Annotated in this window: 106 protein-coding genes and 4 tRNA genes (2 of these 110 cut by a window edge); 53 read left to right on the forward strand and 57 right to left on the reverse strand. The window is 58.1% G+C overall.

Annotated elements, in window-relative coordinates:
* On the forward strand, window positions 1-624 hold the 3' portion of the coding sequence (locus tag AKU79_RS11190) for a hypothetical protein (protein ID WP_156209671.1). Its footprint begins 249 nt before the window's first position; only the last 624 of its 873 coding nucleotides appear in the window; its start codon lies off the left edge, out of view; its stop codon occupies window positions 622-624.
* 92 nt (window positions 625-716) lie between these two features.
* Here the strand turns inward: AKU79_RS11190 and AKU79_RS11195 are convergent, their stop codons facing one another.
* A complete protein-coding gene (locus AKU79_RS11195) occupies window positions 717-1037 on the reverse strand; it encodes a DUF6280 family protein (protein ID WP_050523679.1) in 321 nt (106 codons plus the stop codon).
* A 213-nt stretch (window positions 1038-1250) separates the two neighbouring features.
* On the opposite strand from AKU79_RS11195, the gene efp reads away from it, so the two are divergent.
* Window positions 1251-1814 carry an elongation factor P gene (gene efp, locus AKU79_RS11200; RefSeq protein ID WP_050523680.1) on the forward strand — a complete coding sequence of 188 codons (564 nt, stop codon included), beginning with the start codon at window positions 1251-1253 and terminating at the stop codon, window positions 1812-1814.
* A gap of 18 nt (window positions 1815-1832) precedes the next feature.
* Here the strand turns inward: efp and ygfZ are convergent, their stop codons facing one another.
* Complete coding sequence (gene ygfZ, locus AKU79_RS11205; RefSeq protein WP_050523681.1) at window positions 1833-2603, reverse strand: CAF17-like 4Fe-4S cluster assembly/insertion protein YgfZ; 771 nt, start codon at window positions 2601-2603, stop codon at window positions 1833-1835.
* 197 nt (window positions 2604-2800) lie between these two features.
* Between ygfZ and AKU79_RS11210 the strand changes: the two genes are divergently transcribed.
* The 3 genes from AKU79_RS11210 to AKU79_RS11220 all read left to right on the forward strand — a co-directional run bounded on the left by AKU79_RS11210 (window position 2801) and on the right by AKU79_RS11220 (window position 5246).
* Window positions 2801-4012 (forward strand): pyridoxal-phosphate-dependent aminotransferase family protein, encoded by a 1212-nt coding sequence (locus AKU79_RS11210; protein ID WP_050523682.1) that lies wholly within the window; start codon window positions 2801-2803, stop codon window positions 4010-4012.
* 135 nt (window positions 4013-4147) lie between these two features.
* Window positions 4148-4525: an MbcA/ParS/Xre antitoxin family protein gene (locus tag AKU79_RS11215; protein ID WP_050523683.1), complete on the forward strand. Its 378-nt coding sequence runs from the start codon at window positions 4148-4150 to the stop codon at window positions 4523-4525.
* A complete protein-coding gene (locus AKU79_RS11220; RefSeq protein ID WP_197087300.1) occupies window positions 4512-5246 on the forward strand; it encodes an RES family NAD+ phosphorylase in 735 nt (244 codons plus the stop codon). Before AKU79_RS11215 ends, AKU79_RS11220 begins: the two co-directional genes overlap by 14 nt.
* 34 nt (window positions 5247-5280) lie before the next feature.
* Here the strand turns inward: AKU79_RS11220 and AKU79_RS11225 are convergent, their stop codons facing one another.
* Window positions 5281-6237 carry a magnesium transporter CorA family protein gene (locus AKU79_RS11225; RefSeq protein ID WP_050523685.1) on the reverse strand — a complete coding sequence of 319 codons (957 nt, stop codon included), beginning with the start codon at window positions 6235-6237 and terminating at the stop codon, window positions 5281-5283.
* Window positions 6238-6593: 356 nt separating this feature from the next.
* Between AKU79_RS11225 and AKU79_RS11230 the strand changes: the two genes are divergently transcribed.
* Window positions 6594-7394 carry a gamma-glutamyl-gamma-aminobutyrate hydrolase family protein gene (locus tag AKU79_RS11230; RefSeq protein WP_156209673.1) on the forward strand — a complete coding sequence of 267 codons (801 nt, stop codon included), beginning with the start codon at window positions 6594-6596 and terminating at the stop codon, window positions 7392-7394.
* 73 nt (window positions 7395-7467) lie between these two features.
* On the opposite strand, the gene AKU79_RS18965 is transcribed toward AKU79_RS11230, so the two are convergent.
* From AKU79_RS18965 to kynU, 3 genes are all read right to left on the reverse strand, one after another.
* Complete coding sequence (locus AKU79_RS18965; protein ID WP_082224014.1) at window positions 7468-8355, reverse strand: L,D-transpeptidase; 888 nt, start codon at window positions 8353-8355, stop codon at window positions 7468-7470.
* A gap of 136 nt (window positions 8356-8491) precedes the next feature.
* A complete protein-coding gene (kynA, locus tag AKU79_RS11240) occupies window positions 8492-9340 on the reverse strand; it encodes a tryptophan 2,3-dioxygenase (RefSeq protein ID WP_050523686.1) in 849 nt (282 codons plus the stop codon).
* 267 nt (window positions 9341-9607) lie between these two features.
* The gene (gene kynU / locus AKU79_RS11245; RefSeq protein WP_050523687.1) at window positions 9608-10804 is read right to left on the reverse strand and encodes a kynureninase; all 1197 of its coding nucleotides are present in this window, start codon (window positions 10802-10804) and stop codon (window positions 9608-9610) included.
* 75 nt (window positions 10805-10879) lie between these two features.
* On the opposite strand from kynU, the gene AKU79_RS11250 reads away from it, so the two are divergent.
* The 4 genes from AKU79_RS11250 to AKU79_RS11265 all read left to right on the forward strand — a co-directional run bounded on the left by AKU79_RS11250 (window position 10880) and on the right by AKU79_RS11265 (window position 15990).
* A complete protein-coding gene (locus tag AKU79_RS11250; RefSeq protein WP_050523688.1) occupies window positions 10880-11326 on the forward strand; it encodes a methyltransferase family protein in 447 nt (148 codons plus the stop codon).
* A gap of 184 nt (window positions 11327-11510) precedes the next feature.
* On the forward strand, window positions 11511-13088 hold the full coding sequence (locus AKU79_RS11255) for a Re/Si-specific NAD(P)(+) transhydrogenase subunit alpha (RefSeq protein WP_050523689.1): 1578 nt from the start codon (window positions 11511-11513) through the stop codon (window positions 13086-13088).
* Between the two features lie 15 nt (window positions 13089-13103).
* Window positions 13104-14537 carry an NAD(P)(+) transhydrogenase (Re/Si-specific) subunit beta gene (locus AKU79_RS11260; protein WP_050523690.1) on the forward strand — a complete coding sequence of 478 codons (1434 nt, stop codon included), beginning with the start codon at window positions 13104-13106 and terminating at the stop codon, window positions 14535-14537.
* A gap of 169 nt (window positions 14538-14706) precedes the next feature.
* On the forward strand, window positions 14707-15990 hold the full coding sequence (locus AKU79_RS11265) for a DUF3422 family protein (RefSeq protein ID WP_050523691.1): 1284 nt from the start codon (window positions 14707-14709) through the stop codon (window positions 15988-15990).
* 33 nt (window positions 15991-16023) lie between these two features.
* Here AKU79_RS11265 and AKU79_RS11270 read toward each other — a convergent pair whose 3' ends face one another.
* From AKU79_RS11270 to AKU79_RS11295, 6 genes are all read right to left on the reverse strand, one after another.
* Window positions 16024-17076, reverse strand: a complete 1053-nt coding sequence (locus AKU79_RS11270; protein ID WP_050523692.1) for a YeeE/YedE thiosulfate transporter family protein — start codon at window positions 17074-17076, stop codon at window positions 16024-16026.
* A gap of 199 nt (window positions 17077-17275) precedes the next feature.
* On the reverse strand, window positions 17276-18199 hold the full coding sequence (locus tag AKU79_RS11275; protein WP_050523693.1) for an ABC transporter permease: 924 nt from the start codon (window positions 18197-18199) through the stop codon (window positions 17276-17278).
* The gene (locus tag AKU79_RS11280) at window positions 18192-19199 is read right to left on the reverse strand and encodes an ABC transporter permease (protein ID WP_050523694.1); all 1008 of its coding nucleotides are present in this window, start codon (window positions 19197-19199) and stop codon (window positions 18192-18194) included. Before AKU79_RS11280 ends, AKU79_RS11275 begins: the two co-directional genes overlap by 8 nt.
* 70 nt (window positions 19200-19269) lie before the next feature.
* On the reverse strand, window positions 19270-20970 hold the full coding sequence (locus AKU79_RS11285; RefSeq protein ID WP_050523695.1) for a peptide ABC transporter substrate-binding protein: 1701 nt from the start codon (window positions 20968-20970) through the stop codon (window positions 19270-19272).
* 66 nt (window positions 20971-21036) lie between these two features.
* Complete coding sequence (locus tag AKU79_RS11290; protein WP_050523696.1) at window positions 21037-22056, reverse strand: ABC transporter ATP-binding protein; 1020 nt, start codon at window positions 22054-22056, stop codon at window positions 21037-21039.
* Complete coding sequence (locus AKU79_RS11295) at window positions 22056-23069, reverse strand: ABC transporter ATP-binding protein (protein WP_050523697.1); 1014 nt, start codon at window positions 23067-23069, stop codon at window positions 22056-22058. Before AKU79_RS11295 ends, AKU79_RS11290 begins: the two co-directional genes overlap by 1 nt.
* Before the next feature lie 205 nt (window positions 23070-23274).
* On the opposite strand from AKU79_RS11295, the gene argE reads away from it, so the two are divergent.
* Both argE and AKU79_RS11305 read left to right on the forward strand, forming a co-directional pair.
* On the forward strand, window positions 23275-24441 hold the full coding sequence (argE, locus tag AKU79_RS11300) for an acetylornithine deacetylase (protein ID WP_050523698.1): 1167 nt from the start codon (window positions 23275-23277) through the stop codon (window positions 24439-24441).
* 115 nt (window positions 24442-24556) lie between these two features.
* Entirely contained in the window at window positions 24557-25720 is a 1164-nt protein-coding gene (locus AKU79_RS11305) for a M20 aminoacylase family protein (protein ID WP_050523699.1), read from the forward strand.
* Window positions 25721-25752: 32 nt separating this feature from the next.
* Here AKU79_RS11305 and AKU79_RS11310 read toward each other — a convergent pair whose 3' ends face one another.
* Entirely contained in the window at window positions 25753-27366 is a 1614-nt protein-coding gene (locus AKU79_RS11310; protein WP_231580157.1) for an AMP-binding protein, read from the reverse strand.
* Window positions 27356-27838, reverse strand: coding sequence for a hypothetical protein (locus AKU79_RS11315; RefSeq protein WP_050523700.1), 483 nt, complete (start codon window positions 27836-27838; stop codon window positions 27356-27358). The genes AKU79_RS11310 and AKU79_RS11315 overlap by 11 nt, the downstream gene beginning before the upstream one ends.
* A 76-nt stretch (window positions 27839-27914) precedes the next feature.
* On the opposite strand from AKU79_RS11315, the gene moaA reads away from it, so the two are divergent.
* Entirely contained in the window at window positions 27915-28919 is a 1005-nt protein-coding gene (moaA, locus tag AKU79_RS11320) for a GTP 3',8-cyclase MoaA (RefSeq protein ID WP_050523701.1), read from the forward strand.
* 236 nt (window positions 28920-29155) lie between these two features.
* Here moaA and AKU79_RS11325 read toward each other — a convergent pair whose 3' ends face one another.
* Genes AKU79_RS11325 through glmU form a run of 3 tightly spaced genes read right to left on the reverse strand, consistent with a single transcriptional unit; the run spans window position 29156 to window position 33003 of the window.
* The gene (locus tag AKU79_RS11325; RefSeq protein WP_050523702.1) at window positions 29156-29836 is read right to left on the reverse strand and encodes a DNA alkylation repair protein; all 681 of its coding nucleotides are present in this window, start codon (window positions 29834-29836) and stop codon (window positions 29156-29158) included.
* Entirely contained in the window at window positions 29833-31647 is a 1815-nt protein-coding gene (gene glmS / locus AKU79_RS11330; RefSeq protein ID WP_050523703.1) for a glutamine--fructose-6-phosphate transaminase (isomerizing), read from the reverse strand. Before glmS ends, AKU79_RS11325 begins: the two co-directional genes overlap by 4 nt.
* The gene (gene glmU / locus AKU79_RS11335) at window positions 31648-33003 is read right to left on the reverse strand and encodes a bifunctional UDP-N-acetylglucosamine diphosphorylase/glucosamine-1-phosphate N-acetyltransferase GlmU (protein ID WP_050523704.1); all 1356 of its coding nucleotides are present in this window, start codon (window positions 33001-33003) and stop codon (window positions 31648-31650) included.
* 102 nt (window positions 33004-33105) lie between these two features.
* Here glmU and AKU79_RS11340 point away from each other — a divergent pair, with 102 nt between their 5' ends.
* The 5 genes from AKU79_RS11340 (at window position 33106) to AKU79_RS11360 (ending at window position 36894) form a co-directional block, all read left to right on the forward strand.
* Entirely contained in the window at window positions 33106-33789 is a 684-nt protein-coding gene (locus AKU79_RS11340) for an HAD-IA family hydrolase (protein WP_050523705.1), read from the forward strand.
* Between the two features lie 216 nt (window positions 33790-34005).
* Window positions 34006-34338 carry a hypothetical protein gene (locus tag AKU79_RS11345; RefSeq protein WP_050523706.1) on the forward strand — a complete coding sequence of 111 codons (333 nt, stop codon included), beginning with the start codon at window positions 34006-34008 and terminating at the stop codon, window positions 34336-34338.
* A 100-nt stretch (window positions 34339-34438) separates the two neighbouring features.
* Complete coding sequence (locus tag AKU79_RS11350) at window positions 34439-35431, forward strand: alpha/beta hydrolase (protein ID WP_050523707.1); 993 nt, start codon at window positions 34439-34441, stop codon at window positions 35429-35431.
* Between the two features lie 175 nt (window positions 35432-35606).
* Window positions 35607-36584: a sodium-dependent bicarbonate transport family permease gene (locus tag AKU79_RS11355; RefSeq protein WP_050523708.1), complete on the forward strand. Its 978-nt coding sequence runs from the start codon at window positions 35607-35609 to the stop codon at window positions 36582-36584.
* Between the two features lies 1 nt (window position 36585).
* Complete coding sequence (locus AKU79_RS11360) at window positions 36586-36894, forward strand: P-II family nitrogen regulator (protein ID WP_050523709.1); 309 nt, start codon at window positions 36586-36588, stop codon at window positions 36892-36894.
* A 144-nt stretch (window positions 36895-37038) separates the two neighbouring features.
* On the opposite strand, the gene AKU79_RS11365 is transcribed toward AKU79_RS11360, so the two are convergent.
* The 4 genes from AKU79_RS11365 to AKU79_RS11380 all read right to left on the reverse strand — a co-directional run bounded on the left by AKU79_RS11365 (window position 37039) and on the right by AKU79_RS11380 (window position 40488).
* Window positions 37039-38073: a TRAP transporter substrate-binding protein gene (locus AKU79_RS11365; RefSeq protein ID WP_050523710.1), complete on the reverse strand. Its 1035-nt coding sequence runs from the start codon at window positions 38071-38073 to the stop codon at window positions 37039-37041.
* 48 nt (window positions 38074-38121) lie between these two features.
* Window positions 38122-39447, reverse strand: a complete 1326-nt coding sequence (locus tag AKU79_RS11370; RefSeq protein ID WP_050523711.1) for a TRAP transporter large permease — start codon at window positions 39445-39447, stop codon at window positions 38122-38124.
* Window positions 39447-39953: a TRAP transporter small permease subunit gene (locus AKU79_RS11375; RefSeq protein WP_050523712.1), complete on the reverse strand. Its 507-nt coding sequence runs from the start codon at window positions 39951-39953 to the stop codon at window positions 39447-39449. The genes AKU79_RS11370 and AKU79_RS11375 overlap by 1 nt, the downstream gene beginning before the upstream one ends.
* 175 nt (window positions 39954-40128) lie before the next feature.
* Window positions 40129-40488: an ArsR/SmtB family transcription factor gene (locus AKU79_RS11380; protein ID WP_050523898.1), complete on the reverse strand. Its 360-nt coding sequence runs from the start codon at window positions 40486-40488 to the stop codon at window positions 40129-40131.
* Window positions 40489-40789: 301 nt separating this feature from the next.
* Here AKU79_RS11380 and purQ point away from each other — a divergent pair, with 301 nt between their 5' ends.
* The 3 genes from purQ to AKU79_RS11395 all read left to right on the forward strand — a co-directional run bounded on the left by purQ (window position 40790) and on the right by AKU79_RS11395 (window position 44624).
* On the forward strand, window positions 40790-41458 hold the full coding sequence (gene purQ, locus AKU79_RS11385) for a phosphoribosylformylglycinamidine synthase subunit PurQ (protein WP_050523899.1): 669 nt from the start codon (window positions 40790-40792) through the stop codon (window positions 41456-41458).
* A gap of 130 nt (window positions 41459-41588) precedes the next feature.
* Window positions 41589-43292: an ATP-binding protein gene (locus AKU79_RS11390; protein WP_231580163.1), complete on the forward strand. Its 1704-nt coding sequence runs from the start codon at window positions 41589-41591 to the stop codon at window positions 43290-43292.
* Window positions 43293-43295: 3 nt separating this feature from the next.
* Window positions 43296-44624 (forward strand): sigma-54-dependent transcriptional regulator, encoded by a 1329-nt coding sequence (locus tag AKU79_RS11395; protein WP_050523713.1) that lies wholly within the window; start codon window positions 43296-43298, stop codon window positions 44622-44624.
* 127 nt (window positions 44625-44751) lie between these two features.
* Here AKU79_RS11395 and AKU79_RS11400 read toward each other — a convergent pair whose 3' ends face one another.
* From AKU79_RS11400 to AKU79_RS11435, 8 genes are all read right to left on the reverse strand, one after another.
* Complete coding sequence (locus AKU79_RS11400; RefSeq protein WP_050523714.1) at window positions 44752-47175, reverse strand: GcvT family protein; 2424 nt, start codon at window positions 47173-47175, stop codon at window positions 44752-44754.
* Window positions 47176-47372: 197 nt separating this feature from the next.
* A complete protein-coding gene (locus AKU79_RS11405) occupies window positions 47373-48674 on the reverse strand; it encodes a branched-chain amino acid ABC transporter permease (RefSeq protein WP_050523715.1) in 1302 nt (433 codons plus the stop codon).
* Complete coding sequence (locus AKU79_RS11410) at window positions 48671-49681, reverse strand: branched-chain amino acid ABC transporter permease (RefSeq protein ID WP_050523716.1); 1011 nt, start codon at window positions 49679-49681, stop codon at window positions 48671-48673. The genes AKU79_RS11405 and AKU79_RS11410 overlap by 4 nt, the downstream gene beginning before the upstream one ends.
* A complete protein-coding gene (locus tag AKU79_RS11415) occupies window positions 49681-50118 on the reverse strand; it encodes a hypothetical protein (protein WP_050523717.1) in 438 nt (145 codons plus the stop codon). Before AKU79_RS11415 ends, AKU79_RS11410 begins: the two co-directional genes overlap by 1 nt.
* Before the next feature lie 3 nt (window positions 50119-50121).
* Complete coding sequence (locus AKU79_RS11420) at window positions 50122-50832, reverse strand: ABC transporter ATP-binding protein (RefSeq protein WP_050523718.1); 711 nt, start codon at window positions 50830-50832, stop codon at window positions 50122-50124.
* A gap of 135 nt (window positions 50833-50967) precedes the next feature.
* Window positions 50968-51750, reverse strand: a complete 783-nt coding sequence (locus tag AKU79_RS11425) for an ABC transporter ATP-binding protein (RefSeq protein ID WP_050523719.1) — start codon at window positions 51748-51750, stop codon at window positions 50968-50970.
* A gap of 103 nt (window positions 51751-51853) precedes the next feature.
* A complete protein-coding gene (locus AKU79_RS11430) occupies window positions 51854-53038 on the reverse strand; it encodes an ABC transporter substrate-binding protein (RefSeq protein WP_050523720.1) in 1185 nt (394 codons plus the stop codon).
* A 201-nt stretch (window positions 53039-53239) separates the two neighbouring features.
* Complete coding sequence (locus tag AKU79_RS11435; RefSeq protein WP_050523721.1) at window positions 53240-54259, reverse strand: GlxA family transcriptional regulator; 1020 nt, start codon at window positions 54257-54259, stop codon at window positions 53240-53242.
* Window positions 54260-54415: 156 nt separating this feature from the next.
* On the opposite strand from AKU79_RS11435, the gene AKU79_RS11440 reads away from it, so the two are divergent.
* Complete coding sequence (locus tag AKU79_RS11440; protein WP_050523722.1) at window positions 54416-55786, forward strand: class II 3-deoxy-7-phosphoheptulonate synthase; 1371 nt, start codon at window positions 54416-54418, stop codon at window positions 55784-55786.
* Window positions 55787-55863: 77 nt separating this feature from the next.
* On the opposite strand, the gene AKU79_RS11445 is transcribed toward AKU79_RS11440, so the two are convergent.
* Window positions 55864-56568, reverse strand: coding sequence for a PAS domain-containing protein (locus AKU79_RS11445; RefSeq protein WP_197087301.1), 705 nt, complete (start codon window positions 56566-56568; stop codon window positions 55864-55866).
* Window positions 56569-56808: 240 nt separating this feature from the next.
* Between AKU79_RS11445 and AKU79_RS11450 the strand changes: the two genes are divergently transcribed.
* From AKU79_RS11450 to AKU79_RS11480, 8 genes are all read left to right on the forward strand, one after another.
* Window positions 56809-57702, forward strand: coding sequence for a YicC/YloC family endoribonuclease (locus AKU79_RS11450; RefSeq protein ID WP_050523724.1), 894 nt, complete (start codon window positions 56809-56811; stop codon window positions 57700-57702).
* A 2-nt stretch (window positions 57703-57704) separates the two neighbouring features.
* The gene (gene gmk / locus AKU79_RS11455) at window positions 57705-58352 is read left to right on the forward strand and encodes a guanylate kinase (protein ID WP_156209675.1); all 648 of its coding nucleotides are present in this window, start codon (window positions 57705-57707) and stop codon (window positions 58350-58352) included.
* Complete coding sequence (locus tag AKU79_RS11460) at window positions 58349-58867, forward strand: gamma carbonic anhydrase family protein (protein WP_050523726.1); 519 nt, start codon at window positions 58349-58351, stop codon at window positions 58865-58867. The genes gmk and AKU79_RS11460 overlap by 4 nt, the downstream gene beginning before the upstream one ends.
* Window positions 58868-58918: 51 nt before the next feature.
* The gene (locus tag AKU79_RS11465; RefSeq protein ID WP_050523727.1) at window positions 58919-59947 is read left to right on the forward strand and encodes an N-acetylneuraminate synthase family protein; all 1029 of its coding nucleotides are present in this window, start codon (window positions 58919-58921) and stop codon (window positions 59945-59947) included.
* Entirely contained in the window at window positions 59944-60546 is a 603-nt protein-coding gene (locus AKU79_RS11470; RefSeq protein ID WP_197087303.1) for a rhamnan synthesis F family protein, read from the forward strand. The genes AKU79_RS11465 and AKU79_RS11470 overlap by 4 nt, the downstream gene beginning before the upstream one ends.
* A 19-nt stretch (window positions 60547-60565) precedes the next feature.
* A complete protein-coding gene (locus AKU79_RS19295) occupies window positions 60566-60721 on the forward strand; it encodes a hypothetical protein (protein WP_156209679.1) in 156 nt (51 codons plus the stop codon).
* 130 nt (window positions 60722-60851) lie between these two features.
* Window positions 60852-61088 (forward strand): hypothetical protein, encoded by a 237-nt coding sequence (locus AKU79_RS11475; RefSeq protein ID WP_156209681.1) that lies wholly within the window; start codon window positions 60852-60854, stop codon window positions 61086-61088.
* Between the two features lie 4 nt (window positions 61089-61092).
* Entirely contained in the window at window positions 61093-61866 is a 774-nt protein-coding gene (locus AKU79_RS11480; protein WP_050523730.1) for a glycosyltransferase family 25 protein, read from the forward strand.
* A gap of 11 nt (window positions 61867-61877) precedes the next feature.
* Here the strand turns inward: AKU79_RS11480 and AKU79_RS11485 are convergent, their stop codons facing one another.
* Entirely contained in the window at window positions 61878-62615 is a 738-nt protein-coding gene (locus AKU79_RS11485) for a hypothetical protein (protein WP_050523731.1), read from the reverse strand.
* Between the two features lie 153 nt (window positions 62616-62768).
* On the opposite strand from AKU79_RS11485, the gene neuC reads away from it, so the two are divergent.
* From neuC to AKU79_RS11500, 3 genes are read left to right on the forward strand one after another with little or no spacing between them, the layout of a single operon-like run.
* Window positions 62769-63890: a UDP-N-acetylglucosamine 2-epimerase gene (neuC, locus tag AKU79_RS11490; RefSeq protein ID WP_050523732.1), complete on the forward strand. Its 1122-nt coding sequence runs from the start codon at window positions 62769-62771 to the stop codon at window positions 63888-63890.
* Entirely contained in the window at window positions 63883-65127 is a 1245-nt protein-coding gene (locus AKU79_RS11495; protein WP_050523733.1) for a 3-deoxy-D-manno-octulosonic acid transferase, read from the forward strand. The genes neuC and AKU79_RS11495 overlap by 8 nt, the downstream gene beginning before the upstream one ends.
* Window positions 65120-66397: a 3-deoxy-D-manno-octulosonic acid transferase gene (locus tag AKU79_RS11500; RefSeq protein WP_050523901.1), complete on the forward strand. Its 1278-nt coding sequence runs from the start codon at window positions 65120-65122 to the stop codon at window positions 66395-66397. Before AKU79_RS11495 ends, AKU79_RS11500 begins: the two co-directional genes overlap by 8 nt.
* Here the strand turns inward: AKU79_RS11500 and AKU79_RS11505 are convergent.
* Window positions 66387-67094 carry an acylneuraminate cytidylyltransferase family protein gene (locus AKU79_RS11505; RefSeq protein ID WP_050523734.1) on the reverse strand — a complete coding sequence of 236 codons (708 nt, stop codon included), beginning with the start codon at window positions 67092-67094 and terminating at the stop codon, window positions 66387-66389. The genes AKU79_RS11500 and AKU79_RS11505 overlap by 11 nt on opposite strands.
* A 154-nt stretch (window positions 67095-67248) precedes the next feature.
* Here AKU79_RS11505 and AKU79_RS11510 point away from each other — a divergent pair.
* From AKU79_RS11510 to AKU79_RS11525, 4 genes are all read left to right on the forward strand, one after another.
* Window positions 67249-67324: transfer RNA gene (locus tag AKU79_RS11510), tRNA-Val, on the forward strand.
* A 369-nt stretch (window positions 67325-67693) separates the two neighbouring features.
* A tRNA-Asp gene (locus tag AKU79_RS11515) sits at window positions 67694-67770 on the forward strand.
* Window positions 67771-67801: 31 nt separating this feature from the next.
* Window positions 67802-67878: transfer RNA gene (locus tag AKU79_RS11520), tRNA-Asp, on the forward strand.
* A gap of 62 nt (window positions 67879-67940) precedes the next feature.
* The gene (locus tag AKU79_RS11525; protein ID WP_050523735.1) at window positions 67941-68159 is read left to right on the forward strand and encodes a hypothetical protein; all 219 of its coding nucleotides are present in this window, start codon (window positions 67941-67943) and stop codon (window positions 68157-68159) included.
* Here the strand turns inward: AKU79_RS11525 and AKU79_RS11530 are convergent.
* The 4 genes from AKU79_RS11530 to AKU79_RS11545 form a co-directional block, all read right to left on the reverse strand.
* Complete coding sequence (locus AKU79_RS11530; RefSeq protein WP_050523736.1) at window positions 68149-68586, reverse strand: GNAT family N-acetyltransferase; 438 nt, start codon at window positions 68584-68586, stop codon at window positions 68149-68151. The two genes, AKU79_RS11525 and AKU79_RS11530, sit on opposite strands and share 11 nt — an antisense overlap.
* 139 nt (window positions 68587-68725) lie before the next feature.
* Window positions 68726-70873 carry a malate synthase G gene (locus tag AKU79_RS11535; RefSeq protein WP_050523737.1) on the reverse strand — a complete coding sequence of 716 codons (2148 nt, stop codon included), beginning with the start codon at window positions 70871-70873 and terminating at the stop codon, window positions 68726-68728.
* A gap of 102 nt (window positions 70874-70975) precedes the next feature.
* A complete protein-coding gene (locus AKU79_RS11540) occupies window positions 70976-71155 on the reverse strand; it encodes a DUF2256 domain-containing protein (protein WP_050523738.1) in 180 nt (59 codons plus the stop codon).
* The gene (locus AKU79_RS11545) at window positions 71155-72540 is read right to left on the reverse strand and encodes an FAD-binding domain-containing protein (protein WP_050523739.1); all 1386 of its coding nucleotides are present in this window, start codon (window positions 72538-72540) and stop codon (window positions 71155-71157) included. The genes AKU79_RS11540 and AKU79_RS11545 overlap by 1 nt, the downstream gene beginning before the upstream one ends.
* A 132-nt stretch (window positions 72541-72672) precedes the next feature.
* Between AKU79_RS11545 and pepN the strand changes: the two genes are divergently transcribed.
* The 5 genes from pepN to AKU79_RS11570 all read left to right on the forward strand — a co-directional run bounded on the left by pepN (window position 72673) and on the right by AKU79_RS11570 (window position 79125).
* Window positions 72673-75225 (forward strand): aminopeptidase N, encoded by a 2553-nt coding sequence (gene pepN / locus AKU79_RS11550; protein WP_050523902.1) that lies wholly within the window; start codon window positions 72673-72675, stop codon window positions 75223-75225.
* Between the two features lie 75 nt (window positions 75226-75300).
* A complete protein-coding gene (locus tag AKU79_RS11555; protein WP_050523740.1) occupies window positions 75301-76173 on the forward strand; it encodes a lysophospholipid acyltransferase family protein in 873 nt (290 codons plus the stop codon).
* A 30-nt stretch (window positions 76174-76203) separates the two neighbouring features.
* A complete protein-coding gene (gatB, locus tag AKU79_RS11560; RefSeq protein WP_050523741.1) occupies window positions 76204-77715 on the forward strand; it encodes an Asp-tRNA(Asn)/Glu-tRNA(Gln) amidotransferase subunit GatB in 1512 nt (503 codons plus the stop codon).
* 71 nt (window positions 77716-77786) lie between these two features.
* Window positions 77787-78482, forward strand: a complete 696-nt coding sequence (locus AKU79_RS11565; protein WP_050523742.1) for a YoaK family protein — start codon at window positions 77787-77789, stop codon at window positions 78480-78482.
* Between the two features lie 226 nt (window positions 78483-78708).
* A complete protein-coding gene (locus AKU79_RS11570; RefSeq protein WP_050523743.1) occupies window positions 78709-79125 on the forward strand; it encodes a hypothetical protein in 417 nt (138 codons plus the stop codon).
* On the opposite strand, the gene AKU79_RS11575 is transcribed toward AKU79_RS11570, so the two are convergent.
* The 3 genes from AKU79_RS11575 to AKU79_RS11585 all read right to left on the reverse strand — a co-directional run bounded on the left by AKU79_RS11575 (window position 79126) and on the right by AKU79_RS11585 (window position 83955).
* Complete coding sequence (locus AKU79_RS11575; protein ID WP_050523744.1) at window positions 79126-80232, reverse strand: pyridoxal phosphate-dependent aminotransferase; 1107 nt, start codon at window positions 80230-80232, stop codon at window positions 79126-79128.
* 103 nt (window positions 80233-80335) lie between these two features.
* Entirely contained in the window at window positions 80336-83416 is a 3081-nt protein-coding gene (locus AKU79_RS11580) for a valine--tRNA ligase (protein WP_050523745.1), read from the reverse strand.
* A gap of 107 nt (window positions 83417-83523) precedes the next feature.
* Entirely contained in the window at window positions 83524-83955 is a 432-nt protein-coding gene (locus AKU79_RS11585; protein ID WP_050523746.1) for an Lrp/AsnC family transcriptional regulator, read from the reverse strand.
* Window positions 83956-84088: 133 nt separating this feature from the next.
* Between AKU79_RS11585 and AKU79_RS11590 the strand changes: the two genes are divergently transcribed.
* Together AKU79_RS11590 and AKU79_RS11595 are read left to right on the forward strand one after the other, a co-directional pair.
* Window positions 84089-85228, forward strand: a complete 1140-nt coding sequence (locus AKU79_RS11590) for a type III PLP-dependent enzyme domain-containing protein (protein ID WP_050523747.1) — start codon at window positions 84089-84091, stop codon at window positions 85226-85228.
* A 177-nt stretch (window positions 85229-85405) separates the two neighbouring features.
* Window positions 85406-86494, forward strand: coding sequence for a DUF2235 domain-containing protein (locus AKU79_RS11595; RefSeq protein ID WP_050523748.1), 1089 nt, complete (start codon window positions 85406-85408; stop codon window positions 86492-86494).
* Between the two features lie 112 nt (window positions 86495-86606).
* Here the strand turns inward: AKU79_RS11595 and gltA are convergent, their stop codons facing one another.
* Window positions 86607-87902, reverse strand: a complete 1296-nt coding sequence (gltA, locus tag AKU79_RS11600) for a citrate synthase (protein WP_050523749.1) — start codon at window positions 87900-87902, stop codon at window positions 86607-86609.
* 101 nt (window positions 87903-88003) lie between these two features.
* Window positions 88004-89407, reverse strand: a complete 1404-nt coding sequence (gene gltX, locus AKU79_RS11605; RefSeq protein WP_050523750.1) for a glutamate--tRNA ligase — start codon at window positions 89405-89407, stop codon at window positions 88004-88006.
* 76 nt (window positions 89408-89483) lie between these two features.
* Between gltX and AKU79_RS11610 the strand changes: the two genes are divergently transcribed.
* On the forward strand, window positions 89484-91610 hold the full coding sequence (locus tag AKU79_RS11610) for a ComEC/Rec2 family competence protein (RefSeq protein ID WP_231580158.1): 2127 nt from the start codon (window positions 89484-89486) through the stop codon (window positions 91608-91610).
* Here the strand turns inward: AKU79_RS11610 and lexA are convergent.
* The 6 genes from lexA to AKU79_RS11640 form a co-directional block, all read right to left on the reverse strand.
* Window positions 91604-92290 carry a transcriptional repressor LexA gene (lexA, locus tag AKU79_RS11615; protein ID WP_050523751.1) on the reverse strand — a complete coding sequence of 229 codons (687 nt, stop codon included), beginning with the start codon at window positions 92288-92290 and terminating at the stop codon, window positions 91604-91606. The genes AKU79_RS11610 and lexA overlap by 7 nt on opposite strands.
* A 69-nt stretch (window positions 92291-92359) precedes the next feature.
* Window positions 92360-93529: a molybdopterin molybdotransferase MoeA gene (locus tag AKU79_RS11620; protein ID WP_050523752.1), complete on the reverse strand. Its 1170-nt coding sequence runs from the start codon at window positions 93527-93529 to the stop codon at window positions 92360-92362.
* Entirely contained in the window at window positions 93526-94035 is a 510-nt protein-coding gene (moaC, locus tag AKU79_RS11625) for a cyclic pyranopterin monophosphate synthase MoaC (protein ID WP_050523753.1), read from the reverse strand. Before moaC ends, AKU79_RS11620 begins: the two co-directional genes overlap by 4 nt.
* On the reverse strand, window positions 94013-94825 hold the full coding sequence (trpC, locus tag AKU79_RS11630; RefSeq protein WP_050523754.1) for an indole-3-glycerol phosphate synthase TrpC: 813 nt from the start codon (window positions 94823-94825) through the stop codon (window positions 94013-94015). Before trpC ends, moaC begins: the two co-directional genes overlap by 23 nt.
* 26 nt (window positions 94826-94851) lie before the next feature.
* Complete coding sequence (gene trpD / locus AKU79_RS11635; protein WP_050523755.1) at window positions 94852-95871, reverse strand: anthranilate phosphoribosyltransferase; 1020 nt, start codon at window positions 95869-95871, stop codon at window positions 94852-94854.
* Window positions 95868-96461 (reverse strand): anthranilate synthase component II, encoded by a 594-nt coding sequence (locus AKU79_RS11640; RefSeq protein ID WP_050523903.1) that lies wholly within the window; start codon window positions 96459-96461, stop codon window positions 95868-95870. Before AKU79_RS11640 ends, trpD begins: the two co-directional genes overlap by 4 nt.
* Before the next feature lie 146 nt (window positions 96462-96607).
* On the opposite strand from AKU79_RS11640, the gene AKU79_RS11645 reads away from it, so the two are divergent.
* Window positions 96608-98212, forward strand: coding sequence for a polysaccharide deacteylase family 2 protein (locus AKU79_RS11645; RefSeq protein WP_050523756.1), 1605 nt, complete (start codon window positions 96608-96610; stop codon window positions 98210-98212).
* Window positions 98213-98281: 69 nt separating this feature from the next.
* Here the strand turns inward: AKU79_RS11645 and trpE are convergent, their stop codons facing one another.
* From trpE to fabI, 7 genes are all read right to left on the reverse strand, one after another.
* On the reverse strand, window positions 98282-99790 hold the full coding sequence (gene trpE, locus AKU79_RS11650; protein ID WP_050523757.1) for an anthranilate synthase component I: 1509 nt from the start codon (window positions 99788-99790) through the stop codon (window positions 98282-98284).
* Window positions 99791-99799: 9 nt separating this feature from the next.
* On the reverse strand, window positions 99800-101677 hold the full coding sequence (locus AKU79_RS11655; RefSeq protein WP_050523758.1) for a peptidyl-prolyl cis-trans isomerase: 1878 nt from the start codon (window positions 101675-101677) through the stop codon (window positions 99800-99802).
* A gap of 135 nt (window positions 101678-101812) precedes the next feature.
* On the reverse strand, window positions 101813-102991 hold the full coding sequence (locus AKU79_RS11660; RefSeq protein ID WP_050523904.1) for an aminotransferase: 1179 nt from the start codon (window positions 102989-102991) through the stop codon (window positions 101813-101815).
* Window positions 102992-103080: 89 nt separating this feature from the next.
* Window positions 103081-103584 (reverse strand): xanthine phosphoribosyltransferase, encoded by a 504-nt coding sequence (gene gpt / locus AKU79_RS11665; RefSeq protein WP_050523759.1) that lies wholly within the window; start codon window positions 103582-103584, stop codon window positions 103081-103083.
* Window positions 103585-103599: 15 nt separating this feature from the next.
* A complete protein-coding gene (locus AKU79_RS11670; protein WP_050523760.1) occupies window positions 103600-104214 on the reverse strand; it encodes a LysE family translocator in 615 nt (204 codons plus the stop codon).
* 9 nt (window positions 104215-104223) lie between these two features.
* Entirely contained in the window at window positions 104224-104829 is a 606-nt protein-coding gene (locus AKU79_RS11675) for a LysE family translocator (RefSeq protein WP_050523761.1), read from the reverse strand.
* The gene (fabI, locus tag AKU79_RS11680; RefSeq protein ID WP_050523762.1) at window positions 104826-105656 is read right to left on the reverse strand and encodes an enoyl-ACP reductase FabI; all 831 of its coding nucleotides are present in this window, start codon (window positions 105654-105656) and stop codon (window positions 104826-104828) included. The genes AKU79_RS11675 and fabI overlap by 4 nt, the downstream gene beginning before the upstream one ends.
* 154 nt (window positions 105657-105810) lie before the next feature.
* On the opposite strand from fabI, the gene pdxH reads away from it, so the two are divergent.
* The 5 genes from pdxH to AKU79_RS11705 all read left to right on the forward strand — a co-directional run bounded on the left by pdxH (window position 105811) and on the right by AKU79_RS11705 (window position 109182).
* The gene (pdxH, locus tag AKU79_RS11685) at window positions 105811-106416 is read left to right on the forward strand and encodes a pyridoxamine 5'-phosphate oxidase (RefSeq protein ID WP_050523763.1); all 606 of its coding nucleotides are present in this window, start codon (window positions 105811-105813) and stop codon (window positions 106414-106416) included.
* A gap of 114 nt (window positions 106417-106530) precedes the next feature.
* Window positions 106531-107064, forward strand: a complete 534-nt coding sequence (locus tag AKU79_RS11690) for a cold-shock protein (protein ID WP_050523764.1) — start codon at window positions 106531-106533, stop codon at window positions 107062-107064.
* A complete protein-coding gene (locus AKU79_RS11695) occupies window positions 107061-107537 on the forward strand; it encodes a DUF192 domain-containing protein (RefSeq protein WP_050523765.1) in 477 nt (158 codons plus the stop codon). The genes AKU79_RS11690 and AKU79_RS11695 overlap by 4 nt, the downstream gene beginning before the upstream one ends.
* 74 nt (window positions 107538-107611) lie before the next feature.
* Window positions 107612-107688 (forward strand) — tRNA-Pro (locus AKU79_RS11700).
* A 453-nt stretch (window positions 107689-108141) separates the two neighbouring features.
* Entirely contained in the window at window positions 108142-109182 is a 1041-nt protein-coding gene (locus AKU79_RS11705; RefSeq protein ID WP_050523766.1) for a sensor histidine kinase, read from the forward strand.
* On the opposite strand, the gene AKU79_RS11710 is transcribed toward AKU79_RS11705, so the two are convergent.
* From AKU79_RS11710 to mazG, 3 genes are all read right to left on the reverse strand, one after another.
* On the reverse strand, window positions 109169-110110 hold the full coding sequence (locus tag AKU79_RS11710) for a nucleoside hydrolase (RefSeq protein WP_050523767.1): 942 nt from the start codon (window positions 110108-110110) through the stop codon (window positions 109169-109171). The genes AKU79_RS11705 and AKU79_RS11710 overlap by 14 nt on opposite strands.
* Before the next feature lie 105 nt (window positions 110111-110215).
* Window positions 110216-111226, reverse strand: coding sequence for a Fe(3+) ABC transporter substrate-binding protein (locus AKU79_RS11715; protein WP_050523768.1), 1011 nt, complete (start codon window positions 111224-111226; stop codon window positions 110216-110218).
* 116 nt (window positions 111227-111342) lie between these two features.
* The gene (mazG, locus tag AKU79_RS11720; RefSeq protein WP_156209683.1) at window positions 111343-112212 is read right to left on the reverse strand and encodes a nucleoside triphosphate pyrophosphohydrolase; all 870 of its coding nucleotides are present in this window, start codon (window positions 112210-112212) and stop codon (window positions 111343-111345) included.
* A gap of 60 nt (window positions 112213-112272) precedes the next feature.
* Here mazG and AKU79_RS11725 point away from each other — a divergent pair, with 60 nt between their 5' ends.
* Window positions 112273-113436 carry a M20 aminoacylase family protein gene (locus AKU79_RS11725; RefSeq protein WP_050523769.1) on the forward strand — a complete coding sequence of 388 codons (1164 nt, stop codon included), beginning with the start codon at window positions 112273-112275 and terminating at the stop codon, window positions 113434-113436.
* 298 nt (window positions 113437-113734) lie between these two features.
* Window positions 113735-114850, forward strand: the 5' portion of a protein-coding gene (locus AKU79_RS11730; protein ID WP_050523770.1) for an aminotransferase. 282 nt of this gene lie beyond the right edge of the window; only the first 1116 of its 1398 coding nucleotides appear in the window; the start codon lies at window positions 113735-113737; its stop codon lies off the right edge, out of view.

Consider the following 114850-nt stretch of genomic DNA (forward strand, 5'->3'; position numbering starts at 1 on the left):
GGCAATTTTGTTTTTTCCTCTCGGCAGCCGCAGCAAAACCCCGCAGCTGCCGCGCCCGTCTTGCCGGATACGCCGCCTGCCGCAAAATCGGCGCAAACCCCTGATGAAGACTGGTTACCTGAAAGCAATGATGAGGCCGAGCCGTACCCTGGTTGGGCCCCGACGGAAATGCCAACGACCTCAAATGTAACCCGTGTTGTCGGTGAAATTGCCGCTGCCGTGTCCGAGGTTGATGAAGAATGGGAGTCCGAGACCGGCGACGCCCCAGACCTTTCATGGCAAGCGCCAGACTGGGCAGAACGGTCTGCGCGACCCAAGGAAAAACCCTTGCCCGAAAACACTGCCAAAGCAATTTCCGACAAAGCCGAAGCTGCGGTGCTGGCTGAATTGCTGGCCGCGACTGTTGGCCCAGCGCCAAGTGCAGCTGCCACCGTAGCCACAGTTGCGACCAGCCACGACGATCTGCCAGAGCTGCGTTTCGATGAGGCTGTCTTGCGTGACCTGGTCCGCGATCTGATCCATGAAGAGCTGGGCGGGTCCTTGGGTGAGCGGATCACCCGCAATGTACGCAAGCTGGTGCGGTCCGAAATCAACCGCGCGCTGACCTCGCGTACGCTTGAATGATCGCGGGGCTTGCAGGCCGATAAAATAGCGAAAGCCCAAAATAGAAAACGCGCCCAAAACTGGGCGCGTTTTTCTTGGTCGATGGTTTCGACTTAAGCAGCTTCTGCTTGCTCGGCCGCATTGCGACGCTCGGATTCTTCGCGCGACAGCGCTACCGAGGTACGAATGCCTTTGGAAACGAATTCCATCAAACCTTTGACAACGCGCTCATTCGGGTCAATCCCCGAGCACGACAGCACTTCGCGGCCATCGCGCGAGCGTGCCCAGCGGGCAATCTGATCCGGGCCGTTGCCATATTTCTTGTCATCTGCAATCGCATCGTCCAAAGCAGCGAGTACGACGGCAGCAAAAAGCTTGCGCGCGCGCTGGCCTTGTTCAAAATTGAAAGCAGTTCCATCAACGAAGTCTAGCATCTGGCCGTCCTATTCTTGGTCTTGTGTTTTCCGACGTTCGCGCAATATGACCATTTTTACGCGATTCGGCATCCCCCATTTAGCATATCTGCCATGCATGTATCGCATGGCTCGTGCGAATTGATACTGTATCTTGTAAGCTTGTGGGCGCTAACAGGGATATATATAGGGTTGGTAAGAAATTCTTCAACTTTTCGACAAGGTTTTGTCATCATGCCAAAGATCAACGGAAACGAAATAAAGCCCAGCTATGTTCTGGAACATGACGGTGGCCTTTGGGCAGCTGTTAAGGTTAACATTGTAAAGCCCGGAAAAGGCGGTGCATTTGCACAGGTCGAGTTGAAAAACCTGCGCGATGGTCGCAAACTGAACGAACGCTTTCGCTCAGAAGATAAAGTAGAGCGTGTGACCCTGGAAAACAAGGACCAGCAGTTTCTGTATGAAACGGATGGCATGTTGGTGTTCATGGACTCTGAGACCTATGAACAAATTGAATTGCCTGCCGATTTGCTGGGTGATCGCAGGCCCTTCCTGCAAGACGGCATGATGGCAACCGTTGAATATTTCGGTGACGAGGCACTTTCGATGCGTCTGCCGCAAAAGGTAAAATGCCGGATCGTCGAGACCGAGCCTGTGCAAAAAGGCCAAACTGCCGCCAACAGCTTTAAGCCCGCAATTTTGGACAATGGCGTCCGCATCATGATCCCACCGTTTATCGGCGTGGACGAAGACATCATCGTCCATACCGAGTTGATGGAATATTCCGAGCGTGCCTGAAACGCCTTTGGGGGCGGGTTACTCTGTCCCCAAATACCGCACTTCGGCATTTCCTGCCGTCATAACATCGGCAATGCGGTCAAAGCGCAGGTAGGCGATTGCCTCTCCGCCCGCTTGGGTAAAAACCTGTCCCACTACTTTGCCGTCGGACAATATCTCGGCCCCAATTTCGACCGGTGCAGAAATCGACACACGGGCCATGCCTTTGCGCAGCTCGGTTTTATGCTTCATCCGCGCGTTCACCTCTTGGCCGACATAACAGCCCTTGCGAAAGTCGATGCCGTGTAGCCGCTCAAACCCCCATTCCAGTATGTAGCTGTCATTCGGGATCAGCTCGTACCCGTACTCTGGAATAAGGTGTTTTATGCGCAGCGCCTGCCAGTCTGGGGTGCTGCCTTGGTCTGCAACCGTGCGATAGGCCCGCCAGCCAAGGGCTTGGTGGCGTGGGTCGGCAAAGGCGCCCTCTGGCGTGGGGCCCAACCCTCGGGCGGCGTGTAGGGTCTGCGTGAGGCCGATTTTTACATCTGCCCGCAGGCGGTACATCGCAAGCCGTTTCAAAACATCCTCGGCAGCCAAGCCGGGCAAGTCGAGCAACAGCACCTCACCCGTGTTGACCACAAAGAAATCAGCCAGATACTTGCCCTGTGGTGTCAGTAGCGCAGTCCACACGATCCCCGGTTTATTGGCCAAGGGCATAACATCATTGGTCACCAAGCCCTGTAGAAAGCCGATGGCATCCGCGCCGGTCACTGTGGCAAGACTGCGAAAATCGGCATCTTCTTTGGGCATTTTTCGCTCCTGCTTGGTGGATATGGCTCTGCCAGAACCTGCAACTTGCACGGCTTTATGTAAAGACCGGAACGGGCGGGGGATGCAAGCCGATGGCTTGGTGTAAATTGAAAGGCGTTTTCAGGATGCAAGGGCAGTTGACGCTCTGCTTTGGTGGGCCTAGCACTTGGGCAGGAAATTGCAGGAAGACCGTCCCCATGAAATCACCCGTATCGCTTGCCCACGGCCGCCCCTATCTCGCTATTCCCGGCCCTTCGGTCATGCCTGACCGGGTTTTGCGGGCGATGCACCGCGCCGCGCCCAATATTTATGGTGGCGAGATTTATGACGTCGTGGCGGGCATCTGGCCGCGGCTTAGGGCGGTGGCCGGCACTGTGCAGAATTGTGCGATTTATATCGGTAACGGCCATGCTGCTTGGGAGGCGGCGAATGCCAATCTGTTTTCTCGGGGTGATAAGGCGCTTGTTTTGGCTGTCGGGCGTTTCGGTATCGGCTGGGCCGAGTCTGCGCGGGCGATGGGGGTGGATGTAGACCTGCTGGATTTCGGCAAGTCAAAGCCGATTGATCTGGCGCGGGTCGAGGCGGCGCTGCGGGCCGATAGCGGGCATCAGATCAAGGCTTTGCTGGCGACGCAGGTTGATACCTCTAGCTCGATCAAAACCGATATCAAAAAGTTGCGTGCGGTTTTGGATGCGGTCGGCCATTCGGCGCTTTTGGCGGTTGATTGCATCGCGTCCTTGGGGTGTGATGAGTACCGGATGGATGATTGGGGCGTCGATGTTACGGTTGCGGCCAGCCAGAAAGGGCTGATGACGCCGCCGGGCCTCGGGATCGTGTGGTTCTCGGAAAAAGCACGCGAGCGGTGCCGTGGCAATGATTTGCGCACCCCCTATTGGGATTGGGAATTGCGGGCGAATGGGACCGAGTTCTGGCAGTATTTCGACGGCACGGGCCCCACCCATCATCTCTATGGTTTGTCCGAGGCCTTGCTGATGATTGAAGAGGAAGGGCTGGAGAATGTCTGGGCGCGGCATCGGGCGCTGGCCGGGGCGGTATGGGCGGCCTTTGATGTCTGGGGCAGCGGCAGCCCGACCATCGCGATGAATGTGGCCAATCCGGCCGATCGGGGGTGCTCGGTCACGGCGGCGCGGATCGGCGGGCAAGATGCGACGCGGCTGCGGGAATGGTGCGAAAAAGAGGCAGGCGTGACGCTGGGCATCGGGCTGGGCATGGCCTTGCCCAATGATCCGGCCTGGCATGGATTTTTGCGGGTGGCCCATATGGGGCATGTGAACGCCCACATGACTTTGGGGGTGCTGGCGGTGATGGAAACGGGGATGCAGGCCTTGAATATCGCGCATGGTGAGGGCGGGATTTTGGCCGCGACGCACTCGATTTCATCGCGGTGACCGCGCGCGGACGGGTTGGCAAGCGGTTGATCGTAAACGATTTTACGGTTTCCGTTAACCGCATGTTAACCTGCGGCGGCAATGCAGGTTGATTTCTGCTGAAATTATGTTATATGTAGTTTCAGGAGAAATATCATGCCCAAACCACTTTTGCATCCTGATATCCAGCTGACGCCCGGCCAGATTGCGGCCAAGGCGGTGTTTAATGCCGCGCGTGAATTGGGTTTAAGCCAGCGGGATCTGGCGCGCAGTATCGGCGTGTCAGAGCCCAGCGTCAGCCGCATGAAAGGCGGCGGGTTCGCGCTTGAGGGCAAGCCACTGGAACTGGCGCTGTGTATCATCCGGATTTTCCGGGCGTTGGATGCTATGGCGGGGGGCGAGGCGGCGGTTATTCGTGGCTGGATTGCCAATGATAACAGCGATTTGGGCGCCGCCCCCAAAGAGCTGATCGCCACGGCGACAGGGCTGGTGGATGTGATGAACTATCTGGATGCGGCGCGTGCACCGGTTTGAAGCCGCCGATTTTGCGGCCGGAATGCAGCCGCTAAAGGCGGGGCTGTGGCGGATTATTGAAGGGCAATACCGATCCTCGACCCTGCGGATTGTCGATACTTTTGCCGAACATGACGTGCTGGAGGCGATGCTGGAGGCGGCCAAGCCGCCGGTGCCAGCCGAGTGCCAGCATCTGGATTATCAGTTCTGGTCGCCGTTTCGTTATGGCTGCTATCCGCATGATTCACGGTTTCGGCGGCGGGGGCGCACGGCGGGCGTATGGTACGGGTCCGAAGCGCCGCTGACTGCGATGTGCGAGATGATCTGGGGCATGCTGCGGTTTTTCCGCGCCTCAAAGGGGACGCCTTTGCCGCGCCGCGCGGTGGAATATACTGCCGTGCAGGCGCGGATTGAAACGCCCTTTAGTTTGGATTTGACCACGCCGGATTGGGCCGATCGTGGCGCTTGGATGGATGCAACGGACTATGGCGATTGCCTGAATTTGGCCGATGCGTTTCGGGCCAGCGGGGGCGAGGCTGTGCGCTATGCCTCGGTCCGCCACCCAGACCATGCGGCGAATGTGGCGGTGCTGACCTGTCGGGCATTCGCCAAACCTGCGCCCGTCGCCTTGCAAACATGGCATGTTTTATATTCGGACCTGTTGTTGCGGGCGGTGAATGAGACCGAGGGCAACCGCTATATGCTTGCAGTGAATGACACTGATTTGTCATTTATAACATAGGTATGCGCTGCACTCTTAATATTTCACATTAAGATCAGAGCCACTTTTTAAACTTGAAAAACAGATAGGGCAACATGGCAAACGTGACCATCAGGCCCACGGCATAGGCATAACCATACTCCCATGACAATTCGGGCATATGCGTAAAGTTCATCCCGAAGGTTGACGCGATCAGCGTCGGCGGCAGGAAGATGACCGAGACGACCGAGAAGATTTTGAAAATGCCGTTCTGCTCTATCCCGATAAGGCCTAGCGTGGCATCAAGCAGGAAAGTGATTTTCGAGGCGACGAAATTGGCGTGATCGGTCAGCGATTTCACATCGCTGCCCAAGGTGCGCGCGCGCTCTCGCATATCGGGGCTGGCATCACGCTTGGCCAACAGCTGGCCAAGATAGGTGACGAGCCGTTCAAACGTCAGCAAGCTGTCGCGAATGTTGGAATTGAGGTTGCCCATCTGGCCAATCTTTTCCAGAACCTTTTGATAGTCTTTGCTTGTTCCGCGCTGTTTGGGTTTGAAAAGCTCGCGCGATTCTGAGTCAATCTCGGCGGCGGCACGTTCCAGAATATCGGCCTGCCGGTCGATTATCGCCTCCATCAGCGCCATAAGGCAGGACTCTGGGCTGTCCATTTCCAGTTTGGTGGCTTGCGCGCGCGGCGGAAAAGAACCGAAGACGCGCGGATTGTGATAGCGGATGGTGACCAGATGCGAAGGTGTCAGGACAAAGCTGACCGGCCCCATAATCGGGTCGCCGCCATCCGAGTTGGCGGGCAGGATTGCCGTCATATAGATGGCGTGATCATAGGTGTAGAGGCGCGAGGAAATCTCGATCTCGTTCATCTCGGCTTGGGTCGGGATGTCGCAGTTCAACACGGCCTCGACTGCGGCTTCCTCGTCCAGTGTCGGGCTGTCGAGGTCAAGCCAGAGGGCGGTATCTAGCCCGCCTGAATGCGGGGTAAGTACCCCGTTTTGCAGGGAATAGCTGTGGATCATGGTGCGCCTCGTGTGTTCGGGTTGGGGTATTGTGACCAGCGGGGCGCGATTGTCACGGGGTTATTTCCGGCCAAGGGCGGTGCGGTTTTGGATATGGGCGATTTTCGGCAAAGGTAGGCGTTGGCCGTGGCGCCGGATGATTTCGGCCGCAAGGCGATTTGGCCTGCCGCCCATTTGGCCTGCCGCCCATTTGGCCTGCCACGGTTGCGCATTTTTGCGCGGCTATCGTGCCGAATATTTACGCGCTTTGCTGCGGCAGTGCAGATCAAGGGGTTGTGATAGGCGGAGGGGGCTTCACGCTTGGCGCGGCTTGGCCTATCTTATATGCATGGTGTTGAATTTTATGGGGTGGCCCTATGCGCAATAACCCAGCCAAACGCCCAGTGATCGGGATTATTGGCAATATGAATATGTTGAATGACAGCTATCCGGTGCATGCGGGGGGCACGATGAACTCGGCCGCGGTGGCCGAGGTGGCGGGGTGTTTGCCAATCATCATTCCGTCGGACCCGGGTTTTGTGAGCGTGGATGAATTGCTGGCGCTGTGCGACGGGTTTTTGCTGACGGGCGGGCGGCCGAATGTGCATCCGTCGGAATATGGCGAGGTTGAAACGCCGGCGCATGGTGATTTTGACCGTTGCCGTGATGCGGTGACGCTGCCTTTGGTGCGGGCCTGTGTTGAACGCGGGCAGCCGTTCATGGGGATTTGCCGCGGCTTTCAAGAGGTGAATGTGGCGATGGGGGGCACGTTGTCGCCCGAGATCCGCGATTTGCCGGGGCGGATGAACCACCGGATGCCGCCCGATGGGACGATTGAGGAAAAGTTTGCGCTGCGCCATCCGGTGCGGTTTACCGCAGGTGGGGTGTTTGCGGGATTGATGGGCGCGGATGAGGTGATGACCAATACGCTGCACGGGCAAGGGATTTGCAGACCGGGTGCGCGGGTGGTGATTGACGGGCTGGCGCCGGATGGCACGCCCGAGGCGATTTATATCAAGGATGCGCCCGGGTTTACCCTGTCGGTGCAATGGCATCCTGAATGGAATGCGGCGGCAGACCCGGTGTCGCGGCCTTTGTTCACGGCGTTCGGGGCGGCGGCGGCGGCTTGGGCGGCGGGGCAGCGGCCGCCTGTGGCGCGGGCTTTGGCAGGGGCCTGAGGTTGGCGGCTTGGTGAATAGCAAAACGGCGGGTCGATTTGACCCGCCGTTTTTCTTTGGCCTTGGCAGAGGCTTACTGGGTAACGGGCGTCGCTGTTTCGGGGGCCACAACCAAAGGCAGGACAGGTGCTGCGGTACCCGTGGTTGACGGGGTTTCAACAGCTGTCGTTGCCGGCTCGGGCTGATAGGTGACGGTTTTGATCTCAAGCTCGGGCACGACGGGGGTCGCTACGGGTTTTACCGTTTGCTTTGGCTTTGGCGGGGTCGGAATTTTCAGACCCTTGGGGATCGAGCCGTCAGCGTTGAGCACCAGAACCGTTGCGCCGGGCTGCACGCGGGTGTTCAGGTCGATCACGTCTTGCTGGATCATGCGGATACAACCCGACGAGGCGTTCTTGCCGATAGACCACCAATCGGGGGTGCCGTGGATGCGGTAGCCATAGTCGCGCCCACCGGACAGCAGGTAAATCGCACGGGCGCCAAGCGGGTTGGTCGGGCCGCCGGGCTGGCCGTCTTTCCACTTTTCCAATTCGGGTTTGCGGGCGATCATTTCTTTGGGCGGCGTCCAGGTCGGCCAGTTTTTGGTCTCGGACACCACGGCCTCACCCGCCCATTCAAAGCCGGCTTTGCCGACCGAGATGCCATAGCGGATGGCCTTGTTCTTGCCGGTGACAAAGTAAAGGAACTTTTGGCCGGGGTGAATGATGATCGAGCCTGCGGGCCGGTCGGTTTGATAGGCAACCTCTTGGCGGCGGTAGGCCGTGGGCAATTTATCCAGCGGAATGGCAGGTACCTGAATTGTGCCATCCATTTTGGCGACATAGACGGTATCTGCCCCGGCGACGGCGGCGGTCGGGGCACTGGCTGTTGGCGTATCTTGATGCGGGACGCATGCCGAAAGAACAAAGCCGAGAGCGACCGGAAGGCCCGCGTAACGTAGAGTAGAACTGAATGAGCGCATCAAAACTTACCTTTACAATGCCGCCTGGGGCGGATTTCCGTATCATTTCAATCGATAGAACAAAGAAAACCGTGGGTCAAAGGTGATCGGCGCAAAAAATGGCCAGAGTTGGGCCGATCCGCGGCTTTTCGCGTGTTCAGAGCGTGGTTCGCAGGTGCCAAAGCTCTGGGAACAGCTCGGTATCGAGCATTTTGCGCAGATATTGCACGCCAGATGTCCCACCTGTGCCGCGCTTGAAGCCGATGATCCGTTCGACCGTTGTGACGTGATTAAAGCGCCAGCGCCGGAAATAATCTTCGAAATCAACGAGTTTCTCGGCTAGCTCATAGGCCTCCCAATAGGTTTCGGGGGCGCGGTAGACGGTTTCCCACACCGATTGCACGGCGGCATTGGCGATCCATGGCTGCGTCAGGTCGCGGTCGATCACGTCTTTGGGAACAGGCAGGCCAGTGCGATATAAATAGCGCAGTGCTGCGTCATAAAGGCTTGGGCGTGCCAGCTCGGCGGTCAGTTGGGCGGTGTAATCGGCGCGATGCGCGTGTGGGCGCAGCATGGCAGGGTTGCGGTTGCCAACGGCAAATTCGATCAGCCGGTACTGGTGGCTTTGAAAGCCCGAGGACTGGCCGAGGCCATCGCGAAAGCGGGTGTATTCGGACGGGGTCATGGTGCGCAGCACATCCCATGCCGAGTTGAGCTGTTCAAAGATGCGCGAAATGCGGGCGAGCATTTTGAACGCCTCGCGCGGGCGGTCGTTTGCGATGCAGGTGCGGGCGGCATCAAGTTCGTGCAGGGCGAGGCGCATCCAGAGTTCTGAGGTTTGGTGCTGGATGATGAAGAGCATTTCATCATGTGCATCGGTGGCCGGGTTTTGCGCATTCAGGATTGCGTCGATGGCGAGGTAGTCGCCGTAAGACATGCGGCCGTCAAAAGACATTTCGGCGCCGTCTGTTTCAGGGTCGAGCGGGGTGGTGTAGGGGCATTTCATCGGGGATCTCCGGTTGTGAAAAGGGCAAGAAACGGGTCAAGAGAACCCGATTTTTGCTGTAGGTACCGAAGAGGCAGCCATGCACCGCCAGAGACCCGCCCAGCCCGACGGTCTGCACAGAGGCAGGCGGAGGGTGGAATGGCGGGCAAGGTTTGTCGTCACCCGATCTGGCGCAAACCCGGCGAAGGTGCTGGCGGCGATGCCGGATAGGTATTTGGGCCAAGATGAAATCAGGTGCGGCATTTGCGTGACTGTGGTTTCAGAGGGTCAGGTGACTTTGGCGCGGGTTTTATATTCGGCGCGGTCCCAGAGTGATTTATCCATGATCTCGGCAAGGATTTTGACGGCGTTGTCGACATCTTGTTCCGAAATATAAAGCGGTGTGAAGCCGAAGCGCAGGATGTCGGGGGCGCGGAAGTCGCCGATGACGCCTTGGGCAATGCAGGCCTGCATGATCGCATAGCCCTGTGGGTGGCGGAACGAGGCTTGCGAGCCGCGGTGTTGGCCATCGCGAGGCGAGGCGAGGGAGAGGGTAGGGCAGGTAGCCTCGACCCCCGCGATAAAGCGGTCGGTCAGCGCGATGGATTGGGCGCGAACGTCCATCATGTCGGCCTGATCCCAGATGTCGAGCGAGGCCTCGAGCGCTGCTAGTTGCAAAACGGGGGGGGTGCCGACGCGCATACGCTCGATACCGGCGCCGGGTTGGTAATCGAGATCGAAGGCAAAGGGGGCGGCGTGGCCGAGCCAGCCGGAAAGGGCCGGGCGGGCGGTTTGCTGGTGGCGCGGGGCGACATAGATGAAAGCGGGGCCGCCGGGGCCGGAGTTGAGGTATTTATAGGTGCAGCCGACGGCGAAATCGGCTTTGCATTGCGCGAGGTGGACGGGCAGGGCGCCTGCGGAATGGGCCAGATCCCAGACGGTGAGCGCGCCGTGTTGATGCGCGCGTTCGGTGATGGCCTGCATGTCATGTTTGCGGCCGGTGCGGTAATCAACCTCGGTGATCAGGGTCACAGCGATGGTGTCATCGATGGCATCCAGCACATCCTCGGGGGCGACGGTTTTCAGCGTGTAGTCGGGGCCGAGTGTGCGGCAAAGGCCGGTGGCCATGTAAAGATCGGAGGGGAAGTTGCCGGTATCGGACAGAATCACGCGGCGGCCGGGGTTCATTTCCAGTGCCGAGGCAAGGGCCTGGTAGACCTTGATCGACAGCGTGTCGCCCATGACGACCGAACCGGGCTCGGCGCCGATAAGCCGCGCGATGCGGTCACCGATAGTTGAGGGTTGCGCCATCCAGCCGGCTTTATTCCAGCCGGTGATCAGCATTTGGCCCCATTCCTCGGTGATGGTTTTGGCAACACGCGCGGCGGCTGCCTTTGGCAGGGGGCCGAGCGAGTTGCCATCAAGGTAGATCACGCCTTTGGGCAGGTCGAACTGTGCGCGAAGGCTGGTGAAATCGGTTGGCATGGGGCATCCTTTGTGGGCTATTGGCGCATTGAAACGGTTTGGTGCCGTCGCAGCAAGCCAAAAGATGGATGAGGTATGAGACTGTTGTTTGATTGGCCACCGGTTTGGACGGGGGCGTTCTTGGTGCTGGTTTGGGCGCTGGCGCGGGCCTTGCCTTTGGCCGTTTTTGGCGTGGCGGGCGATGTGGGGGGCGGGCTGTTGGTGCTGGCTGGCTTGGCGCTGATGGTGCTGGCCGTGTGGGAAATGGGGCGGGCACGCACAACGGTTATTCCCCGGCGCGTTGCGAGCCGTTTGGTCACTTCGGGGGTGTTTCGCTATAGCCGCAACCCGATCTATCTGGGCGATGCGCTGGTGCTGATGGGGGCCTGTCTGATTTTGGACAGCGTCTTGGGGCTGGCCTTGCTGCCCTTGTTTGTGCGCATCATCAATGTGCGGTTCATCGAAGGCGAAGAATCCCATTTGCAACAAGCCTTTGGCGTGGAATACACCAAGTGGAGCGGGCAGGTGCGTCGCTGGTTGTGAAACCGCAATTTTCGGTTGGGCGTTTTCGCCGCGTAACATGATTGCGGGGTTGAAATGGCGCAGATGCGTGCCAGTATGGCGCAATTGTGATGCCGACTTGTGATTTTTTGTTAAGCGGTGTTATAGGAAACAGGAAACACTGACCTGACGCTTTACGTAGCGTTACATATGGGGGGAGAAGCTGTTGAAGATTGGGGCACCCAAGGAAATTCTTGAGGGCGAAGCACGCGTTGCGATGACGCCCGATTCGGCCAAACTGCTGCAAAAGCTGGGTCATACATGCGTGATCGAATCCGGGGCCGGTGCGCTGGCCGGGTTTTCGGACAAGGCCTATGCGGATGCGGGCGTCGAAGTGGTGAAAACCGCCGCTGCCTTGTACAAAACAGCCGATATCGTTGTGAAAGTGCGCGGGCCAGAGCCGAAAGAAGCCAAGCTTTTGCGTGATGGCCAGACGCTGATCTCGTTCTTTTGGCCGGCGCAGAATGCCGACCTGCTGGAGCAGATGAAGGCGCAAGGCACCACAGCGATTGCGATGGATATGGTGCCGCGCATCAGCCGTGCGCAGAAAATGGACGCCCTGTCGTCGATGGCCAATATCGCGGGCTACCGTGCGGTGATTGAGGCGGGCAACAACTTTGGCCGATTCTTTACCGGTCAGGTGACGGCTGCGGGTAAGGTGCCGCCGGCCAAGGTGTTGGTTGTGGGCGCGGGCGTGGCCGGTTTGGCCGCGATTGGTACCGCGACGTCATTGGGTGCGATTACCTATGCGTTTGACGTGCGGCCCGAAGTGGCCGAGCAGATTGAATCGATGGGCGCCGAGTTTGTGTACCTTGAGTTCGATGCAAGCGAATTGCCCGATGGGGCGGCGACGGGCGGCTATGCTGCGCCTTCGACGCCGGAGTTCCAAGCCAAGCAGCTGGCGAAATTCCGCGAGCTGGCCCCCGATATCGACATTGTTATCACCACAGCCCTGATCCCCGGACGGCCTGCGCCGAAACTGTGGACCAAGGATATGGTTGAGATGATGAAGCCGGGTTCGGTTATCATCGACCTTGCGGCCGAGCGTGGCGGCAACTGCGATCTGACTGTGGCAGACCAAAAGATTGTCACCGAGAATGGCGTGACGATTGTCGGCTATACCGATTTCCCAAGCCGGATGGCGGCGCAGTCTTCGACGCTGTATTCCAACAACATCCGCCATATGATTGCCGATCTGACACCGGGCAAGGACGGCGTTATCAACCAGAATATGGAAGATGACGTGATCCGCGGCGCGACAGTGGCGCATAAGGGCGAGATTACCTTCCCGCCGCCGCCGCCAAAAGTGGCTGCGATTGCGGTGCAAAAGCCGAAAGAAAAGGTGAAAGAGCTGACGCCCGAGGAACGGCGCGCCAAAGAGGTTGCGGCCTTTAAGGCACAGACGCGCACGCAAGTCGGGCTGTTGGCTGTTAGTGGTGGTTTGCTATTGTTGGCGGGGGCGTTCACCCCTGCAAGCTTTATGTCGCATTTTATCGTGTTTGTGCTGGCCTGCTATGTTGGTTTCCAGGTTATCTGGAACGTCAGCCACAGTCTGCACACGCCGCTGATGGCGATTACCAACGCGATTTCCTCGATCATCATTCTGGGCGCGTTGCTGCAAATCGGGTCTGGCAGCTGGCTTGTTGTGATTTTGGCAAGTCTTTCGGTTTTGATGGCCGGGATCAACATTTTCGGCGGTTTCATGGTGACACGGCGTATGCTCGCCATGTTCCAAAAGTCGTAAGCGGAGGCGGATAATATGGAATATGGTTTTACAACAGCCGCTTATGTTGTCGCAGCCGTGCTGTTCATTCAGTCGCTCGGCGGGCTTTCGGGGCAAGAAAGCGCCAAGCGCGCGGTGTGGTACGGGATTGTGGGCATGGCTTTGGCCGTGCTGGCAACCGTTACCGGGCCGGGGGCTGGCAATTGGGTTCTGTCACTTGTGATGATCGCGATCGGTGGCAGCATCGGTTGGGTTGTCGCACAGCGCGTGCAGATGACAGAGATGCCGCAGCTTGTGGCGGCCATGCACTCTCTGGTTGGTTTGGCTGCGGTGTTCATCGGCTATAACGCGCATCTGGAGGCGGCCTTTGTTGCGGGCACGCCCGAAGACCAGCGCCACCTGCTGGAAGGCTTTGCCGCTATTTTGGCGCATAAAGCCCCGGTTGAGCTGACGATTTTGCGCATCGAGGTGTTCCTTGGCGTGTTTATCGGGGCTGTTACCTTTACCGGTTCGGTCATTGCCTATGGCAAGCTTGCGGGTAAAGTGGACGGCAAAGCGAAAAAGCTGCCCGGCGGTCATTTGCTGAACGCAGGTGCGGCGCTGGGTTCGGTGCTGATGCTGGTGATTTACCTGCAAACGGCCTCGGTCATGGCGTTGATCGTGATGACGCTGTTGGCGTTTTTCATCGGCTATCATCTGATCATGGGCATTGGCGGTGCCGATATGCCGGTGGTTGTGTCGATGTTGAACAGCTATTCCGGCTGGGCGGCGGCGGCGATTGGTTTCTCGCTGTCGAATGACTTGCTGATCGTTGTGGGTGCGCTTGTCGGCTCCTCCGGTGCGATCCTGTCCTATATCATGTGTAAGGCGATGAACCGGTCGTTCATTTCGGTTATCCTTGGTGGCTTTGGTAGCACCACGGGCCCTGCGATGGAAATCAGTGGCGAGCAGATCGCGATTGATACCGACGGTGTTGCGGCAGCCTTGAACGAGGCCGATAGCATTGTGATTATTCCGGGCTATGGCATGGCTGTTGCGCAAGCGCAGCAGGCGGTGTCTGAGTTGACACGCAAGCTGCGGGCCAAGGGTAAGAACGTGCGCTTTGCCATTCACCCTGTTGCGGGGCGTCTGCCGGGCCATATGAACGTGCTCTTGGCCGAGGCGAAGGTGCCTTATGACATCGTGCTGGAGATGGACGAGATCAACGAGGATTTCCCGTCAACGGATGTGGCGATTGTTATCGGGTCCAACGACATCGTGAACCCCGCCGCGCAAGAAGACCCCAACAGCCCGATTGCCGGTATGCCGGTGTTGGAATGCTGGAAGGCGAAACAGGTATTTGTTTCCAAGCGCGGTCAGGGTACGGGCTATTCGGGCATTGAGAACCCGCTGTTTTACAAGGAAAACACGCGGATGTTCTATGGCGACGCCAAGAAGTCGCTTGATGCTTTGCTGCCGTTGATCGACTGATCTGTGGTGCCATTATGATAAAACGCCCCGCTGGAAACGGCGGGGCGTTTTGCATTTGGGCGTTGCGGATTTACCAGTGTACCATTGCGCACTGATTTGGCAGCCGTCTGGGAATTTACAAATCGCCGCGCAGCCCCTTTGCTGTGGTCAAGGCAACCCCGAGGACTCTATGGCTAAAATCAAAGACCATCCGCTCCGCTATGATTTGGTGAATGAGCTGCACGCGCGGCCCTTTCCGGCGCTGACGGTGCCATGCCATGCGGTCTATGTGGCGATCAAAGAGGCCGAGCATGCGGTGAACCGTGACCGCGCCGCAGACCGCGCGCATTTGCTGGCTTTGCTGGATCGCAATGGGTCACCCCATCCGCAGCCGGATGCCACGCATTTTTCGGGCGCGATGGGGCGGCATCACTTGAAATGGGAAAGCCATACGGAATTCGTGACCTATTCGGCCTTTGGCAGTGGCGTATCGTCCCGCGCCTTTGACCCGATGGAGGCAGATGTCTTTCCGCAGGATTGGCTGGCCGGTGCGCCCGGCACGCGGTTGACCTCGGTGCTGATCCGGGTTGAGGAATTGCCGCAGGATGAGGCCGAAATGCTGGCCAAGCTGGATGACTGGTTTGTGCCGGAAAGCCTGGCTATGGCGCGGGTGGTTGATGGTGCTGCGGTGATCGCGGGGGATTTCCGGATTGATCCGGCGGGGCATATGCGCTTTGCCGTGTTCGTGAAAAAGGGCACGGGCGAGCGGCGGGTGGGGCGGATTGTGCAGCGGCTGTGCGAGGTGGAGACCTACCGCGCCATGTCGATGCTGGGTTTGATGCGGGCGCGGGGGCTAAGCGGCAAGCTGAACACGCTGGACCCGCAGCTGTCGCAGCTGATTTCGGGGATGAACAGCCCCGATCATTCGCCCGAAGAGGTGCTGCAAACACTGCTGAAAATCTCGGCCGAGTTGGAAAGCCTTGCGGTGCAGTTCAGCTTTCGCTTTGGCGCGACCGAGGCCTATGAGGCGATTGTGACGCAGCGTGTGTCTGTGATGCGCGAGGTGCGGGTTGAAGGGCGGCAGACTTTTGGCGAGTTTATGATGCGGCGCTATGACCCGGCGATGCGGACGGTGAAATCGGTGGACGCGCGACTGCGCGGCATGGCCGAACGCGCGACACGGGCGGCCGAGCTGTTGCGGACGCGGGTTGATGTTGAACGCTCGGCGCAGAACCAGAAGCTGTTGGAAAGCATGGATGCGCGGGCAGATTTGCAGCTGCGGCTTCAGACCACGGTTGAGGGGCTGTCGGTGGTGGCGATCAGCTATTACGCGGCGAACTTGCTGGCCTATATCGCCTATCCGGTGACAGAGGGGCTGGGTTTGTCAAAAGGCATGTCGATGGCGATCATGGTGCCGGTGGTGATTTTGGGCGTCTGGGCGATGGTGCGCCGTATCCGCCATAAGTTTCATTGAAAAGCCCGCCCTTTTTGGGAGCGGGCTTTGTATTTAGCCAAAGGCCGGCGTGGTTTGCGGTTTAAGCGCAAGTGCCTTATCGGCCAGCACGGCGCCAAGGGCGATAGCGGCAAGCGCCAGCACTGCGGCAACCGACAGGGTTGGCACACCGGCAAGCCCTGCGCCGATGGTGCAACCGCCAGCCAAGACGCCACCCACACCCATCAGGACACCGCCTGCAAGGTAGCGGCCGGTTTCGCGGGGTGAGACAAAGCTTTGCCATTTAAAGCGGCCGGTGGTCAGGGATGACAGTGCCGCCCCTGCGATTGCGCCGCCGAACAAGCCGATGCCAAAGCCAGCCGCAACCGATGAGGACGCGATGGCCCAGAACAGGGTTTCGGTCAGTGGTGAGGTGAAGCTGAGGCTTTCCATGACGATCGGGTCGAATTCATCCAGCAGCACAAAGCCGGTGCCAACCCATGCCAAGGGCACAAGTGCGCCGATAGCAATGCCCGCCAACCATTGGCGTGGCGCCAGCCGGGCGCGGAGCGCAAAGGCAAGGGCTGCGGCGGCAAGCAGGCCTGCGACCAGTGGCGCGCCGCCGGGCAGGTTTGCCAATGAAATGGCGTCGCCCATCGGCAAGGTGATTTCACCCAAACCCGTGCGCAGCGGGGCCAAAAGCCCTTTCATCGTGGCATGGGCCGCGATTGCAAACACAGTCAGCACGGTCAGCGCGCGCAGGTTTCCGGTGCCGGTCAGCACCGTCAGGCGCGAGGCGCAGCCACGGGTCAGGACCATGCCAATGCCAAAGGCAAGCCCGCCAAGGATGATCGCGGCATAAGGCAGATCGGGCGTCAGCAGGCGGTGGCCATCAAAGCTGATCCAGCCCGCAGCCGTTGCGGCTTGGGTGCCGATGATCGCGGTGGCAAGCGCGATGGCCCAAAGGGCAAGGGCGGGACGGCGTTCGGCTTTGGGGCCGACAAGACCACGGCGCAGGCAAAAGCGGGTGGCCTCGGCCAGAATGCCGAACAGCAAGCCAATCGCCAGCCCAAGAATAACAGACGCCTCACGCGGGGTCAGCGTTTCAAAGCCAAGGGATTCAAACATCGCGCACTCCTGAGAAATGGAATTTTATTCCGTTTGGCGTAAAATATTCGCAATTTCAAGGCAATGAATATGTGAATGGGTTGGCCGGTGGGGGAGATTGTTCTGGCAACCGTCACAGCGCAGAACATAAGACCAAACCGCCCCTAAAGACAGGAAATCCGTCTAGGGGCGGCAAGGTTTGCGCAAGCTTGGTCTTATTTTACCGGCCGCGGATGCGCGGGTCGAGCGCGTCGCGCAAGCCGTCACCGATGTAGTTGACCGAGAGCACCGTCAGCGAGATGGCAACACCCGGCCAGATCACGCGCTCGGGGTATTGCTGGATGTATTCGGCACCGTCAAACAGCAACCGGCCCCAGGTTGGAAAATCAGGCGGAAAGCCGAGGCCGAGGAACGAGAGCGCGGATTCGGTGATGATTGCGTTGGCGATGCCCAGCGTGGCGGCCACCATGATTGGCGACATTACGTTGGGCAGTACATGGCGCAGGATCATCCGGCGTGACGGGGTGCCGATGGACCGCGCGGCCAGCACGAACTCGCGTTCCTTCAGGGCCAGCACCTCGCCGCGTACAACGCGGGCGGCTTGCATCCAGCTGGTCAGACCAATGGCCACCACGATCAGCAAGAACGTGCCGCCTTCGGGGCCAAAGGCCTTGGACAAAGGCGCGCGGAACAGCATCGCCATGACCAAGAGCAAGGGCAGCAGGGGTAGGGCCAGAAACAGGTCGGTCAGGCGCATCAGCGCGTTATCCAGCCGTTTGAAATAGCCCGCCATGACGCCGACAAAGGTGCCAAGGGTAATGGAAATCACCATCGCCGTCAGGCCCACGGCGATAGAGGTTTGGCCACCCTTCATCATCCGCGCCAGCATATCGCGGCCCAGCTGGTCGGTGCCCAAGGGAAATTCTATCGACGGCGGCTTGTTGCGGGTTTTGATCATCGTCACCGCATCGGGGTTGATGAAAGTCGGGTCTTTGGTCCAGACCATCGGGCCGATGAACACGAACAGCACCAAGCTGACGAAGACGAACAGCCCCACCAATGCGCCTTTGTGCGATTTGAACTGCACCCAGACATCGGCCCATTGGCTGCGGGGTTTGGCCAGAGCGGCGGGGGCGTTAGTCATAGCGGATCCTCGGGTCTAGCAATCCGTAAAGAATATCGGCGATCAGGTTGAACAGCACGATCAGCACGGCAAAGATAAAGGTAAGCGTTTGGACGGTTGGCAGATCTGACCCCTGGATCGCGCCAATCAGCAGCGCACCAAGGCCGTTCACGCGAAACACCTGCTCGGTGATAATCGCGCCGCCAAAGATGCTGGGAATGCCAAGGGCGATAACGGTGACCACCGGGATCATCGAGTTGCGCACAACATGTTTCAGCACGACAACGCGTTCGGTCAGGCCTTTGGCGCGGGCGGTGCGGACGTAATCTTGCCCGAGGTTTTCCAGCATGCTTGACCGCATGTAGCGGCTGATCTGCGCGGCGTTATAAAGCGCCAGCACCATCACCGGCATGGCCATTTGCTTAACCTGCTGCATAAAACTGGCCCAATCGGTGACGCGCAACGAGGTGTCATAGATTGACGGGAACCAATGCAGGTTAACCGCGAATACCAAGATCAGCACCAGACCGGTAAAGAAGGTCGGCACCGAAAAGCCGATCATCGCGATGAATGTGCCAAGCTGGTCAAACCACGAATATTGGCGATACGCCGAATAAATGCCGATGGGCAGCGCGATCAGCACGCCCAGAACATAGGATGTGCCGATAACTGTCATAGTTTGCGGCAAGCGCTGCACGACGATATCCATCACCGGGCTGCGCGACTGCCAGCTGACGATGCGCTGCATTCCGGCCGAATATTCGGTGCTGAACCAGTGATCCCACAGGACCAGCGGTTCCACGACAAAAAACTGTTTCAGCCACAGCAGATAGCGCACCATGACGGGTTCGTTCACGCCCATGGCCTCCATGATCTTCAACCGTACCTCGGGGGGGACGGTCAGGGGGATTTGGCTCATTGGAGAGCCGGGCGCGAGATCGACGAGCAAAAAGATCAGCAGACTGATGAACAAAAGCGTCGGGATGGCAAACATAAGCCGACGGAGGGTGAAGGTAAGCATAGGGGGGCGCCTTTGTTCAGCGGTCTGTTAGGGGGATGGGCGGGGGAAAGACCCCCCGCCCAAAGTTGCATTACTTAATGCGGTACCAGTTTTCGACGTTACCCATTTCCGAGTCCCATACGTTCAGCACAACACCGCCAAGCGTGTTGGAATGTGCCGACAGACGACCACGATCGACCAGAGGCACGATGGTGTAGCTGTCTTTGGTCAGCATTTCGTTCAGGCGGATCACCTTGGCGGCACGCTCTTCGGTGCCTTTGGTCTGGATCAGCTCTGCCAGCAGCGCGTCATAGGCTGGATCGCAATAGCGGTTGATGTTTTCACCCTGCCACTGGCTTTCAGGCTTTGGCGCCTTGTCGCAAGTGTATTGTGCAACATAGGGTTCCGGGTCGGTGCCTGGGAAGTTGTTGGCATACATTTCAACGTCGGCATAGAATTTCTGGAAGGTGTCGGGCGAACCCGCGTCACCGCCAAAATAAACGCCACCGTCAATCGATTTCAGTTCAACATCGACGCCCAGCTCGTTCCACCAGCCTTTGATCAGGGCTTGGAAATCCTGACGCACAGGGTTGACCGATGTCTGATAAAGCAGTTTGAACTTTTTGCCGTCTTTCTCGCGGATGCCATCGGCGCCCACGGTCCAGCCTGCTTCGTCCAGCAATTTCTTGGCGCCGTCCATGTCTTGCATAATGCAATCGGTGTTCGGCGAGGCATAGATTGCCGGAGCAGGGACGAGGTTACAGGTCGGGCGACCGGCAACGCCGTAGCCGACCTCGACCAACACGTTACGGTCAATCGCCATCGACAGAGCTTTGCGCACGTTCACATCCGACAGGATCGGGTGCGGGTGCTTGGCGGTTGCGCGCTCGCCTTCGGGCAGGTCTGGCGATGGGTCGGTCATGTTCATTTCAATACGCTCGACCAGTGTGCCAAAGCCGGAAACGAAAGTACCTTTGCCGCCCGCAGCCATTTGTGCTTGCAGTTCGGGGTTGATCTGGGTGTTCCAGGCATAGTCAAACTCGCCTGTTTCCATGACAGCGCGTGCAGCCGAGGCGGCGTCACCGCCACCTTTGACCGAAACAGTCGCAAAGGCGGGTTTGGCAGGGTCACGATAGTTGGGGTTGGCGGCCAGTTCGACAGAGTCGTTAACCTTGAAGTCGGTGACCATGAAGGGGCCGGTGCCGTGAGGTTTAAAGTTGGCCTCGGTGCAGGTTGGGGCGGCAGCGCCCATGCATGCCGCGAACTGCGCTTTTTGCAGGATTGGCGATTCCGCGCCAACAAAGGCGACCAGCGGGTTCGGCTTTGGCCCGGTGAAGGTGACTTTGACGGTCAGCGGGTCGATGGCCTCAACCGATTTCACGCCTTCGAATTTACCAAGCTGGGCGCAACCGCCTGCAGGGTCCATGCAATAGGCGCCGGTGAACACAACGTCATCGGCGGTGAAATCTGTGCCGTCAGACCATTTCAGACCTTCTTTGATTTTCCAGGTGACCGAAGTTTGGTCCTCGGAAATGCCGCCGTTTTCCAAAGTTGGAATCTCGGTGACAAGGCGCGGGTAAATCGTGCCGTTTTCGTCAAAGCCGGCCAGCGGTTCCAGCACGAGGCTGCCCACTTCAACGTCCTTGGTGCCCGAAGACAAATAGGCGTTCATGATGGATACGGCTTGCGAGTACAGGATTTTGACGTTGCCGTCTGTGCCACGCTCGGCCATTGCGGCGGGCGCAAAGGCAAAGGCGCAGGCGGCGCCGAGTAGGGCTGTTTTCATTTTCATCTTTATCACTCCTAGTTGGTTGAGCTCGTTGGCCTCGGGGGCCGGACGGTTGATCCGTCGGGCGGTTTAATCGGGTTTCACAAGGTGGCAGGCGACAAAGCGGCCGGGGCGTACCTCGGCCAGTTCGGGTTTTACCTCATGGCAAATCGGGATCACCTCGGGGCAGCGGGTGCAAAAGTTGCAGCCTTTGGGTGGGTTTGAAGGTGACGGCACATCGCCTTGCAAGATTATGCGCTGGCGCGTTGCCTCGCGTTCCGGGTCCGGGTCGGGCACGGCCGACAGCAGCGCCTTGGCATAGGGGTGCAGTGGCTCGGCGTAGAGCGGCTCGCGCGGGCTGAGTTCGGCGATGCGACCAAGGTACATCACGGCCACGCGGTCGGCGATATGGCGCACCATCGACAGGTCGTGGCTGATGAACAGATAGGTCAGGCCGAATTGTTCCTGCAGATCCTCTAGCAGGTTTACCACCTGAGCCTGAATTGACACATCCAGCGCCGCAATCGGTTCATCGCAAACGATAAATTTGGGGTTCAATGCAAGGGCGCGGGCAATGCCGATACGCTGGCGCTGACCGCCCGAAAAGGCGTGCGGGTAACGGTTGGCAAAGGCGCGGTTCAGGCCGACGGCGTCCATCAGCTCGTAAACCTTTTCCAGCTTTTCCGCCGAGGACAGTTTTGTGTGTTCATCCAGCGGTTCCGAAATGATCGCGGCGACGGTCATGCGCGGGTTCAGGCAGGCTTGGGGGTCTTGAAACACCATCTGCATCGTCGGGCGTTTGCGGCGCAGTGCCTCGGGTGACAGTTTGGCGATGTCTTCGCCCTCAATGGTGACCGAGCCGTTCGTCAATTCGTAGAGCCGCAGCAAGGCACGCCCGACAGTCGATTTGCCGCAACCGGATTCGCCCACAAGACCAAGGGTTTCCCCTTTGAAAATATCAAAGCTTAGGCCATCGACGGCCTTTACATCGCCGGTGTGGCGACGAAACAGGCCGGTATGGATGGGGAAATACATCTTGAGGTCTTTGACCTCGACAAGTTTGGCGGCGGAATTGGCAGATGATTGTTCAGTTGGGTTGGCATCCAGCATCAAGCAATCCCCCCGGTTTTGGCGTCCCAATGGCAGGCAACGTCATGGCCATAGCCCACGCGTTTGTCATCAAGCGGCCGACGCTGTGGGTTTTCGACGTGGCACACGGCAAAGGCCTCGGTGCAGCGCGGCATAAAGGGGCAGGCGGTGGGCGCGGCACCAAGAATGGGCGGCTGGCCCTCGATCACGCGGAGGCGTTTTTCGCGCGTGCCGGAAACCGATGGAATGGTTTTCAGCAATGCACGGGTATAGGGGTGCTGCGGGTTGGCAAAAAGTTCGCCAACGGGGGCTTGCTCGACGATCTGGCCGCCATACATCACCACCACACGGTCGGCGATGCCTGCGATCACGCCAAGGTCGTGGGTGATCCAGACAATCGCCATGCCAAGCTTGCTGCGCAGGTCTTTGACCAATTCGATGATCTGGGCCTGAATCGTTACATCCAGCGCGGTTGTCGGTTCATCCGCGATCAGCACCTCGGGGTCGCAGGCCAGCGCGATGGCGATCATCACGCGTTGCCGCATACCGCCCGAAAACTGGTGCGGGTAATCTTTCATCCGGCGTTCTGCATCGGGGATGCCGACCAGTTCCAGCAGCTCTATCGCGCGGGCGCGGGCCTGGGTTTTGTTCAGGCCCATGTGGCGCAGCAAAGGCTCCATCACCTGATTGCCAACGGTATAGACGGGGTTGAGGCTGGTCATCGGGTCTTGAAACACAAAGCCGATGCGCTTGCCGCGTATCTCGCGCAATTGTGCGGGCGAGACCTTGAGAATATCCATATCGCCCAGCATCACCTGACCGCCGCGGATTTCGGCGGGGGGCATGGGCAGCAGGCCGATCAGTGACATCATGGTGACGGATTTGCCCGAACCACTTTCGCCCACAACCCCAAGCAATTCGCCGGGCTCAAGATGAAAACTTACGGAATTGACTGCATGAACGTCTCCACCTCGGGTGCGGAACACGGTCTGCAAGCCCCGCACGTCAAGTACCGGCTTGGCCCCATCGGGCATATGACGACTCCCATGTCGTTGTTTTATCTCTTATCCACGATCAGCCCAATGGCCGCCGTGGTTTCACAAGACTTTATCTTTTTTTAGTCGGGCCGCAACTGGCATTCTTGGGAATGTGGCGGTTTGGCGCGTTTGTGCTGCGCTTCTGGCTTGACCTATGCGTGGCCAAGGCTCAGCTTGGCCTTGAAATATAAGGACAGTTTTGATGCAGTCGATGAACTTTTCAGCACGTGAAATACTTGACCAATTGGTCGGGTTCCGCAGCGTTAGCTCTGAAAGCAACCTTGATTTGATTGACTGGGTTGAGGGGTATTTGGCCTCACACGGGGTAAAATCGCACCGCGTTTATAACGCCGAGCGCACCAAGGCCGCGCTGTTTGCCAATGTTGGACCCGAGGTGGCAGGCGGGGTGATTCTATCGGGGCATTCGGATGTGGTGCCGGTTGAGGGCCAGGATTGGGCCACCGACCCGTTTACGGTGGTGGAGCGGGACGGGCGGCTTTATGGCCGCGGTACCTGTGACATGAAGGGGTTTGTGGCGCTGGCGCTGGCGGCGGTGCCGCTGGCCCTGAAAGCAGGGGTGAAACGCCCGCTGCAAATCGCGATCAGCTATGATGAGGAAGTGGGCTGCACCGGCGCGCCGCCGATGATTGCCCAGATGGTACAGGCCTTGCCCAAGGCGGCGGCAGTTGTGGTGGGCGAGCCGTCGATGATGCGGTTGGTGAACGGGCATAAGGGCGGCGCGGGCTTTCGGGTGCATGTAAAAGGGTACGAGGTGCATTCGTCGCTGCTGCCCTACGGCGTCAGCGCGATTATGGAGGCGGCGCGGCTGGTTGGCTGGATCAATGACCAGAACGCCGCCATTCAGGCCCGCACCCCCAGCGCGATTGCCGCGATGTTTCATCCGCCGCATACCACCGTGCATTGCGGCAAGTTTGCGGGCGGCACGGCGCATAACATCACCGCAGGCGATTGCCATTTTGTCATGGAATTTCGCGTGGTGCCGGATGAGGACGAAGACCAATGGGCCGACCGCTTTGTCGCCGAGTGCAAGCGGGTCGAAGGCCTGATGCAAGCCGTGCAGCCAAGTACGCAGGTCATTCTGGACAGGTTTTTTGACGTGCCGGGGTTAAAGCCGGAACAAGATGGGGCAGCCGATGCCTTGGTGCGCCGACTGACCGGCGATAACGCGGCCGAGGTGGTTTCTTATGGCACCGAGGCGGGGCAGTTTCAGGCGGCGGGGTATTCTTGTGTGATTTGCGGGCCGGGGGATATTGCGCAGGCGCATCAGGTGGATGAGTACCTTGAAGTCGCACAGTTTGAAGAAGGCTGGGCGTTCATGCAACGCTTGGTGCAGGATTTGGCCAGCTAGACCGGATTTTATCGTTGGGTCAAAAAAATGCGTGGGTGGCTAATCTGGGCCTTGCAGCGCCCGTAGGTTTGGCACAGGCTGCGGCCACACCATGCATGACCAATAGGAGCCTGCGATGCCCGTAAAGAACCGCTTTGCCGAGATGCTGCCCGAGTTGACAGCCATTCGCCGTGATTTTCATGAAAACCCCGAGCTGCTGTTCGATGTGCATCGCACGGCGGGTAAAGTGGCCGAGCTGCTGCGCGCATGGGGCTGTGACGAGGTGGTTGAGGGCATTGGCCGCACCGGTGTTGTTGGCGTGATTCACGGCAAAACCGATAGTGGCAAGGTGATCGGGTTGCGCGCCGATATGGATGCGCTGCCGATCCTTGAGGCCACGGGGCTGGACTATGCGTCCAAAACCCCAGGCAAAATGCACGCTTGCGGCCATGACGGGCATACGACCATGCTGCTGGGGGCTGCGAAATATCTGTGTGAAACCCGTAACTTTGACGGCAAAGCTGTGATGATCTTTCAACCCGCCGAAGAGGGCGGCGGCGGCGGCAATGAGATGGTCAAGGACGGGATGCTCGACCGCTGGAACGTGCAAGAGGTGTATGGCATGCACAACATGCCGGGGATTCCGGTGGGCCAGTTTGAAATTCGGCCCGGCCCGATGATGGCGGCGGCAGACCAGTTTGAAATTACAGTGACGGGCAAAGGTGGCCACGCGGCCAAGCCGCATGATTGCGTGGATTCGCTTTTGGTGGCCAGCCATATCATCGTGGGTTTGCAGTCGATTGCATCGCGCAATGTGAACCCGCTGAAACAGGTTGTTGTATCAACCTGCGCCATTTCAACCGATAGCAACGCCCATAACGTCATCCCGCAAACCGTTGTTTTGAAAGGCACAGTGCGCACGTTTGATGCCGCTGTTCAGGATCTGGTCGAAGCGCGGGTCAAGGATTTGCCGGTGCAAATGGCTGCCGCCTATGGCGCCTCGGCTGTGGTAGAGTACCAGCGCGGCTATCCGGCCACGGTGAATGCCGAGGATAACACCAGCTTTGCAGTGGAGGTTGCTGCGGCGATTTCGGGCAAGGTGAACGTGGATACCGAGCCGATGATGGGGGCCGAGGATTTCAGTTACATGCTGAATGCGCGCCCCGGTGCTTATATCTTCCTTGGCAATGGTGACACGGCGATGGTGCATCACCCTGCCTATAACTTTGACGACAACGCGATTCCGTTCGGGTCAAGCTGGTATGCTGGGATGGTTGAGGCGCGGATGCCTGCCGCGTAAAGGGCGACTGCGGCAAAGAAGGCTTTGCCGCGTCATTCTTTGTCGCGCAACATGCGACGCATGACCTTACCGGTGGCAGTCATCGGTAAGGCATCAACAAAGATGACATCGCGGGGGGCAACATGCGGGCTGATGCGGCGGCGCACCCGTTCAATCAGCCGTTCGCTGGCACCGTCTTTTAAGGCCCCCTCGCGCAGCACGACAAAGGCGCGGACAACTTCTGTGCGGACCGGATCAGGGATGCCAATCGCGGCGGCCATGACCACATCGGGGTCGCCCATCAAGCAATTCTCAATCTCGCCCGGACCAATGCGGTAGCCGGCCGAGGTAATCACATCATCGTCGCGCGCGGCAAAGGTGAAATAACCTTGCGCATCGGCATAGCCCAGATCGCCAGTACGCAGCCAGTCACCGCGAAACTTTTGCGCGGTTTTCTCGGGCTGGTTCCAATAGCGCAAGAACATGCTGGCAGCCCCTTTGCGAATGCAAATCTCGCCCAATTCGCCCGCAGCGCAGGGCTGGCCGTTATCATCGAACACCGCCACGTTAAAACCGGGCAGGGCCTGGCCCATTGTCGCGGGCTTTACGGGCATGAACCCAGCGGCTTGGGTGATGCAGAGGTTGCATTCTGTTTGGCCATAAAGCTCGTTAATCGGCGCGCCGAGGGTTTCGCTGCCCCAAGCCAGCATTTCCGCCCCAAGGCTTTCGCCACCGGATGAGATGGTGCGGATGCTGACGCCCGCAGGCACAGGCGTGCCGCGCATCAGTTTCAGTGCGGTTGGCGGCAGGAAAAGGTTGCGGATCTTATGCTTGGCGATCAGCGCATAGGCCGCAGTGGCGTCGAACTTGCGCATGCGGTGGGCGATCAGCGGCACGCCGTAATAGAGGCATGGCATGGCCATATCCATCAACCCGCCAATCCACGCCCAATCGGCGGGCGTCCAACCTTTGTCACCCGATTGGGGAAACCCTTCATGGGTCATTTCCATGCAGGGCAGGTGGCCGAACAAAAAGCGATGGGCGTGCAAGACGCCTTTGGGTGGGCCTGTGGTGCCCGAGGTATAGATCATCACCGCAGGGTCTTCGGCCAAGGTGTCCACCGGGGTGGCAAGGGCAGGGGATGCGGCGATGGCGTGCCAAAGGTTATGGCTGTTCGGGGCGTCTGCGGTGCAGAAAATGGCCTTTAAGTCGGGCAGTTGCGGGGCGATGGCCTGCAGTTTCGGCAGGCTTTCCAGATCTGTGACAACCAGCGCCGCGCCGGAATCGGCCAAGCGGTACAGCAGCGCATCTTCGCCAAACAGGGTAAACAGTGGCAGCGCCACCGCCCCCAGTTTCATCGCGGCGAAATGCGTGATCGCGGCAGCGGCGCATTGCGGCAACAGCACGGCCACCCGATCACCGCGCCGCAGACCGGCGGCTACAAAGGCGCTGGCCAGACGGTCAGACGCGTCTTTCAGCGCGGCATAGGTCCAGTCTTGGGCGCCATTGCTGGTGATTTCGGTTATGGCGACTTTGTCGGGCGCGGTCTGCGCCCAATCATCGCAACAGGCGCGGGCAATGTTGAAATGCGCGGGCCAATGCCATGCAAAATCCGCGCGCTTGTCGGCCCAGGTTCCGTGCAATGGGATCAGGCGTCTATTGTGCAAAGATCGTCACTTCGGGCAAGTCGGTCAGGGGCAGGTTCAAGGCACGAAACGCCGCAAGCGACAGTTGCGCCGCACCTGTGCCGGGGATCAGATCAACCGCGATAGACGCGCCCGAACCCGTCACCACGCGTCCGGTACCGGCGGTTTTTACAAGGGCCGACCGCAGCCAGAAGCCGGGCTCGGTGACATTGCCAAGGGCCACAGCGGTTTTGCCCAAGGTTTGTTCAGCCGCCGGTTGGGCAGGTGCGGCCAGTGCGGCAGCCTTTTGCGCAGCGGTCGTAGTATCAAGCGCCATTGCTGTGCGCGCGCCTTTGGGCGGCGGCATAGCGCCTGCCGAATTTGGCCGCGTTTGCGGATGCGTTCCAATCGGCGCGACGGGTTCCATCGCGGTGTTTTTACTGCCGATAAACGGCAATTGGGCGCAGCCAGACAGCAGAAGGGCAGCGAAAATAAGGGTGGATGCATGTTTCATAATGGCTACGTTAGTCGCAGCTTTGCAGGCTTTCAATAGCCTTGCGCGGGCAGTCGTGCGGGTCTAGACTCGGCGCATGAATATACCTCTGATCGACCCTTTCGCCCGCGCCATCAATTACCTGCGCGTCTCTGTGACGGATCGCTGCGATTTTCGCTGTGTCTATTGCATGTCGGAAAACATGAGCTTTCTGCCCAAGGCAGAGCTGCTGACGCTGGAAGAGCTGGACCGCATGTGTTCCGTTTTCGTCGGAATGGGTGTGGAAAAGCTGCGCATTACCGGAGGTGAGCCGCTGGTGCGCAAAGGGATCATGACGTTTTTTGAATCGATGACGCGGCATCTGGAAAGCGGCGCGTTGAAAGAGCTGACGCTGACCACGAATGGCAGCCAGTTGCGCAAATATGCGGCTGCGCTGGCGGCCTGCGGGGTGCGGCGGATCAATGTGTCGCTGGACACACTGGATGATGCCAAGTTCACGCAAGTGACGCGTTGGGGGCGGCTTGCGCAGGTGCTTGATGGTATCACCGCCGCCAAAGAGGCAGGCTTGCGGGTGAAAATCAACGTGGTGGCGTTGAAAGGCTTTAACGAGAGCGAGCTGTTTTCCATCACCGATTGGTGCGCGCGTGAGGGGCATGATCTGACCTTCATCGAGGTGATGCCGATGGGTGACCTTGGCAATGAGGACCGGCTTGACCAGTATTGGAGCCTGAAAGACCTGCGCGCGCGGCTGCGTGAACGCTTTACCGTGACGGAATTGACCGAGCGCACCGGCGGCCCTGCGCGCTATGTGCGGCTGGAAGAAACCGGTCAGAAGATCGGGTTCATCACGCCTTTGACGCATAACTTCTGCGAAAGCTGCAATCGCGTGCGGCTAACCTGCACGGGTGAGCTGTATATGTGTCTGGGGCAGGAAGACATGGCCGATCTGCGCGCACCATTGCGGGCAAGTGGCGATAATGCGGTGCTGGAACAGGCCATTCGTGCCGCGATTTTGCGCAAGCCCAAGGGCCATGATTTTGACTATTCGCGCCAAAAGGTCGATGGCCAGATGACGCGGCATATGAGCCATACCGGCGGGTAAAGCGTTTTGACTTAAACCTGAATCACATAACGCTGCCTGAAATCAAAGATTTCAACGCGTTATGCGATGAAAGCTGGGTCAAGTTAAAGTCGAAACGCTATAGGCCGCAGGTGCAGAGTGGATATTTAAGCCAAAGAGAAAGCCGGGGCGGGACAAGAGGCGTGGTGCTTGGCACCGCGATTTGAAAGGGGGTAAATCCCCCTGAAAATCGCAGCGCCCCGTGTCAGATTGTTATCTTATTGCAGATATTGGCCTGCTTCTTTGCGGGCCCAGGTTTTCATCAAGTCGCCAAACTCGGCAAGGAAAGCCTCGGTGCGGGCAGGATCATGTTTGGACAGATCGCGCAGCCACCAAGCCACGGCCTTTTGGATAAACCAGTCTTTGTCGCCCAGATAGCTGGCGGCCCAAGTCAGGATGCGTTCTCGGGCTTCTTGTTCCACCGGCTTCAGATTGTTCAGGCGGGCAAAGGGCAGGGTTGCGACAAGGGCTGCGCGGCGGGTCCACATTTCGGGGCTGGTGGTCCATTCTTCGACAGTATCAAGGCGCGAGGGGTCGGCCACAATGCGCTTTTGCGCGGCGATGCAAACGTGATCGGCGATGGCCCAAGCGTCAAAATCGGGCAGCCAAGAGCAGAGCATTTCCCATGCACCGGTATCATCAGGGCGGATGCGGGCCTGGGTTAGCAATTTCGCGGCGGCGATGCGGGCCTCATGGATATTGCTGGCCCAAAGGCCGTGGCAAAGCGCCAAGCGATCGTTCAGGGGCAGTTCGGCGCGCCATGTTTTGCACAAGGACTCAATATCGGGGTTGGCTGTGCCAAGATAGGGACGGTCAACCTTGTGATAGGCCAGCATTTGCGCCGGTTTGGCGGGGTCGGCCAAAGCCTTGATTTCGGCAATCGCGTTTTCAGGGGTCATTCTACAGTTACCGATTTGGCCAGGTTGCGGGGTTGGTCGACGTCAGTGCCTTTGGCGATGGCGGTGTGATAAGCCAGCAATTGGGCAGGGACGGCGTAAAGGATCGGGGCCAGAAACTCTGGCACGGCGGGCATTTCAAGCGTTTTCCAGCAGCCCAGTCCGGCCTCGGCCACGCCTGCGGCATCGGAAATCAGCAAGACTTTGCCATGGCGGGCCATCACTTCTTGCATGTTGGACACGGTTTTTTCGAATAGCGCGTCACGCGGGGCCATAACGATCACCGGAACACGGTTATCGATCAGGGCGATGGGGCCATGTTTCAGCTCGCCGCTGGCATAACCTTCGGCGTGGATATAGCTGATTTCTTTCAGTTTTAGCGCGCCTTCCATGGCCAGCGGGAACAGCGGGCCACGGCCAAGGAACAAAATGTCCTGCGCGCGGGCCAGTTCTTCGGCGATTTTTGACACTTGCGGCGCGATATGCATGGCCTGATTGACCAGACCGGGCAGGGTGGCCAGATCGGCAATGTGTTTGGCCAGTTGGTCATCGGTCAGGCGGCCTTTGTCGCGGGCGGCTTTCAGCGCCATCAGCGCTAGGCTGGCAAGCTGGCAGGTGAAGGCTTTGGTCGAGGCCACGCCCACCTCTACCCCTGCGCGGATGGGCAGGGAAATATCGGATTCGCGCGCGATAGAGGAGGTCGGCACATTGACCACCGACACGATTTTTGCGGCCTTTTCCGTGCAATAGCGCAGGGCGGCCAGTGTATCAGCGGTTTCGCCGGATTGGCTGACAAACACCGCCCATGTGTTTGGTGAAATCGGCGGCTCGCGGTAGCGAAATTCCGAGGCGACATCCACCTCGACCGGGATACCGGCGATCTGTTCGAACCAGTATTTCGCCACAACGCAGGCGTAATAGGCGGTGCCGCAGGCGACCATGGTCAACCGGTCAACGCCGGTAAAATCCAGCTCGGGCGGCAGGTTCAGTTTATTGCCTGCAAGGTTGTGTTTCAGGGCATCGGCCAAGACCACCGGCTGTTCGGCGATTTCTTTGGCCATGAAATGCTTGTAACCGCCTTTTTCGATGCGGGTATGCTCTTGCACGATCTGGGTGGTGGCGCGATTGGCGCGACGGTTGCTTTCGTCAAATATTTCAGCGCCTTGGCGGGTGATGACGGCCCAGTCACCCTCTTCCAGATAGGTCACTTGGTCGGTCATCGGGGCAAGCGCGATGGCATCGGAACCGACAAACATTTCGCCCGTGCCATGACCGATCGCAAGGGGCGAGCCTTTGCGCGCCGCGATCAACAGGTCATCCTGACCGTCGAACAAAAAGCAAAGGGCAAAGGCGCCATGCAGCTGTGACAAGGTTTCGCGCGCGGCCTCAACCGGTGTCATGCCTGCGTCGAGGTAGGAACGGGCAAGGACAGCCACGGTTTCGGTATCGGTTTGCGATTCAAAGGCATAGCCCTTGGCTTGCAGCCCCTCGCGCAATTCGCGGAAGTTTTCAATAATGCCGTTATGCACGACAGCGACGGGGCCTGCCTGATGCGGGTGGGCGTTTTCAACGGTGGCGGCGCCATGCGTGGCCCAGCGGGTGTGGCCGATGCCGGATTTACCGGCAAGCGACTGATGCACCAGCAAATCGGACAGGTTTACCAGTTTGCCAACCGCGCGACGTCGGCCAAGCTGGCCGTTGTTGATTGTCGCAATGCCGGCACTGTCATAGCCGCGATATTCCAGCCGTTTCAGGGCCTCGACCAGCAGTGGGGCAACTTCGTTATTGCCAAGAACACCAATGATTCCACACATTTATGACTTGCCTTTCTGGCGATCCGCTTTGATTTTCTGAAACCGGTCCATCAGCCGCACAGCCAGACCGGGTTTGTTGACCTGCGGCGCGCGCGCCAGTGCCAGCGCCTCGGATGGCACATCGCTGGTGATGACCGAACCTGAGGCCGTCATCGCATCGCGGCCCACGGTGACAGGGGCGACCAGCATTGTGTTCGAGCCGATAAAGACGCGCGGGCCGATTTCGGTATGGTGTTTGTTCGCGCCATCATAGTTGCAGGTGATGGTGCCCGCGCCGATGTTGGTATGTTCGCCCACATGGGCATCGCCAAGATAGGTGAGGTGGCCGACCTTGACGCCTTCGTCCAGCACGGCGTTTTTGATTTCGACAAAATTGCCGACATGCACATCTTCGGCCAGTTCGGCCCCCGGGCGCAGGCGGGCAAAGGGCCCGACACTGGCGCCACGGCTGATATGGCAGCCCTCCAGATGGCAAAACGCCTTGATCTCGGCGCTGGATTCAATCGTCACGCGCGGGCCGAACACCACATTCGGGCCGATATAGGTATCGCGGCCGATCACGGTGTCATAGGCGAAATAGGTGGTTGCCGGGTCTGCCAAGGTGACGCCGTTTTCAATCGCCTCGGCGCGCATACGGGCCTGAAAGCTGGTTTCGGCGGCGGAAAGCTCGGCACGGGTATTGATGCCAAGTGTTTCGGATTCGTCGCAGGTGACGACGCCGGCCGAAAGCCCTTGGGCGCGGGCCAGCGCGATGATGTCGGTCAGGTAATATTCGCCCGCCGCGTTGGTATTGCCAACTTTTGACACAAGGTCGAACAGCACCGAGGTTTCGGCGCAGATCACGCCCGAGTTGCACAGGGTGATCGCGCGTTCGGCATCAGTTGCGTCTTTGAATTCAACGATACGTTCAAGCGCATCGCCCGAGGTGACAAGCCGGCCATAGCGGCCCGGATCGGCGGCCTGAAATCCCAACACGACGACGGCATGTTGTGCGCGGGCATCAAGCATGGCCTGCAAGGTTTCACTGCGCACAAATGGCGTGTCACCATAAAGCACGATCGTATCGCCCGGCGCACTGGCGAGCAGCGGTGCGGCCTGCGCAACGGCGTGGCCGGTGCCAAGCTGTTCGGCCTGAAGAACGACCTCGATGCTGCTGTCAAAGGCGCGGGCGGCTTTGCCTACGGCCTCGGCGCCGTGGCCTGCAACAACCACCACTTGCGCCGGATCAAGGCTTTGGCCAGCTTGCAATGCGTGGTGCAATATTGGGGCCGAGCCCAACGGATGCAGCACTTTTGGCAGGTCTGAATTCATCCGCGTGCCTTTGCCTGCGGCCAAAACGATCAATGAAACTGACATGAAACCCTTTCCTTCGGTAATAGAACCCTTTTACACGGGCGGCGTAGGGTGGCAAGGTCAGCCGCGTAACGCGCTGTTTCAGCGCTGACATATGGGGGCAAAATGCGCACGGTTGTTTTTGATCTGGACGGAACTTTGGCAGATACCAGCGCTGATCTGATTGCGGCAGCCAATGCGTGTTTTGAAGGCATGGGCAAAGGGCGGCCACTGGACCCGGTGGCCGATGCCTTGACGGCATTTGCGGGCGGGCGGGCGATGCTGCGGCTGGGGTTTGGCCGGTTGGGTATGCCGTGGAACGAGGCGCAGGTTGATGCGCAATACCCTGTCTTGCTGCGCGCCTATTCGGATGCGATTGCGGTGCATACGGTGCTGTATCCCGGTGCTATGGACGCGGTGCGGGCCTTGCGCAAGGCAGGGTTTGCGACTGCGATTTGCACGAATAAGCCCGAAGCGCTGGCGATAGCCCTATGTGACCGGCTTGGAATTTCTGACCTGTTCGGGGCGCTGGTCGGGGCCGATACCTTGCCCGTGCGCAAACCCGACCCCGAGCATTACTTTGAAACCGTGCGCCGGGTTGGCGGGCAGGTCGGGCAATCGCTGTTGATCGGCGATACGATAACCGACCGTGATACCGCCCGCGCGGCCAAGGTGCCGGTTGTTCTGGTGGGCTTTGGCCCCGAAGGCGCAGGGGTGGCGCGGTTGCAGCCGGATGCGTTGCTGGACCATTATGACGACTTGCCGGATTTGATCGAGCAAGTTTTGGCGCGGCCTAGGGTTGCCGTCTGACGCATGTGGCGCCACATCTAACTGATTGTTTTAAATTGATTTTACTATGGTGGCTTGCGGCTGCATAACGCTGCGGCAGGATGCGTGTAGCGCCGCATCGGCGTGGTTAAAATGTCTGTTTCGGAATTTGTTTCAAACAACTGCGACGGAAAGCCGACAGGCCGCCGTTTGACAGTAACCTTCCGCAGAGAAGGGCAAACTTTGAAAGAGACTGACATGAGCAACCCTAAATCCCGCTTTTTGGCCTTGTTGACGGCCGTATCCCTTGTCGCACCGATGGCAGCCATGGCCCAGCAAGGGCAGCGCCCCGCAGGCCCGCCGACAGCCGAAATCGCCAAGGCGCTTGGGGTATCCGAAGTATCTTTGAAATCATGTTTGCCAATGCCGGCACAAGCCAAAGGCAAAGCGTCGGCCAAAGGTCAGGAACCACCAGCGCGCCCCGACGCGACCAAGATCGCCACCTGCTTGAAAGCTGAAAACAAAAGCCTGACAAAAGCCAAGGTTGAAAAGGTGCTGGGCGAATTTGCCCCGCCAGCGGGCCGCGGCTAAGGCCTGCAGGCGCGGGTTTGAAACCTTGAAATGAATGATCGGGGGGCAAGGCGACTGCCCCCTTTCTTGGCTACCCGCCCAAAGGGGCCGGTGCGGGGTGATGATGACTTTCCTGAAAATCTGGCCGGTTCTGGCCCTGATGTGCCTTTCGGCCTGCGGAGAGCGCAGCGAAATTGTGATGGTGCCCGAAACACAGGGCGCGGCCCTGCATGAGGTGCTGTTTGCCACCAATCGTGCGCCCGATTCGCGGCTGTTCGGGGCCAAGCGCAGCAGTATCACAACCTATGGCGCGGCCACGGTTTCGGTGCCACCAACACATAAAACCGGCGTGGTCGAATACCCCGGCAAGACCGCCGATGCAAAAGACGCCTTTGGTATCACGCAGGCCGAGACCAGCCAGAACCCTGCCGCATTTGACCACAGGCTGGCGCAGCGTTTGGCGGCACGCGAACCCGGCGATCGCCGCGCCGTGGTGTTTGTGCATGGCTATAACAACACGTTTTCCGAAGCGCTGTATATGAACGCGCAGATTGTCCATGATTACCAAAGCCCCGACATTCCGGTTTTGTTCAGCTGGCCCTCGGCCGGGGAAAACCTGGGCTATTTGCAGGACCGCGAGTCTGTGATGCTGTCGCGCTCGGCGCTAGAGGCGCTGTTGGACAGGTTAAGTGCGTCGGGTGTGGAAAGCTTTACGATCGTAGGCCATTCGATTGGCAGCCAGTTGGTGATGGAGGCCTTGCGCCAACATGCGATCCGCAACGGTGGCAAGCAATGGCCCAAGCTGGCGGGGGTGGTGCTGGTTTCGCCCGATATTGATGTCGATATGTTCGAGCAGCAGCGCAAGGATATGGGCGCATTGCCGCAGCCTTTTATCGTGGTCGGGTCAGGCAAGGACCGGCTGTTGCCGATTTCGGGTGTCATCAATGGCAAGTCGCTGCGCTTGGGGCTGGTCGAGGATGCGGCTGTCTTGGGCAATGAAGATGCAACAGTCGTTTCGGCCAGTTTTGCAACCGAGATGCTGTCGGTCAATCACACAACGGCTTTTGCCTCACCCGCCATGATTGCGTTGCTGAAGGGGCTGGAGGGGCAGTAAGGCGACAGCGCCGGCCAGGCGCCAATGGCGGTTTTACGGGCCGCAAAGCCAAGCCTGTTTCGGGGAGGGTAGGTTTCGGGCCTGCCGATTTTAACACCGTTTTAAAAAAGAGTGGTGGCAGCTTTGCATTCTTTATGTCCCGCACTAAGTACGCGTCAAACCATAAAGGCTGAACATGTCAGACATCCTCGCGCTTGCTGGAACGAACTTAATCTCGCCGATCATCTTGTCGTTTGTCTTGGGTCTTGCTGCCGCGCTGGCACGATCTGATTTGTCGATTCCCGAAGCCGTGGCAAAAGGCATGTCGATATACCTTTTGTTCGCGATTGGTTTTAAGGGCGGTGCCTCGGTTGCGGCGCATGGGGTTGATGGCGGGCTGCTTATGTCAGTCGGGGCAGGGGTTCTGTTGTCATTCGGCCTGCCGCTGCTTGCCTTTGCTTTGCTGAAGATACTTACAGGGTTTTCGCGGCTGGATGCGGCAGCTGTGGCCGCGCATTACGGCTCTATCAGTATCGTGACATTTGTGGCCGCGACCTCGGTGCTGGAAAGTCGGGGCATCATGGCCGAGGGGTATATGGTGGCTGTCGCCGCCGCGATGGAAGCGCCGGCAATTCTTTCGGCTTTGTGGTTGGTGTCGCGCAACGGGTCGGGGGGGCGAATGGAACCCGGATTGATGCGAGAGATACTGCTGAATGGCTCTATCGTGCTGCTGGTTGGCAGTTTTGTCATCGGATTGGTGACAGGCGAAAAAGGTCTGGGCGATATCGCCCCCTTCATCGTGTCGCCTTTCAAGGGTGTCCTGTGCCTCTTTCTGCTTGATATGGGCTTGGTTGCAGGGCGCGGGTTGTTGCAGTCAAAAGGGGTTATCGGGCTGGGTGCGGTTGCGTTTGGTGTTATCATGCCGATGACATCCTCGCTGATTGGCCTGATATTTGGTCTGTTGATCGGGCTTTCAACGGGTGGGGTGGTGCTTTTGATGGTGCTGGCGGCGTCGGCCTCATACATTGCGGTGCCTGCCGCGATGCGTGTTGCATTGCCCGAAGCAAACCCTGCGATTTATCTTACATTGTCGCTCGGGGTGACATTCCCGTTTAACCTTACCTTGGGCATTCCCCTTTACGTGGCTTTGGCCACGCAGTTCACCGGAGGCTGATATGCAAATGCATCCCGCGAAACGCGTTGAGATCGTGATTGAAAATCCTCTGGTGGGGCGGCTGACCAACGCGCTGACCGAGGCGGGGGTCACGGGCTATACCGTCGTGCCTGTGCATGGCGGGGCAGGACGGTCGGGCCGGTGGACACGCGAAGGCCAAATCGGGCAGGCCGGAATGGCGATGGTCATCTGCTTGATAAAACCAGAGCGCCTGGACACGCTGCTAGAGGCAGCCTTTGCCGTGGTTGAACGCCATATTGGTGTGGTCTCGGTCACTGATACGCTCGTCTTGCGGGCCGAGAGGTTCTAATCGCGCCGAAGTGGTGGCGCAGGCTGTAAAGTCAGGCCGAAACCAACATTGGGCGTCGCATGGCTTTGGCCAGCATGTGCAAATAAAGGCGATGCGTGGCGGTATAAATGAAAGGCCCCGCGTTCGGGCGGGGCCTTTGGTGCATTAGCTATAACGGTAAGGTCTGCCTGCCTTTTCCATTACGGCGTTATACTCTTTGAAGATGGCAACCACCTTGGCCTTGGTTTCCGACTCGGCGCCGATTTCATCCCAGAACGTGTGGGCGGCAGCCTCAACCGTGGCCCATTCGGCATCGGGAATAGTGGTCAGTTTCAGTTTCGGGCCGTTGACGCGCAAGTCGGCCTCGCCGCCCCAATACCATTGCTGGCGGTGCATGTGCGATTGGTCAAAGCACACTTTTACCAGCGTTTGCAGATGGGGTGGCAGTTCGTTCCAGCGGTCCATATTGGCAAAGAAGTGGCCGATCCATGCGCCAGAGATGTTGTTGGTCAGGAAGTATTCAGTCACATTCGACCAGCCGACGGTGTAAACCTCGGTGATGCCCGACCATGCGATGCCGTCAAGCTCGCCCGTCTGAACGGCAACCTCGATGTCTTCCCACGGCAGTGTCACGGGGACCACGCCAAATTGCGACAGGAAGCGCCCCGCAGTGGGGAAGGTAAAGACGCGTTTGCCTTTCAGGTCAGCAAGGCTGTTGATCGGGTCTTTGGTCGAGAAATGGCACGGGTCCCATGCGCCGGCCGAGATATGCTTGACGCCGACTTTGGCGTATTCCTGATCCCAGATCTCGCCCAGACCGTATTTGTTGAACAGAACCGGCACATCCAGTGAATAGCGCGAGGCAAAGGGGAAATAGCCACCGAAAACAGTGACCTCGGTCGGTGATGCCATAGAATCGTCATCCGATTGTACCGCGTCGATGGTGCCACGCTGCATGGCCTGAAACAGCTCGCCCGTGGGGACCAACTGATCGGCGTAATACAGCTCGATCTCCATCTGGCCTGCGGCGATTTCGTTGAACATATCAATCGCGGGCTTGATCACTTCGGCCCCAAGGGCGGCACCGGCATAGGTTTGCAGCCGCCATTTGATCGGCGCTTGTGCAAGCGCGGGGGCGGCGAGGGTGGACGCGCCGGCCGCGATAACGCCGGAAGTCAGGAACTTTCTTCTGGTGGTCATTGGTACTCTCCTTGCTGTTGCGGCGGTTGGGCCCGCCAGTCGGGTTGGTTAATGACGAAGTGTATTTGGCAACCAAAGGGCCAGTTGCGGGAAGATCATGACGATCACCAAGGCCAGCACCATGACGGCGACGAATGGCACGATCGAACGGTAGATATCGGCCAGAGTCACCTCGGGCGGGGCCATGGCACGCATCAGGAACAGGTTATAACCGAATGGCGGGGTCATATAGGCGATCTGGCAGGTCATGGTGTAAAGCACACCGTACCAGACCAGATCAAATTCCAGCGCCGCGACAAGTGGTACATAGAGCGGCGCAACGATAACCAGCATGGCGGTATCATCCAGAAAAGTGCCCATCAGCAGGAATGAAATCTGCATCAGGATCAGCACTTCCCAACGGCCAAGCCCAAGGTTGTCGAGGAACAAGCCCTTGATCGCATCAACCGCGCGCAGCCCGTCAAACACCGCGCCAAAGGCCAGCGCGGCAAGGATGATCCACAGGAACATGCACGAAATCGCAAGCGTCTGGCGGGTGGCAGTTTCCATCACCGCCCATGTCATGCGGCCTTTGGCCACCGCGACGAGTACCGATGCAACCGCGCCGATGACCGAGCTTTCAACCAGCCGCGTATAGCCGGTTACAAAGGGCACCATCATCACCAGAAAAATGCCAAAGGGCAGGATACCCGCCATCAACAGCCGGTATTTTTCCGATTTCGGCACAGCGGCAAGCTCTTCGGCGTCCAGTGCGGGGCCAAGCGACGGGTTCAGTTTGCAGCGGATCCAGATATAGGCGATGAACAGCGCCGCCATCAGCAGCCCCGGCACCACGCCCGCAAGCCACAGATCCGACACCGATTGCCGCGCGATCAGCGCATAGAGCACCAGCACCACCGAAGGCGGCACAAGGATACCCAGCGACGCGCCGGCCTGAATAACGCCGGTGACCATGCGTTTGTCATAGTTGCGTTTTAACAGCTCGGGCAGGGCGATGGTGGCACCGATGGCCATACCCGCCACCGACAACCCGTTCATCGCCGAAATCAGCACCATCAGCAGGATGGTCCCAATCGCAAGACCACCCGGCACAGGGCCGAACCAGACGTGAAACATGCGGTAAAGGTCATCAGCCAACCGGCTTTCCGACAACACATAGCCCATGAAAATAAACATCGGCAGGGTCAACAACGGGAACCAGCCAATCACCTTGATGCTTTGCGCAAAGGCAAGGTCATATCCGCCACGGTCACCCCAGAGCGCCAAGGCAGCCACCACGGCGACAAAGCCGATGATGCCAAACATGCGCTGGCCCGTCATCAACATCACCAGCATCGAGCCGAACATCAGCAACGCAATCATATCATAATGCATCAGATTTTTTGTCCCCGCAGCGTGGCGATGTCGCGGATGAAAAACACTGTGCATTGCAACAGCATCATGACGTTTCCGACACACATGACTATTTTCACCGGCGCCATATAGGGCCGCCAAAGACCGGATTTCCGCTCGCCGTATTCCAGCGCATAGATCGCGCTTTCAACGCCGCCCCACAGCAGCACGCCAAGGTAGAACAGCAGCGCGAAAATGGTGATCGCATCAACCAATGCTTTGGTGCGCGGCGACCAGTTGGAATAAAACACATCCATCCTTACCGCGCTGTCCATTTGCAGCGCATAGGCCCCGCCCAGCATGAAATAACCTGCAAGGATGAATTGGCCCATCTGGTCGGTCCAGCGCAGCGGCACCCAGAACGCCCGCGATATCGCCCCCCAAAGCAATACGGCCATCAGCACAAACAGCAGATACATGGCCATGCGGCCTATGCGTTTGTTCCAGCGTTCAACCCAATGAACGTAGCGAATGACGATTGTCGGCATAGTCCCCCACAGCATGCGCATTTGCCTTTGCGGCAAAATTTGACCTTTCGGTCAGCATGGCGGCGCAAATTGCACTTGGCAAGCATGTTAAACCCGCGCCCGTGTTTTGTTGGGGGATCGCCTAAAGGTTAATCATTATGGGGCGCCGAGCGGGCAAAGCGGTTGATCGCAAGGATCAGGCGCAGAACATATCGTGGATAAGCGCCATCATCCGCGTCGCGCGGGCATCGGACAGGGCATAGTAAATCGTCTTGCCATCGCGGCGGCAATTGACCAGACCTTCCAGCCGCAAGCGGGCCAGTTGCTGGCTGACAGCGGCCTGCCGCGACCCCAACAGGGTTTCAAGCTCGGTCACCGATTTTTCGCCCGAGGTCAGATGACACAAGATCATCAACCGCCCTTCATGCGAAAGCGCCTTTAGAAAATTCGACGCATTCTCGGCCTGACGCATCAGCTCTTCTGGCGGGACGGTGCTGCACGGGATCGCAGGTTTTGCGTCTTGCGTAAGGTCACGCGCGTTGGAATCGAACGACATAAAGTGGCTTTCACAGCGAAAAGATCGGATTATAATAACGCTTGACCGCAACATATTCAAGAAACGGCCGAAAAATACACAGGTTTGGCCAAGGTAAAGGAAAACAGGGCCGGTTTTTTAGGCACTGCCTCGGCAAACGGGGCAAGGTTTTGCCTGTCGGCTTGGCCCCGCAAGCGTGGCACATTACAGTGCCCTTTCAAACATTTGCGAAAAACCGGCGATCAGGCGGCCCGCAGGGCTGGAACAGACGCAGGTTTTGGGCTATTGCAGCGGCCATATCCATTGCCGATGGGGGCCACCGATGAAAGCTGCTGTTCTAACCTTTCCTGGGTCGAACTGTGACCGCGACCTTGCCGTAGCCTTTGAACAGGCTGGCGCCGAGGTGCATCGGGTTTGGCACAAAGACACAGACCTGCCAGCAGGCATCGATATTGTGGCTGTGCCAGGCGGGTTTTCCTTTGGCGATTATTTGCGCTGTGGCGCGATTGCAGCGCAGTCGCCGATTGGTGCGGCCGTGCGGGTGCATGCGGCGCGCGGCGGTTACGTGCTGGGCATTTGCAACGGCTTTCAGGTGCTGACCGAAATGGGTCTGCTGCCGGGTGCATTGATGCGCAATGCGGGGCTGAAATTTATCTGCAAACCATTGGAATTGCAGGTCGCGACAGTCGATAGCGCCTTTACCAATGCCTATGAAAAGGGCCAGCGTCTGAAGGTGCCGGTGGCGCATCATGATGGCAACTACACCGCCGATGCGGAAACCATGGCGCGCCTGCAAGGCGAAGACCGCGTTGCCTTTACCTATAGCGACAATCCGAATGGCTCGATGGGCAATATCGCAGGCATTCTGTCCGAGAACCGCAGGGTTCTGGGAATGATGCCCCACCCCGAGCGCGCAAGCGAGGCGTCGCATGGCAGCACCGATGGTGCAGGGCTGTTCCGGTCATTGACCGGCGCTTTGGCGCTTGCCTGAACGCAGGATGCTTGAGGTCGGCGCCGGCAGGTCGTAAACTGCCGGTATGAGCGATAGAGACACCCCCACTTCTGATCAAAATGCAGCGGCGCGGCCGCTGGAGCCTGAATCGCGTCGCTTGTCTTGGCAGATGCGCGGGCTGATCATCGCTTTGTTCATTGCGGCCGTGGGTGTGGTGATGGTGACGAATGTCTGGCTGACCGAGCGGTTCAGCGAGGCCACGCGCAACCGCTCCGAGGTGCGTCTGGCGCTGTACACCGGCAACCTGATTTCGGAATTGCAGCGCAACTCGGTCGTTCCTTTGCTGCTGGCGCGCGACCCCGAACTGATCCGGGCACTGACCGAGGGCGATTTTTCCCAAACCTCTGCGCGGCTGATCTCATTTCAGGCCGAAATCGGCGCTGCATCGATTTTGCTGCTGGATAAAGACGGGCGCGCAGTCGGGGCGACGAATCGTAATTTACTGGGGTCGAACCACCGCAGCTCGGCCTATTTCGTCGATGCGCAGCGCACCAAGGACACGGTGTTTTCGGCGCAACCGCGTCAAACCGGCGGCAATGACTTTACCTATTCCCGCGCGGTTCTTGCCGATAACCGGATGGTGGGCGTTATCGTCGTCGCTGTCGATCTGATGAAATATGAACGCGCATGGGCCGGCCTTACCGATGCGGTCTTGGTGACCGATAGCGAAGGCCGCGTGATTTTGGCAACCGAACCGCGCTGGCGCGGGCTGACGCTTGATGAGGCGCTGGCCATTCAGGACGCGCCTTCGGCAATCGAACGGGCGCTGCGGGCCACAGCCGACTGGACGCAAAGCAGGCCCGATACCTATTTGCGCGGCACGGCGGTGATGAAAACCGAGGCGCGGGTTCCGTTTCGTGGCTGGCGGATTTTCACCTATACCGCCTATGATTCCGTGCGCGAGCGGGTCAACGGTGTTCTGGCGCTCGAGATTATGGGCTTTGCTATACTGTTGGCGCTGGCGTTCTATTTTCTGTCGCGTCGCGCTTGGTCGCAAAGTGCGTCGTTTCAACGGGAAAGCGCCGAGTTGCGTTTGCTGAACGCGCGGCTGAAACGCGAAATCGCGCAGCGCGAAAAGATGCAAAAAGATCTGGCCGTGGCCGAGCTGACGCTGGCCCAATCATCGAAACTGGCCGCCTTGGGTGAAATGTCTGCCGCCGTCAGCCATGAGCTGAACCAACCGCTGGCCGCCATGAAAACCTATTTGGCCGGCGCGCGCCTGCTGTTGCAACGCCACCGCCCCGAAGAGGCGCTGTCAAGTTTTCAGCGCATCGATGACCTGATTGACCGGATGGGGGCGATCACGCGGCAGCTTAAATCCTATGCCCGCAAAGGCGGAGAGGCGTTTGAGCCTGTGGATGTACGCCACTGCCTGTCGTCAGCGCTGTCGATGATGGAGCCGCAGTTGAAAACCCGCGTCGTGCAGATCACGCGCAACCTGCCGCGCAACCCTGTGATGATCATGGCCGATCGCCTGCGGCTGGAACAGGTTATCATCAACCTGTTGCGCAATGCACTGGATGCAACCAAAGATACCAAAGACCCCAAGATCGGTTTGGAAATCGTGGTTGACCATTCGGTGCATCTGACCGTCAGCGACAATGGCCACGGTCTCGACAATCTCGAAAGCCTGTTCGAGCCGTTCTATACGACAAAGAAACCCGGCGAAGGCGTGGGCTTGGGTCTTGCGATTTCCTCGGGGATTGTAACTGATTTGGGCGGGCGGTTGCTTGCACGAAATGGCGACGCGGGGGGGGCTGTATTCGAAGTGCAGCTTCCTATATTGGGCAGTGAACTGGCAGCAGCGGAGTAGAGTATGGCGCGTGCAATGAAAGTCGCAATCGTTGATGACGAAGCAGACATGCGGCAATCGATCAGCCAGTGGCTGGCCTTGTCGGGGTTTGAAACCGAAACCTATGCCTGCGCCGAAGATGCGCTCAAGGTGATCGGCGCCGATTATCCGGGGGTGGTTGTCTCGGATATCCGGATGCCGGGCATCGATGGCATGGCATTTCTGAAACGGTTGATGAGCCTGGATGGCGGCTTGCCGGTGATAATGATCACGGGCCATGGCGATGTGCCAATGGCGGTCGAGGCGATGCGCCTTGGCGCCTATGATTTTCTGGAAAAACCGTTCAATCCCGACCGGATGACCGAGCTGACCAAAAAAGCCACGCATAACCGCCGCATGACGCTGGACAGCCGCGCATTGCGGCGCGAGTTGTCGGATGGCACGACGCTGATGAAAAAGCTGATCGGCACTTCCGCAGAAATGGAACGGCTGCGCGAGGATATTCTCGATCTGGGGCAAGCCGATGGCCATGTGCTGATCGATGGCGAAACCGGCACAGGCAAAACGCTGGTCGCCCATGCGCTGCATGCCGTGGGGCCACGCGCGACAAAAAAGTTCGTGACGATCTCTTGCGCGGCTTGGTCCGAAGACCAGCTTGCCGCCAAACTGTTTGGCACGGGCGATGATGACGCAATTCCTTTGGTCGAAGAAGCACGGGGCGGCACGCTCTGCCTCGAAGATATCGAGTCGCTCAGTCATTCGCTGCAATCGCGGTTGCTAACCATGATTAACGAGCAGGGAACCCCGCCCGAAACCCGCATCATCGCGATTGTGAATGAACATGCGCCTGACAAAACACTCGAGGATATTCTGCGTCCGGATCTGTTCTACCGTTTGGGCGCGCTGACGATTATTTGCCCGCCCCTGCGCGCACGCGGCGAAGATATCCTGACGCTGTTCACCCGCCTGTCCGAGCAATTCGCCGAGGAATACGGCTGCGATGCGCCGCAAGTCGCCGCGCAAGAGGCAGCCCAATTGCTGCAGGCGCCATGGCCTGGCAACGTGCGCCAGTTGGTAAACATCGCTGAACGCGCCGTACTGCAAAACCGCCGTGGATCGGGCTCGATCGCGTCTTTGCTGATGGCCGATAACGAAGCGGCGGGCCCAACGCTGACCACCGAAGGCAAACCGCTGAAAGACTATGTCGAAGCCTTTGAACGGATGCTGATCGACAATACGATGCGGCGCCACAAAGGCTCTATCGTCGCCGTCATGGAAGAGCTGTGCCTGCCGCGCCGGACGCTGAATGAGAAAATGGCGAAATATTCCTTGAGCCGTTCGGATTACACCTAAGTCAGGATTTAGGTATTTAGACCAAGATGAAATATGAGGGCTGTCCTCTCTTTCATCTTGGTGAAAATACCTCGGGGGGGAATGCGCCGCAAGGCGCAGGGGGGGCAGCGCCCCCCGCTACCGGAAACTATCCCCGCATTCTTGCGCCATCGGCATCAAATAGCGCAGCAGTCACCAAGCGTGCCGCGCGCCGTTCACCCAGAATTTCGATCTCGACGGACAGGCCTTCTTTGGCCATATCCGAGGGGATCAGACCAAGCGCCACCGATTGGCCGCTGAAATGCGAATAGCCGCCGCTGGTGCAATAGCCTTGCACTGTGCCATCAATCCAGATCGGTTCCCACGCAACCACATCGGCATCTTTGGCATCGACAATAAAGGCGCAAAGCTTGCGTTTGGCCCCCGCGGCTTTTTCGGCCAGTGCAGGGGCTTTGCCGACCCAGTCACTCGGCTTGTTCCAGCGGATAAAGCGGTCCAGACCTGTCTCGGCAGGGGAATAATCTGGGCTATACTCGCGGCCCCAAGAACCAAAGAACTTATCCAATCGCAGGCTCATCATCGCGCGCATGCCAAAGGGGCGCAGGCCAAGATCCTTGCCCGCCTCGGATAGCACTGACCAAAGATGCCGCACGGACATGTGGTCGCAGTAAATTTCATACCCCAGATCGGCGGTATAGCTGACGCGTTGAACAACGCATTTGGCCATCCCGACTGTGATTTGCTTGACGTCCATAAACCTGAACGCCTCGGCCGACACATCCGCGCGGGTGACCCGGGCCAGCAATTCGCGCGCATTTGGGCCGGCAATCTGAAACCCTGACCGGCTGTCGGAAATGTTCTCCACGCAAACGCCGTCTTGCATGTGCTGTTCAAACCAGCGGCCATGCCAGCCTTGCGCGCCATAGCTGGCGGTCAGCTGAAACTCGGTTTCTGACAGGCAAGACACGGTGAAATCCCCAATGATCTTGCCGCTTGTCCCCAGCATCGGGGTCAGCGACAGCCGCCCCGGTTGCGGGATCAACCCCGCCATGATCCGGTCCAGCCAAGCCCGCGCCTGCGGCCCCGTCACGCGGTATTTGCCAAAGTTCTGCACCTCGTTGATACCCACAGCCTCGCGCACGGCCATCACCTCTTGGCGCGTCGCCTCCCACGCGTTCGAGCGTTTAAAGCTGGGGGTCTCATAACGCGGCTCACCGGGCAGGGCGAAATAATTGACCACCTCCAGCCCGTATTGCTGCCCCCAAACCGCCCCCATTCCATCAAAGACATCATACATCGGTGTGGTGCGGAAGGGGCGGGCGGCAGGGCGTTCCTCATTCGGATAACCAACGCTGAACCGCATCTGATAGTTTTCAACGACTTTGGGCACGGTATAGCCCGGCGTGGTCCAATTGCCAAAACGCGCCACGTCAAAGCCGCGCGGATCGCGCTCGACTTCGCCGTTGATCATCCATTGTGCCAGCGCCAACCCCATGCCGCCGCCTTGGCTAAAGCCCGCCATGACCGCACAAGCCGACCAATAGTTGCGCAATCCTGGCACCGGCCCGATCAGCGGGTTGCCGTCGGGCGCAAACGTAAACGGTCCGTGGATCACCCGTTTAACGCCAGACCGTTCCAGCACCGGAAAGCGGCGATAGGCGAAGTTTACCGAATCCTCGATTTTGTCAAACTGCTCATTCAGCAGCTCATGGCCAAAGCCCCAAGGCGTGCCATCAACCGACCATGGCTCACAAGGTTTCTCATAAAACCCGATGCACAGCCCGCGGCCCTCTTGGCGCAGATAGCTTTCGCCGCCGGGGTCCATCACATGCGGAAACTCGCGGCCCGATTTCAGAATATCCATGATCTCGGGGATGTCATCCGTGACCAAATACTGATGCGCCATCGGCAAAAGCGGCAAATACACCCCTGCCATCGCGCCAACCTCGCGCGCCCAGAGCCCCGCCGCGTTGACCAGATGCTCGCAGGTGACAGTGCCTTGCTCGGTCACCACTTCCCAGCCCGCGGGCGTCGGGTTGGTTTCCAAAACGCGGTTGTGCAGCACAATCTCGGCCCCACCCATGCGCGCGGCCTTAGCATAGGCATGCGTGGTGCCTGACGGGTCCAAATGCCCATCGAGCGGGTCATAAAGCGCGCCGATAATCCCTTCCAGATTGACCATCCCATCGGTTAGTTTGGCAATTTCTTCCGGCCCCAAAATCTCGGTATCCAGCCCCATATAACGATGCTTGGCGCGCTCGGCTTTCAACATCTCAAACCGCGCCTGATTGTCGGCAAGGGTAATCCCGCCCACATGGTGCAAGCCACAAGACATGCCGGTAATCGCCTCCAGCTCCTTATAAAGCCGGATGGTATAGCCTTGCAGCGCTGCCATATTGGTATCGCCGTTCAGCGTATGAAACCCGCCGGCCGCGTGCCATGTCGACCCCGAGGTCAGGTCAGACCGCTCGATCAACATCACATCCGACCAGCCCAATTTGGTCAGGTGATACAGCACCGAACAGCCGACTACGCCGCCTCCGATAACAACAACCCGCGCATGGCTCTTCATTTCATACCTCCACTGGCTTTCTGCCATGGTGGCGCAAGCAAGCAAGGGCGTGCAAGTAAAACTGCGACACATAATGTCGCGCGAGGAACCCGACCCAGCTTTCTTTTCGGTGAAAATATCCTCAGGGGGGGGGCGCCTGAAAGGCGTAGGGGGGGGCAGAATGCCCCCCCTTTATCATCTGACATCAGGCAGAATGCTTATTTTTCCGGGATCAACCCGCGCGGGCTAAACCGCAAGACCAACAGCAATATCACGCCAAGCGTCAAAAGCCGCATGTTTTGCGCCGAGTCCACCAAATGCGCCTTCAGCCAGCCATCGCTCATGCCATAGGTCAGCACCGACATCACACCCGGCCCAAGGCTTTCCACGATCAACCACAACCAGCCAATCAGCAAACCGCCCAGAACCGCGCCCCAGTTGTTGCCCGACCCACCGACGATCACCATCACCCAGATCAGAAAGGTAAAGCGCAACGGGTTATAGGTGCCGGGTGTCAACTGCCCGTCCATCGAGGTCATCATCGCACCGGCAAAACCAACCACGGCCGAGCCGATGACAAACACCTGCAAATGGCGGCGGGTCACATCCTTGCCCATCGCGGCGGCGGCCACCTCATTGTCGCGGATTGATCGCATCATCCGGCCCCAAGGGCTGTTCAGCGCCTTTTCCGACATCCAGACCACAATTGCCAGAACCACCGTGAACAGCGCGACATAAACCAGTTTCACCACAATTGACGAGGCACCGACCGGCTCAAACCCATAGCGCGTGGCCCAATCCAGAAAGGCGGCGCTTTGCTGCAAATCCACCTCATAGGGCACAGGCCAGGGGCGGGGCAGGCCGATCATGTTTTTCACGCCGCGCGCCAGCCAGTCTTCGTTCTTCAGCACGGCAATAATGATTTCGGCAATGCCCAAAGTGGCAATCGCCAGATAGTCCGACCGCAAACCAAGCGAGATTTTCCCGATTGCCCAAGCCGCAACTGCTGCCAACAAGCCGCCCACAGGCCATGCCAACAGCGACGGCAGGCCAAGCCCGCCGATGTTGCCGGCTGTCGCAGAATTAATCACCTCAACTGCCTCAACCGAGGGGTCAAAGAGCTCACGAAAGGCAAAGAACCCGCCGATCAACAGGGCCAGCATTGCCACGTTGCGCAATTTGCCTTTGGCCATACGTTTGTAAATTTGTGTAGCGGCAATGATGACCGCGACCCCAAAACACAGGCCCGCCAAAATGCCCCAGCCACCAGCCGCCCAACCCGCAGGCACCGGCGGAGACGAAACCAGCGCCACAGCAAGCCCGCCAAGCGCCGCAAACCCCATGATGCCGGTGTTGAACAGACCGGCATAGCCCCATTGCATATTCACGCCCAAAGCCATGATCGCCGACAAAAGCCCGACAGTCAGGATGTTCAGCGCGAGGTTCCAACTTTGGAAATAGCCAGTGCCGATGTACAAAATTGCGACCAGCCCGAACAGGATAAGATTGCGTTTGTTCATCCCGATTTCCCCTTAAACAGTCCCGTGGGCATGAACAGCAACACGATGATAAGTATGATGAAACTTACTGCCAGCTTATAGTCGGTCGACAAAAGCTGGATCAGGTTGTCGGGCGCCCAGGCCTCGGGCACCAGATAGCCGATAACCTTTTTCCACGCATAGGTCACGAAGACCTCGGAATAGGCCACAACAAACCCGCCCGCAATCGCGCCCAACGGGTTGCCAAGGCCACCCACCACAGCCGCCGCAAAGATCGGCAGCAGCAGTTGGAAATAGGTGAAGGGTTTGAACGATTTATCCAACCCGTACAACACGCCTGCAATCGTCGCCAGCGCGGCCACGATGATCCATGTCACATTGACCACACGGTTCGGGTTGATGCCCGACAACAGCGCCAGATCCTCGTTATCCGAAAAAGCGCGCATCGACTTGCCGGTGCGGGTCTTTTGCAAAAACCAAAACAGCCAAGCCACAACGATGATGGCCGTAATTACAGTGATTGCCTGTGTTGATTTGATCGCCAGTCCCTCGGACAGGCCTGTCCATCTCTTGAAATCGCCTGCCGTCATGACAAAACGCTCGCCATCGGCAAAGTTCTGTTCCTCGACCCCGATAATCAGGCGGGTGATGCCGTTCATCACAAACATCACACCCAGCGAGACAATCACCAGAATCGTCGGCGCGGCACGTTGCTTGCGGTAAAACCGGTAAACGAACTTGTCGGTCAGCAACAACAGGCCTGCCGTCACGGCTATGCCCACAGGCATCGCGATCAGCGCGGTGGGCAAGGCGCCCAGATGCACACCCATGCTTTGCAACCACCAGGTCATCAGAATGGTGATCATGGTGCCAAAGGCCATCGTGTCGCCTTGGGCAAAGTTGGAAAACCGCAAGATGCCGTAAACCAGCGTCGCCCCCAGCGCCCCCAAAGCCAATTGCGCACCATACGCGGTGGCCGGAACCACCACAAAGTTCACAAAGGCCACGATTGCGTTTATAATATCCATCAAGCTTGCCCTTTGTTTATCTGGTCCGCATCAACGCAAAACCCCGTTGCTTGGCCCAGCACAGCGCTTTCTGCTGTAAACCCGTCAGTCTCGGTTACCGTCAACGCGCCGTTTTCGCGCAATTCAAATCGCCGCAGACCGGTTTCGCCGCGGCGCATTACCCATTCCGTATCGTTCACCGTTTCCAATGCAGTATCGCGCGATTCAAAACCTGCCTCATAGTAATAGGCCCGGCCATCCTCGGCCGCAGGCAAAATCACGATATCGGCGGGCAGGGGGCCTGCACAATCCTGACCGCGACAAATGCTGTCAAACTTGCAGGCATAGCCCGCCAGTTTTTGCGGCGTGGGCTTGTACTCCCACTGGCTGATGAACATGATCATTGTCACCAAGATCATAAAAACGCTGACAGACAGCACAAAGTTGCGCGTATCCATCGCCTAGCCCCCCAAGAAACTGCGACGCACTTCGGGGTCTTGCATCAAGGCCTGTCCGGTATCGGTAAAACGGTTCGCCCCTTGCACCAGAACATAACCTTTATGCGCGATTTCAAGCGCTTGTCGGGCGTTCTGTTCGACCATCAGAATGGAAATGCCTGTGCGCGCGACCTCGATAATCCGGTCAAACAATTCATCCATAACAATCGGCGACACGCCTGCGGTGGGTTCGTCCAGCATCAGCACCTTGGGCTGGGTCATCAAGGCGCGGCCCACAGCAACCTGCTGACGCTGCCCACCCGAAAGCTCGCCCGCGGGCTGGTAGCGTTTGTCTTTCAAAATCGGAAACAGATCATAAATCTGCGCGATCGTCCCCGAGATATCGTCACGGCGCAAAAACGCCCCCATCTCTAGGTTTTCCTCAACCGTCATCGAGGTAAAGATGTTCGACGTCTGCGGCACAAAGGCCATGCCCTTGGCCACGCGGTCTTGCGGCGACAGCGCGGTGATATCCTGCCCTTGCAGCATAACACGCCCCCCCCGCAGGTTCAGCATGCCAAACACAGCCTTCATCGCGGTGGATTTGCCGGCGCCATTCGGGCCAACGATCACAGCAATCTCGCCCTTTTCGACGGCGATGGTACAATTGTGCAAAATATCCACGGCGCCATAGCCACCGGTCATATTCTCGCCAATCAAAAACGGTTCCGACATCTAATCCCTCTAAGCTGCGGCTTTTTGCAAGTCAGGCTGCAGTCTTCTTTCATCTCTTCACAAATTTCCGTAGCACTTTATCCGGCAAAGCGCCCTGCGATGCACATGGCGTTTCGTAGAACAACCACGGATCGTTCAGGCACCGACCTTGACCTTGTTCTTCAGACCCGTCCCCAAATAGGCCTCAATCACACGCTCGTCGTTTTTCACTTCGTCCACGGTGCCCTGGGCCAAAACCTTGCCTTCGGCCATACAAATCACCGGGTTACAGATGCGGGCGATGAAATCCATGTCATGCTCGATGACGCAGAACGTATAGCCGCGCTCTTTGTTCAGGCGGATAATCGCGTCGCCGATGGTGTTCAGCAAGGTGCGGTTTACCCCTGCGCCCACCTCATCCAGAAACACGATCTTGGCATCGACCATCATGGTGCGGCCCAGCTCCAACAGCTTTTTCTGGCCACCGGAAATGTTGCTGGCGCGCTGATCGGCCAAATGGCTGATCGTCAGAAATTCCAGCACCTCATCGGCTTTGTCGCGGACGCGGCGTTCTTCGGCGGCAATGCGGCCACGGGCAAACCAGGTGTTCCACAGCGTCTCGCCCGCTTGATGTTCCGGCACCATCATCAGGTTTTCGCGCACCGTCATCGACCCGAACTCATGCGCGATCTGAAATGTGCGCAGCAGGCCTTTGTGGAACAATTCATGCGGCGGCAGGCCGGTAATATCCTCGCCCGCCATTTTCACGCGGCCCGAGGTGGGCGGCAAACGGCCGGCGATAACGTTGAACAACGTGGTCTTTCCCGCGCCATTCGGGCCGATCAGCCCGGTAATCGAGCCTTCTTCGATCGCAAGGGATGCACCATCCACGGCGTGAAACCCGCCGAAATGTTTGTGCAGATTTTCAACGACGATCATCGCTTTCTCCCTCTAGGCGCAATGGTCTTGGCGGCGGCCAAAATATGGACAAACGGCCCGAAGGGAAACCCTTCGGGCCGCATTTAGAAACCTTAGTGCAAGATCAACGGAATTTGTCCGTTACAAACTTGCCATCGGTGACGGTGTATTCGCGGAAGTTGCCCGCAGCTTCGCCGTTGCCGATCAGCTCAACCGCTGTTGCGCCAACATAGTCGATGTCGGTGCCAGCTGCGATCAGTTCCAGCGCGCGGCCCAATTCGCCTGCGTTGATTTTCTCGCCCGGTGCGTTGGCCACGTCCATCACCTTGGCGGTCCAGTCTTTGGAATTGGTCGATTTCGCCGCTTCCATCGCCAGCATGATCAGCGCCGCTGCATCATAGCTTTCGCCGGTGTAAGACGAGGTTGGGTCGAAACCTGCTGCCTTTGCCAGCTCGGCAAACTTTGCAGCACCTTCGGAATCGGTGCCGGGAACGGTGCCGTATGTACCGTTCAGGCCCGGACCAATGGCCTCAATCAGGCTTTCGCCATACATGCCATCGGGCAGGTAGAATGTGCTGAACGCACCGGTATCAAGTGCGGCTTGGATAATGCCTTTGCCACCTTGGTCAACATAACCGGCAACAACCAGCACATCGCCACCTGCGGCAGCCAATGTAGCCACTTCGGCGGAATAGTCGGCTTTGCCATCTTCATGTGCGGTTACAACAGTAACCTTGCCACCTTTTGCCTCAAACGCGGCAGAGATGCTGTCGGACAGGCCTTTGCCGTAATCGTTGTTGGTATAGGAAATCGCGATGGATTTCACGCCGCGCTCGCCCAGAATATCGGCGATAACTTCGCCCTGGCGCGCGTCAGACGGCGCTGTACGGAAGAACAGGCCATCGTCTTCGGCGCTCGACAGACCTGGCGAGGTGGCCGAAGGAGAAATCATGCCAACGCCATTCGGGCGTGCAACGTTTTGCAAAACCGAACCGGTAACACCCGAGCAATCTGCGCCCATAATGCCGTTTACGCCTTCGGCAGTGACAAGGCGTTCAGCGGCGGCGGTTGCCGCGGCTGCGTCAACGCAGGTGCTGTCGGCGCGTGCAGAGGTAACTTTGCCGCCACCCATGAATTTGCCCGAAGCGTTCACTTCGGCAATCGCCAGCTCGGCACTTGCCGCCATGCTCGGCGTGATCGATTCCAGCGGGCCGGTAAAGCCCAGAATGATACCGATTTTTGCATCCTCTGCGAATGCACCACCGGCCATCAATGCGGTTGCGGCTGTCGCCAACATCAGTTTTTTCATTGTCGTCTCCCAATTGGAAAATTTTTTCCTGTTCCGAGATTAGACGCAGCGAAATGAAAAGAAAAGGCGGGAAACAGCGTTGATGCGGGATGTTTCGCACAGAAAATTAGCTATTTTCGCAGATGTGTGCCTGTTTATTCGCAACTGGCCCAAGCCACTTGCTGCATTCCCTAGCGTCAATTTACGTCATTGCGGCGCCTGTCAAATCGACAGGCGCAATGATGAGCCGCCCTGACTGCCGCGCTCACGGTACGGGGTGGTTGAATAATGCGCACGGTAGCATTTTGAAAAATGCGAAGGCGAGGCAAAGCCGCAAGCCAGCGCCACATTGATGACCGACATATCGGTTTGCATCAACAGATTGCGTGCTTTCGACAGGCGCAATTCCATATAATAGCGCTTGGGGCTGCGGTTCAGATAGCGGCGGAACAGCCGTTCCAGCTGGCGCGTCGACATGCCCACATCATCGGCCAGATCGGCCGGGCTGATCGGCTCTTCGATCGCGGTTTCCATCATCTGGATCACCTGGCTCAGCTTTGGGTGGCGCACGCCGATGCGGGTGGGAATAGACAGGCGCTGCGTATCCTGATCGGTGCGGATGGTCGAATAGATCAGCTGATCGGCAACGGTATTGGCGACATCTTCGCCATGATCGGCCGCAATGATTTTCAACATCATATCCAGCGACGCCGTGCCGCCCGCTGTCGACATCCGGTTGCCATCAATCACAAAGATCGAGCGCGTCAGCTTGACCTGCTCGAACTCTTCAATAAACCCGTCCTGGTTTTCCCAATGGATCGTCGCCTTTTTTCCATCCAGCAACCCGGCTTTGGCCAGCGCATAGGCCCCTGTGCACAGCCCGCCAATTGCCACGCCTTTACGCGCCTCGCGCCGAAGCCAGTTCAAGATGGCTTTTGTCGTGGCTTTTTGCACATCGATGCCGCCGCACACCAAAACCGTATCCTCGCGCCCGATTTCCGACAGGCCGATATCCAGCTTGAAGGCAGCCCCATTCGAGCAATGCACAACGCCTTCGCTATTGCCTTCGCCTGCCAGAACCCATTGATAAATGGGCGCACCAATCACACGGTTGGCAATGCGCAGCGGCTCGATCGCGCTGGCAAAAGACAGCATTGTGAATTTATCCAAAAGCAAAAACACAAAGCGCTTGGGGCCTTGGACTTTGCCTGCATTGGTGGCTTTTTGCGGCGTGGCGGACATTTCTTACCTTTGGGACAACTTGCGCTTTGTTAAAAGCTGTTACACCGAAACAGGAAAACGACGGCTGGGCAAGGGGGGCTGGGCCTTTCACCCTTTGCTTTCCGTCTACATCTGCCTATACAACAGCCCGATACCGCTAACTTTCGGAGAAGACCGATGACGCAAGCTTGGAAAAAATCAGATTGGCGCAGCAAACCTCGGGTGCAAATGCCCGATTATCTGGATGCAGATGCCTTGAACGCCGTTGAGGCCCAGCTTGCGAAATATCCGCCGCTGGTGTTTGCCGGCGAGGCGCGGCGCCTGAAAAAGCAATTGGGGCTGGCCGCTGAAGGCAAGGCCTTCTTGTTGCAAGGCGGCGATTGCGCCGAAAGCTTTGCCGAGTTTTCTGCTGACAATATCCGCGACACCTTCCGCGTGATGCTGCAGATGGCAGTTGTGCTGACCTATGGCGCGAAAGTGCCGGTGATCAAGGTAGGCCGCATGGCAGGGCAATTCGCCAAGCCACGCTCGGCGCCCACCGAGGTGATCAACGGTGAGGAATTTGCCAGCTACCGTGGTGACATCATCAACGGGTTTGATGCCACGCAGGCCAGCCGGATCCCCGATCCTGCCCGCATGTTGCAGGCCTATACCCAAGCCGCAGCCAGCCTTAATCTGCTGCGCGCGTTTTCCACTGGCGGCTTTGCCGATATTCACCGCGTGCATTCCTGGACGCTCGGTTTTGCCGAACACGACAAGGCCGAACGCTACCGCGAACTGTCGAACCGCATTTCCGATGCGCTTGATTTCATGGCGGCGGCAGGCGTTGACAGCTCGACCGCGCATCAACTGAGCCAGGTCGATTTCTACACCAGCCACGAATCCTTGCTGCTGGAATACGAAGAGGCGCTGTGCCGTGTAGACAGCATTTCCGGCCAGCCGGTTGCAGGTTCGGGCCATATGATCTGGATCGGCGACCGCACCCGTCAGCCCGACGGTGCACATGTTGAATTTGCGCGTGGCGTGTTGAACCCGATCGGGTTGAAATGCGGCCCGACAACAACAGCCGAAGACCTGAAGGTGCTGATGGCCAAGCTGAACCCGCAAAACGAGGCGGGCCGGCTGACGCTGATCGCGCGCTTTGGCGCGGGCAAAGTGGGCGACAACCTGCCACGTCTGATCAAAACGGTACAGGAAGAGGGCGCAAACGTGCTGTGGACCTGTGACCCGATGCACGGCAACACGATCAAAGCGGCCAGCGGTTACAAAACCCGTCCGTTTGAATCCGTGCTGCGCGAAGTGCGCGAGTTCTTTGCCGTTCACCATGCAGAAAACACCATCCCCGGCGGCGTTCATTTTGAGATGACCGGCAAGGATGTAACCGAATGTACCGGCGGTTTGCGCGATGTCACAGATGAGAATCTGGCCGATCGTTACCACACCGCATGCGACCCGCGCTTGAATGCAAGCCAATCGCTGGAACTGGCGTTCTTGGTGGCCGAAGAGCTGTCAAAGACCCGCCTTGCCGAACGTCGCGTCGCTTTGTGATCTGACTTTGGTTTAAACTATAAGAAAGGGCACCAACCGGTGCCCTTTTTTCATTCCATAACGGGCAGGGCCGCGCGTCAGTCGATCAGCCGCAAATAGGATGGCTTGGCGGGTTTGCCGTCAGTCTTTTTCTTGTGGTTAAAAGGCGTTGGCGATTCGGCAAAATCCATTATTCTGGCGTTGGTAATGACCTTGGGCGCAAAGCCATTTGCATCATTTCCAAAGCTTGGGCCAGAACTTGGGCCAGCACTTGGCGCAATGCTTGCCACTGCGGTAACACTCGCCTTTTCAATGATAAAACGGCGCGGGCTGCGGCCAATATTGCCCTTCAACGCAAAACAACCAAGCGCAAGCCTGATTTGCCCGGTTTCATCGCGCAACGGCAGCACCAGCAGTTTGGCGCTCAGGCTTGGTTTAATAAGGCCTCCGCTGGCCTGAAGCGTCATCTCCATGATCGCCGGGCTGTGGAACACCTGCTCCAGCTTGCTGGCCAATGCGGCGCGGGCCTCTGGCACAAAAACCACCGACAGGGGCAGACCGCGTACATCCATCCCCATCACATCTGACAAATCCATGCCGGCGATGCGAAACCGCGCCATGCCCGGCGCAACCCGTTCAATCAGAAACGTGCTCGACAACACCTCTTCTATGCCGCGCGGGTCAATATCGCGGCGCAACGGAATCTCGCCATCTTGGCGCAGCGCCTCCCAATAGGCGCGGACAAGCGCCATCGACTTGGTGCGATCAGACGAAAAACTGTCACTCTCGTTTGTTGTTGTCATGTTGCTTGCCATCAGACCGCGCTTGCCACGGCCCCCTTTGATACCTTTGCCAACCCAAACCGCGCGACGCCGCCACCTTGGCCAAAGAGGCGGGGTGACATGGTTAACGATACGGCAATCTAGGTTACTCAAATATTAATATACACAAAACGGGCTGCACTCAGAGAAGAATCTCTATAAATGGTAAATGCATGTCCAACCGGGCGGGTGTTGCGTAAACGATAGTCGAGGCTTTTGCATATGACACAATCAATGACAGGGTTTGCCACGCGGCGTGGCCAGTTTGAGGCACAGTCTTGGGTGTGGGATATGCGCTCGGTCAATGGCAAAGGCCTTGATTTGCGGCTGCGCGTGCCCGATTGGATCGACGGGCTAGAGGCACAACTGCGGGCCGTCATGTCCAAGCGGCTGAACCGTGGCAATGTCAGCCTGACGTTGAAAATCAGCCGCGAGGCGGGCGCCGATACCCCGATGCGCATAAACCCTGCCGCCCTTGCCTCGGCGCTGGCCATGCTGGCCGAGGTAGAGGCCAAGGCGATGGACATCGGTGTGACACTGGCGCAGGCCAGTCAGGCCGATATTCTGTCATTGCGCGGCGTGATGGAACAGGCAAACGACGCCGACGATACAGCCCCGCTGCTGGCCGCCCTGATCGCGGATTTTGACGATCTTCTGTCCGATTTGCTGGTGATGCGGGCCAATGAGGGGCGCGCCCTGCAAAGCGTCATTCTGGATCAATTGGACCAGATTGAGGCGCTGGTACAGGATGCCACAGCCGCTGCCGATGCACGGCGCAATGTGGCGGCAGCAACCCTGCGCGACAATGTGACAAAACTGATGCAAGCTGCTGATACTTTGGATGAAAACCGTATCGCACAAGAGCTGGCCTTGCTTGCCGTCAAAGCCGATGTCACCGAAGAATTGGACCGCCTGCGCGCCCATGTTTCCGCCGCGCGCACCTTGGTGGCTGCCGATGCCCCGATGGGCCGCAAGCTCGATTTCCTGATGCAAGAGTTCATGCGCGAGGCCAATACCCTCTGTGCCAAGGCGCAGGCCGCAGCGCTTACACGGGTCGGGCTTGACCTTAAGACCGTGATTGATCAGATGCGCGAACAAGTACAAAACGTGGAATGAATATGTCTGATACACCGAACCGCCGTGGGCTTTTGCTGATCCTGTCATCGCCTTCGGGGGCCGGAAAATCGACACTCGCGAAACTGCTGATGGCATGGGACCCGAGCTTGCGCTTTTCCGTTTCCGCCACCACCCGCGCGCCCCGTGCAGGCGAGCAGGACGGGCGCGAGTATTATTTCCGCAGCCGCGCGCAGTTTGAGGCAATGATCGCTGCCGGCGAAATGCTGGAACATGCCGAGGTGTTCACCAATTTTTACGGCTCGCCCAAAGCGCCGGTCGAGGCAGCAATGGCCGAAGGCCGCGACACGCTGTTTGATATTGACTGGCAGGGTGGCCAGCAAATCCGCAACTCGTCACTGGGGCGGGATGTGGTCTCGATTTTCGTGCTGCCGCCGTCGATTGCCGAGCTGGAAAGCCGCCTGCGCGGCCGCGCGCAAGATAGTGATGAAATCATCGCCGGCCGCATGGCAAAGTCGCAATCCGAAATCAGCCATTGGGCCGAATATGACTATGTTCTGGTCAACCGCGATCTCGACCAAACCTTTACCCAGCTGCGTACAATCCTTGAGGCCGAGCGCCTGCGCCGTGACCGCCAGCCGCAGCTTTCCGGCTTTGTACGCGGCCTGAATCAGGAGTTTGAGACAAGATGATCTATGCGCTTGACGGTATTGCCCCCGAAATCCACCCCGATACATGGGTTGCAGATGATGCCAATGTCATTGGCAAGATTGTGCTGGAACAAGGCGCAAGCATCTGGTTTGGCAGCACTTTGCGTGGCGATAACGAAGAAATCCGCGTGGGCGAAAACAGCAACATCCAGGAAAACTGCGTGCTGCACACCGATATGGGGTTTCCGCTGACCATCGGCGCCAATTGCACGATCGGGCATAAGGCAATGCTGCACGGATGCATGATCGGTGATGGCACCTTGATCGGGATGGGCGCTGTGGTGCTGAACGGCGCACAGATCGGCAAAGGCTGTCTGATCGGGGCAGGGGCGCTGATCACCGAAGGCAAGGCTATCCCCGATGGCAGTTTGGTCATGGGCGCGCCGGGCAAAGTGGTGCGCAGCTTGGACGCGGTGGCGCAGGAAAAGCTGTTGAAATCGGCGGCGGGATATCGCGCAAATATGCAGCGTTTTCGGACAGGGCTAAAGCCGGTCTAGGCGCGCCCCCGCGATCAGGTTACAACGCGGCAAACGCATAAGGAATAAGCTATGAAGATCGGCAATCGCAGCATCGGCCCCAACCATCCGCCCCTCGTGATCGCCGAAATCGGCATCAACCACGGTGGCAGCCTTGAGGTAGCGAAAGAAATGGTGCGGCTGGCGGCCCTGTCGGGCTGCGAATGTATCAAGCACCAAACCCATATTCTTGAAGACGAGATGACGGATGAGGCCAAGTCGATCTTTCCGCCCAATGCCGATGTCTCGATCTGGCATGTGATGGAGGCCTGCGCGCTGTCGCTGGACGATGAGCGCGCGCTGAAAGCCTATACCGAAAGCCTCGGGATGATCTATATCTCGACCCCCTTCAGCCGCGCCGCCGCAGATTTTCTGGAAACACTGGATGTCGCCGCCTATAAGATCGGCTCGGGTGAGGCCGATAACCTGCCACTGATCCGCCATATCGCGCGCTTTGGCAAACCGGTCATCATGTCAACCGGTATGCAAAGCATCGAATCTGTGCGCGCCAGCGTGGCGATTCTGGATGAGGCGGGCGTAGACTATGCGCTGCTTGAATGTACAAACCTGTACCCCAGCCCGCCCGAAATCGTGTCTTTGCAAGGGGTTACCGACCTGAAAGCCGCTTTTCCGCGTGCTGTCGTCGGCTTTTCCGACCATTCGATCGGGCCGGAAATGGCGCTGGCCTCGGTGGCTTTGGGCGCCAGCATTCTGGAACGCCATTACACCGACAGCCGTTACCGCAAGGGGCCGGATATCATCAACTCGATGGACCCTGTGGAATTGAAATTCCTGATTGACCGGTCGCGCGAAATCCATACAGCCCTGCACAACCCAAAACAACGTACCGAGGCTGAAGAGCCCGTCTACCGCTTTGCCCGCGCCAGTGTGGTGGCCGACCGCGATTTGCCCGAGGGCCACGTGATCACCGAATCCGACATCTGGGCCCGCCGCCCCGGATCGGGAGAGATTGCGGGCTATGAGTTCGACAAGGTTGTCGGCAAAACCCTGACCCGCGCTGTGACCCGCAACTCACAGCTGAAATGGAGCGATCTGGCGTGATCCCACTCTGGAAACTGAAGCGTGAACTGAAACGACCGATGGACCAACTGCGCTCGGTCGTGCTTTACCCTATCGATTTGGTGACCAAATGGCACCATGACCGCAACTTTCACAGCGCGATCAAATTGACCAAGGGCGATCAGCCTGCCGGTCAGAAGTTTGCCCTTTTGCTGATTTATCAGCCAAAAAAACTTACGCGCTCTACACTTTTGACCTGCCAACATCTGGTCGACAACGGCTATTCGGTTCTGGTGGTTTCAAACACCGCTTTGCCCGATGATGCGCGGGCGCAACTGGCACCCGTGACCTGGCAAATCCTGGAACGGCCGAATATCGGCTATGATTTTGGCGGCTATCGCGATGGCTTGCGCGTTCTGCGCGAGGCGAATGTGGATATGCAGGCCTTGGTCGTTTTAAATGACAGCGTTTGGTGGCCTTTATGCGCGGGCGATACAGCGTTGGAGCGCGCCGAGACGTTGGGCGCAGATGTTGTCGGCATGATCTTGCGGCCTTACGGTCGGGCGCGCAAACGCTCCAGCGTGCGTACGCCGCATCTGCAATCTATTCTTTGGGTTCGAGCACAAAGCACTTGCCTCTGAAGGGTTCAAGCGGTTTTGGGTGGATTACCGGCTGTCCAGCTTCAAATACAACGCGATCCGCTATGGCGAATTGCGCCTAACGCATGCGCTGGTCAACGCCAAGCTTACGGTTGCGCCGTTGTTCACCTTTGACGATCTGATGGAAAAACTGCAAACGCAATCTTCGGACTATTAGCAGAAGATTCAAGTCAAGGCACCCTGAGCAAAAGCATATTCAGGCGTATTGACGTTACGCAACAGTCAATGCGTTTGGCAGCAGCCGAAAACCGGGATGACGCTGGCGCGATGCGGTGTTTGACTTGTTCATGACGATCGACAGTCGCAGCGAATTCCACCTGACCTTGCGCTATCCTACCGTGGATTTGTTGGGGTTTAACCTTCTAAAGCGCTCATCAGGCGAACCCGTCGGGTCTATGCACCATGTCGCGCGCCGCGACTATCTTGGGGCCGTAGAAAATGGTGAGCTACCAGCGCCTATGCCGGAAGTTCTGGCTGAAATTCAAGAACGCGAACGGCTTGGTTCCGTAGCGGTTGGGCGCTAGCAAAATGGGGCAGGCACCGGAATCCACCCAACCCGAAATCGCGGTCTTTCTGATCAATCTGGAGCGGTCTGCAAAACGCCGCGCGGATATGGAAGCACGTCTTGATGCGCTCGGGTTATCCTATACGTGGTTCAAGGCAATTGATGGCAAGGCGCATTGGGATGAACTTGCTCCAAGCGTTGATACCATTGCCTTTGAGCGAAACACCGGGCGACATGTCTTGAAAGGTGAAATAGGCACCTATCATTCGCATCTTGGGGTTTGGCAGGCGTTCTTGAAAACCGACAAAGACGTGGCACTTGTGCTTGAAGATGACGTCGTGTTTCACGACGATTTTCTGGCGGCTCTCCAGCTCGCCAAAGAGTCCGTCCACAGTTGGGACTTTCTAAAGTTGAACAAAATCCGCGCAAAGCATCCGGTGCGTCAGGCGACGCTCGGGCCTTATGCGCTGAATGCCTATATCGGGGCCGCGACGGGGCTGGGGGCCTATCTGATTACCCGCGATTTGGCAGCGCAGTTGTTGCAAAACATGCTGCCAATAACCCGCCCGATTGATCATGAACTGGACCGGACATTTCATCATGATTTCAGGCATTTTGGCCTGGAACCCTTTCCAAGCCATGTTGACGACGGAAACGAAAGCACGATCACAGGCAAAGGCTTTGCCGATGTCGTAAAGTTTCCGGCTTGGCAACGGTTGCCCAATTATGCCCTGCGGTTTCGCAACCTGTTTGGCAAAATCATACATATGGTAAGGCGCGGGATGCTCTGGCCCTGATAAAACCGGACCTAGGTCTCCCCGCCATTCTCGCGCCAATAGGCCTGCATCCAAGGCACCGCTTTGGTCCCGTAATGCGGCAAACGATCCCAGTTTTGCCCGGTTGGGCGGATAAGATCAATCGGACGCGGCCGCCCGTGAAATGCAAGTACCTTTGCCGATGGCAGAGGCGCCTTAGGCCCAATGAAGTGATCAATCAAAACAGGTCGGCGCAGGTGAACTTTGAAACTGATGACCCAACCCTTGGGCCAATGCCGCACATCGGCAACCTCTCCATGCAGATAGGCTTGCTCCAACCCGTATTTCCCAGCCAGACGGTCTCGGTCTTTGCGAATGCGGTCGACAAGATAGCCCAAGCTGCCGATCGTGAACGCAAATATACTCGACATAGTGCTTGGCGCGGCAGTTTTGCTTCGCCAGGCAGCCTCATCAATTGCGACCAGATCGCCTTCGACTTCAAAGAATGGGGTCAGATCTTGCAAGATCACCATATCAAGGTCGATGAACAAGGCGCGGCCCGAAAGGCCATAAAGGTCAGACGAAAACAGGCTGAACTTGGGCCAGGCGCCATTATACCAATGGTGGTTTTCAAGGCCAATATCGGGGATGGGATAGCTCTCGATCCCTTCTTCAAACCCGCTTGAATCATCTGTCAGACAGACAAAGCGAAACGTGCCGGGGAGGTGCCTTTTGACTGCATTATAAAGGACATTCACGTATTCTGCGGGGTAAAGTGTGCCCCACTTCATACATATAACGACGCGCTCTTGCTGCAAATTCGTTTCCTTTCCCGACTTTAACTGCCTGACTAAAGGGTTTTGAGTGGCTTTTCCAGTCTGCAAAACCCTTGTACTGTCCGGGCGCAAATGCAATGCAACACGTGAACCGAATAAAGGCAACACATGACCCATTCGATCCTTTTCGTTACGGGAACCCGGGCCGATTTTGGTAAGCTGGAACCACTTGCGGTTGCCGTTCGTGATGCCGGTTTTACGGTGTCGTTCTTTGTGACCGGCATGCATATGATGGCGCGGTACGGGCTGACGAAGCTTGAGGTGCAGCGCATGCAGGGCGTGGCGGTGCATGAATATCTGAACCAACGCCCCGGCGATCCGCAAGATATGGTGTTGGCCAAAACCGTCATGGGGTTTTCCGATTTCATCACCGAAACCAAACCCGATCTGATCATCACCCATGGCGACCGGGTAGAGGCGCTGGCCTGCACTTTGGTTGCGGCCACCAATTACATCCGCTCGGGCCATATCGAGGGCGGCGAGGTTTCGGGCACGATTGACGAGATTTTCCGCCACTGCAATACCAAGCTGGCAACCGCGCATTTTGTCAGCTCGGATTCTGCCGCCCGTCGCGTGATGGCCTTGGGCGAACCTGCGGCGGCAGTGCATGTCATCGGCTCGCCCGAGCTTGATTTCCACTCTCAGCCCAGTGGCGTGACGCTGGACGAGGTGCGCGCCCGCTATGGTATCACGTTTCAGGACTATGGAATCGCGGTGTTTCATCCCGTCACATCCGAGCAGGCGACGATGGGCGCGCAGGCCCGCGACCTTTATGGCGCACTTGTGGATTCGGGGCGCAATTTCGTGCTGATTGCACCGAACAATGACCCAGGCTCCGAAGATATTTTCAAGGTTATCAACGCCCTGCCAAAAGATAGGTTCAGGCTGATTCCCTCGATGCGGTTCGCGCATTTCTCGGAGCTGATGAAAAACGCGGCCTGTATGGTGGGCAATTCCAGCGCGGGCGTGCGCGAGGCGCCGTTTTTGGGCATCCCGTCATTGGATATCGGCACACGCCAGCACAACCGCGCTGATGCCCCCTCGATCACCTTTGCCGATGCCGCCGACAGCGCCAAAATCGCAGGGTTCCTCGCACAAAACTGGGGCAAATCGCATCCGCGCCACGAAGGCTTTGGCTCGGGCTCTTCGGCCGAACGCTTTGTCGCAGTGCTAAAGGACGCAGGCTTCTGGGCGCGCGGGTTGCAAAAAGAGTTTCAAGACAATGGCTAAGGCCGCGAACGCCAGTGTCGCTTTGCGCGGCTACAGTCTGCTTACGCAGGCGCTTGCGCCGCTTGCCGTGCTTCACCTGAAAAAGCGTCTGCACAAAGGCCGCGAAGATGCCACGCGCTGGCGTGAAAAGCTGGGGCAGGCGGGGCAGGCACGGCCAAAAGGGCGGCTGATCTGGTTGAACGCAGTCGGCATTGGCGAGGTTATGGCCCTGCGCGGCTTGATCGAGGCGATGGGCCGCGCCGACCCAGAGGCGCATTTTCTGATCACGTCTTCGGCGCGGTCCTCGGCGCAGGTGATTGCCGCAAACCTGCCCGCCCGCACCATCCATCAATATCTGCCGCTGGATGCACCCGGTTTTGTTGCGCAATTTCTCGATCATTGGCAGCCTGATCTATCCATCTGGGCCGAGCAAGACATCTGGCCCAACGCAGTTTATGCCTGCGACCAGCGCGGTATTCCTTTGGTGCTGCTGAATGCACGGATTACCGATGCCTCGGCGCAGAAACGTCAATTTATCAAGGCTTTGTACCGCGACACCTTGCCAAGGTTTCAGCGCGTTATCGCCCAGGATGCCACCAGCGCTGCGCATTTAACCGCCTTGGGCGCGCGCGATGCGCAGGTCATGGCGTCGTTGAAATCGGCCGCCCCGCTGCTGCAGGCAAACGCCGCTGCGCTGACCGAGATGGAAAACCGGTTCAAATCCCGCAAAGTCTGGGTCGCCGCCTCGACCCATGTCGAAGATGAAATTATCGCCGAGGCCACGCAACAGGCGCTGTTTGCCGCCGATCCAAGCTGGCTTTTGGTGCTTGTGCCGCGCGACCCCAAGCGAAACCCTGCGCTGACGATGCCATTCGTGCGGCGCAGTACAGGTGAGGCATTGACCGACGAGCCGATCTATCTTGCCGATAGTTTTGGCGAGTTGGGGCTGTGGTACCGCTTGGCCACTGCCGCCCTGATCGGTGGCAGTTTCGGTGCCGTCGAAGGTCATAACCCGTGGGAGGCCGCCGCCTTGGGCTGTGCTGTGCTGCACGGCCCGCGCGTAGGTAACTTTGCCGCCGATTACGCCGCCTTGCATGTGGCCGATGCTGCGCGTGAGGTAACCGATGCCGCCGCGCTTGCCGCCGCACTGCAAAGCAATGATCTGACACAACAAGCCTTGCGCGGGCAATCGCTTGTACGGCGTGCGGCACCTTTGGATGATCTGGCAGGCGCTTTGCTGGGGATGGTCCATGCCTAAATTCCCATCGCCAAAGCTGCGTCTGGCGCTTGCGGCCTATGCCGCGCTCTGGGTTTTGGGCCTGCCTGTCGTGCTGGTTTATCTTTGGCGGCGCGGGCGCAAAGATGCCGATTACAGCGCCAATATCGCCGAACGTTTCGGGTTTTATTCTGCGCCCAAGCGGGGCAGCATCTGGGTGCATGCCGTGTCTCTGGGCGAGCTGCGCTCGGCCGTGCCGCTGATCAACGCGCTGTTGGGGCAGGGCGAAAGCGTGGTCATCACCCATTTCACCCCCGCAGGCCGCCGCGAATCGACGCGTGTCTTTGCCAAGGCCATCGCCGCCGGGCAGGTACGTGTGGTTTGGGTGCCGTTTGAAATCGGCCTGTGCTTTGCCGGCTTTTTCCGCGCCTTTGCCCCGAAATACGGGCTGGTGATGGAGATCGAGATCTGGCCGCGCATGATCATGGCGTGTCGCGCCAAGGGCGTACCCCTGTTCATGTGCAACGCGCAATATCCCAGCAAAAGCTATGCCCGTGATGGCCAAACCGGTTTGCGCGCGCAGCTCATGCAGGGCTTTGCCGGCGCTTTGGTGAAATCCGATCTGCAAGCCACCCGCTTTGCCTCGGTCGGCGTGCAAAACATCCAGATCACGGGCGAGTTGCGCTTTGATCAGCCCATCCCACAGGCCCAAATCGCGGCAGGTGCGGCGCTGAAACCTGCACGGGATGTCGTCGTGATTGCCAGCGCGATCGAAGGTGAAGACGCCGGATATATCAGCGCAATCAAGGCGGTGCAGGCCGTTCGTGACACGCTGTTCGTCTATGTCCCGCGCCGCCCCGAACGCTTTGCCGAAGTGGCCGATCAGCTTACCGCCGCAGGCCTGCGCATCGCCCGCCGGTCAACCACCCTTGGCCCCGATCTGTCGGGCAGCATTCCTGTTGATATCGACGTGTTCTACGGCGACAGCCTGGGCGAGATGTATTTCTACCTTGCGATGGCTGACCGCGTTGTCGTCGGCGGCGGATTCAACCCCAAAGGCGCGCATAATATTATCGAGCCCTTGGCGCTGAAAAAGCCGGTTCTGGTCGGCCCTGAAACCTTTACCATCGAATACCCCTTTGCCGAGGCTGCGGTCGCAGGTGTGGCGCGCTCGGTCCCCGATGCCACAGCCCTTGCCGCCGCGCTGATTGCCCGCGACGACCCAACGCCTGCACAAATCGATGCGTTCTTTGCCGCCCACGCCGGCGCCACCCAGCGCACCTTGGCAGGTATTGCCAAACTCAGGGCTTAAGCCCCGCGTCAATCTGCTGCTGCAACAGGAATTCCACAATCTTCAGGTCGAACGGGCTGTCAATATCGTGGCAACGCTCGGGCGACAGAACATAGGGAATCACCCGCCCGTCATACAGCCCTTCGGCACGGCGCAGATAGTCGGGCGCCACCACATAAACCACGCCGACATGCTCATAGACCACAGGCGCCTGCTGACGCGCCAAAACGCGGCCGGGCAGGGGCTTGGACACATGCAAGGCACCGCTCTCATCCGGCTCGACAAGGTTGAAATAGGGGTTCTTGCGCGCCTCGCAGCATGACATCACCATATCGGGCTGCTCATTGGCAAACAGCGCCAGCGCATCGGTGATATCTTGCGGCAGCCGCAGCGGCGAGGTGCAGTCGAGGTCCAGAAACGCCGTGGCGGGGCCAGTGATCGCCTCGGTCACGCCAAGCGCGTGCTGCCAGACATGAAACTTGCCTGCCGTATCCGTGGCCAAATGCGCAGGCCGCAGCCCGATTTCCAGCGCCCCGCGCTTTACGGCATGGGCGTACATTTCCTCATCATCCGTTGATACCACCACCGCATCGACCTGCGGATCGGCGAAAAGCTGATCCAAAGACCAATCCATCAGCGGCTTGCCACAGATCGGGCGAAAGTTTTTTCCCGGCACGCCCTTAGACCCTTTGCGCACCCCGATATGGCCAATAATCATCGCATTCCCCTTTTTTGCAGGCCTTTAGGAATGCCCCTGTTCGCCAGCCTTTGCAATCTGTTGCGCATTCAATCGCAGCTAATTTCATTTGTTTGAAAAAATGCTGAAAACCCCTCTTGCACCCCGCGGAATCATCGGCTATTCCACCGCCAACGGGTTGTTAGCTCAGTTGGTAGAGCGCTTCGTTTACACCGAAGATGTCGGCGGTTCGAGCCCGTCACGACCCACCATCCCCCTCCTTAGTTGAATACTATCAGTGACTTGGGCGCTGTCCGCCTAAGTCTTGCGCCGCTCGGCAACGCGCGCCCACATGTCCCTTTCCCCATGCCTCACCTTGCGCTCTCGCAGGCCACGACCACGCTAGCGACGAGGGGACGGCAAGCAGACTGCGCGGGCCACAAGACCCCTCTGGCCTTCCTCAAAAAAACAAGGCTGCCGCAAAGCCCGGTTTTCGCAGCATCCGCTTGCCAAATCCCCGCCCGACCAAAGCCTGAAAATTATTCCTGCCCCAAGGTGTGAAAAAACCGCATTGGCCGCTTGACGCCGCCTGCGCCCCACCGTAATACCGCCACACGTTCGGGCGGGCCCGGATGGCATACGCGGTTGTAGCTCAGTTGGTTAGAGTACCGGCCTGTCACGCCGGGGGTCGCGGGTTCGAGCCCCGTCAACCGCGCCAGCCATCCGCCCGCCCCGAACGTAAAAAATGCGCGGTTGTAGCTCAGTTGGTTAGAGTACCGGCCTGTCACGCCGGGGGTCGCGGGTTCGAGCCCCGTCAACCGCGCCATTTTTACCTATTCACTTCGTGGAATATGTGCTGTAGAAAAACCCCAAAACATCGGGGCTCCTATGGCTTTTCTTGACGGCATTCCGCTTACCCTGCTTATCCTCGCGGCGCTCACACTCGGCCTCGCGCCATTCTTTCCCGAACCGCATCTGTGGGAAAAGCTGAAAATGCTGGCCGCAGGCACGCTGACCCGCCCGTTTGATATATTTGACCTGCTGCTGCACGCGGCACCCGTGCTGCTTTTGATGGCAAAACTGGCGCGTATGGCGCTCAAAGCTTAAGGCGATAGCGCACATGCCCGTCATAGGGCGCATAGCTGTCATACAGCGCCCGCGCCCGTGCGTTGCCCTCATCCGTGTGCCAGTATAGCCGCGCATATCCCTTGGCGCGGCAAATCGCGATCAGATCATCCAGCAACGCACGGCCCAGACCACGGCCCCGCGCCGCCTGCGCCAAAAACAAATCTTCCAAATAACAATCCGGCGCGGCAACCCAGGTCGATAGATGCGTATGGTGCAACGCAAAGCCCAGCACCTCGCCATCCACCACCGCCACCCGCCCGCGCAACAGCGCCGCAGGGTCCACCAATCTCGCCCAGGTCTGATCGGTGACTTCAGCGTCCAAACTCACCTCGTAAAAGGCCAGATACTGTGCCCAAAGCCCGCGCCAAGCCGCCTCATCACTTGCAACAAGATCCCTGATTTCCACGCCAACCGACCCCTATCATCTATCTAAAAATATCCCACGGGGGTCCGGGGGGGTGAAACCCCCGGCTTTGCCCTCGGGTCCGGGGACGCGTACGCCCGGCTCTGCCCTCACACCCAAAGGCCGCCGGTCGCAGTGGCGCCTACCGTTTCCCCAGCGCCTTCAACTGCAACCGCCGCGCATGCAGCACAGGCTCGGTATAGCCCGACGGCTGCTCTCTGCCCTTGAACACCAGTTCACAGGCCGCCTTAAAGGCGATCCCGTCAAATCCGGGCGCCATCGGCACATAGGCCGCATCACCTGCGTTCTGACGGTCTACCACTGCGGCCATTTTCTGCATCGCGCCCATCGCGGCCACCTCGGATACCACACCATGATGCAACCAGTTCGCCAGCGCCTGCGACGAAATCCGGCAGGTCGCGCGGTCTTCCATCAAGGCGACATCGTGAATATCCGGCACTTTCGAACAGCCGACCCCTTGGTCAATCCAGCGCACCACATAGCCCAAAATCCCTTGGGCGTTGTTTTCCACCTCTTGCATGATCTGCGCCTCGGTCCAGCGGCGATAGGTGGCCAGCGGAATATCCAGCACCGCATTCACATGCGCACGCCGCCCGCCGGATGCCAAACGCTTTTGCACCGCGAACACATCGATCTTGTGATAATGCAGCGCATGCAACACGGCGGCGGTGGGTGAGGGCACCCAAGCACAATTCGCACCCGCCTTGGGGTGGTCGATCTTTTGCTCCAGCATCGCGGCCATCAGGTCGGGCATGGCCCACATGCCCTTGCCAATCTGCGCACGCCCCGACAGCCCGCATTCAAGGCCAATATCGACGTTCATCGCCTCATAGGCGCCAATCCAGCCTTTGCGCTTGATGAAGTCCTTGCGGCTGAACGGGCCTGCCTCCATGCTGGTATGGATTTCATCGCCAGTGCGGTCCAGAAACCCTGTATTGATAAAGCACACGCGTTGCTTTGCGGCGCGGATACATTCTTTCAGGTTCACCGTGGTACGGCGTTCCTCATCCATAATCCCCAGTTTTACCGTGTATTTCGGCAGGCCCAGCATTGCCTCAACCGCGGTGAAAATCTCATCGGCAAAGGCCACTTCTTCCGGCCCGTGCATCTTGGGCTTCACCACATAAACCGAACCTGAAACCGAGTTCCCGCCCTTGGCTTTCAAGTCATGCATCGCAATCAGCGTGGTGATGCAGGCATCCATCAGGCCCTCATAGGCCTCATTGCCATCCTTGTCGCGCACGGCGGGGTTGGTCATCAAATGCCCGACATTGCGCACCAGCATCAGCGCGCGCCCCTTCAGCGCAAAAGGCGTACCATCGGGCGCGGCATAGTCGCGGTCGGCACTCAGGCGGCGCGTCATCCGCTTGCCGCCCTTGTCAAAGCTGTCCTCCAGATCGCCTTTCATCAGGCCCAACCAGTTGGAATAGGCCAGCGTCTTATCCTCGGCATCCACACAGGCCACCGAATCCTCGCAATCCATAATTGCAGAAACCGCCGCCTCAACACGCACATCGGCCAGCAGCGCACGGTCATGGCTGCCAATCGGATGGGCGCGGTCAAACACCAGTTCCACGTGCAAGCCGTTGTTTTTCAACAGCACAGCATCGGGAGCCTTAGGATTGCCGCGATAGCCTGCAAATTTCGCAGGCTCCATCAGCGGCAAATCATCGACCAGCAACTGCCCGCCCGAAACATGATAGCGCCGCACATCCGAATGGCTGGCCCCTTTGATCGGAAAGGCCTCATCCAAAAACAGCCGTGCCCGTGCCACAACCCTAGCGCCATGCCCGCGCTCATACCCGCCTTTGGGCGGCTGCACGCCCATCGCATCGGTGCCATAAAGCGCGTCATAGAGGCTGCCCCAGCGGGCATTTGCCGCGTTCAACGCAAAGCGCGCATTGGTAATCGGCACCACCAGCTGCGGGCCGGCGATGCTTGCAATCTCGGGGTCGGTGTTTTGCGTTTCTATCGTGAAATCAGCGCCTTCCGGCACCAGATAACCAATCTCGGTCAAAAACGCCATATAAACATCGGCGTCATGCGGCTGGTCGCGGTGGGCGATATGCCACGCATCAATCTTGGCCTGAAGCGCATCACGTTTGGCCAGCAAGGCACGGTTCTTGGGGCCAAGCGTGTTGATAACCCCCGCCATGCCCGCCCAAAACGCATCCGGGCTGACGCCAGTGCCGGGCAGGGCCTTGTCTTCTATAAACTGCACCAGCTGCGCGTCTACCGTGATTCCGCCCTTGTCCAACATTTGCGCCATCGCCTTGTCTCTCCTGTTTCGCGTTACGAAATAGTTAGGAGCAACCCTGCACAAAGGCAACAAAATAGCCTTGTTTTACGGCTTTGATTTGCCACATCACTTTCATAAATTTTTTGAAAGTTGCGCCAGATTTGCCGATTTTCCTTTGCTGCCACGACAGCGGTCCGAGCAATAGCGCACCTCATCCCATACCTTGGCCCAGGCCTTGCGCCAGACAAAAGGCCGCCCGCAAGTCGCGCAAATCTTTTGCGGCAAATGGTGTTTTTCAATCCGTTTTGCCATCACAAATCCAGACAAAGCTGGCCCGCCACAGGCAGCCGCACCCGCCGCATGCCTTCGCCAGGGGTCTTGAAAAACCGGCCATGCCCCGCGCAAGGCTCGATCAACACCGGATATTGTGGCACGCACCTGCGGCGCATCACCGCCCGTGCCTCGCGTGCGGCAGTGGCAATATCAACCACCGGTTCGGGGTAGCGCCGCCCCAAAACCGTTTGCGCAGCGGGCCATTTCCACGGGGTTTGCAAAACCGCCTCTGGCACCCCCGCCAGTTCCGGCACCCAGCGGCGGGTAAAGGCACCGTTCGGGTCATGCAACTGGCCTTGTTTCACAGGGTCGATCAACCGCGCGCGTTGCCCGTTTGCACCCGCCAACCGCTGCACCAAAGGCCAATGAATGGCCGGGTCATAGTCGGTAAAGCGCCGCGCCAAAACATGCCCCACGGCCCGCCAATCCAGCCGGAAGTGATGCACCGCAACCGACGTCAGCATCGCCCGCGCGGCAAAATTTATCCACCCCGTTGCGATCAGATAGCGCATACAGGCATCCACATAGGGCAGGCCGGTTTGCCCCTTGCGCCATGCATCAAACAAAGCATTGTCTTCTTGCGACAAGGTTAAATCCGTTGCCCCCGCCAGCTTGCCCGATGCACCGATCCGCCCCTGAAACGCCCGCAGGCTTGGCCCCCATTCGCCACCCGGCCGCGCGTCAATCCGGGCTTGGGCTGCCAAAGCCAACGCGCGCCGCGATACCGCGCCCACCGCCAGATAGGGCGACATGCGCGACGAAACGCGCTCGGCGCTTGTCACCGCATCGCTGCCGCTGGCATAGCCAAGCCCGCGATGCGCCAGAAAACTGTCCAGCAGCGCCTCGCCTTGTACCCGCCCGCCGATCTGGCGATGCGGGCAGTCATCAACCGCCATCCGCAAGGCCCGCGCGTTGGGAATAACCCCTGGCTCGATGCCCGCAACCATCCGCAGCGCAGGGGCTGCCAGCATCTCGGGGCCAGTTTGCGCCAGCTCGACCCATTCTATCCCTGCGCCATTGGCCCAATCGCGCACCCGCGCATCACGGGCCTGCGCCCAAGCATTGCCCGCAGCTTTATGGCTGACAATCCGCGTGATCGCGTTTTGCTTGCACAGCCGCGCCAGCACCTCAACCGCGTCACCACAGCGCACCACCAAGGGCGCCCCCAGCGCCGCCAAATCGGCCCGCAGCCCTGCCAGCGTTTCCGCAACAAACGCCCATTGCCGCGCCGAGGCATCCGGCAGCGCCCAGGCCTCCGGCTCGGCAATATACAGCGGCAAAACCGCGCCAGACCCTGCGCCGAAACACAGGGCAGGGTGGTCCTCCACCCGTAAATCGCGCTTATACCAAACCAGAACATTCATAGAACATAGATGTAGCGTCCCGCGCAGATTCGTAAACCCCCTATTGTGGGCGCCGAATAGATTGGGGGGTGGTTGAACCCCGCCAAGCGCGGCGCTAACGTGGCGCCAACTTATGCAATAAAGGCCAATGAAATGAATGACGCATCACCCAAAGCCATCCTTCTGGCCGATTACACGCCCTTTCCCTATGCGCTTGACCATGTAGCGCTGCATTTCAAACTGCACCCCACGCAAACCCGCGTCACGGCGCGCCTGTCCTTTGCCCCCAATCCGGCGGCCAAACCGGGCCAGGACTTGCGGCTTGACGGTGAAAAGCTGGTGCTTAAATCCTTGTCGCTAAACGGCAAACCCCTTGCTTGCACGCCCGATAAAACCGGCCTGACCATCCCTGCCGCCGACCTGCCAACCGGCAATTTCACGCTTGAATCCGAGGTTGAAATCTCGCCGCAAACCAACACGTCGCTGGACGGGCTTTATATGTCAGGCGGCATGTATTGCACCCAGTGCGAGGCGCAGGGCTTTCGCAAAATCACCTATTACCCCGACCGCCCCGATGTCATGGCCCGCTTTGATGTGACGATGCAAAGCGACATGCCGGTGCAACTGTCAAACGGCAACCCTGTGGGCGCGGGCGCATGGCATGACCCTTGGCCAAAACCGGCCTATCTGTTCGCGCTGGTGGCAGGCAATCTGGTGGCCTATTCCGACAGTTTCACCACGATGTCGGGCCGCAATGTCGCCCTGAATATCTACGTTCGTCCGGGGGATGAGGGCAAATGCGCCTATGCGATGGACAGCCTGATCCGGTCAATGAAATGGGATGAAGAGGTTTACGGCCGCGAATATGACCTTGATATCTTCAACATCGTCGCGGTCGATGATTTCAACATGGGCGCGATGGAAAACAAAGGGTTGAACATCTTTAACTCGAAACTGGTCCTCGCCACACCCGAAACTGCCACCGATGATGATTACGCGCGGATTGAGGCTGTGATCGCCCATGAATATTTCCACAACTGGACAGGCAACCGCATCACCTGCCGCGACTGGTTCCAGCTTTGCCTGAAAGAGGGGCTGACAGTCTACCGCGACCAGCAGTTTTCGGGCGATATGCGCAGCTATGCGGTGAAACGGATAGAGGACGTGCTAACCCTGCGCGCCCGCCAGTTCCGTGAAGATGGCGGCCCGCTGGCCCATGCCGTACGCCCCGAGTCTTATGTCGAAATCAACAATTTCTACACCGCCACCATCTATGAAAAAGGCGCCGAGGTGATCGGGATGCTGCGCACCTTGGTCGGCGATGCGGGCTATCGCAAAGCGCTCGATCTCTATTTTGACCGCCACGACGGCGATGCCGCCACGATTGAGGATTGGCTTCAGGTATTTGAGGATGCCACAGGCCGCGATCTGACCCAGTTCAAACATTGGTACAGCCAGGCGGGTACCCCGCATCTGACGGTGACAGACGACTTTAAAGATGGCATCTACACCCTTCATATTGAACAGAAAAACCCTGCCACACCGGGCCAGCCGGTCAAGGATGCAAAGGTTATTCCCGTGGCCGTGGGTTTGTTGAACCCCAACGGCGATGAGGTGGTGCCAACAACCGTGTTGGAACTGACACAGGCGCGCCAGAGCTTTGCCTTCCACGGCCTTGCCGCGCGCCCCACGCCCTCAATCCTGCGCGGATTTTCTGCCCCCGTGGTGCTGTCGCGGGTCACGACCTCGGCCGAGCGTGCGTTCTTGCTGGCCCATGACACCGACCCCTTCAACAAATGGGAGGCGGGTCGCGCTTTGTCCAAAGAGGCGCTGTGCCGCAAGATCACCGATAATGCGCCCACCTCACCTGATTGGCTGGCCGCGATTGAAACCGTCACCTTTGACGACGCGCTCGACCCCGCGTTCCGCGCGCTCACCCTGCGCTTGGCGGGCGAGGACGACCTTGCCCAAACCCTGCATGCCGCAGGCCATGTGCCAGACCCGGCAGTGATTCATACGGCCCGCCAAGCGATGCTGGCCGATCTGGCGCAGCACCTTGCCCCGCGTCTGCCTGCGCTGATTGCCAGCATGGCGACGCCCGGCCCGTTTGATCCCGGCGCAATTGCTGCGGGCAAACGGGCCTTGCGGCTGGCCGCGCTGTCGCTGCAATCGCGGCTTGATGATGGCAAGGCGGCCGCAGCGGCCTTTAAGGCGGCCAATTCCATGACCGAACAAATGGGCGCCTTGGCAGTGCTTTTGGATATCGGCCAAGGCGCCGATCAAATCGCGGCGTTCCGCCAGCAATGGCAGGCCGACCGCCTTGTGATGGACAAATGGTTCGCCCTGCAAGTCAGCTATGCCGCCCCCGATGCCACCGCCGAAGTCACAGCAGCTTTGACCCAAGACCCCGATTTCGATTGGAAAAACCCCAACCGCTTCCGTGCCGTCATTGCCTCGCTTTCTGGCAATCATGCAGGGTTTCACCATGCCTCGGGCGACAGCTATCGCCTGCTGGCCGACTGGCTGATCAAGCTTGACCCCGTAAACCCGCAAACCGCCGCGCGTATGTCGACGGCCTTTGAAACCTGGCCGCGCTATGATGCCGACCGCCAAGCCATGATCCGCGCCGAACTGCAGCGCATCCAATCCACCCCGAACCTCAGCCGCAATCTGGGCGAAATGGTGGGGCGGATGCTGACCGCCTGACACAACGCGGGGGCAGGGCGCACTTGCCCCCCGTCTCGTCACAACCGCGTTACGGAATCACGCCATCTTGGGCGTATGAAACAGCGCCTTGACCCCCTTTTGACCGAACGCGCGCCTTGGCTTGCCAGGCCCGGCTTTGGCCCCTTTCGTCGCAGCATCGAACGGCTATTGCGATACCCTGAAACCCTGACTTGGGCGCAGATCTGCGAAACGCTGCCGCCCGAGCGTGTGATGTCGGTGATGTCGTCCCTGATCGCCTGCAACACCAGCGCTAAAGGCCTTGAGAACATTCCCCGCACCGGCCCAGCCCTGATCGTGGCCAACCACCCCACAGGCATTGCCGATGGCATAATCCTGCACCACCTGCTGGCCCCGATCCGCCGTGATCTCTATTTCTATGCCAATAGCGATATCTTGCGGGTGCTGCCGCAAATGGCCCCGATGATCGCGCCGGTCGAATGGCGCAAGGATAAGCGCAGCCATAGCAAAACCCGCGAAACCCTTGCCTTCACGCGCCACGCGGTCGCCCAAGGCCGCATCGGCGTCATCTTCCCCTCGGGCCGCTTGGCAAAACGCCACGGCTTGCGCCTGCATGAACGCCCGTGGATGCAATCCGCCGCCCAGATCGCGCGCAAATACGACCTGCCGATCATTCCCGTCAACATCCGCGCCCGCAACTCGGGCCTGTTCTACCTTCTCGACCGCCTGCACCCCAGCCTGCGTGACATCACCCTGTTCCATGAGGTACTGAACAAATCCAACCAACCGTTTTCGCTGACCGTAGGCCGCCCGATCCCCGCCGCGCAACTGCCGCTAAACCCCGAGGTGGCAACCCAATACCTGCGCGATGAAACCTTGGCCTTGGGCGACCACAAATCCCCCGCCGTCAGCCTGCTGAAAACCTCGCGGTTGCCAATCTGGCTTGAACCCTTGCCGCCGCTGCCGTAAACAGGCGCCAAGCCAAATAAGGGACGCGCCATGCTTGATCTGACCTATGAAAACCCCAAACCAAAGGTAATCGCCGGGGCCAAGCATGATTGGGAACTTGTGATCGGGATGGAAATCCACGCGCAGGTCTCCAGCAGCGCCAAACTGTTTTCCGGCGCCTCGACCCAAGTCGGCGCTGAACCCAACGCGAACGTGGCCTTTGTGGATGCCGCAATGCCCGGTATGTTGCCGGTCATCAATGATTATTGCGTTGAACAGGCCGTGCGCTCGGGCCTCGGGCTGAAAGCACAGATCAACCTGTGGTCGGCCTTCGACCGCAAGAACTATTTCTACCCCGACTTGCCGCAAGGCTACCAGATCAGCCAACTTTACCACCCCATCGTGGGCGAGGGCGAAGTGTTGGTCGAACTTGCCCCCGGCATCGCGCGGCTGGTGCGGGTTGAACGTATCCACTTGGAACAAGACGCGGGCAAGTCGATCCATGATATGGACCCGACCATGTCTTTCGTCGATTTCAACCGCACTGGCGTGGCCCTGATGGAAATCGTCAGCCGCCCCGATATCCGCTCGGCCGAGGAAGCCACCGCCTATGTCACCAAACTGCGCCAGATCCTGCGCTATCTGGGCACCTGTGATGGCAACATGCAAAACGGCAACCTGCGCGCCGATGTGAACGTGTCGGTCTGCCGCCAAGGCCAGTATGAGAAATATCAGGCGACGCAAGACTTCAGCCACCTTGGCACACGCTGCGAAATTAAAAACATGAACTCGATGCGCTTTATGACCCAAGCCATTGATTATGAAGCCCGTCGCCAGATCGCGATTCTGGAGGATGGTGGAAGCGTCCACCAAGAAACCCGCCTCTATGACCCGGACAAAGGCGAAACGCGTTCAATGCGCAGCAAGGAAGAGGCGCATGACTATCGCTATTTCCCATGCCCCGACCTGCTGCCGCTGGAAATTGATCAGGCATGGGTTGATGACATCGCCGCCAAAATGCCCGAACTGCCCGATGCCAAAAAAGCGCGCTTCATGGCCGATTTCGGCCTGACCGATTATGACGCCAACGTGCTGACCGCCGATCTCGACAGCGCCGGTTTCTTTGAAACTGTGGCCCGCGGTCGCGATGGCAAAATCACCGCGAACTGGGTGATCAACGAACTCTTTGGCCGCCTGAACAAAGAAAGCCTGACCATTGCCGACACGCCAATGTCGGCCGACCAGTTGGGCGGGATTATCGATCTGATTACTTCGGGCGAAATCTCGGGCAAAATGGCCAAAGAATTGTTTGAACTGGTCTGGACCAATGGCGGCACACCTGCCGATGTCGCTGCTGCAAATGGCATGAAACAGGTCACCGATACCCGCGCGATCGAAGCTGCCGTCGATGAAATCATCGCCGCCAACCCTGCACAGGTTGAAAAGGCGCAGGCCAACCCCAAGCTGGCTGGCTGGTTCGTCGGTCAGGTCATTAAGGCCACGGGCGGCAAGGCGGCCCCTGCAATGGTGCAGGAACTAGTGGCGAAAAAGCTGGGTCTATAAAGACCCGGCCAAGCCGCCGGATCGTCTGGCGATGCTCTGAAGGCCATAGAACATAAGGTGTAGGGCCAAATATGCTGATCAGGGTTGGCGATGATCGTAATTCCAGCATTGATCTGGTTTTGGCCGCCGTCTTGTCCTTGGTGGCCGGCGCGCTGAATGCGGCGGGTTTTTTGATCGCCGGCTCTTTTACCGCAAACATGACAGGCAATATTTCGGCCTTTGCAGATCATATCGCAAATGGACAGCTTGCCCTCGCATTTTCTTTCTTAGGCTTGGTGTGCGCTTTCGTTTTTGGCGCAATCGTGGCCGCCTTTGTCATCCAGACGGGCGAGCGAAAGAAGCTTCGCTCGATCTATGCCCTGGCAATTTTGGCCGAGGCAGGGCTGCTATTGGCCTTGGGGCTTGCGTATGTCTTGATGAAAAGCACAGTCAACGAGGCGCAGCTTCTCACAGCCCTCAGCTTTGTAATGGGCCTTCAAAACGCTGTTACAACTATGATTTCCAGGGCGCGGGTGCGCACTACCCATGTTTCGGGTATGGCAACCGACATTGGAATCGAATTGGCCGCAATGGTCGGCGGCAGCCGCTTGCGGCGCGAGGCTGCCCCAAAACTGACGTTGCACGGCCTGACGCTTATCTGTTTTGCAATAGGGGGTGTTTGCGGCGCCCTCATTTTGGGTCTGGTTGGCTATTGGCTGCTGGTGATCGCCGCTGCGGTTTTGTTGCTCCTCGCTTTGCCCGAAGTACTCCGTGCCCGTCATCATTAAGCGATTGCGCTTCTGACGTTTGTTCCAAAGCAGGCGATGATGCACTTCGGTCGCGGGGACCCGAAATGTATCAAGACGTTAAAATTTGGTAAATGGTTTTACGAAAATCGTTTTATAACAATATCTTGTGGAAATGTCCGCGCGCGGTCAACCGGCGAAAATCGCACCCTTCCCCTAAAGCCTTCAATCGGCTAGCTTACCCGCTGTAAAAGCCTCAGGAGGCCGCATGAAATGCTTTGAATATCAAGTCGTTCCCGCCCCCAAAAAAGGCGAGAAAGCCAAAGGCGCCAAGACCCCGGCAGATCGTTTCGCTGTGGCCCTGACTGTTTTGATGAATAAAATGGGCGTCGCCGGCTGGGAATATATCCGCGCCGATACTTTGCCCTGCGATGAAAGGGTCGGCCTTACCGGCTCAAAAACAGTTTATCAGCACATGCTGGTTTTTCGCCGTGAATTGCATGCCGAGGCCGTGGAAATGCTGGAACCTTCCGCCTCGAAAAAGGCCAAGACCCAGAACGCGCCCCCCATCCTTCTTGAGCCGAAACTCTCGCCCATTCCGGCCGAGTTGTTTTCTGATTCCGAGCCTGATGAGCCCGAGGATTTGAAAGCCCAGCCCAAACAGGCCAACGCGGCAGCCAAATAATCAGCCCCTTGCGGCCGCCAGCGCCGCAGGCAGCGCCTCGGAAAAGGATTTCAACGCCGCCGCATTTCCAAGGCTGACGCGGATACAGCGGTCCATCGGGGCTACGCCGGGCATGCGAACAAACACCCCGCGCGCGCCCAGCTCTTGCAAGACTTGCCGCGCAAAGGCACCGTCCTGCCCGCAATCAAGGCAGATGAAATTCGTGGCGGATGGCAGGGCCACCAGCCCGTTCTCTTGCCCGACCCGCGCAAATTCTTGCCGCGCGGTTTCGACTTTGCTTTTGCAGTCGGCCAGCCAGTCTTGATCTTGCAACGCCGCCAAAGCCCCGGCCTGCGCGATACGGCCCACACCGAAATGATTGCGCACCTTATTGAATGCCTGCACCAATTCCGGCGCTGCAATCGCGTAGCCTACCCGCAAGCCGGCCAAGCCGTAGCCTTTGGAAAACGTCCTGAACCGGATCACGCGGGGGTCATCTGCCGCCACATCTGGCGCGCTGCTTGCGGGGGCCAAATCAATATAGGCTTCATCCAAAATCAGCAAACAGCCCTTTGGCAACTGCTCGATCATCGCCTCAATCTCGGGCGCAGCGATCTGGCTGCCCATAGGGTTGTCGGGGTTGGCAAGATAGATCAGCTTGGCGCCCACCTCATTCGCCCGCGCGATAAGCGCCTTGGGGTCTTCAAAATCACCGCGATAGGGCACCTTATGCAATGTGCCACCAAAGCCCGCCACGTGAAAATTGAACGTCGGATAAGCCCCGTCCGAGGTGACAACGGCATCACCCGGCCCAATAATCAAGCGCACCAAATAGCCAAGCAACCCATCAATGCCTTCGCCCACCACGATGTTTTCAAGGTTGACGCCATGATGGCGCGCAAGGGCAAGGCGCAGGTCATAGACCTCGGGGTCACCATACATCCAAACATCGCGCGCCGCAGCGGCCATCGCGGCAACTGCCGCGGGCGAGGGGCCAAACATGTTTTCATTCGCCCCCAAGCGCGCAGCAAAGGGGCGGCCAATGGCGCGCTCTTGGGTTTCAGGGCCGACAAAGGGCACCGTGGCGGGCAGAGCAGTAGCAAGAGGTGTATATTGCGGAGTTTTCATAGCGAGAAGATACGCGATAAACGCGTCCCTCTTCAAGCGCCGAGCTGATGCTGCCGCAAATGGCCAAGGGCTCCAAGGGGGCATGCCCCTTGGAGTGATAATTTTAGCTGATTTCGCCCAAACGGGTCAGCGCAGCTTGGATTTTGGCGATCTCTTCATCACCCAAGGCCAGCTTTTCGCGGGTTTCTTCGACGACTTCGGGCTTGGCGCTTTCCACGAATTTGGGGTTGTTCAACCGGCCGCGCAGGCCGCCCATGTCCTTGGCCAGTTTTTCCATCGACTTGGTAAGCCGCGCTTTTTCTTCGGCCACGTCAATCAAACCTTCAAGCGGGATCGCAAAGGTCGCGCCCTCGGCGGCTACGGTGATAGCGCCTTTTGGCACCTCTGCCGCCTCGGTCGCAGACTCAATCCGTGCCAGGCGGAAGATGAGCGCCTCATTGGCGGCAAAGGCCGCTTTGGCGGTATCATCAAGGCCAACCAACAGCAGATTAACCTTTAGGCCGGCAGGCACATGCATCTGCGCGCGGGCCGAGCGGATATCGTCGATCAGCCCGGTAACCCAGTTCATTTCGCGCATGGCGTCAGCGTCGATCAGCTCTTCGCCATAGGTTGGCCAGTCGGTGTGAACCATTGGCTTGGCGCGGGTGCCGGTGGTGGCCCACAGCTCTTCGGTGATAAACGGCATGATAGGGTGCAGCATGATCATGCATTGATCCAGCACCCAAGCCATCGTTTTGCGCGTTTCATCGGCTTGGTCGCCATCGAACAAAGGCTTGGCAAACTCGACATACCAATCGCAGACCTTGCCCCAGACAAAGGCGTAAAGCGCATTGGCCGCGTCGTTGAACCGATACGCCTCCAGTGCCGCATCCACCTCGGCGCGGGTTTTCGCGGCCTCGGAGATAATCCAGCGGTTCACGCGGGCCTCGGCCTGCGGTGGCTGGCTGGTGGCGTGGCCTTCCCAAACGCCGTTCATTTCGGCGAAACGGCAGGCATTCCACAGCTTGGTGGTAAAGTTGCGATAGCCTTTGATCCGTTCCTCGGACAGTTTCAAAACACCACCCAGCGAGGCCATTTGCGCCATGGTAAAGCGCAAGGCATCGGCGCCGTATTCATCGACAATCACCAGCGGGTCGATGACGTTGCCACGGGTTTTCGACATCTTCTCACCCTTTTCGTCGCGGACGAGCTGGTGAAGGTAGACGGTGTCAAAGGGTTCTTGGCCGACGACAGCAAGCTGCATCATCATCATGCGGGCGACCCAGAAGAACAGAATATCCTGACCGGTGACGAGCACATTTGTCGGGAAATACTTTTGTAATTCCAGTGTGTTATTCGGCCATCCTAATGTACCGATAGGCCAGAGACCCGAGGAAAACCAGGTGTCGAGCACATCGGGGTCGCGCCAAACCGGATAGACCAGATGGGTCGGGTCTTGGTTCACGTTATACTCGGCAAGGCTGGCGGCAAGGGTTTCAATCGCCGCGTGTTTATCGGCCACCTCGACAATCCGTGCATGGCTGAGCGGGTTCGGAATATCGGCATTGTTGTCGAAGAAGCCGTTTTGCACATCTTCGAATGACGCGGCGCAGTGCTGAACAGTGCCACGTTGCAGCATGCCGTCCGAGAGAAGAAGGCCCAGAATATCAACTTCATCAAGGTCTTCTTCGTCCTCCAGCTTGCCGTCATAGCTGAGGTCAAGGCCGTACCAAACCGGAATCTGATGGCCCCACCAAAGCTGGCGCGAAATGCACCATGGCTCGATGTTTTCCAGCCAGTGGAAATAGACCTTTTCACCGGATTCGGGCATGATTTTGGTGCGCCCTTGCCGTACGGCATCCAGCGCGGGTTCAACGATTTTCGCGGTATCGACGAACCATTGGTCGGTCAGCATCGGCTCGATCACTACTTTGGAGCGGTCGCCAAAGGGCTGCATCACCGGCTTATCCTCGACAAAAGGCACAAGCTGGAGGTGTTCGGAATTGGTCTCAACGTCGATGGATTTAACCAGTTTGGTGACGGCCAGCCCCTCATAGGTGATGTCAGCGATCACCTTTTTGCGGGCCTCAAAGCGGTCGAGGCCGCGGTATTCTTCGGGGACAAGGTTCATTGCGGCAATCTTGGCCTCGTCAAAATCTTCGGTGCCGTTGGCAATGGCTTGCGCGGTTGCAGCCTCCTCGGCATAGGGGCGGCCATCGGCGCGCATGGCCCCGCGTGTATCCATCAAGGAATACATCGGAATGTTGTTGCGCTTGGCGACTTGATAATCGTTGAAATCATGCGCGCCGGTGATTTTCACCGCACCCGAGCCGAAGTTTTTATCGGGATACTCATCAGTGATGATCGGAATCAGGCGGCGCTGTGCCTTTGGTCCAACCGGGATTTCGCATAGTTTTCCGATAATTGGCGCGTAACGTTCATCTGATGGATGAACAGCAACGGCGCCGTCACCCAGCATGGTTTCGGGGCGCGTGGTGGCGATGGAAATATAGTCACGCGTTTCGCGCAGGGTGACATTGCCATCCTCGTCGCGTTCCATATATTCATAGGTTTCACCACCGGCCAACGGGTATTTGAAATGCCACATATGGCCCGCGACTTCGATATTCTCGACCTCAAGATCGGAAATCGCGGTTTCGAAATGGGGGTCCCAGTTGACCAAACGCTTGCCGCGATAGATCTGGCCTTTGTTGTACATTTCAACAAAAACCTTGATGACGGCATCGTGGAAACCTTCGTCCATGGTAAAGGCGTTACGCTCCCAATCACAGGAAGCACCCAGTCTTTTCAATTGGTTGACGATCGTGCCGCCGGATTCCTCTTTCCATTCCCACACCTTTTCCAGAAAGGCGGGGCGGCCCATGTCAACGCGCTTGGGCAGGCCTGCGGCGGCCATCTGGCGTTCAACCACCAGCTGGGTCGCGATGCCTGCGTGGTCCTGACCCGGTTGCCACAGCGTGTCATAGCCCTGCATACGTTTCCAACGGATCAGAATATCCTGAATAGTATTGTTGAACGCGTGGCCGACATGTAGCGAACCGGTAACGTTCGGCGGTGGGATCATAATGCAGAAAGTTTCATCTTTTGAAGCATTTGCACCGGCACGAAAGGCGCCATCGGCCTCCCACTTGGCAGAGATACGGGCTTCGGCCTCGGCGGCGTCAAAGGTTTTTTCCATCGGCATCTTGCGGCTCTTTCTATCTGGCGTTTGCAGGGGTTTTAGCGCGGTCTGGCGCCAAGGGAAAGCCAAAGCGCGTGCGGCGGTTGGGGCGTCAGACGTTTTTGCGTTGGTTATGCGGTGCGGTCGATTTTGGTCGACAGATGGATCAGGCTTTCGGAAGAACGCACGCCCGGCATTGAACCGATGTCATCCAGCACCTGATCCAACATCTGCGTGCCCGGGGCGGTGACTTGAAGCAGCAGATCGAAGCGCCCCGAGGTGGTGAAAACGCGTTCAACCTCGGGCATGGATTTCAGGCGGGCAAGGCAAGCTGCCTGCGTGCGAGGTTCGATCGAAAGCAGCACCGAGGCGCGCAGGCGGTTTTGCCGACCTGCAGCCCCCAACTTGACGGTATAGCCCGCGATTGTACCGTTGCTTTCCATCCGTTCCAGCCGCGCCTGAATGGTTGAACGGGCGGTTTTAAGGCGACGCGCCAAGGTGGCCACCGAGATGCGGGCATCACTGCTAAGTTGGCTAAGGATCGTGCGGTCTAGGTCATCCATACAAGTTGCCCGAATTTTTGGTTATTATAACCAAAGTTTCCACCATTTCTATCGGTTTGTTCGGTGATTTTGGTGCATTTAGCGGCGATTCTGGCTGCCAGTGACGAGCAACATAAAAACAGGGGTAAAGCTGATGGATCTTACGAAAATGGTTTGGAGAAATCCGGCAGAGTATCTGACAGCTTTGAAGCCTGAAAACCCTGTGTTGTTTTTCGCGCCATCGGCTTTGCAGGCCACGGCCCAAGAATTCATCAACGGTTTTGCGGGAACGGTAACTTACGCCGTCAAAGCCAATCCAGCCGAGTCGGTGATAAAGGCTTTGGCAGCGGCGGGGATTGCTGCGTTTGATGTGGCGTCACCCGAAGAAATGCGGCTGATCAGGCGTTTGGCCCCGGATGCTGTGCTGCATTACAACAACCCTGTACGGGCGCGGTCCGAGATTGGCGAGGCGGTGGCTTTGGGCGTACAGTCCTATTCGGTCGATGATGCGGCCGAACTGGCGAAACTCGTCAGCCTGGTTCCGCCACAAGGGACCGAGATCGCTGTGCGATTTGCATTGCCTGTAGCAGGTGCAGCCTATGATTTCGGTGAGAAATTTGGCGCCACGCCCGCGCAGGCCGCAGTTTTGTTGCGCGCCGTTGAAAATGCGGGTTTTGTGCCGTCGCTATGCTTTCACCCTGGGACACAATGCAGCGCGGCTGGGGCCTGGGAAAGCTATATCGCCGAAGCGGCCGAGATTGCCAAAGCCGCGGGCGTGCGCATTGCGCGCTTGAATGTGGGGGGCGGCTTTCCAAGCTATCGCATTGCCGACCTGCCGCCGGACTTGCCTGCGATTTTTGCGGCGATTGCGCGGGCGACAGCGCAAGCCTTTGGTGAGGATGCGCCAAAGCTGCTGTGTGAGCCGGGGCGCGGTATGTGTGGCGATGCCTTTGCTTTGGCAACCCGCGTCAAGGCGTTGCGCGAGCGGGGGGACGTGTTCTTGAATGATGGCGTTTATGGCGCCTTGGCAGAACGCCCGATGCTGAATGTGATTGACCGAAGGTTGGTTATTTCATCCGAAGGCGTGCGGCGATCAGCGCCTTTGGTGCCGCGCGTCGTGTTTGGCCCGACCTGCGATTCCGTTGATCGTTTGCCGGGTAAAGTGATGCTGCCCGCTGACCTAGAAGAAGGTGATTTTGTGTTGTTTTACGGGATGGGGGCCTATTCTTGGGTGACCAACACCCGTTTTAACGGCTATGGCGCGCTTGGGTTTGAGCAAGTGCAGTGCCTGTAGGCCAAGGCATTTCAGACCTGTGAACGACGTTGGCTAGACAAACGCGATTTGGGCGCTAGGATTTGTAACAATGGCCAATGGGGCGATTGGGCAGGTGAAGGGCTACGTTTTTGCGTTGAGGTTATCTTTACCAAATGGCCTCTACGGTTAACGCAAAGATCTGAAAGAGAGGCCGCCTTGTCACTGCTTCGCCGTATTCAATCATGGTTTCGGCGCACGCCCCCAACGATATCAGAAGGGCGGACTGGCGATGACCGCGCGGCGCGTGGCGCTGTAGATCATATCATCATTCTGGATGGTACGATGTCGTCTTTGAAGCCGGGTTATGAAAGCAACGCGGGGCTGTTGTTCAAGTTGCTGGCCGAAGCCGGGCCAATGGTTCATCGGCGGATTTATTATGAACCGGGCGTTCAATGGGTGGATTGGGGGCATATCAGCGATGTCGCGCGTGGGCGCGGGATAAACCGCCAAATCCGTCGGGCTTACGGCTTTTTAGCAAGCCACTATGAGCCGGGCGACCGTATTTTCCTGCTGGGATATTCACGCGGAGCTTATGCAGTGCGGTCACTGGCGGGGGTGTTGGATCAGGTGGGTTTGCTGCGCCGCGATTGCGCGACCGAGCGCAATGTGCAACTGGCCTATCGGCACTATCAGTTGGACCCAAATGGCCATGCCGCCAAGGCCTTTGCCCAGCAGTTCTGTCATGGGTCTGTGCCGATTGAAATGGTCGGCGTTTGGGATACGGTCAAAGCCTTGGGCATTCGTTTGCCGTTTTTCTGGATGCTGTCCGAGCATGAGCATGCGTTTCACAACCACGCGCTTGGCCATTCGATCAAACACGGTTTTCATGCCTTGGCGCTGAATGAGACGCGGGTGGTGTTTGAGCCGGTGTTATGGACCTGCCCGCCAAACTGGGCTGGCAATATCGAGCAAGTGTGGTTTCGCGGGGCGCATGCCGATATTGGCGGGCAGATCGGCAAATTTCAGGCGGCACGGCCTTTGGCTAACATTCCTTTGGTGTGGATGCTCGAACGGATGGAGGCCTGCGGTACCGTGCTGCCCAAAGGCTGGCGCGAGCGGTTTCCCTGTGACCCAATGGCCCCCATGGTTGGCACCTGGCGCGGGTTTGGCGCCTTGTTCCTGTTTCGCCAGCGGCGGAAGGTCGGGCGAGATCCGTCCGAGCATTTTCATCCCACCGCTTTGGCCAAGCCTTCGCGTTGGCGTTTGGGACCAAAGGTTGTGCCGGGCCATTTGCGTCTTCCCTAAGGCTTGCCCGATTTGATGGGGCCTGATCAGTATGGGCTATAAAATCCATGGGTTTTTATGCGCCAAGCAATAAAAAACGGCAGCCCCTGCGGCTGCCGTTTTCAAGTTTGGCTTAGCGCTTTTCTACCGGAACATAGTCACGATAGCTTTCGCCGACATAGAGTTGGCGTGGGCGACCGATTTTTTGTGTGGGATCGCCGATCATTTCTTTCCACTGCGAGATCCAGCCGACCGTGCGCGACAAAGCAAAGATCGGGGTGAACATCGAAGTGGGGAAGCCCATCGCATCAAGGATAATGCCCGAATAGAAATCGACGTTCGGATACAGCTTTTTCGAGATGAAATACTCATCCTCAAGCGCGATCCGTTCCAGTTCCTTGGCAACCTGCAAGGTCGGGTTGTTGTGGATGCCCATCAGTTCCAACACTTCGTCGGCGCTTTCTTTCATCACAGTCGCGCGCGGGTCAAAGTTTTTGTAAACGCGGTGGCCAAAGCCCATCAGACGGAAGGGGTCGTTCTTATCCTTGGCGCGGGCGATGAACTCGGGAATCCGGTCAACGGTGCCAATTTCGCGCAGCATTTCAAGGCAAGCCTGGTTTGCGCCACCATGTGCCGGGCCCCAAAGGCAGGCAATGCCGGCCGCAATACATGCAAACGGGTTGGCACCCGAAGAGCCAGCCAAGCGCACAGTCGAGGTCGAGGCGTTTTGTTCGTGGTCGGCATGCAGCATCATAATCCGGTCCATCGCTTTGGACAGGATCGGGTTCACTTTATAGTCAGCTGCGGGAACCGAGAAGCACATGTGCAAGAAGTTCTCAGCGTAAGCCAATGAATTCTTTGGGTAAACGAATGGCTGACCAACCGAGTACTTGAAGGCCATCGCAGCAATAGTCGGCAGCTTGGCGATCATGCGGATAGCGGCGACTTCGCGCTGCCAAGGGTCGTTGATGTCAAGGCTGTCATGGTAGAACGCCGACATCGCGCCGACAACGCCAACCATTGTTGCCATCGGGTGGCTGTCACGGCGGAAACCGCGGAAGAACTGATGCATTTGTTCATGCACCATGGTGTGGTTGGTAACGCGGAACTCGAAATCTTCCATCTCGGCTTTGTTCGGCAGGTTCCCGAACAGCAACAAATAGCAAACTTCAAGGAAATGGGATTCATCGGCCAGTTGTTCGATTGGATAGCCGCGATACAGCAGCTCGCCTTTGTCGCCATCAATATAGGTGATCGCGCTTTCGCAAGCGGCGGTCGAGGTAAAGCCGGGATCATATGTGAATACATCAGCTTGCGCATAGAGCTTGCCGATATCAACCACATCTGGCCCGAGGGTCGGAGTGTACATAGGAAGGTCAATCGTTTTATCGCCAAGTTTAAGCTGTGCTGTTCCCGTCGATTTTACCATGGTTCATCCCTCTTTCGGTTTAGGGCCAATCGCTGGATGCGTTGGGCCTTGCATTGAAAATCCCTTGCGGGGTGTAGCGACCGATCGTGCGAGGCCACGGTTCAGGTGGCGTCACTCAAGCGGGCAATCGTCTCATCCTGGCCCAAAACCAGCATCATATCATAAACGCTGGGTGTTGCTGTGCGGCCAGCCAGTGCGGCGCGCAAAGGGGCTGCCAACTTACCAAAGCCGATGCCATTGGCGGCAGCGACCTCGGTTAAAATGGGTTCCAACGTTTCTTTTGTCCAGCTAACATTTTGCAAGCGCGGCGTCAATGATTTCAGTATACCACGGGATACCGAGTCAAGCGACTTCGCCGCAGCCTCATCCGGTACAACCGGCCGGGAATTCAAAGCAAATTCTGCCTTTTCAATAAGATCGGGGAATTTCTTTGCGCGATCTTTCAAGCAATACATCGCACGCGACAAGCTGTCACGTTGAGTGCCATTCAGTGGCGGCAAGCCTGCTGCGTTCAAATACGCCTCTAATTCATGCAGCAGTGCAGCATCATCGCTGGCGGCGATATGCTGGCCACAAAGGTTTTCCAATTTCTTAAAGTCGAGTCGCGCAGGAGCACGGCCAATTCCCTCTAGATTGAACCATTCTTTTGCCTGCTCAGTGGTAAAGAATTCGTCATCACCATGCGACCAACCCAGCCTTGTGAGGTAATTTCGCATGCCCGCCGCAGGGTATCCCATCACCTGATATTCCTCGACACCAGTTGCGCCGTGGCGTTTCGAAAGTTTCTTGCCATCGGGCCCGAAAATCAGCGGGATATGCGCCCAAACCGGAATTTCCCATCCCATGGCGGTATAAACCATGGTTTGGCGTGCGGCGTTTTGCAGATGGTCGTCGCCACGGATCACATGGGTGATTCCCATGTCATGGTCGTCAACCACAACGGCCAGCATATAGGTTGGCGTACCATCCGAGCGTAGCACGATCATGTCATCCAGCAGATCATTGCGGAAAGTCACTGTGCCTTGCACGGCATCCTCGATGACGGTTTCGCCCGTTTGCGGTGCTTTCATGCGGATCACATAGGGCGCGTCCGGATGGGTTGCAGGGTCGGCATCGCGCCACGGGCTGCGGTACAATGTCGAGGTTTTCTGCTCGGTCGCGGCTTGGCGGAAAGCCTCGATCTCGTCTTGGGTGGCAAAGCATTTATAGGCCGCCCCCCGCGCCAGCATTTCATGCGCAACCTCGGCGTGGCGGTCTTTTTGGTCAAACTGGCTGACAGCCTCGCCATCCCAATCTAGGCCAAGCCATTTCATGCCGCGCAAAATTGCATCGGTCGCCTCGGGGGTCGAACGTTCGCGGTCGGTATCCTCGATGCGCAACAGAAACTTGCCACCACGTCCACGGGCAAAAAGCCAGTTGAACAAGGCTGTTCTGGCCGTGCCAATGTGCATGTAACCCGTGGGCGAAGGGGCGATACGGGTGATGACTGGGCGGGCAGAAGACATGAGGCATTAACCTTTCAGAAACCAAGCAGAGAGTAGGCTTGGCCATTGTCTAGGCAATCACGCAAGGAGTGACAAGGTGGGCAGGCTGATCACGCTGGTCCAGATGCCGTTTGTAGCGCTTGCGCAGGCGCGTGGCGTGCTGTTTGCTTGGGTGCCTGTGCTGATTGCAATGGGCATAGGCCTATGGTTCGGTCTGCCGGTTGAGCCCGAGGGTCAGCATTACGCCGCGCTGGCTGTGGTGCTGCTTGGCCTTGTGATCTTCTACCGCTTTGCGCCGGAAGTGCTGCATCCTGTGCTGACAGCGATTTTTTGCGTGGTTCTTGGTATGCTGGCTGCCGGCTTGCGGGCGCATTTAGTCAAGGCGCCCCTACTTGGATTTCGATATTATGGTCCGGTGCAGGGACGAGTGGTCAACATTGACCGCTCGCAGTCCGATATGGTGCGGCTGACATTGGATCAGGTGGTGCTATCGCGCGTCGCGGCAGATCGCACGCCTGCACGCGTGCGTGTGTCTTTGCACGGCGAACAGGGATATGTCGCGCTGGGGCCAGGGCAAATTATCGTAACAACGGCACATCTTTCGGCACCGGAAGGCCCGGTAGAGCCGGACGGTTTCGATTTTCGCCGGATGGCCTATTTTGACCGGCTCGGGGCAGTCGGGTATACGCGTTTGCCGGTGCTATTGCTTGCGCCACCGACGGTAGGTTCGCAATGGATCAACCGGTTGCGCGCCCGAATTTCGACAGCGGTCGAGGCGCGCATTGACGGGGACGCAGGTGCCTTTGCCGCTGCCTTGGTGACAGGTGATCGTGCCAGAATCAGCCGCGCTGCCCATGATGACCTGCGGGCGGCAAACCTCGCGCATTTGTTGGCGATTTCCGGGCTGCATATGGCGTTGCTGACCGGATTTATCTTTGCGATGCTGCGCTATGGATTGGCGCTGCTGCCGGTTCTGGCGCTGCGGCTGAACTCAAAAAAAATGGCGGCGGCGTTAGCCTTGGCTGCTGGCGCAGTTTATTTGCTGCTTTCAGGTGGCAATGTGGCGACCGAAAGGGCATTTGTGATGGCGGCAGTGATGCTTGGCGCGGTTTTGTTTGACCGTCGCGCCTTGTCTATGCGGTCGGTCGCATTGGCAGCCTGTGTGCTGCTGCTGGCCCAACCAGAAACATTGCTGGAGCCAGGGTTTCAGATGTCATTTGCGGCAACAGTTGCCCTTATTGCGGGGTATGGGGCCCTGCGCGGGCGCACGCGGTCTCGCGCATTCCCCGGTTGGCTGACGCCGGTCTTGGCGGTGGTGTTTACCTCTTTGCTGGCCGGGCTGGCGACCGCACCGATTGCGGCGGCGCATTTCAACAGGGTTTCCGGATATGGCTTGGTTGCCAATGTGCTGGCTGTTCCGGTTATGGGGTTCGCGGTTATGCCGGCAGCAGTTTTGGCTGGGATTTTGGCCCCTTTGGGGTTGGAAGGGGCAGCGATTTGGGTGATGGGCAAGGGCACAAGCTGGATTTTATGGGTTGCGCATACCGTGGCTGCCTGGGACGGATCTGTGCGTGCAGTCGCCAGCCCACCTTGGTTTGTGCTTCCCGTAATGGCATTGGGGGCACTTTGGGTAATCTTGTGGCGAGGCCCTGTCCGGTTCATTGGGGTTGCGCCATTTGTCATTTCGTTTGGGATTTGGGCTTTGGCTGAGCGCCCGCCGATCTTGATTAGCGCTGATGGCAAACTCGTGGGTCTTACCACTGATGCGGGGCGCGCCCTTTCGGCGGCAAAGGGGGTGGGATTTGCGGCAAAGCAGTGGTTGGAAAATGATGGTGAGATGGTGGATCAACTTACCGCAGCGGCCCGCAAGGGGTTTGAGGGGCCGCCCAAGATGCGCCAGTTCATTCTAGATGACTGGAGAATCGTTCAACTGAAAGGAAAAGGGGCCGAAAAGTTGGTGAGTACGGTCTGCGCTATGGCCGACTTGGTTATATTGGAAAGAAAATATTCGGGTCGCAAACCTGCCGGATGCCGCATTGTAGATGAGAATATATTGCGCAAAACGGGGGCAATTGCCCTATGGCCAGCGGCCGATGGCAGTATGCGGGTTTCCCAGACCGAGACGCAAAGGCGGTTATGGACTGGAAAAGGCCGTGACCAACCAGCGCGACTGGTTCTGGAAAAACGCGCAAAAGCTGCAACGATAGGCCCGGTAGATCAGTAGCTTCGGATCAAACCAACCAAACGGCCTTGGACTTTGACCTGATAATCGGGCAAAACGCGGGTTTCATAGGCGGGGTTTTCAGCCTCCAATGCGATCATGTTTCCGCGCCGACGAAAACGCTTGAGCGTTGCCTCGGCGTCCTCGACCAAGGCAACTACGATGTCGCCGTTCTCGGCTGTGGATTGTTCGCGGATGACGACAATATCACCGTCATTGATTCCAGCGTCGATCATCGAATCGCCTTTGACCTCTAGCGCGTAATGCTGTCCTTTGCCCGAAAGCATCGAGCCCGGAACCGCAACATGATGCGAGATTTCCTGGATCGCTTCGATTGGAACGCCGGCAGCGATGCGCCCCATGACAGGCAGTTCCATCGCGTCGATGGAAGAAATAGCCATTGCGCCTTTGGGTGGCGAGACCTTGTCACCATCAATCACTTTTGGCTTGAAGCCCACACGTTCCATCGCCTCTGGCAGCTTAACAATCTCGATTGCGCGGGCGCGATGCGCGAGGCGGCGGATAAAACCGCGTTCTTCCAGCGCCGTTATCAGGCGATGGATGCCCGATTTCGATTTCAAATCAAGCGCCTCTTTCATTTCGTCGAAAGAGGGCGGAACACCTTCGGCATCCATTCGCACCCGAATGAAATCCAACAGTTCCAATTGTTTGCGCGTCAGCATCAGCCCGTCCCTTTCAAAAGGTTGCTTGACTGTTCTGCCCGTGTTCTTGTTTTGTGTCAAGTGATTTGGCTAAATCGGTAGATATTCGACGATGTCGCCTGCCGTGCGCGGGCCATCTCCAACCGGGCGCAACAGCAGCGCATCGGCCTGTGATAAAACCGACAGCAGAGCGGAATCCTGTGCCTGGAACGGCGTGATAGTCGTTTGGCCTTTGGAGGTCTGCAATTTGGCGCGCATGTAGTGGGCGCGTGGGCCGTTTGCGGGCAGATCCTCGGTCAAAATGGCAGAGTGCATTTGCGGGCCTTTTGCCGGCTGTCCTTGCAAAACACGCAGCATCGGCAACATGAAAATGTGACCGCAAACGATTGAAGAAACAGGATTTCCTGGTAGTCCAAGCATCGGGATTCCGTTCAGTTTTCCCGCCATCAGTGGTTTGCCGGGACGCATCGCGATTTTGTAGAATGCCCGTTCCATCCCCAAACCTGCCGCCACTTTGCCCACCAGATCATGGTCGCCAACCGATGCGCCGCCGATTGTCACGATCAGGTCGGCATCGGCAGCAAGCTCGAAGACTTTGGTCAGGCTTGCCTCGGTGTCGCGGGCGATGGGAAGCAGACGGGCGGCGCCGCCAGCTGCCTCGACCATCGCTTTCAGTGCAAAGCTGTTGGAAGCAATGATCTGGTCATCCCGCGGGCGCTCGCCCGGCATCACCAGTTCGTCGCCTGTGGCGATCAGGGCAACGACGGGGCGGCGTATCACCGACACTTCGGCCAGATTCATCGCGGCCAAAAGGGCGATGTCACTGGGGCGCAGAAGGCGCGGGGAAAGCACGTCGCCCGCACGGAAATCCTGTCCCTTGGCGCGGATATGGTTTGATCTGTCGGCATTTGCAGACAGTGTTATTTGATGGCCTGTGCGGGTCACATCTTCTTGGATCACAACACGGTCGGCCCCAATCGGCACAGGTGCGCCGGTGAAAATGCGGATGGCGCGACCTGCGGTCAGTTCACCTTGCCAAGCGTGGCCGGCACTGGCCTCGCCAACCACGTCGAAACTTGTGGTGTCGCCACAGGTGGCATAGCCATCCATCGCCGAGGCCGCAAAGGGGGGCTGGTCGCGCTGCGCGGTGGCTGGCAATGCCATCATCCGGCCGGCGGCTTGGGTTAAAGGGACTGTTTTGGCCGCCAAAGGGCGCACCAGATCAAAGGCACGTGACAGCGCCTCATCGACCGAAATCATTGGTCGGCCTCATAGCGACCCGATTTGCCGCCGTCTTTCAGCAGCAGTTTGATGTCTTTGATTTCCATAGCCTTATCAACGGCTTTTATCATGTCATAGATAGTCAACGCAGCGATGGAAACCGCGGTCAGCGCCTCCATCTCTACCCCGGTTTGACCACCGGTTTTCACTGTAGCAGTGATGATGACGCCGGGAAGTGCAGTATCGGGTACCAGATCAATTGCAACTTTGGTAATTGGCAAAGGGTGGCAGAGCGGAATCAGGTCGGCGGTTTTCTTGGCCCCCATGATGCCCGCAAGCCGCGCCACGCCCAACACATCGCCTTTGGCGGCACGGCCATCTGTGATCATCGCCAGCGTCTCGGGTGCCATTTTCACAGACCCTTGTGCAACGGCGATACGGGCGGTCACGGGCTTGTCCGAGACATCGACCATATGCGCATGGCCTTCGCCATCAAAATGCGAGAGCGTGGGGCGGGCCAAGTCAAAGCCCCCCTTGCGCAACATTCGGTTTGGCAAGGATAGCACGGGTGGCCGCAGCAACATCCTCTTGCCGCATCAAGCTTTCGCCAATCAGGAAACAACGCGCGCCAAAGCGGGCGACATCGGCCAGATCTTCGGGGGTAAACAAGCCGGATTCTGAAACGATCATCCGGTCTTCGGGCACGCGGCGGGCAAGATCGCGCGTGGTTTGCAGCGTCACGTCAAAGCTGTGCAGATTGCGGTTGTTGATGCCAATCATCGGAGAATTCAACAGCGCGGCACGTTCCAGCTCGGCGGCGTCATGCACCTCGATCAGCACGTCCATGCCCAACTCAAACGCAGCATCTTCCAGCTCTTTCGCTTGGGCATCGGAAACTGAGGCCATGATGATCAAAATACAATCAGCCGAAAGCGCGCGGGCCTCGACCACCTGATAGGGATCATACATGAAATCCTTGCGCAGGCAGGGCAGGCTGGTGGCATCATGGGCGGCAACCAGAAATTCGTCAGCACCTTGAAATGAGGGCGTATCTGTTAGCACTGACAGGCATGTCGCGCCCCCGGCCTGATAGGCGCGGGCAAGGGCAGGCGGGTCAAAATCGGGGCGGATCAAGCCTTTGGACGGGCTGGCCTTTTTGATCTCGGCGATCAGGCCATAACCTTTGCTTGATGCCGCCAAAAGGGCGTGGTGAAAGCCGCGGGGTGCGGGGGCGTCATCTGCCAATGCCTGCACTTGCGACAAGGGTTTTGCTGCTTTGCGGGCGGCAACCTCTTCCAGTTTATAGGTTTTTATCTTGTCTAGAATCGTGCTCATCAGGGGGCCGTCCGGTTAGGGGTGGGTTAGGCTGCCGCTGTTGTGATGCGGGCCAAGGTTTCAAGGCGGGCAAGCGCGGCACCGGAATCGATGCTGGCATTGGCAATTGCGACACCCGATTTCAGGTCGGCCGCCTTGCCTGCCACCAGCAGTGCCGCTGCAGAATTCAGCAAAACCGCATCGCGATAGGCGCCTTTTTCACCGTTCAGCAGGGCCCGAAAGGCAACCGCGTTATCAGATGGGCTACCGCCCATAATCGCCTCAAACGGGTGGACGGGCAGGCCTGCATCTTCGGGGTGAATGTCAAATTCGGTGATTGCGCCATCTTTCAGCGCGGCGACCTTGGACGGTGCTGCGATTGACAGCTCATCCGTGCCATCGCCGCCATGTACCAACCACGCCGAGGTTGACCCAAGTGCCAGCAACACCTCGGCCATCGGGCGGATAAGATGGGGGGCATAGGCGCCGGTCAGTTGCATTTTCACGCCCGCAGGGTTGGTCAGTGGCCCAAGGATGTTGAATAGCGTACGGGTGCCAAGCTCTAGCCGCACGGGGGCGACGTGGCGCGTGGCGGGGTGGTGCATCGGGGCCATCATAAAGCCGATTCCGGCCTCTTGCAGGCAGGTTTCAACGACTTTGGGGCCGACCATCACGTTCAGACCCATTTCGGTCAACGCATCGGCAGCCCCTGATTTTGACGAAAGGTTGCGGTTGCCATGCTTGGCCACAACCACGCCCGCGCCCGCGACGACAAAGGCTGTCGCCGTGGAAATATTCAGTGTGCCTTTGCCATCACCGCCTGTACCGACAATATCCATCGCACCCGCAGGGGCCACCACAGCATTGCACTTGGCGCGCATCACATGGGCAGCAGCAGCGATTTCATCGACCGTTTCGCCGCGTGTGCGCAGCGCAATCAGCAAGCCGCCGATTTGGGAAGGGGTCGCATCGCCGTCGAACAGAGCGGTAAAGGCGGTTTCAGCCTCGGCCCGCGTCAACGGGCGGTCGCAGGCAATGCCGATCAGGGGTTTGAGGCGGTCACTCATATAGGCTCCTTTTCGGGGGCTTTTGCGCGATCAAGAAAATTGCGCAACATCTGATGGCCGTGTTCGGATTTGATGCTTTCAGGGTGAAACTGCACACCCTCAATCGGCAGGGTTTTGTGGCGCAGGCCCATGATGGTGCCGTCTTCCAGCCAAGCCGTGACCTCTAAAGCGTCTGGCAGGGTTTCGCGGTCGACGACAAGGCTGTGGTACCGCGTGGCCAGGAAAGGCGAGGGCAGACCGGCGAACACGCCTTTACCGCTGTGATGCATTTTGCCCATTTTGCCATGCACGATTTCATGGCAGCGCACGACTTTACCGCCGAAGGCCTCGCCGATGGTTTGATGCCCAAGGCAAACGCCCAACAGCGGGATACCAGCCTCGGCGGCGGCCATGGTCAGCGGCAGGCAAATACCGGCCTGCGCCGGTGCGCGCGGGCCAGGGGAAAGCACAATCATTTCCGGCCGCAGCGCCATTGCGGCCTGCACGTCCATTTTGTCATTGCGCACAACGCGGATGTCCGCGCCCAACTCGCCCAAATAATGAACGAGATTATAGGTGAAACTGTCGTAGTTATCGATCAAAAGCAGCATATTGCTCAGCCCGTGCTTCATCATGTCTGTTTGGGGGTGAACCCGGCTCATTGTCGCGCTATACATGGGCCGAGCGGGATAGGGGCGTCAAGGGAAACCATTCCTTTTCGATCTTAACCGTACAAAGGCAGGCAGGAGGGTTACGGGTGAGCCGTGGGTTTTTAGCAGGGGCAGGGTGGGGCACCGTGGTTGCGGGGCTGGGCCTTGTCGTGGCGTCGCAGGTCACGGATCTGGGTATGGAATCGGAAAGATCGGCGGCTGTCACCGGTGAATCAGCAGTGACAGCGCCAGCCGTTGTTGAACCCGCGGCCTCGCCTTTGGTCCAAGAGCCGGCCGTGACCTTGCCTGCAGAAACGATGCAAGTACCAGATGTGCCGGAAAATACCGCCCCCGCGATGCCGCTACCCAATTCGGATGCCGAGGCAAAGCCCGATGTTCCGCAGCAAACCGCATCGCCAAGCACGGTGACGCCACCCGCAACGGTTGGGCCAGAAAAAATGGGCGCCGATACTTTGGGTTCCGATGATCTGGGCGATGTGGCTGCCAATACGCCCGAAGTTTTGCCCGAGGCGAAAACGGCTTTGGACGCTCGCCCAGAACCGGTGTCAGGATTGGCCCCGATTGTGCCAAGCAGTGAAAACCCTGCACCAAATGAAGCCGCGATGGCGGTAGCAGAGGCCCCGCAACCAGCGGCCGCAGATGTTGCGCCAGAATCTGGCCAGTCAGTCGTTGAGCCTAGCCCCGAGGCAATTCCTGCGCCGCAAACTGAGCCTGAGCAAGCAACTGGTGAAGCCGGGTCATCTGCTATGGAAACGGCCGTCGCACCTGAAATAAAGCCAGACACAGCGCCTGCCGAAACGGAGCAGCCAGCCATCAAAGCACCAGAGGCCGGGCAGCCAGATGTGCCTGTGCCCGAGGCCGTCGCACCCGAAGTTGAAATTGTTGTGATGGACCCGCCAGCGTCGCGCCCTGCACCGGGGTTTACGGGGGTAGACGGGGTAACAACAGGGCGTTTGCCGTCGATCGGTGCAATACCTGCGACATCGCAAGATCCGGCTACGGCTGCTGATATAGACTTGCCGCCGATTGAGCGATTTGCGCGCAAGTTTGAAAACACATCGCAAAAGCCTCTGTTCGCCATTTTGCTGCGCGATACAGGTGGGCCGGATATTGACCGCGAGGCCTTGGCTGCGATTCCATTTCCGGTGTCATTTGTAATTGACCCAACTTTGCCCGATGCGGCTGTTGCAGCCGACATCTATCGTGCTGCGGGACAAGAGATTTTGATTCTTGGGTCGGGTATTCCGGCAGGGGCAACAGCGTCGGATCTGGCAGTAAGCCTTGAGGCGATGGACAAAATTCTGCCCGAGGCCGTCGGGGTTGTGGATCAGGAAGCAGATGGATTCCAAGGCAACCGCACTTTGGCGACGCAAGTGCTGGCCTTGGTGGCTGATCAAGGCCGGGGCCTGATATCCTGGGATAAAGGCTTGAATGCTGCGGCGCAGGTCGCGCAGCGAGAAGGGGTCCGCAATGCAGTGATTTTCCGGTCTATGGATGGCGCGGATGAAAAAAGCGCTGTAATCCGGCGCTATCTGGACCGGGCGGCCTTTAAGGCGGCGCAGGATGGCCGCGTGGTGGTTGAAGGCACAACCCGGCCGGAAACCGTAAAGGCATTGCTGGAATGGGCGGTCGAAGGACGGGCGGCGACGGTGGCGATTGCACCTGCAACTGCCGTGATGACGTCGCAGTAACGTGGCGGCAGCGCTGGCATGAAAAAAGGGGCCGGTTGGCCCCTTTTTTGTTGCACAGGAAATACAGGATCAGTGGTTGCCGCTGGCAAACAGCCCTGCATCCTCTGCCGCTTTGCGTAGGGCATTGGATTTGTTGACGGTTTCTTCAAATTCGGCCTGCGGGTCGCTGTCATAGACCACACCGCCACCAGCCTGAATATAAAGCCGTTCATCTTTCAGCACAGCGGTACGCAGGGCGATGCAAAAATCCATCTCGCCATTGGCGGCGAAATAGCCCACGCCGCCGCCATAAACGCCGCGCTTTTCCGGCTCTAGCTCATCAATGATTTCCATGGCGCGGACCTTGGGCGCACCCGAAACCGTGCCTGCGGGCATACCCGCCAACAGGGCCGAAAGCGCATCTTCACCATCGGAAATTTCGCCCACCACGTTCGACACAATATGCATCACATGGCTGTAGCGCTCGACAATGAATTCCTCGGTTGGATGTACGGTGCCGATTTTGGCCACGCGGCCCACATCATTGCGGCCCAGATCCAGCAGCATCAGATGCTCGGCCAGTTCCTTTTGATCCGAGATCAGGTCCAGCTCATTCGCGCGGTCTTCCTCAGGCGTGGCACCGCGTTTGCGCGTGCCGGCAATCGGGCGCACCGTTACCTCGCCATCGCGGAGACGCACAAGAATTTCAGGGCTGGCGCCGATAACCTGGAACCCGCCAAAGTTGAAGAAAAACATGAACGGCGACGGGTTGGTGCGGCGTAGCGACCGGTAAAGCGCGAAAGGCGGGGCCTCAAAGCGTTGGGTCCAGCGCTGTGACGGTACGACCTGAAAGATATCGCCTGCGCGGATGTATTCCTTGGCGGCCTCAACGGCCTGCAAATAGCCTTGATGGGTAAAGTTGGAAACCGCCTGACCCACAGGCGCGACTTGACCATAGTCACGGTCGGCGCGTGGTGCGCGGTCAAGATCACGCAGGGCGTCCATCACGCGTTCGGCGGCTTGGGCATAGGCGGCCCGCGCCGACAGGCCCGAGGCAGCCCAAGCGGGTGCCACGACCGTCACCTCACCTTTGACCCCGTCCAGCACGGCCACGACCGAAGGGCGCATCAACACAGCATCGGGCAGGCCCAGCGGGTCGGGGTTTACATTGGGCAGGTGTTCCACCAACCGGATCATATCATAGCCCAGATAACCAAACAGGCCCGAAGCAATGGCCGGCAAATCGGCAGGCATGTCGATCGCGCTTTCCGCGATCAAAGCGCGCAGGCTTTGCAGTGGCTCGGCAGGGTCTGGCAAATAGGCCGATTGGTCAAAGCGGGCTTCACGGTTAATTTCAACCGCTGTGCCATTGCAGCGCCAGATCAGATCGGGCTTTAGGCCCACGACCGAATAGCGCCCGCGAATCTCGCCTCCGGTGACAGATTCGAGCATGAACGTATCGCCGCGCGCCTCGCCCAATTTCAGCATAAGCGAAACAGGCGTATCAAGATCGGCCGGAATACGGGCATAGACCACCTGGTTTTGCCCTGCGGCCCATGCTTTTTCAAAGCTGGCGAATTCGGGGATTAGCTGTGCCATTTTATGCCATTACCGAAATTGGGAATGCACGGCGTTGATTGCCGTATTGTTCAACGTAATGCCCGCATCCTGGGTCAGCGCATTTGAATAGAGCGTGAAGGCATCTTGCGACAAAGCCTGTTCAACCTGTGCCACAATTGCCCCTTTCAGGGCACTTGCATCTTCGCCTTCAGCCTCACCCGGGGTAATGGCCTGCAATTGAACCAAACCGACGTAGCCGGCCTCTTCTGCAGTCTTGCCTTCGATCACTTGGGTTTGGCCTTCCTCAAGCTTGAAGAGTGCTGTCAGCGCAGTCGCCGGAACGCCTTCGATTGTGCTGGAACGGGTGAGGTTGGGAATGACTTCAGTCACGCCAAAACCAGCCAAAGAAGCGCCAGCATCGACCTTTGCTTTGATCTCGGCCGCAAGGCTCGAGAGCGCGTCTTGGGCGGCTTGCGCGCGCCAGTTGCTGTCTACAGCGTCACGGGTATCGGCAAAGGGAATCGGCGTTGGTGGCACGATTTCTTCGAGCCGGAGGGCGAAAATGCCACCGTCATCGGTTTGAATAACCGCAGGGAAATCGCCTTGAACGGCGTCTTGTGCGGCTTTGCGAAAGGTCGGATAGGCGGCCATGCCTTCGCTGGAGGTGGCGTTAAAATCGATTTTGCCCAGCGTCATGCCAGAGTCTTTGGCCAGATCTTCGAGCGTGGCACCGCTGGCCAGTTGGTCGTCAACCGCCTCAATTTTATCGGCGATTGCGCGGCGCGCTGCGTCCATGGAGAGTTCGGCTGCCAGATCGGGGCGGGCCTCGTTAAAACTGGTGTTTTGGGCCGCCAGGATACCGTTCATCCGAAATAGCGCGGGCCCCAGGTCAGAGTCGAATGGGCCAACAATGCCCGGTTCTGTCAGGGCAAATACGGCTGGTCCGGCGGCGCCAAGATCGGCCTCTGAACGATCGCCCAAATCGATATCAGACAGCTTTACGCCGCGATCAGCGACCAATGTTTCAAAGGGCGTGCCGGCATCGAGTTTGGCCTTTGCGGCCATTGCTGCATCTTGGGATGGATACACCAGACGTTCAACCAAGCGGCGCTCTGGTTGAACAAACTCGGCGATGCGTTCGTCATATAGCTTGTGCAATGCGTCCTCATCCAATGCGACAGTGCCGGCAAGGTCTTCGGGCAGCAAAGAGGCATAGGTGATGCGGCGCGCTTCTGGGGCGGTGAATTGGGCAATATTATTTTCATAATAGGCTTTCAATTCCTCCTCGGTCGGGTCAGCGACTTTGGTTGCCAAATCGGCCTCGGTCAGATGCAGCAACTGCGCACTGCGGCGTTCCGAGATATAGGCGTAAAGTGTGTCTGTCAGGGCGGCGGGAGCCGCAAAGCCACCGCTGACCGCGCCTTGCAGCAAAGCACGCGACAGATCCTCGCGCATTTTGCTTTCATATTGTGCCTCGGTCAGTTTGTTGTTTTGCAAGGTGTAGCGATAGGCCTCGCGGTCAAATTGTCCCGATGACCCATGGAACGCATTGGTGCCAGTGATTTCTTTTGCGATCCGCGCATCGCCGGCGGAAATGCCAATCCGGTCGGCCTCATTATCAAGGGCTGCTGCAAGGATCAGCTGTTGACGTACCTGTTGGTCAAGGCCCAAGGATTGCGCCTGCTGCATGGTGAGCGTAGTGCCGAATTGCGCCGAAAGCGCGTTCATCTGCTGTTGCAAGGCGCGGGCGTAATCGTTCACATCGATCTCGCGCTCGCCAACTTTGCCGATGCTGCTGACGCCACCACCGAAGTTGGTAATGCCAAAGCCGCCGAGGCCAAGGACGAGCATTGCCATCAGCGCCCAGACGACGATGCTGGTACCTTTACCCTTTTTGCGACGGGGTTCTTCGGTTGGATCTGCCATGTGTTTTACCTTAAGAAACGCGGTTTTGCCCTATCTATGGGGTTAGACGGGCGGGGGCAAGCGAGGCTTGGCCGTCGCCGGGGGGCTTCACGCCCCCCAGACCCCCCGTGGGATATTTGTAAATAGATGATAAGGTTAGAGATTCAGGGATTTGAGGCGGTTGAAGAATTCTGTAATTTCGGTGCCATCGATATTGGCAAAAGCGATGCGGAGTTGGCGTTTGCCGGCTGCGGAACCTGCGGGCTGAAACATGGTGCCGGGCAAGGTGAGCAGGCTGGCCTTTTGCACCAGCGTTTTGGCCAGTTGATCGGAGGGCAGCGCGTAAGGGTGTTCAACATAGGCAAAATAGGCGCCGCAACCGAGTAATTTCCAATCCGGCAGGGTTTTGAAGCCGTCTACCATTGCCCTGCGGCGAGAGAGGATTTCGAGCCGTTCAGTGGCGACCCATGCGGCAAGGTTTTGCATACCCCAAAGCGCGCCGATCTGGCCAAGTTGGTTTGGGCAAATCGCAACTGTGTCCAGGAATTTTTCAACCTGCATGAGACGGGATTCTGACGCGACAATCGCACCTACGCGGTGGCCTGTGAGGCGGTAAGCCTTTGAAAAGCTGTAGAGATGGATAAGCGTGTCTGCCCATTGCGGATCTGTGAACAGCTGATGCGGGGCGCCTGTTCGGCTGTCAAAGTCGCGGTAGGTTTCGTCGACGATTAGCGCGAGGCCGCGTTCGCGCGCCAAAGCCATGAAATCGTCCAAGGTTTGGGCCGGATATTCGGCACCGCCCGGGTTGTTAGGGCTGACCAAAACGATCGCGCGGGTGTTTGGAGTGATAAGCGCAGCGGCATCGGCCGCCGAGGGAATAAGTCCCGCGCCAGTGGCGAGCGGTACGGTGTGCACCGCTTGCATATCAAGCCACATTTTATGATTGAAATACCATGGCGTGGGCAAGATTACCTCATCCCCGGCGCCGGCCAGCGTAGACATAACGGCGGTGAAGGCCTGATTGCAACCTTGCGTAATAGCCACCTGATTTGGCTGAATATTTCCGCCGTAGGTCGCAGACCATTGCTGCGCAATTTCCGACCGCAGGGCGGGCAAACCAAGCACGGGACCATAAAGATGGGCCGCGTCATTGTGCAGTGCTGCCTCGGCAATCGCCTGTCGCAGTGCAAGGGGCGGCGGCTCGACCGGGGCGGCCTGCGAGACGTTTATCAAGGGACGTTCTGGCGGGAATTGCACACCATCGAGCCAGCGCCGCGCCTCCATCACGGGCGGGCTTTCGGTGGCGGCCATAGCAGGATTAAGGGGTGTTGGCATGGCGCGCTCCGGCATTTGGGTTCAGTTAAGCATATGCCGCGATCAGGGGGGCGAAACCCGTTCGGACCCTGAGGCGGCTTAAGGCGGTTTTAATCTTTGCCGCGGTAGGGTTGGACATATTGCAGCGCCATATCCCATGGAAAGAAAATCCATGTGTCCTGGCTGACCTCGGTGATAAAGGTTTCGACCATCGGTCGGCCTTGGGGTTTGGCGTAGACGGTGGCGAAATGCGCTTTGGGATAGAGCGCGCGCACCAGTTCCAGCGTCTTGCCCGTATCGACAAGGTCATCGACGATCAAGACGCCGGTTCCATCGCCCATCACATCGGCTTGCGGGGCTTTGATAACCTTGGCTTCGGCGCGCTCTTGGTGATTATAGCTTTTGACCGAAATCGTATCGACGACGCGGATATCAAGCTCTCGCGCGACGATCATCGCGGGCACGAGGCCGCCACGTGTGATTCCAACCACAGCCTTCCATGCACCATTGTCCGGGCCTTTGCCATCTAGCCGCCAAGCCAAGGCGCGGGCGTCACGGTGAATTTGATCCCACGAGATGTGGAAGCCTTTTTCGTGCGGCAAACGGTCAGTCATGGTAGTCCTCTTTACTTAGGTCGCGGCGATTTTCAGGCCAAGAATGGCAAGCATACCGCCAAAAGCCCGGTCGATGATTGTTTTCAGGTTGATATAGCCCGAGCGCGTCCGTTCAAAGGAAAAGATGCGTGCGACAAGAATATTCCATAGAGCCTCGTTCAGGAACACCACTGTTAGCAGCGCGGCATAAACCCAGAGTGGGGTGTTCGGCGGCACGGTGCCTATGAAGATCGCCGAGAACAGAACGGCAGGTTTGGGGTTGGCCAATTGGGTGACAAACCCAAGCCGAAAGGCGGAAATTGCGGTGCGGGGCAGGCGGCTGGTTTGTGCCATATCCAACGGCTTGGCGGCATCGCGCCACATGCCCCATGCCATGTGCAACAGGTAAATCCCGCCAATGATTTTCAAGGCCCACAACAGGGCAGGTGCGGCCTGAAACACGATTGCAAGGCCAAAGAGTGCGGCCATAGCCCAGATTACCGCGCCGATGCCGATGCCGCAGGCCAGGAAAGTGCCGGTGCGAAGTCCCTCGGTCACACCAGTACGGGCAGACATAAGCACAGCAGGGCCGGGGCTGATCGCGGCCATAAGGTGCAAAAAGGCGACGGCTAGAAAAGCGGTTAATGTCATGGTGGCACTCTACAGGTTGAAAATAAGCAAGGCGGCAAGGGCCGTCAGGGCCACGGCAGCGGTGGTATCTATCCAGAATTTAGCCGCAAAATAGCGCTTGCGCATGGCGTTTGTCGACATTGAAATCGTGACGGTTGCGTACCAGAACAGCTCGGTCGCGAGCGCAGTGGCATAGATTGCCGCATAGATTGCAGCACCATGAGGATCGGGGAAAATGGTCAGGATGACGGCCGAATAAAACAGCGCAGGTTTCGGGTTGGACAGGCTGAGGATGACGCCACCAATGAACCCATCGCCAAAGCGGCGCTTGGCCGCAGGAGGCAATGGCTGTCGGGCTGCACGCCACAGGCCCCAAGCCATGTACAGCAGGTACAATCCGCCAAATATTTTTGCAGCCTGGAAGAGGGGTGGGTAGATCTTGAAAACTACGGCAAGGCCAAACAGCGCGAACAGGCACCAAAGCGATGCCCCGAAAGCAAGGCCGAGACCGTAGGGCAGGGCCTTATCGCGCCCTTGGGCCAGTGCCATTTGCGTGGCGGCAATAATGCTTGGCCCCGGCGACAGAATCGCCGGGGTGAGAACAGCTATCAGAGCCAGAAACGGCTCTGGGTTCATTCGGCACCTTTTTGGGCCTTGGCGGTGACAACGTCGATATCGGGCGCATCAACAGCTTTCATACCAACGACGTGATAGCCTGCGTCAACATGCAGGTTTTCACCTGTAGTGCCCGAACCAAGATCGGACAGCAGGAACACAGCGGCTTTGCCTACCTCATCTTGGGTCACGTTGCGACGCAGGGGCGAGTTCAGTTCATTCCAGCGCATGATATAGCGGAAATCGCCAATACCCGATGCGGCCAGCGTTTTGATCGGGCCTGCGGAAATCGCGTTGCAGCGGATGCCGTCTTTGCCCAGATCCTCGGCGATGTATTTTACCGATGCCTCAAGCGCCGCTTTGCACAGGCCCATGACGTTGTAATGAGGCATTACCTTTTCCGCGCCATAGTAGGTGAGCGTCAGCAAGCTGCCACCGGGGTTCATGATCGCTGCGGCGCGTTTGCATACGGCGGTAAAGGAATAGACGGAAATATCCATCGACATCAGAAAATTGTCGCGCCCTGTGTCAACGTAACGGCCGCGCAGCTCGTTCTTATCCGAAAAGCCGATGGCATGTACGACGAAATCAATGCTGCCCCAAACCTCTTTCAGGTGTTCGAATACCGCGTCCAGTGACGCTTCATTGGTGACATCACATTCGATCATCACCGAAGAGCCGACAGAGCTTGCCAAAGGCTCTACCCGCTTTTTCAGCTGTTCGCCTTGGTATGAAAACGCAAGCTCGGCCCCTTGGTCGGCGCAGGCTTTGGCGATGCCCCAAGCGATGGATTTGTCGTTCGCAAGGCCCATGATGAGCCCGCGCTTGCCTGCCATTAATCCTGCCATAGTTTCCCCCAAGTCATTTTCGGTATGTTGATCGCTGGTGTAGGCGATACTAGATGCCGCATCAAGTGTCGTGGGGCAAGGGCTTGCACTTGGCTGCCTAGGGGTTAGGCTTAGGAATGGACTGCACCTAAAACGTGTGCGGCAGATCGGGGTCATGATGGATAGAAGCGGAATTTTTGCAGGTGATGATCCGTTTGTGTTAGCCCGCGCCTGGTTGGCCGAGGCTGAGGCCTCGGAATTGAACGACCCCAATGCGATTGCCCTGTCCACTGTGGATTCTACCGGCATGCCAAACGCGCGTATGGTTTTGCTAAAGGATATCGAACCCGCCGGCTTTGTGTTTTACACCAATTACACAAGTCAAAAGGGACGAGAAATTGAAGCGGCAGGCAAGGCCGCCTTTGTGATGCATTGGAAAAGCCTGCGTCGCCAAATTCGGGTGCGGGGGATTACCGAGCGCGAAGAGGGGCCTGCGGCAGACGCCTATTACGCGTCGCGCTCATTGAAAAGCAGGTTGGGGGCATGGGCGTCACAACAGTCACAGCCATTGTCTTCGCGCGCGACTTTGATGGCCGAGGTCGCCAAGGTGACGGCAACCCACGGACCAATGCCAAAGCGCCCTCCGTTCTGGGGCGGCATTCGAATCATACCAACCGAGATTGAGTTTTGGGCTGACGGTGCATTCAGATTGCATGACCGGTTTCGTTGGTCGCGCAAAACGTGTAATGATGCGTGGAGGGTAGAACGGCTTAATCCGTGACTGTGCGTCAGCGCGAATTTGACTGTGCATGAATGTTGGAAAATGGCCTTGATCAACGCGGTCACTTCTAACAAAACGGGGCTTTAAGGCTAAATCTGGGGAAAAGGCCTGAGTATGGAAGAAGATGAAAAGCCTGTGGAGGTACTTCACGGACGCGTTAAATGGTTTGATCCGGTAAAAGGGTTTGGCTTTATTCTGTCGGAAGAGACAGGGGCCGATGTCTTGCTGCACGCCAATGTGCTGCGAAATTTCGGGCAAAGCACAGTCGCTGATGGCGCTGAAATCATTGTAAATGTTCAACACACCCAGCGTGGCGTTCAAGCCGTTGAAGTCCTGTCGATCACACCACCCGAGGGGACCGGGTTTGTGATGGCAACCGAAGGTAACAGCTTTACCGCCGAGGAAATTGCGGCCTGTCCGTTGGAACCTGCACGCGTCAAGTGGTTCGACAAGGGCAAGGGATTTGGCTTTGCCAATGTATTTGGCCGCGCCGAAGATGTTTTTGTGCATGTCGAGGTTTTACGGATGTCAGGGTTTGCAGACTTGGCAGCCGGCGAAGCAATTTGTCTGCGGATACTTGAAGGCAAACGCGGCCGCATGGCGGCACAGGTGCTTGCGTGGGATGCCTCGCTCAAGGCCCCAAAATGACCCGGTTGGCGCTGGTACTTGGCATGATCTTGGCATCGCCTATCGCAGGTTGGGCGGGGTGCGCGCCCGATCAGTTGGAATTGAAGATGACAAATGGCAGCGTCGCCAGATTCTCGGTCGAGATTGCGGATGATCCGAAAGAACGGTCAAAAGGTCTGATGTTTCGTGAGCATATGGCGACATCTGCCGGAATGGTTTTTTTCTATGAGCGTCCGCAGCATGCTGTGTTCTGGATGAAGAACACGTTGATTCCCTTGGATATGATTTTTGCCGATTCGTCCGGGCTGGTAAAACATGTGCACAGCAATGCCGTGCCGCATGATGAGACGGGAATCGACGGTGGTCCCGATGTTCTGGCGATCCTTGAAATCAATGGCGGCTTGGCAAAAAAGCTTGGAATTACCGAAGGTGCAGTGATGCGCCACCCGGATTTCAAACAATCTTCAGCTTCTTGGGCCTGTGACGCGCAATAGGTCTTTTCATTCCGGAATGCTTTCTGTAGGAAGCGCGCATGATCGGTTTTCACTGAAGGCCGAAGTTGAAAAGTCGGGGCGTAGCGCAGTCTGGTAGCGCGCCAGTTTTGGGAACTGGATGTCGTAGGTTCGAATCCTATCGCCCCGACCATTTCAAAGTTTAGCCCGCTAAAGGGTATTTATCAGACGATTTATGTGGCGTGGCGGGAAATCCGCAGTCTGATTGGCTATAGCCAGCAGTGGTGCGGGCAGTCATGCTTTTGTGCCTGAATTCAAGGATTTGGGGGGCGTTGCCCCCCTCGGTGCGATGCACCTCACCCCCCAGGATATTTACGGATAGATGATTTAGTTGGAATGGCGAGGCAAAAGGCCGGCCAGCCAGACGGTTGCTTATTGTTGCGGTTGTTCTGCTCTGCGGGGTACGCTTTGCTGAGGGCAGATTGGCAATAGCTCGCAGGTTGCGAGATATTTATGGGGCGTTACAAATTGCACATATTTAGCCTTTAAACTTGCAGATGTTCATCCCTTGCGCCAGTGACCGTTCATGCCCGAACAGCGATTGTGGCAGCAGTGTAGGCCAGGAAAAACGATAGAAAGATTTGCAATGGAAATGCCGTCTGCGCCAATGATTCTTGAGGGCATTCCGATGCCAGCTTTGCTGATCGCAAAGGATGGTCGGATTGCTGCGGTGAACGGGGCGGCACGGGGCGCGATGGGCGATGACCTGTTGGGGCGGCTCTATTTGATGGCTTTTCGTCAGCCTGCAATGGCAGATTGTATTGAGGCGGCGTTGCGTAAAGATGTGGCTGCCGTGACCAGATATGTTCGCCAAGTTGGCGCGGCCGAACAGATTTTTCGGGTGACGGTGACGCCGGTTCCTTCTGGTGCAATGTGCGCATTTGAAGATGTCAGCGCGCAAGAGGAGGTAGGCCAGCTGCGGCGGGATTTCGTGGCCAATGTCAGCCACGAGTTGCGCACGCCTTTGACTGCACTAATGGGCTTTATCGAAACGTTACAAGGTGCTGCCCGCGACGATGCGGCTGCAAGAGATCGATTCCTTGCCGTTATGGGGCGCGAGGCCGGGCGGATGAACCGCCTAGTCGGGGATTTGCTGTCGCTTAGCCGTGTCGAAGCACAAGAGCGTGTGCGCCCTACACAATCGATCGATATTTCACAGCTTTTGGTGCGGGTGATTTGTGATCTGCGCCCCGTGCAACTGGCCGCGCGGGTCAAGGTTGAGCTTTCCAACGCGCCAAATATCATGGTGCGGGCCGATGCTGACCAAATGGTGCAGGTTCTGACCAATCTGATTGAAAACGCGATCAAATATGGTGGCAGCGACAAGGTGGTTCATGTGGTTCTGCGCCGCGAACAGCGCGATCCGGTTTTGCGCAGCAGTGCGGTGCAAATTGATGTGATAGACCAAGGCGAGGGCATCGATGCGATCCATCTGCCGCGCCTGACAGAACGGTTTTATCGGGTGGATGCGCATCGTTCGCGCGAAAAAGGTGGTACCGGGTTGGGGCTGGCAATCGTCAAACACATCATCAACCGGCACCGTGGGCGGTTGATGATTGCCAGTGAAAAAGGCGTCGGCAGTACATTCAGCATCGTGTTGCCCGATGATGCGGTTACAGTCGGCTGATCCGTTCGGTCAGCAATGCAAAGAAGCCGTCTGCATCGACATCTCCGATAAACAGGGCGTTTGGTGCGCGGTCGGTTACGCCCCACCAATCCGCCACAGTCATCCCCAAGGTCAGCTCGGAGGTGGTTTCAATTTCGACGTTGATTTTGCGGCCGGTGAACAGTTCTGGCTGCAAAAGCCAAGCGATTACGCAAGGGTCATGCAATGGCGCACCTTCCGAGCCATATTTTTCCTTGTCGAAGCGTTCAAAGAAATCAGTCCATTCAGCAACCATGCGCCCAGCCTCGGTGCCCATGTCGCGAAAGGCCTGAACCCGAGGTTTGGTGGTCAGCACCTTATGGGTCACGTCAAGCGGCAACACGGTAATAGAGATGCCGGATTTGAACACAATATCAGCGGCTTCGGGGTCAACGTATATATTGAATTCGGCAGCAGGCGTGATGTTGCCCACCTCAAAATAGGCGCCGCCCATCAAGACAATTTCGGCGATCTTTGGCGCAATATCAGGCGCGCGTTGCAGGGCACAGGCAATATTGGTCAGCGGCCCAAGCGGACATAGCGTGACAGCTCCTGAAGGTTCGGATCGTAGGGTTTCAATAATAAAATCAACAGCATGTTGGCTTTGCAATGCCATCTGGGGCGTAGGTAGTTGCGGGCCATCAAGCCCGGTTTTGCCGTGAACATGTTCGGCTGTTACCAGTTTGCGTTTCAGGGGGGCATCGCAGCCTGCAAAAACCTTAACATCCGGTTTTCCCGCCAATTCGCACACAATCCGCGCGTTTTTGGCAGTCAGTGGCAAGGGAACATTGCCGGCCACGGCAGTTACGCCCAAAACCTCAAGCTCATCAGGGCTGGCAAGGGCAAGCAATATGGCAACAGCATCGTCCTGGCCTGGGTCTGTGTCGATGATAATCTTGCGCGGTGCCATAGCTCTTTCCTTTGTCGTTCAGGCAAGCAAAGCCGAAGCAAAGGGATTTGTCCATCCGATAAAAAACGGAGGCACGAGACCTCCGTTCAATTCGTATTTTTCGCTTCAACCGTCGAAGTTGATCTCTTCCATGATGCGCAGCGCTACCGGGCGTTCTTTTGCCACCGCTGCAAGATCAAGGCTGTCAGGCGTGAAATCCCCCCAGCTTTGGACGAGTTCCGACCGAGGAACGCCTGGCTTTACTGGAAACTCGTAGTTGGTTTCGGCATAAATCTTTTGCGCATGATCGCCGGTAAGCCATTCCATGAACTTCAGGGCAGCGGCCTTGTTCGGGGCTGATTTGGTCATCGCGACGCCAGAAATATTCATATGGGTGCCATCGCCTTCAAAGACCGGGAAATCCACGCGCACAGCATTGGCCCAATCTTTTTGCTCGGGGTCATTTACCATTTGACCCATGTAATAGGTGTTGCCGATGGCAATATCGCATTCGCCGGCCCAAATCGCTTTTGCCTGATCGCGGTCACCGCCTGCGGGTTTGCGTGCGAGGTTCGCCTTCAACCCTTCGGCCCATGTTTTCGCATAGGCTTCGCCATGATGCGCGATCATGGCCCCCAGCAGTGCCACGTTGTAGTCATTCGTGCCGGAACGCGAACACAGCCGCCCTTTCCATTTTTCCGAGGCAAGATCTTCGTAGGTGGTAATTTCGCCCGGTGCGACCCTGTCTTTTGAGGCATAGATAATGCGCGCACGCGAGGTAAGGCCAAACCATTCGTTTCCGGCATCGCGGAAATTGGAAGGGATGTTGGCGTTAAGAACGTCAGATTCCACGGCCTGCGTCACACCTGCATCCACAATCTGCGTCAACCGTGCGATGTCGACAGTCAAAACCAGATCGGCAGGGCTACGGCTGCCTTCCGCCACGAGGCGTTCAGCCATGCCTTTGTCAACAAACGCAATATTGACGTCGATTCCGGTCTCGGCCGTAAACGCATCGGCCAAAGGTTGGATCAACTCTGGCTGGCGGTGGGAATAGACATTCACCTCTTCTGCTACAGCGGGCAGGGCGGCGGTGCCAAGGGCGAGAACGGCAAGTGTGGATATGCGAAGTGACATTGTTGACCTCTTTAGTCGGAATTGTTGCCCTCCTTAAACCTGAGTCTTTCACTTTGGTCAATACCTGACTGATAAGCTCGGGAAAAAATCGTACCGCTTCATCTTGGTATAAATACCTAATCCCGCCGCAGGCCCCCATGCTCGGCATTGGCCACTTTCTCCTCGGCTTTGGCGCGATCCCATAGGGCATCCATTTCCGCCAAATTGCTTGTGGCAGGTGTTTTCCCCAACTCTTCTAAACAATCCTCAATTCTGGCAAAACGGCGCGTGAACTTTTCATTGGCCGCGCGTAAAGCGGCTTCGGGATCAATAGACATATGCCGCGCGAGGTTGGCCATAACGAACAGCAAATCGCCAAATTCCTCGGCCTGTTCCGCCGCGCTTAAAGAATCGCGTGCCTCGACCAATTCGCGCGATTCCTCGATGATCTTGTCCAAAACCTGATCGGTTGACGGCCAGTCAAACCCGACCCGCGCCGCCCGTTTTTGCAATTTCACAGCGCGCGTCAGCGCAGGCAGCCCCAGCGCAACACCATCAAGAACGCGGGCGGGCCCCCGCTCGGCAGCTTTCAGGCGCTCCCAATCGCGGGTTTGCTGTTCGGCGCTTTTATCGCGCGACTCTTCACCAAACACATGCGGGTGACGCGCCACCATCTTATCGGCTATTGCTTTGGTAATGCTGTTAAAATCAAACAATCCTGCCTCTTGCCCGATACGCGCGTGATAGACGGATTGCAGCAGCAGGTCACCCAGCTCGCCTTCCAGTTCGCCCCAGGCCTTGCGCTCGATCGCATCGGCGACCTCATAGGCCTCTTCAATCGTATAGGGTGCGATCGTGGCAAAGTTTTGCTCTATATCCCAAGGGCAGCCGCTGTCAGGGTCGCGCAACCGTGCCATAATTTCCAAAAGCCGCGGCAGCCCGCCTTGTGGGTTGGCGATCAACGCGTCGCTATCATTGCGAGACAGTGGGTTGGTGCTGGGGGCCATTGCGGTTCCTATCGAATTGGCGTCAAGTAGCGGGCAAAGTTTTGACTCTAGGAGTAGCCCATGCCCGTCGTGAATGCCATTGCCGGATATGCAGAAGAGATGAAAGGCTGGCGCAGGCATTTGCATCAGCACCCGGAACTGCGGTTTGATTGTGTTAGGACAGCCGCCTTTATCGCCAACCGTTTGCGCGAATTCGGCGTGGACGAATTGCATGAAGGCATCGCTACCAGTGGTATTGTTGCAATCATTAACGGCCAAGGTGCGGGTCCTACGATTGGCCTGCGCGCCGACATGGATGCCTTGCCGATTACCGAGGCAACAGGCGTCGAATATGCTTCTACTGTTCCAGGGCGGATGCATGCTTGTGGCCATGATGGCCATGTGACGATGCTTTTGGGCGCCGCGAAATATTTGTGTGAAACCCGCCGCTTTACCGGCCGAGTTGCCCTGCTGTTTCAACCGGCCGAGGAAGATGGCGGCGGCGGCGAGGTGATGGTGCAAGAGGGCGTGATGGATCGTTTCGACATCACACAAGTTTACGGCATTCATAACGCGCCGGGCGTGCCTTTCGGCCATTTCGTCACCACGCCGGGGCCGCTGATGGCCTCGGTTGATACCGCCGTGGTGAAGGTCACAGGCAAGGGCGGGCACGGCGCTACGCCGCATGTCTGTGTTGATCCTGTCGTGGCCATTGTCGGCATGGTGCAGGCAATCCAAACCATTATCCCGCGCAATGTTTACGCGCTGGATGAGGCGGTGATTTCTGTCACGCAAATCCACACGGGCTCGGCCAGCAATATCATTCCCGAAGATGGCTGGTTCTGCGCCACGATTCGTTGTTTCAAACCCGATGTCCGAGAGCTGCTCAAACGCCGTTTTTATGAGATCGTCGAAGGCCATGCCGTCGCATACGGTGTCACAGCCGCGATTGACTATGATTGGGGCTATCCCGCCACCATCAATCACGCCGCACAAGCCGGTTTCGCTGCCGATGTCGCCGCCGAGATTTCCGGCGCCAATGCTGTTGAGGCTGACGGACCGCGCGAGATGGGGTCGGAAGATTTCAGTTATATGCTCGAGGCGCGGCCAGGGGCCTATTTGTTCATGGGTATCGGCGATGGGGCAGGGCTGCACCATCCGGCCTATAATTTCAATGACGCGGCCGCGCCCGTTGGGGCCAGTTTCTTTGCGCGCCTTGTCGAGCGCGCACAGCCTTTGCCCTAACAGGTGGTCGCAGGTTTTTCTCTTTGAAAAACCTGCCATGCCCAACCTTGAGGCGACGGTGCGGGGGCCTTGCGCCCCACAGCGTTAACGAATGGCGGGAGAGCCCCTTTACCTGCGCCGAATCGCAGATTTTTGGATCACCCCCAGAACACTCTCCATGGATCGCCAGAATCAACCATTAGACCACCATATCTAGGTGACCGCAGCGTATAGCGTCGCGGCACGGTTCCTGACCGCCTAGTCAAAATATGATCAAAATGCTAGTCTTCTGACGGATCGCAAAGCGCAGGAACACCCTATGACCCAGAATAACGGCCCAACGCCCTCGGACCTTTGGCAAATGGACCATGATCATTCGCTGCACCCTTGGGCAAACTTCGGCCCGTTTGAAAAGGACGGCTCGTTGATCATGGCGCGGGGCGAGGGCTGTTATTTGTGGGACGCCGAGGGTCGGCGCTATTTTGATGCGGTCGGTGGCATGTGGTGCACCAATATCGGGCTTGGCCGTGCGGAAATGGGCCAGGCGATGGCCGATCAGGCCATTCAGCTTGGCTTTGCCAACAGCTTTGTTGATATGGCCAATGCCCCTTCGGCAATGCTCGGGGCCAAGCTTGCCAGCCTCGCACCGGGCGATCTGAACCGCGTGCATTTCACCACCGGCGGCTCTACCGCCATCGACACCGCATACCGAATGGTCCATTATTATCAAACCTGTATGGGCCGCCCCGATAAGACGCAAGTGATTGCCCGCAACTACAGCTATCACGGATCCACCTATATCAGCCAAAGCATCAGCAAGCGTCCCGGCGACCGTGTGGCGCAGTTTCGCTATAAAGAAAACGGCATCCACCATGTCAGCGCGCCTAATTTCTATCGCGCGCCCGACGGCATGGATGAGGCCGCGTTCTGTGACCATCTGGTTGCCGAATTCATTGCCAAGATTGACGAGATTGGTGCCGAAAATATTGGCGGTTTCTTTGCCGAACCGATTCAGGCTTCGGGCGGCGTTATCGTGCCACCCGCAGGCTATCTGCCGCGCATGGCCGCAATCTGTGCCCAGCATGACATCCTGTTTATCGCGGATGAGGTCGTCACCGCTTTTGGCCGCACCGGCCATTGGTTTGCCAGCCTCGATCAGTTCGGTATCCAGCCCGATATGATCACATGTGCCAAAGGTCTGACATCCGGCTACATCCCACTGGGCGCGCTCATTTTTTCTGATCGTATCTGGGCGGCGATGGCTGCGGATGGCGGGCGCTGGTTTACCTCGGGTTTCACCTATTCCGGCCATCCGGTATCCTGCGCCGCTGCCTTGAAAAATATCGAGATCATGGAGCGTGAGGATCTGTTGGGCAATGCGACCCGTGTCGGTACCTATTTTGAGACCCGCATGGCCGAGTTAATGGCCCTGCCG

The organism is Pseudorhodobacter wandonensis (genome assembly GCF_001202035.1).
Classification (GTDB): domain Bacteria; phylum Pseudomonadota; class Alphaproteobacteria; order Rhodobacterales; family Rhodobacteraceae; genus Pseudorhodobacter; species Pseudorhodobacter wandonensis.

Bases quoted from the DNA above. Each gene is read 5' to 3' on its own strand.
- AKU79_RS11195 (WP_050523679.1), bottom strand. From the start codon at position 1,037: ATGCTAGACTTCGTTGATGGAACTGCTTTCAATTTTGAACAAGGCCAG.
- efp (WP_050523680.1), top strand. From the start codon at position 1,251: ATGCCAAAGATCAACGGAAACGAAATAAAGCCCAGCTATGTTCTGGAA.
- ygfZ (WP_050523681.1), bottom strand. From the start codon at position 2,603: ATGCCCAAAGAAGATGCCGATTTTCGCAGTCTTGCCACAGTGACCGGC.
- AKU79_RS11210 (WP_050523682.1), top strand. From the start codon at position 2,801: ATGAAATCACCCGTATCGCTTGCCCACGGCCGCCCCTATCTCGCTATT.
- AKU79_RS11215 (WP_050523683.1), top strand. From the start codon at position 4,148: ATGCCCAAACCACTTTTGCATCCTGATATCCAGCTGACGCCCGGCCAG.
- AKU79_RS11225 (WP_050523685.1), bottom strand. From the start codon at position 6,237: ATGATCCACAGCTATTCCCTGCAAAACGGGGTACTTACCCCGCATTCA.
- AKU79_RS11230 (WP_156209673.1), top strand. From the start codon at position 6,594: ATGCGCAATAACCCAGCCAAACGCCCAGTGATCGGGATTATTGGCAAT.
- AKU79_RS18965 (WP_082224014.1), bottom strand. From the start codon at position 8,355: ATGCGCTCATTCAGTTCTACTCTACGTTACGCGGGCCTTCCGGTCGCT.
- kynA (WP_050523686.1), bottom strand. From the start codon at position 9,340: ATGAAATGCCCCTACACCACCCCGCTCGACCCTGAAACAGACGGCGCC.
- kynU (WP_050523687.1), bottom strand. From the start codon at position 10,804: ATGCCAACCGATTTCACCAGCCTTCGCGCACAGTTCGACCTGCCCAAA.
- AKU79_RS11250 (WP_050523688.1), top strand. From the start codon at position 10,880: ATGAGACTGTTGTTTGATTGGCCACCGGTTTGGACGGGGGCGTTCTTG.
- AKU79_RS11260 (WP_050523690.1), top strand. From the start codon at position 13,104: ATGGAATATGGTTTTACAACAGCCGCTTATGTTGTCGCAGCCGTGCTG.
- AKU79_RS11265 (WP_050523691.1), top strand. From the start codon at position 14,707: ATGGCTAAAATCAAAGACCATCCGCTCCGCTATGATTTGGTGAATGAG.
- AKU79_RS11270 (WP_050523692.1), bottom strand. From the start codon at position 17,076: ATGTTTGAATCCCTTGGCTTTGAAACGCTGACCCCGCGTGAGGCGTCT.
- AKU79_RS11275 (WP_050523693.1), bottom strand. From the start codon at position 18,199: ATGACTAACGCCCCCGCCGCTCTGGCCAAACCCCGCAGCCAATGGGCC.
- AKU79_RS11280 (WP_050523694.1), bottom strand. From the start codon at position 19,199: ATGCTTACCTTCACCCTCCGTCGGCTTATGTTTGCCATCCCGACGCTT.
- AKU79_RS11285 (WP_050523695.1), bottom strand. From the start codon at position 20,970: ATGAAAATGAAAACAGCCCTACTCGGCGCCGCCTGCGCCTTTGCCTTT.
- AKU79_RS11290 (WP_050523696.1), bottom strand. From the start codon at position 22,056: ATGCTGGATGCCAACCCAACTGAACAATCATCTGCCAATTCCGCCGCC.
- AKU79_RS11295 (WP_050523697.1), bottom strand. From the start codon at position 23,069: ATGCCCGATGGGGCCAAGCCGGTACTTGACGTGCGGGGCTTGCAGACC.
- argE (WP_050523698.1), top strand. From the start codon at position 23,275: ATGCAGTCGATGAACTTTTCAGCACGTGAAATACTTGACCAATTGGTC.
- AKU79_RS11305 (WP_050523699.1), top strand. From the start codon at position 24,557: ATGCCCGTAAAGAACCGCTTTGCCGAGATGCTGCCCGAGTTGACAGCC.
- AKU79_RS11315 (WP_050523700.1), bottom strand. From the start codon at position 27,838: ATGAAACATGCATCCACCCTTATTTTCGCTGCCCTTCTGCTGTCTGGC.
- moaA (WP_050523701.1), top strand. From the start codon at position 27,915: ATGAATATACCTCTGATCGACCCTTTCGCCCGCGCCATCAATTACCTG.
- AKU79_RS11325 (WP_050523702.1), bottom strand. From the start codon at position 29,836: ATGACCCCTGAAAACGCGATTGCCGAAATCAAGGCTTTGGCCGACCCC.
- glmS (WP_050523703.1), bottom strand. From the start codon at position 31,647: ATGTGTGGAATCATTGGTGTTCTTGGCAATAACGAAGTTGCCCCACTG.
- glmU (WP_050523704.1), bottom strand. From the start codon at position 33,003: ATGTCAGTTTCATTGATCGTTTTGGCCGCAGGCAAAGGCACGCGGATG.
- AKU79_RS11340 (WP_050523705.1), top strand. From the start codon at position 33,106: ATGCGCACGGTTGTTTTTGATCTGGACGGAACTTTGGCAGATACCAGC.
- AKU79_RS11345 (WP_050523706.1), top strand. From the start codon at position 34,006: ATGAGCAACCCTAAATCCCGCTTTTTGGCCTTGTTGACGGCCGTATCC.
- AKU79_RS11350 (WP_050523707.1), top strand. From the start codon at position 34,439: ATGATGACTTTCCTGAAAATCTGGCCGGTTCTGGCCCTGATGTGCCTT.
- AKU79_RS11355 (WP_050523708.1), top strand. From the start codon at position 35,607: ATGTCAGACATCCTCGCGCTTGCTGGAACGAACTTAATCTCGCCGATC.
- AKU79_RS11360 (WP_050523709.1), top strand. From the start codon at position 36,586: ATGCAAATGCATCCCGCGAAACGCGTTGAGATCGTGATTGAAAATCCT.
- AKU79_RS11365 (WP_050523710.1), bottom strand. From the start codon at position 38,073: ATGACCACCAGAAGAAAGTTCCTGACTTCCGGCGTTATCGCGGCCGGC.
- AKU79_RS11370 (WP_050523711.1), bottom strand. From the start codon at position 39,447: ATGCATTATGATATGATTGCGTTGCTGATGTTCGGCTCGATGCTGGTG.
- AKU79_RS11375 (WP_050523712.1), bottom strand. From the start codon at position 39,953: ATGCCGACAATCGTCATTCGCTACGTTCATTGGGTTGAACGCTGGAAC.
- AKU79_RS11380 (WP_050523898.1), bottom strand. From the start codon at position 40,488: ATGTCGTTCGATTCCAACGCGCGTGACCTTACGCAAGACGCAAAACCT.
- purQ (WP_050523899.1), top strand. From the start codon at position 40,790: ATGAAAGCTGCTGTTCTAACCTTTCCTGGGTCGAACTGTGACCGCGAC.
- AKU79_RS11390 (WP_231580163.1), top strand. From the start codon at position 41,589: ATGCGCGGGCTGATCATCGCTTTGTTCATTGCGGCCGTGGGTGTGGTG.
- AKU79_RS11395 (WP_050523713.1), top strand. From the start codon at position 43,296: ATGGCGCGTGCAATGAAAGTCGCAATCGTTGATGACGAAGCAGACATG.
- AKU79_RS11400 (WP_050523714.1), bottom strand. From the start codon at position 47,175: ATGAAGAGCCATGCGCGGGTTGTTGTTATCGGAGGCGGCGTAGTCGGC.
- AKU79_RS11405 (WP_050523715.1), bottom strand. From the start codon at position 48,674: ATGAACAAACGCAATCTTATCCTGTTCGGGCTGGTCGCAATTTTGTAC.
- AKU79_RS11410 (WP_050523716.1), bottom strand. From the start codon at position 49,681: ATGGATATTATAAACGCAATCGTGGCCTTTGTGAACTTTGTGGTGGTT.
- AKU79_RS11415 (WP_050523717.1), bottom strand. From the start codon at position 50,118: ATGGATACGCGCAACTTTGTGCTGTCTGTCAGCGTTTTTATGATCTTG.
- AKU79_RS11420 (WP_050523718.1), bottom strand. From the start codon at position 50,832: ATGTCGGAACCGTTTTTGATTGGCGAGAATATGACCGGTGGCTATGGC.
- AKU79_RS11425 (WP_050523719.1), bottom strand. From the start codon at position 51,750: ATGATCGTCGTTGAAAATCTGCACAAACATTTCGGCGGGTTTCACGCC.
- AKU79_RS11430 (WP_050523720.1), bottom strand. From the start codon at position 53,038: ATGAAAAAACTGATGTTGGCGACAGCCGCAACCGCATTGATGGCCGGT.
- AKU79_RS11435 (WP_050523721.1), bottom strand. From the start codon at position 54,259: ATGTCCGCCACGCCGCAAAAAGCCACCAATGCAGGCAAAGTCCAAGGC.
- AKU79_RS11440 (WP_050523722.1), top strand. From the start codon at position 54,416: ATGACGCAAGCTTGGAAAAAATCAGATTGGCGCAGCAAACCTCGGGTG.
- AKU79_RS11445 (WP_197087301.1), bottom strand. From the start codon at position 56,568: ATGACAACAACAAACGAGAGTGACAGTTTTTCGTCTGATCGCACCAAG.
- AKU79_RS11450 (WP_050523724.1), top strand. From the start codon at position 56,809: ATGACACAATCAATGACAGGGTTTGCCACGCGGCGTGGCCAGTTTGAG.
- gmk (WP_156209675.1), top strand. From the start codon at position 57,705: ATGTCTGATACACCGAACCGCCGTGGGCTTTTGCTGATCCTGTCATCG.
- AKU79_RS11460 (WP_050523726.1), top strand. From the start codon at position 58,349: ATGATCTATGCGCTTGACGGTATTGCCCCCGAAATCCACCCCGATACA.
- AKU79_RS11465 (WP_050523727.1), top strand. From the start codon at position 58,919: ATGAAGATCGGCAATCGCAGCATCGGCCCCAACCATCCGCCCCTCGTG.
- AKU79_RS11475 (WP_156209681.1), top strand. From the start codon at position 60,852: ATGACGATCGACAGTCGCAGCGAATTCCACCTGACCTTGCGCTATCCT.
- AKU79_RS11480 (WP_050523730.1), top strand. From the start codon at position 61,093: ATGGGGCAGGCACCGGAATCCACCCAACCCGAAATCGCGGTCTTTCTG.
- AKU79_RS11485 (WP_050523731.1), bottom strand. From the start codon at position 62,615: ATGAAGTGGGGCACACTTTACCCCGCAGAATACGTGAATGTCCTTTAT.
- neuC (WP_050523732.1), top strand. From the start codon at position 62,769: ATGACCCATTCGATCCTTTTCGTTACGGGAACCCGGGCCGATTTTGGT.
- AKU79_RS11495 (WP_050523733.1), top strand. From the start codon at position 63,883: ATGGCTAAGGCCGCGAACGCCAGTGTCGCTTTGCGCGGCTACAGTCTG.
- AKU79_RS11500 (WP_050523901.1), top strand. From the start codon at position 65,120: ATGCCTAAATTCCCATCGCCAAAGCTGCGTCTGGCGCTTGCGGCCTAT.
- AKU79_RS11505 (WP_050523734.1), bottom strand. From the start codon at position 67,094: ATGATTATTGGCCATATCGGGGTGCGCAAAGGGTCTAAGGGCGTGCCG.
- AKU79_RS11525 (WP_050523735.1), top strand. From the start codon at position 67,941: ATGGCTTTTCTTGACGGCATTCCGCTTACCCTGCTTATCCTCGCGGCG.
- AKU79_RS11535 (WP_050523737.1), bottom strand. From the start codon at position 70,873: ATGGCGCAAATGTTGGACAAGGGCGGAATCACGGTAGACGCGCAGCTG.
- AKU79_RS11540 (WP_050523738.1), bottom strand. From the start codon at position 71,155: ATGGCAAAACGGATTGAAAAACACCATTTGCCGCAAAAGATTTGCGCG.
- AKU79_RS11545 (WP_050523739.1), bottom strand. From the start codon at position 72,540: ATGAATGTTCTGGTTTGGTATAAGCGCGATTTACGGGTGGAGGACCAC.
- pepN (WP_050523902.1), top strand. From the start codon at position 72,673: ATGAATGACGCATCACCCAAAGCCATCCTTCTGGCCGATTACACGCCC.
- AKU79_RS11555 (WP_050523740.1), top strand. From the start codon at position 75,301: ATGAAACAGCGCCTTGACCCCCTTTTGACCGAACGCGCGCCTTGGCTT.
- gatB (WP_050523741.1), top strand. From the start codon at position 76,204: ATGCTTGATCTGACCTATGAAAACCCCAAACCAAAGGTAATCGCCGGG.
- AKU79_RS11565 (WP_050523742.1), top strand. From the start codon at position 77,787: ATGCTGATCAGGGTTGGCGATGATCGTAATTCCAGCATTGATCTGGTT.
- AKU79_RS11570 (WP_050523743.1), top strand. From the start codon at position 78,709: ATGAAATGCTTTGAATATCAAGTCGTTCCCGCCCCCAAAAAAGGCGAG.
- AKU79_RS11575 (WP_050523744.1), bottom strand. From the start codon at position 80,232: ATGAAAACTCCGCAATATACACCTCTTGCTACTGCTCTGCCCGCCACG.
- AKU79_RS11580 (WP_050523745.1), bottom strand. From the start codon at position 83,416: ATGCCGATGGAAAAAACCTTTGACGCCGCCGAGGCCGAAGCCCGTATC.
- AKU79_RS11585 (WP_050523746.1), bottom strand. From the start codon at position 83,955: ATGGATGACCTAGACCGCACGATCCTTAGCCAACTTAGCAGTGATGCC.
- AKU79_RS11590 (WP_050523747.1), top strand. From the start codon at position 84,089: ATGGATCTTACGAAAATGGTTTGGAGAAATCCGGCAGAGTATCTGACA.
- gltA (WP_050523749.1), bottom strand. From the start codon at position 87,902: ATGGTAAAATCGACGGGAACAGCACAGCTTAAACTTGGCGATAAAACG.
- gltX (WP_050523750.1), bottom strand. From the start codon at position 89,407: ATGTCTTCTGCCCGCCCAGTCATCACCCGTATCGCCCCTTCGCCCACG.
- lexA (WP_050523751.1), bottom strand. From the start codon at position 92,290: ATGCTGACGCGCAAACAATTGGAACTGTTGGATTTCATTCGGGTGCGA.
- AKU79_RS11620 (WP_050523752.1), bottom strand. From the start codon at position 93,529: ATGATTTCGGTCGATGAGGCGCTGTCACGTGCCTTTGATCTGGTGCGC.
- moaC (WP_050523753.1), bottom strand. From the start codon at position 94,035: ATGTTGCGCAAGGGGGGCTTTGACTTGGCCCGCCCCACGCTCTCGCAT.
- trpC (WP_050523754.1), bottom strand. From the start codon at position 94,825: ATGAGCACGATTCTAGACAAGATAAAAACCTATAAACTGGAAGAGGTT.
- trpD (WP_050523755.1), bottom strand. From the start codon at position 95,871: ATGAGTGACCGCCTCAAACCCCTGATCGGCATTGCCTGCGACCGCCCG.
- AKU79_RS11640 (WP_050523903.1), bottom strand. From the start codon at position 96,461: ATGCTGCTTTTGATCGATAACTACGACAGTTTCACCTATAATCTCGTT.
- trpE (WP_050523757.1), bottom strand. From the start codon at position 99,790: ATGGCACAGCTAATCCCCGAATTCGCCAGCTTTGAAAAAGCATGGGCC.
- AKU79_RS11655 (WP_050523758.1), bottom strand. From the start codon at position 101,677: ATGGCAGATCCAACCGAAGAACCCCGTCGCAAAAAGGGTAAAGGTACC.
- AKU79_RS11660 (WP_050523904.1), bottom strand. From the start codon at position 102,991: ATGCCAACACCCCTTAATCCTGCTATGGCCGCCACCGAAAGCCCGCCC.
- gpt (WP_050523759.1), bottom strand. From the start codon at position 103,584: ATGACTGACCGTTTGCCGCACGAAAAAGGCTTCCACATCTCGTGGGAT.
- AKU79_RS11670 (WP_050523760.1), bottom strand. From the start codon at position 104,214: ATGACATTAACCGCTTTTCTAGCCGTCGCCTTTTTGCACCTTATGGCC.
- AKU79_RS11675 (WP_050523761.1), bottom strand. From the start codon at position 104,829: ATGAACCCAGAGCCGTTTCTGGCTCTGATAGCTGTTCTCACCCCGGCG.
- fabI (WP_050523762.1), bottom strand. From the start codon at position 105,656: ATGGCAGGATTAATGGCAGGCAAGCGCGGGCTCATCATGGGCCTTGCG.
- pdxH (WP_050523763.1), top strand. From the start codon at position 105,811: ATGATGGATAGAAGCGGAATTTTTGCAGGTGATGATCCGTTTGTGTTA.
- AKU79_RS11690 (WP_050523764.1), top strand. From the start codon at position 106,531: ATGGAAGAAGATGAAAAGCCTGTGGAGGTACTTCACGGACGCGTTAAA.
- AKU79_RS11695 (WP_050523765.1), top strand. From the start codon at position 107,061: ATGACCCGGTTGGCGCTGGTACTTGGCATGATCTTGGCATCGCCTATC.
- AKU79_RS11705 (WP_050523766.1), top strand. From the start codon at position 108,142: ATGGAAATGCCGTCTGCGCCAATGATTCTTGAGGGCATTCCGATGCCA.
- AKU79_RS11710 (WP_050523767.1), bottom strand. From the start codon at position 110,110: ATGGCACCGCGCAAGATTATCATCGACACAGACCCAGGCCAGGACGAT.
- AKU79_RS11715 (WP_050523768.1), bottom strand. From the start codon at position 111,226: ATGTCACTTCGCATATCCACACTTGCCGTTCTCGCCCTTGGCACCGCC.
- mazG (WP_156209683.1), bottom strand. From the start codon at position 112,212: ATGGCCCCCAGCACCAACCCACTGTCTCGCAATGATAGCGACGCGTTG.
- AKU79_RS11725 (WP_050523769.1), top strand. From the start codon at position 112,273: ATGCCCGTCGTGAATGCCATTGCCGGATATGCAGAAGAGATGAAAGGC.